Raw genomic sequence first — 115,343 nt, forward strand, 5'->3', positions numbered from 1 at the left:
CTGGGTGTCCATATCGTCGATTGAAGCGCGACGCTGCGCCAGCAATTGGCTGAACGCCTCCAGCATCAGCGCATCCTTGCTTTCAAAGTGCGCGTAGAAACCACCAACGGTCAGCCCAGCCGCGCCCATGACTTCACCGACACTCGGCTCGGCCGGGCCGCGCTGGATCAACGCCGCGCTGGCGGCCTGCAGAATGCGTTCGCGGGTTTGCGCTTTTTTATCGTTCATCAAAGCCTCCGACTCTCATGGGTTGAATATTATTACCATAATAATATTTAGCAAGCGACAGTCACGACCACTGGTCAGAACAGGAAGAAAGGAAGTGAAGGGAGAATTGGCCAAACGCCAGACAAACAAAAGGGCCATTCAATAATTGAATGACCCTTAAAAATCCCGCAGAGCGGGTAATCGTGGCGTCCCCTAGGGGACTCGAACCCCTGTTACCGCCGTGAAAGGGCGGTGTCCTAGGCCACTAGACGAAGGGGACACAAACCTTCTGTACAACTGATCAGCGCTGAGAACTGATCGATTCAAGGACGGTGTGGCCAGACCTTGAACCTGTAAATTGGTGGAGCTAAACGGGATCGAACCGTTGACCTCTTGCATGCCATGCAAGCGCTCTCCCAGCTGAGCTATAGCCCCGGATTTTTCGCCTCGCGGCGCAGCAGACCTTTCGAGCTGCTTGTTGAAACTGGCGTCCCCTAGGGGACTCGAACCCCTGTTACCGCCGTGAAAGGGCGGTGTCCTAGGCCACTAGACGAAGGGGACAAAACCTTCTGTACAACTGATCAGAGCTGAGTTCTGATCGATTCAAGGACGGTGTGGCCAGACCTTGAACCTGTAAATTGGTGGAGCTAAACGGGATCGAACCGTTGACCTCTTGCATGCCATGCAAGCGCTCTCCCAGCTGAGCTATAGCCCCTCATCGGTGAGGACGGGGCGAATCTTAATGGCGGTTTGGAAGTGTGTCAAATTTATTTTCAACATTTTCCAAAGTTTTTTGCCGGGATAACAATCACTTACCGACGAAACCCCGGAAAACCGGGGTTTCGTCGCTGCAACGGCCTGCTTACGCGATAGCGCCCAGCAGCTTTTCCCACTCTTTGTTTTCTTTCTTCGACACACCACCAAGCAAATCAAGGGCTTGGCGCAGACGGAAACGAGTGAGGTCCGGACCGAGAATTTCCATCGCATCCAGCACCGACACCGAACTGGCCTGCCCGGTAATCGCAGCAAACATCAGCGGCATGGCGTCACGCAACTTCAACTCCAGGGATTCCACCACCGCCTGGATCGTCGCGGTGATCGCGTCCTTCTCCCACTGGCGCAGGCTTTCGAGTTTCCATAGGATCAACTGCATCAACTGGCGAACCTGGTCGCCCGAGAGCTTTTTGGACTCGAACAGCTTGGCATCCGGGTTCACGCCTCCGGCAAAGAAGAAGCTGGCCAACGGGGCGACCTGGCTGAACGTCTCCACCCTGCCCTGCACCAGTGGCGCGATCTTCATCATGTACTCAGGGTTCAACGCCCACTGCTGCAGACGGCTGGCGAACTCTTCCACCGGCAGATCGCGCAACCACTGGCCGTTGAGCCACGACAACTTCTCGACATCGAAAATCGGACCGCCCAGAGAAACGCGCGACAGGTCGAAGTTGTCGACCATTTCCTGCAACGAGAATTTCTCGCGCTCGTCCGGCATCGACCAGCCCATGCGGCCCAGGTAGTTGAGCATCGCTTCGGGCATGAAGCCCATGCGCTCGTAGAAGGTCACCGAAGTCGGGTTCTTGCGCTTGGACAGCTTGCTCTTGTCCGGGTTACGCAGCAGCGGCATGTAGCACAACTGCGGCTGTTCCCAACCGAAGTATTCGTAGAGCAGGATCAGTTTCGGCGCCGACGGCAGCCACTCTTCGCCACGCAGTACGTGGGTGATGCCCATCAGGTGGTCGTCGACCACGTTGGCCAGGAAGTACGTCGGCAAGCCGTCGGTCTTCATCAGCACCTGCATGTCCATGCGGTCCCACGGGATCTCGACGTCACCGCGCAGCATGTCCGGCACCACGCACACGCCTTCGCTCGGCACTTTCATGCGGATAACGTGCGGCTCGCCGGCAGCCAGGCGCTGGGCCACTTCCTCCTTGGACAGCAGCAGCGCGCGGCCGTCGTAGCGCGGGGTTTCGCCACGGGCCTGTTGTTCGGCGCGCATCTGGTCCAGTTCTTCGGCGGTGCAGAAGCACGGGAACGCATGGCCCATATCGACCAGTTGCTGGGTGTACTGCTTGTAGATGTCGCTGCGCTCGCTCTGGCGATACGGGCCGTGCGGGCCGCCAACGTCCGGGCCTTCTGCCCAGGTGATGCCCAGCCAGCGCAAGGCATCGAAAATCTGCTGTTCCGACTCGCGGGTGGAGCGCAGTTGGTCGGTGTCCTCGATCCGCAGGATGAATTCACCACCGTGCTGCTTGGCAAAGCAGTAGTTGAACAAGGCGATGTAGGCAGTGCCGACGTGGGGATCCCCAGTAGGCGATGGCGCGATGCGCGTGCGGACGGTGGTCATGGCAGGTCTCGAATGGGCGATAAAACTAAAAATTGAAACAAGAGGCGAATGGTAACAGCCTGGGTGATTTCTGGAAAACCAAGGCGCGGCCATCGGGGGCAAGCCCCCTCCCACACTTTGACTTGTGGACACCGTCAAATGTGGGAGGGGGCTTGCCCCCGAAGAGGCCAGTCCAGCCACCGCAGATCACACAGCCAGCAACCGCTCACGCAACTTGCCAATCTCATCCCGAGTCTGCGCCGCAGCCTCAAACTCCAGGTCCCGCGCCAACTGGTACATCTTCTCTTCCAACTGGCGGATCCGCTTGGTGATCTCACTCGGCGAGCGCAGTTCGTTCTCGTACTTGGCGCTTTCCTCGGCGGCCTTGGCCATGCCCTTGCGCTTCTTGCTGCGCGAGCCGGGCACCACGGCGCCTTCCATGATGTCGGCGACATCCTTGAACACACCTTTAGGCGTAATACCGTGCTCCAGGTTGAACGCGATCTGCTTGTCGCGACGACGCTGGGTCTCGCCAATCGCACGCTCCATGGAGCCGGTGATGCGGTCCGCGTAGAGAATCGCCCGACCATTGAGGTTACGCGCCGCCCGGCCGATGGTCTGGATCAGCGAGCGCTCGGAACGTAGAAAGCCTTCCTTGTCGGCATCGAGGATCGCCACCAGCGACACTTCCGGCATGTCCAACCCTTCGCGCAGCAGGTTGATCCCCACCAACACATCAAACACACCCAGGCGCAGGTCGCGGATGATCTCCACGCGCTCCACGGTGTCGATGTCCGAGTGCAAGTAGCGCACGCGCACGCCGTGGTCGGCCAGGTAGTCGGTCAAGTCTTCGGACATGCGCTTGGTCAGCGTGGTGACCAGCACCCGCTCTTCCAGCGCGACGCGCTTAGTGATCTCGGACAGCAGGTCATCCACCTGGGTCAGCGCCGGGCGGATTTCGATTTCCGGGTCCACCAGCCCCGTCGGGCGCACCAACTGCTCGATCACGCGGCCGGCATGCTCGGCCTCGTAGTTGCCCGGCGTGGCCGAGACAAAGATGGTCTGCGGGCTGATCGCCTCCCATTCATCGAAACGCATCGGCCGGTTATCCAGCGCCGACGGCAGGCGAAAGCCGTACTCCACCAAGGTTTCTTTACGCGAGCGGTCGCCCTTATACATCGCGCCCACTTGCGGCACGCTGACGTGGGATTCGTCGATCACCAGCAGCGCGTCATCAGGCAGGTAGTCGTAGAGCGTCGGCGGCGGCGCGCCGGAATCACGGCCCGAAAGGTAGCGCGAGTAGTTTTCGATGCCGTTGCAGTAGCCCAGCTCCAGGATCATCTCCAGGTCAAAGCGCGTGCGCTGCTCCAGACGCTGGGCCTCCACCAGCTTGTTGTTGGCGCGCAGGTACTCCAGACGCTCGGCCAACTCCACCTTGATGCCCTCGATGGCGCCCATCAGGGTTTCACGCGGGGTCACGTAGTGGCTTTTCGGATAGAAGGTGAAGCGCGGCAGCTTGCGGATTACCTCGCCGGTCAACGGATCGAAAGCCGACAGGCTCTCGACTTCATCGTCGAACAACTCGATGCGGATCGCTTCCAGGTCGGACTCAGCCGGGTAGATGTCGATCACATCGCCGCGCACCCGGAAAGTGGCGCGGGCAAAATCCATGTCGTTGCGGGTGTACTGAAGGCTCGTCAGGCGGCGCAGCAACTCGCGCTGGTCGAGTTTGTCGCCACGGTCCACGTGCAGCACCATCTTCAAATAGGCTTCGGGGCTGCCCAGGCCATAGATGCACGACACGGTGGTGACGATGATCGCGTCCTTGCGCTCCAACAGCGCCTTGGTCGCCGACAGCCGCATTTGCTCGATGTGGTCGTTGATCAACGCATCCTTCTCGATAAAGGTATCGGAGGACGGCACATAGGCTTCGGGCTGGTAGTAGTCGTAGTAGGAAACGAAGTATTCGACTGCGTTATTCGGGAAGAACGCCTTGAATTCGCCGTAAAGCTGCGCAGCCAGGGTCTTGTTGGGCGCCAGCACCAGCGTTGGGCGGTTGATCTGCGCGATCACGTTGGCGATGCTGAACGTCTTGCCTGAACCGGTCACCCCGAGCAACGTCTGGTGCGCCAGGCCGGCCTCAATGCCTTCGACCATCTGGCGAATGGCTTCCGGCTGATCGCCGGCGGGTTCAAAGCGGGTGACTAGTTGGAAATCCGACATAACGTACCTCTTGAAGTCACCCCGGACTGTAAACCGGCCGAGGACGAAATAGACCACCCCTCGCGAATATTCAGAGCGAGCGGTAGGAAAAAACCATGATAGCCATACAAGTGGTGGCGAATGTGACGGGTTTCAAGGCAATCGTCCTATCTGCCGTCCAGGATCAATGTTGCAATAAGACTAACGGTCAGCAAATAAACCGAAAAACTTGGCCGAAAAGCCGTTTCGGTTGTCGCCCTCAGCCGTGATGGCCTCTATACTAGCTCCCCGTTTGTGCACCGCTCTAGTGCATTCGGCTGGAGCGCGACACGTCCCTCCTTTCCCCCATAGAGCTGCCGCAAAATGAGCCTGTTCTCCGCTGTCGAAATGGCACCACGCGATCCTATCCTGGGCCTCAACGAAGCATTCAACGCCGACACACGAACCACCAAGGTCAACCTTGGCGTAGGCGTTTACTGCAACGAGGAGGGGAAGATTCCACTCTTGCGTGCCGTTGCCGAAGCGGAAGCCATTCGCGTGACGCAACACGCCGCCCGTGGCTACTTGCCGATCGACGGCATTGCCGCCTACGACAAGGCCGTGCAAACCCTGCTGTTCGGTAACGATTCGCCACTGCTCGAAGCCGGTCGTGTCGTGACCGTCCAGGCCGTGGGTGGCACCGGCGCCCTGAAGATCGGCGCTGACTTCCTCAAGCAACTGCTGCCAGACGCCGTCGTCGCCATCAGCGACCCGAGCTGGGAAAACCACCGCGCCCTGTTCGAAACCGCCGGTTTCCCGGTGCAGAACTACCGTTACTACGACGCCGCCACCCACGACGTAAACCGCGCCGGCCTGCTCGAAGACCTCAACGCCCTGCCGCCGCAGTCCATCGTGGTGCTGCACGCCTGCTGCCACAACCCGACCGGCGTCGACCTGAGCCCGGCCGACTGGCAAAACGTGCTGGACGTGGTCAAGGCCAAGAACCTGGTGCCGTTCCTCGACATGGCCTACCAGGGCTTCGGCGACGGCATCCACGAAGACGCCGCTGCGGTGCGCCTGTTCGCGGAATCGGGCCTGACCTTCTTTGTCTCCAGCTCGTTCTCCAAGTCGTTCTCGCTGTACGGCGAACGTGTGGGCGCGCTGTCCATCGTTGGCGATTCCAAAGAAGAAAGCGCGCGCATCCTGTCCCAGGTCAAGCGCGTGATCCGCACCAACTACTCCAACCCGCCGACCCACGGCGCCGCGATTGTGGCCGCTGTGCTGAACAGCCCTGAGCTGCGCGCCCAGTGGGAAGCCGAACTGGCCGAAATGCGCCTGCGCATCCGCGGCATGCGCGAGCAGATGGTCGCCGAACTGGCCAAGGCTGCACCGGGCCACGACTTCAGCTTCGTCGGCCGCCAGAGTGGGATGTTCTCCTACTCCGGCCTGACCGTTGAGCAAGTCACCCGTCTGCGCAGCGAGTTTGGCATCTACGCGCTGGATACCGGGCGTATCTGTGTGGCGGCGCTGAACCAGTCGAACATTGGTGCGGTAACAAAAGCGATTGTTCAGGTTCTATAACCCGGCCAGCGCCATACAAAGGGGGAAGCCAATGGCTTCCCCCTTTTTGTTGGCCAAGCCACTAGACTGAACCCCGACCGCCCCTTTGCTGTGAGAGCCCTATGCGAAACGATGACCTGGACCTGCGCGCCGACCGCGACGAACTGCATGACTACGCACCCCGCGCCCAGCAACCCAAGCGCCAGAGAAGCCTGGTGCTGCAAGTGGCACTGGGGGTGTTCCTGGGTGGATTGGCGTTGTGGCTGGTGCAGTTGGGCGCGACAGCAATAATGGCCAAACTGGCCATGGGCACCTTCCAGTTCGGCGGCTGAAACCGGGTCAATGTGGGAGGGGGCAAGCCCCCTCCCACATTAAGACACCGACGCTTCCAGATTGCGTTCCTCCAACAACTTCACAAAGCTGCTCAAACTCTGTGACACCGTCCCCCGCCGCCAGATCAACCACGTATTCAGCAAGCGAAAACTGTCCATCAACGGCCACACACTCACCGCCGCAAACCCCGGCATGCTTTCCAGCATGCTGCGCGGCATCAGCGCCAGCCCGGCCCCGGCGCTGACGCAGGCGAGCATGCCGTGGTAGGACTCGATCTCGAAGATCTTGCCTGGCACCGCGCCATCCTGTGAAAACCAGCGTTCGAAGTGATGGCGATACGAGCAGTTCGAGCGAAACGTATAGATGTTCTCGCCATTCACGTCCTGCCCTCGGGTGATCGGTGCGTGGTGCAGGGGCGCGATCACTACCATCTCCTCTTCAAACACCGCCACGCCTTCCAGGGTCGAATGCAGCACCGGCCCGTCGACAAAGGCGGCGGCCAGGCGCCCCGACAGCACGCCTTCGATCATGGTGCCCGACGGGCCGGTGCTCAGGTCCAGCTCGACCTTGGTGTGTTTCTGGTTGTACGCCGCGAGCAACGCCGGGATACGTACCGCCGCCGTGCTCTCCAGCGCGCCAAGGGCAAACGCGCCCTGGGGCTCTTCCCCCGCCACGGTCGCACGGGCCTCTTGCACCAGGTCGAGGATACGCCGGGCATAACCGAGGAAGTTCCAACCGGCCGGTGACAGCCGCAGGCGGCTCTTCTCGCGGATAAACAGCTCCACGCCAAGATCCTGCTCCAGCTGCTTGATCCGCGTGGTCAGGTTCGACGGCACGCGATGAATCAACTGCGCGGCGGCGCTGATGCTGCCTTGCTCGGCAACGGCCTTGAAGATTTCCAGCTGCACCAGGTCCAAGCCATTCTCCATTCGTGAATGTATTGCTTAATATTATTCAGTTTCCAGAAAAGAGCCAGCCCCGTACGCTGACCTCCATTCCAACGTACACGCAGGACGGTGCCATGAACGCGACTACCCACGCTTTATCGATCAACCCCGCCAACGGCGAAACCGTCGGCAGCTACCCGTACGAAACCACAGCGCAACTGGACGCCGCCCTCGACCGCGCCACCAGCGCCTTCCGCACCTGGCGCCGCCAGCCGGTCAGCCAGCGCGCCGAGTTGCTGCTGGCCCTGGCCGATGCCCTGCGCGAGCAAGCCGAAGCCATGGCGCAGATGATCACCCTGGAAATGGGCAAACCCATCGCCCAGGCCCGTGCCGAAGTGGAAAAATGCGCGCAACTGAGCGAATGGTACGCGGCCCAAGGCCCGGCCATGCTCGCCCCGGAGCCGACCCTCGTCGACAACGGCACCGCCCACATCGAATACCGCCCGCTGGGCCCGATCCTCGCGGTGATGCCGTGGAACTTCCCAGTGTGGCAAGTGCTGCGCGGCGCCGTGCCGACCATGCTGGCCGGCAACACCTACGTGCTCAAACACGCGCCAAACGTGATGGGCAGCGCCTACCTGATCCAGCAAGCCTTTCAGAAAGCCGGCTTCGCTGAAGGCCTGTTCGAAGTGATCAACGTCACCACCGAAGGCGTGTCCAAGGCCATCGCCGACCCACGCATCGCCGCCGTGACGCTCACCGGCAGCGTGCGCGCCGGTATCGCCATCGGCTCCCAGGCCGGTGCCGCGCTGAAAAAATGCGTGCTGGAACTGGGTGGCTCCGACCCGTTCATCGTGCTCAATGACGCCGACCTCGATGCCGCCGTACAGGCCGCGCTGATCGGCCGCTTCCAGAACAGCGGCCAGGTCTGCGCCGCCGCCAAGCGCCTGATCATCGAAGAAGGCGTGGTTGAAGCCTTCACCACCAAGTTCGTCGAAGCCAGCCGCGCCTTGGTGATGGGCGATCCCACCTCAGCCACCACCTACATCGGCCCAATGGCCCGTTTCGACCTGCGCGACGAGCTGCACGGCCAGGTCCAGGCCACCCTGGAAGAAGGCGCGACCCTGCTGCTGGGCGGCGATAAAGTCGCAGGCAACGGCAACTACTACGCGCCGACCGTTTTGGCCAACGTCACCGACCAGATGACCTCGTTCAAACAGGAGCTGTTCGGCCCGGTAGCCTCGATCATCACCGCCCGCGACGCCGACCACGCCGTGGCCCTGGCCAACGACAGCGAGTTCGGCCTTACCGCGAGCATCTTCACCACTGACGCGGCGAAGGCGCGGGACATCGCCAATCAACTGGAAACCGGCGGGATCTTTGTCAACGCCTTCAGCGTCTCCGACCCACGGGTGGCGTTTGGTGGCGTGAAGAAAAGTGGATTCGGCCGCGAGCTGTCGCACTTTGGTGTGCGCGAGTTCTGCAACGCGCAGACGGTATGGCTGGACCGCAAGTAACCCCTTGGGGTTCAACAGCGAACATGCCGCCGCACGCACTGCACCAACCCATCCAGGGCCGGGGACTTCACCGGCGCGAGCACACACACTGTGTGCTCGCGCTCACCCTCGCTGACCGTCAGGGTGTAATGCACCTGGCCCGGTTTGCCAGGCTCAGGCGCCGTGCTTTGCGGTAACTTAAAGAAGTCTGAAGCTTCGATCAATTGCCGCAACTCCTGCTGTTGCGGCTCGGGCAGCTTCTCCAGCTCCACACTGTTCGGTCTCGCCAGGCCCGGAAAAAATGCCGAGCCGCCGTTTTCCTTGATCGAAATTCGCATGGCTGTTCCTCACCGCCTTGGCGGCTTGTCAGACGTTGATGCCCACGGCTTTCCAGCCTGCCTTGACGGCCTTCTGCTCATCCTTGTTCGCCCCGTACAAACGACCGGCGACGTCGTAGGTGATGCGCGCAAAACGCAGGAACCCGGAGTTCGGCCGCAACCGTGCATCGCGCAGGGCGTCATACCAGATGCGCCCTGCCCGCTCCCAGGCAAACCCGCCGATCTTCGTTGCCACCTGATAGAACGCATGGTTGGGAATCCCGGAATTGATATGTACGCCGCCATTGTCGTCATAGGTTTGCACAAAATCATCCATATGCCCCGGCTGCGGGTCCTTGCCCAGCAGCTTGTCATCAAACGCGGTGCCCGGTGCCTTCATCGAGCGCAAGGCAGTGCCTTTGATTTTCTTGGTGAACAACCCTTTGCCGATCAGCCAGTCGGCGTCCTCGGCCTTTTGCTGCAACGCGTACTGCTTGATGAGTGAGCCGAACACATCCGACAGCGACTCGTTCAACGCACCGGATTGATTGAAGTACATCAACTTGGCCTCATCCTCAGTCACGCCGTGGGCCAGTTCATGGCCGATCACGTCCAGAGCCACGGTGAAGCGGTTGAACAACTGCGCATCACCGTCCCCGAACACCATCTGCGTCGAATTCCAGAACGCATTGTTGTAGTCCTGGCCAAAATGAACGGTGGCGTCCAGCGCCATCCCGGCATCGTCGATGGAGTTGCGGTCGAACACCTGGTCAAAAAAGTCGAAGGTGGCGCCCAACCCATCATAGGCTTCGTCCACTGCGGCATCACCACTGGCAGGCTGGCCTTCAGCGCGGATCAGCTTGCCAGGCAGGCTGTCGGAGCCTTCGGCACTGTAGATAGAGCGGCGTTTTTCGGCGCCGATGGCCAGGGCCATATGCGCGGGGCCCTTGGCGGGCACCGCGACCATGCGCAGCGAACGGAACGTGCTGTCCTTGGCCCGCGTACGCAACGCGACGTCGCGCTGGGCTTTATCACCGTGGCGCGCGATCTGGTCGAGCATGTACGGCGGGATCAGGCAAAAAATCGGATTGCGATGAGGCTGGCGAACACACATTGGCTGGCTCCTTTTGCGAGGGGTGAGCGTCTGGACGACCGTTTTCAGGATAGCCGCCATGGCTTGACTCGACATTAATTGTCATCAACCTATGTTGCAGTCATGTTGATCCAACACCCGTGAGGACCGCCCGATGCCAGCACGTAAAGCCAACGCCGACCTGACCTATCGCCCCCGGCTCGCCGACCTGCGGCCGCTGCTCGCGGCCAGCCCAACCCTGTTGGAAGCCCGGGCCGCGACGCCGCGTGTTACCCCGGCCAAAGACCTGAAAAACCGCCAGGGGTACGCCGACGATTTCCTCGGTAGCTTCGAGGTGCCCTGGCCCACCGTGGCGCAGGCACTGGCGCCTGACGCGCAGCCAAAGCGCCTGGACTACACGCATTTCTCCATCACGATGTCACGCGCCCGACGACTGGCACTCTACGTGGGCGTCAATATCGACGGCGGGAAACACGTGGATATTGTGCGCAGCAACGACACCTGGGCCTACGACGGCCGCCTGCCCACCGACGCCCAGATAGGCGAAGACCTCTACGCCGGCAATGGCCTGGATCGCGGCCACTTGGTGCGGCGCCAGGATCCCAATTGGGGCGACGAGGCAAAAACCGCCAACCTCGATACGTTCCATTTCACCAACTGCTCACCGCAGATGAGCGGCTTTAACCAGAAAACCTGGCTGGAGCTGGAAGACTACATCCTCGACAACACGCAACGCTGGAAAGCGCGGGCCACGGTGTTTACCGGGCCGGTGTTCGGCGACGATGACCGCGTGTACCGGGGCGTCAAAATCCCCAAGGCGTTCTGGAAAGTGGTCGCCTACCTCAGCGACGACGGCAAGCCGTCGGCCAGTGCCTACATGATCGACCAAAGCCGCGAATTGGGTCAGCTTGAGCTGGTATTTGGCCAACTGCGGACCTACCAGCGCAGCGTGATCCAGATCGAGCAATTGACCGGCATCCGTTTCGGCAACCTGGCCGACTACGACGGGTTCAGCAACGAAGAGCGCGCCACCGGCACGCGAATTGAAGCGCTGATCCAGGGCCCCCAAGACATTCGTCTGTGAGCCACTGAACTTCAGCCTCCCTCTGCGAGGCTGAATCAACTACCATACCGCCGCCGGTTCCCCCATGGGACTAATAGGGAATTCGAAACGCCGCCCGCGGCGCCAATCGAAACTGCCCCCGCAACTGTAGGTGCCGAGCCTGCTCCTTAACGCCACTGGACCTCGTCCGGGAAGGTCGGAGCGTGGCGACGACGCATCAGTCAGGAGACCTGCCGGCCCAGCACAATCACTAACCGGCGGGGTGTCCGGGAAGGACATCCTTGCCTGCCCGACCGGCAGCGTTCGAGGGCGTATTTCCGAGCCGTACTGCCCCTGTTTCAACTACGGTTCACACGGAGATCGCCCGATGCTGCCACGCGTTATTGCCCTGATCACCGGCCTGGGTTTCTGTGCCCTGGCCCAAGCGGCGCCCACTCACTACCCGCTGACGGTCGAAAACTGCGGCAATGCCGTGACCTTCCCGCAAGCTCCTGCGCGCAGCGTGACCATCGGCCAGGCCGCCACCGAAATGCTGTATGCCTTGGGCGTCGGCGATAAAGTGGTCGGCACCTCGCTGTGGTTCAACCGTGTGCTGCCCCAGTACCAGGCGCAGAACGACAAGATCGAACGCCTGGCCAACAACGAGCCGAGCTTCGAAGCCGTGATCGCCAAGCGCCCGCAACTGGTGGCTGCCGAGCTGGAATGGGTGGTCGGCCCGCAAGGTGTGGTGGGCACCCGCGAGCAATTCCATGAACTGAAGATCCCGACCTACCTGCTGCCCTCCGACTGCGAAGGCAAGGACAACCTGGTGGGCGCCGACGGCACGCGGCTGGAGCCGTTCCGCATCGAAACCATCTACAAAAGCATCAGCCAGCTGGCCGAGATTTTCGACGTACAGGCGCGCGGCCAACAGCTCAACGATGACCTCAAGGCGCGCCTGGCCAAGTCCGTCGCCACCGTGCAGAGCAAGGGCCTCAAGCACGCCAGCGCGCTGGTGTGGTTCTCCAGCTCCGAGATGGCCAGCGACCCGTATGTGGCCGGCCACAAGGGCGTCCCCGAATTCATGCTCGAAACCCTCGGCCTGCACAACGTGGTGCAGTCCGATGAAGAGTGGCCCGCCGTCGGCTGGGAAACCATCGCCAAGGCCAACCCGACCTTCCTGGTGATCGCCCGCATGGACCGCCGCCGCTACCCCGCCGACGACCATGAAAAGAAACTCGCCTTCCTGCGCAGCGACCCGGTCACGCGCAACATGGACGCGGTGAAAAACAACCGCATCATCATCCTCGACGCCCTGGCGCTGCAGGCCAGCATCCGCACGTTCGATGGCCTTGAACAACTGGCTGGCGCCATCGACGGCTACGACCTGCACAAATGAATAAAAGCGTGATCCGCACCCTGCTCGCCCTGACGCTGCTATTGATCGCCGTACTCGCCGGCGTGGCCATCGGCGAAACCGCCATCGAGCCGCAAGTGGTGCTGCAAGTGCTCGCCAACAAACTGTGGAACGCCGGCTACCTGCTCGACCCCATCGACGAAGGCGTGGTGTGGAACTACCGCCTGACCCGCGCCCTGGTCGCCGCCGCATGCGGTGCGGGGCTGGCCACCTGCGGGGTGATCTTGCAGTCGTTGCTGCGCAACCCGCTGGCTGACCCTTACTTGCTGGGCATCAGCGCCGGCGCATCGACCGGCGCGGTATTGGTCGCGCTGATGGGCGTGGGCGGCGGGTTGATTTCGCTGTCGGCCGGCGCGTTTGTCGGCGCCATGGCGGCGTTTGCCCTGGTGATCCTGCTGGCGCGGGCCAGCAGCTCCATGAGCGGCACCGGCCAGATCATCCTTGCAGGCATCGCCGGTTCGCAGCTGTTCAATGCGCTCACCGCATTCCTGATCACCAAGTCGGCCAGTTCCGAGCAGGCCCGCGGCATCATGTTCTGGCTGCTGGGCAACCTCAGCGGCGTGCGCTGGCCGTCGGTGTGGCTGGCGGTGCCGGTGGCAGTGGCCGGCTTGGCGGTGTGCCTGTGGCATCGGCGTGCGCTGGATGCGTTCACCTTTGGCAGCGACTCGGCGGCGTCCCTCGGCATTCCGGTACGCCGCGTGCAATTTGTGCTGGTGGGCTGCGCGGCACTGGTGACGGCGGTGATGGTGTCGATTGTCGGCTCCATCGGTTTTGTCGGCCTGGTGATCCCCCACGCGGTACGCCTGCTGCTCGGCACTGGGCACTCGCGTTTGCTGCCGGCCAGCGCCTTGGGCGGCGCACTGTTTTTGATCGCGGCGGATGTGCTGTCGCGCACCTTGATCAAAGGCCAGGTGATTCCGGTGGGCGTGGTCACGGCCTTGGTCGGCGCGCCGGTGTTTGCGTTGATCCTGATCGGCCGGAGGAATGCACGATGAGCGTACTCAGTTGCACCGGCCTAGGCTTCAAGGTGCGCGACGCCGAGTTGCTGCGTGACATTCATCTGGAGGTGCAGTTGGGCGAAACGTTGGGGATTGTCGGCCCGAACGGCTCTGGTAAATCCACCTTACTCAAACTGCTGGCGGGCTTGTGCACACCGGCGTCAGGGGAGGTGCGGCTGGGCGGCGAGCGGCTGGGCGACCTTTCGCGCCGCGCCATTGCGCAGCAGTTGGCCGTGGTGGAGCAACAAGCCGACACCGACGATGCCATCCGCGTGTTCGACGCCGTGGCGCTGGGCCGCACGCCGTGGCTGTCGGCGCTGAGCCCGTGGTCCAGCGACGACAACGCCATCGTCGTCCAGGCCCTGCACGACGTGGACGCCACCCACCTGAGCCAACGCGCCTGGCGCAGCCTCTCCGGCGGCGAACGCCAGCGCGTGCACATCGCCCGCGCCCTGGCGCAACGGCCGCAGATCCTGTTGCTGGATGAGCCGACCAATCACTTGGATATCCAGCATCAACTGGCGATCCTGAAGGGCGTGCAGGGGTTGCCAGTGACGACATTGATTGCGCTGCATGATCTTAACCAGGCGCTGACCTGTGATCGCTTGGCCGTGCTGGATCGCGGGTGTTTGGTGGCGTTGGGCACACCGCTGCAGGTGCTGACGCCGCAACGCTTGCAGGACACGTTTGGGGTGCAGGGGCACTACCTGACCGACCCGTTTGATGGGGCGCAGATCTTGCGGTTGCGCTCCAACTGAGTCACCAGGGTTGTTGTGGCTGATGAGTCCTTTGTGACACCTTGGCCTGCTGTGGCACATGAGTTCTTTGTGACATGTGAGTGCTTTGGGGCAGGTGAGTTCTTAGTGGTATGTGAGCTCTCTGTGGTGAGCGGGCTTGCCCCGCGCTGGGCTGCGAAGCAGCCCCAATAAGACCGCCACGATTCTTCAGCAAAACCTCAGCGTTTGGTTGGGGGCTGCTTCGCAGCCCAGCGCGGGGCAAGCCCGCTCACCACAAAAAGCCCGCTCACCACAACAGGCCCGGTGACCACAACAATCCCTGTGACCACAGCAGGCCCGCTCACCACAGCCCTATAAATACCGCTGCATAGGCGTCGTGCACCACACCGGATCGTCCTCGACATCCACAATCTCAAACCCCTGGCGGAATCTCGGCAACGGTGACCGTCTGAATATTCATCATTCACCCATTCGTTGGTAGTGCAGAAAGTTACCGGGCCTGTCACGCATCCTCCAGCCTGTCGCGCAAAAACTCGATAAACCGTTGAGTCTTCGCCGGCAGCAGGCGGGTTTCGGTGAGCGCATAGACAGGCACCGATGTGCCATGCCAATCGGGCAACACTCTACGCAGTATGCCGCTGGCCACATCCTGTTCGGCAATGCCCTCAGGCAGCAGCGCAATGCCCAGGTCCAACGCGGCCAGCCGCCGGAGCATGCCTACGCTGTTGAGTTCAAACCGCCCGCTCACGTCGACTTCCACCTTATCCACACCCGACACCAAGCCCCATTGATGCGCCCTTGAACCGCGCATGCGCAAACATTCGTGATGCGCCAGGTCTGCGGGCTGCGCAGGCAGGCCAGCGCGTTCTAGGTACTGGGGCGAGGCGTACAGCGCTCGGCGCATGTTCGCGAGTTTGCGTGCGATCAGATTGGAATTGGCGGGCTCGCCCATGCGAATGACCACGTCCACCGGATCACTGATCAGGTCGGCCTGGCGCGGCGTTAAATCGAGTTCGAAGGTGATACCCGGATACAGCCGGGAAAATTCGGCAATCAACGGCGCCAGGTAGACCATCGCGAAATCCACCGGCAACGAGGCGCGCAGCACGCCGTTGGGCTGGGCGAGCATTTCGCCGAGTTGCTCATGGGCCAGGCGTGCCTCATCGACAATGCGCTTGCAGCGCTCAAAGTACAGTTGGCCAGCCTCGGTGGGCTCGATCTTGCGCGTGGTGCGGTGCAACAGCCGCAGGCCGATGCCTTTTTCCAGCTCGCTGATGCGCCGGGACAGCGTCGAGTTCGGCATGCCCAGGGTCTCGGCCGCACGGCTGAAACTGCGAGCCTTCACCACCTCGACAAACAGCGCCATATCGTTGAGAAATTCCACAACATTATCCCATCAGTGGATTAGTCATTTCGCGTTTGAGCCATTTATCCCGAAATCGGATTGATCAATCATAACCCCATCACTGATGAGGAACACCGCCATGAATGCTCTTTTTTCTCCCCTTGCCCTCGGTCGCTACACCCTCGCCAATCGCCTGGTCATGGCGCCAATGACCCGCTCGCGCGCCGACGACGCCGGTGTGCCTTCCGACCTGGTGACTACCTATTATGCGCAGCGCGCCACAGCCGGTTTGATCATCTCCGAGGGTGTGTTCCCCGACGCATCGGGCAAAGGGTATGCGCGCACCCCAGGCATCGAAACCGCCGCACAGGTGGCCGCCTGGAAATCCGTCACCGACGCCGTACATGCCCAAGGTGGCCACATTTTCATGCAACTGATGCATTGCGGACGGGTGTCTCACCCCTCGTTGTTGGCTGACGGTGGGCTGCCGCTGGCCCCCTCGGCGATCAAACCGGCGGGCCAGACCTGGACCGCGACCGGCCTGCAGGATTTCGTCACGCCCCAAGCAATGAGCGTGGCGCAGATCGGTGGCGTGGTCGACAGCTACCGCCAGGCCGCACGCCGGGCAATCGAGGCTGGCTTTGACGGTGTGGAGTTGCACGCCGCCTCCGGTTACCTGCCCGAGCAATTCCTCTCCAGCGGCAGCAACCAACGCGACGATCAGTACGGCGGTTCGGTGGAAAACCGTAGCCGCTTCGTGCTGGAAGTCCTCAAGGCGATGGCCGATGAAGTGGGCGCTGATCGCGTGGGCATCAAGATTTCCCCCGAGATGAACTTCAACGACATCAGCGATGCCAACCCGCAGGAAACCTACACCTACCTGGTCACGCAACTGCGCGGGCTGAAGTTGGCCTACCTGCATGTGGCGCTATTCGGGGCGAGCTTTGACTACCACGCCGCGCTGCGCCCGTTGTTCGATGGCCGCTATTTGGTGGGCAGCGGGCTGACTCGGGACAGCGCCGACAGCTTGATCGCCGAAGGCAATGCCGATGCGGCGGTTTTTGGTAACGCGTTCCTGGCCAACCCGGACCTGCCAGCGCGTTTTCGCAGCGGTGCCGACTTGAATGTGCCCGACAAAGACACCTTCTACGCGCCAGGTGCCGAGGGTTACATCGACTACCCTGCGCTCTGAGGTGCACCACTCGGCTACTGAGCCTGGGTGATACTTGTGGTGAGCGGGCTTGCCCCGCGCTGGGCTGCGAAGCAGACCCATCAGAACCACCCCCGCTTTTCCAGACAAACCGAGTTGCCTGGTTTTAGGGCTGCTTCGCAGCCCAGCGCGGGCAAGCCCGCTCACCACAACAAGCCCGCTCACCACACAAAAACCGGCTCACCCCAAATAAGCCCGCTCACCACAACAGGCTTGCTCACCCCAACAGGCCGGTCCGACGCAGAGGTTGAGGGCAATCGTTAAAGCGGCATAAACAAGGTTGTCCGCTTGCCATCGATGCGCTCAGTCATCCACTTGCGGCTGTACGCCAACACCGCCTCCCCCATCGCCACCGGAAAATGGATAAACCCATGGGCCGATTCCGGCAGCAGATGGGCCTCGGCCTGGGGCCAGCGCTGCGCAATCAATAGCGTGTCGTCCTTGAGCGGGTCCAGCTCCCCCACAAACATCAATGCCGGAGGCAGGTCGTCGAAGTCGCCATACAGAGGTGACAACGGCGGTTGCCTGCGCTCGTCATCGCTGATCCCCGGCGTCAGCATGCGCAGGGCCTCAACCATGCCCGGCCCATCCAGCAACAAGGTCTCCGGCCCGGCGCTGCGTACACTCGGCGTACCGGTCAAATCGTAGACCCCGTAATACAGCACCGCGCCGCTCACCCGCTGGAGCAGCGCTGGCCATTGCTTGAGCGCCAGCAACGTGGCTGCCGCCAAATGCCCGCCGGCCGACTCGCCCACGACGATCACGGGTAGGTTCTTGAATTCATCGTCGCAGAGCAACCAGCGCGCCGCCGTCAGGCAATCCTCCATCAACCCCTCAACCGGTGTGTCCACCGCCAGCCGATAATCCACCGACACCACCGCCACGTCGCAGGCGTTGACCATGCCGAGGTTGAGGTCGTCATCCATCTGCGCATTGCCGATCACCCAGCCGCCGCCGTGGATATCCAACACCACGCCCTTGGGCTTGCCGACCGGCCGCAGGATACGCACGGGCACGCCGTCCACGGTCCGGCTTTCAGCGGGCGTTGCGCGCCTGACCTTCTGGCTCACGCGCAACAGCGCCTGGATCAAGCGCGGTGTCACCCGGTTGCGGATCTTAAAGCGCGGCATCCAGGCAAGCTTTTGATTGAAGCGGCGCATCTGGGCCAGTTCCGGCTCGCTGGCCGGCCAAGGTTGATAAGCCATCAGCGGTTATTGCGCAGAATCGAGAAATTCAACGCCGCCGCGACACACAGCCACGCCAGGTACGGGAACAGGATCAAGCCGGTGATCAAATCCAGGCGCACCGCCAGCACCACCATGGCCGCCACGGTGACCCACAGCAACACGATGATCACCATCCCGGCAAGCAGGCGATGGGCGCCGAAAAACACCGGCGTCCACAACGTATTCAACGCGATCTGCGCGGCCCACAGCGCCAGCACCATTTGGCTGCCGGGGATCAGGCTCAGGCGGTAACCGGCCCAGGCCAGCAGCAGGTAGATGATCGTCCACGCGACCGGGAACAGCCAATTGGGCGGGGTGAAGCTGGGTTTTACGAGGGATTCATACCAGGCACCGGGCTTGAAGATCACGCCGGTGCTGGCGGCGGCGGCGCAGGCGAGCAGGAAGATGAAGAAGGTCATGGTCGGTCCTTGAGGTCGGAGGGAAGAAAGCAACGCTATGCTTGAGTGACTCAAACTGCTGCGCATAAATTCAATGAATACCCCAAAAATGGCGCTGCGCGTCATGAAAACTGGGTATGGTCTGCGCCTACCAGATGATCAAATGTGGAATCTCGACCGTGGCCATCCCCCCAGCCCATCACCCAGACAGCCCCTGGTCGGTGTTCCTTGTCTTCCTGCGCCTGGGCCTCACCTCCTTCGGCGGCCCCATCGCGCACCTGGGCTATTTTCGTGACGAGTTCGTCACCCGGCGCCGCTGGTTGAGCGAACGCAGCTACGCAGACCTGGTCGCACTCTGCCAATTTCTACCCGGCCCGGCCAGCAGCCAGGTCGGCATCGCGCTGGGCCTGCAACGGGCAGGTTACGGCGGAGCACTGGCGGCGTGGGCCGGGTTCACGCTGCCGTCTGCCTTGCTGCTGATCGTATTTGCCTTGGGCATTGCCCAGCACAGCGAAGCCCTGCCAACCGGCGTGCTGCACGGCCTTAAAGTCGTCGCCGTGGCCGTGGTCGCCCAAGCCGTGTGGGGCATGGCGCGCAACCTGTGCCGGGGCGTGGCGCGCGTAAGCCTGATGCTGATAGCTGCGTGCGTGGCGCTGTTGACGACGTCCGCGTGGGGCCAGGTCGGCGCGATTGCCGTCGCTGGCCTTGCCGGCCTGCTGTTCTTGACGCCCACGCCGAACACCGAGCACGAAGCGCTGCCCATGCCGATCCGCCGGCGCACCGGCGCCCTGTGGTTACTGCTGTTTGTGTTGTTGCTGGTGGGGTTGCCGCTGCTGGCCGAAGCGCTGCCCAACCAGGGCCTGGCGCTGGTGGACGCCTTTTACCGCAGCGGCGCATTGGTGTTCGGTGGCGGCCACGTGGTACTGCCGTTGTTGCAAGCAGAAGTGGTGGCGCCGCACTGGATCGGCACAGACCTGTTCCTCGCCGGCTACGGCGCCGCTCAAGCCGTGCCCGGCCCCTTGTTCACCTTCGCCGCGTTCCTCGGCGCCGCGATGTACTCGCCCCCCAACGGCTGGCTGGGCGGCCTGATCTGCCTGCTGGCGATCTTCGCCCCTGCGTTTTTACTGGTGTTCGGCGCCTTGCCGTTCTGGGAAACCCTGCGCCGTAGCCCGCGCACCCAAGCCGCGTTGGCGGGCGTGAATACAGGCGTGGTGGGTTTGTTACTGGCCGCGCTGTACCACCCGGTGTTGACCAGCGCGATCTACACCACCTATGACATCGGCCTAGCGGTGCTTGCACTGGTCGCGCTGATGGTTTGGAGGCTTCCGCCGTGGTTGGTGGTGATCGCCAGCGGTGGACTGGGATGGTTACTAAGCGTGGGCGTCGGCTGAGCCAGGCTCAACAATCCTTAGCCACGGCCACCGCGCCTGATAACTCCTGGCCTTCTGCGCAAACAACGCCGGCTCCGAATGCAGTGGATTGATCCGCAACAGTCCCTGTTCTACATCCGCCAATCCATAGGGCGCATACACCTCGCCGGTGGCGATCTCCAACCCGATGCACGTGCCAGCCACCAGATAACGATCAACCCCCTGTTTAGCCGAGTGCAGCTGCGGGTAAGGTCGGCCAAACCGCTGCCCATACCAGAGGTGAACCCGCGCCTGGTTCCTGACCTCCACATTCACGCCCAAGTCCTGGAACAACCGCTCGGCCCTACGAATCACCGCGTCCTCGGCCTCGTAGGACAAGTCGGTGTCGAAGTAGAAAACGTCGTAGTCCTTTACGCCCTGCGCGGCAGGAAGATTGCACTGGTGATTCCACACCGCCTGGAACAGACACCCCGCCGTGAGCATGCACTGCTCCACACCGAGGTCGGGCAGGCGCTTGGTCATTTCAGCATTGATGGGGTTGGCCATGGCCAGGTGGAGCAAGGTGTCGACGGTCAAGGTCATGGGGATCCCTGATTTAATCAGCCCTTCAACTCACTGGCGCGATGACTCGCGGCATCGTCATAAGCCACATACAGCGACTCAGCGATTTGGCTCTTGATCGCCTTGGACGCTTCCAGCCCCAACACAAAGCCTTCTGCCTTGCCGCCTGCGCGGTTGAGTTCTTCATGGGTTGCGGCACCGGTGATGGCGTCGAGCAGCTTGGTGGCGTGCGGGCCGACGCCCTTGGGCAGGCTGATTTGGTCGATGGACATGGGCGATACCTTGCAAGAGAGAGATCGGTAGCGCGTGGAACCACTGCCGGGGGTGGCATGGTAGACCGATATGCCCTGCAACGGGGCGTTTGCGAGTGAACCGGTTTGAAACTCTAGATGCGCCAGTAATGGCATTTCACTATCATGCAGCGCCCGGCACCGCTTCACCGCGCATGCCCGCACACCTCATTCAATCAAGACCAGGGACAGGCAATGCCGCCACTCAAAACACTGCTCGCCGCCAGCCTGCTGCTGATCTCGCTCCTGCCGAGCGCTGCCAGTGCTGGCCTGTACAGTTCGGACAACAACAACTTTGGCATCCTGAAAACCAACCTCACCGACGCCAGCAAGTACCGCTACGCCGCGCTGGTGTCGACCAGCAGCGAAGGCGACAACTTTGAAACCCTGCACCAGCTCTCACGCGTCTACGCCGAGATCCTGGAAAAAGACATGGGCGTGCCCGTCGCCCTGTACAACGCCGACACCCTGCACCTGAAAAACATCGACACCTACCGCGCCGCGGCCATCGAGCAGATCCAGCGCAAAAACTTCAGCGCCACGGCCGACACCTGCGCAGTGGCCAGCACCTTTCTGTACCCGTCCACCGTCGCCAACCTATTGCGCATCATGGCCCCCGACATCGTCATCCCCCGCAACGACCCCGCGCTCCACGCCCAACTGGTCGATGTGTCCAAGCACTTCCTGGCGCAAGACCTGGGCGTGCTGATGAAAATGTGCGACGCCTCGCCGTCACGCAAACAAACCGCCGCCTTCAAAGAATTCCTGGAAGCCCTGCAAAAAGCGCAGCCCTACATCGCCAGCACCGCACGCCTGAGCCAGCACCGCATACAGGCCAACGCCGAACAAAACGCCGAAGACGCCCGCCGCGCAGACATCGACCGCAAGGCCCTTGCCCGCAAAGCCGAGCAGGACAAAGCCTACCAAGCCGCCGAAGACGCCCGCGACGCAAAAATCCTCGCCGACCAAGCCGCCGTACGCGAAGAACAACGCCTCAAGGCCCAACGCGCCGAACAAACCCGCCAACAAGCCCTGGCCGCCCGCACCCCCGAACAAGTGAACAGGGACAACCAACAAAACGAAGACGTGCACTTCTGCTACAAATACGCCGCCATGAACAAAGTGGCCACCGACGCCAACAACCAAGGGATGTCCATCGAACGCGCCGAGCAGGTCCTGGTGGATATGAGAGGCCTCAAAGGCCAGGATGCCGAAGACATGCGCAGCACCATCCGCGTCGTGCGCCTGACCCACGCCAACGACACCCCCAACCAAGCCTTCACCCTCGAATACGACCGCTGCCTGGCACTGCGTGCCAAGAAACGCGCAGAGGGCTCACTAAACTGATCCCTCTGTGGCGAGGAAGCTTGCTCTTGCTGGGCTGCGCAGCAGCCCCAATACCATCAGCCACACAGACGAATAACCAGGCGACATCGCCTTGCTCCATTGCCTACGCTTGCGTCAGAATCCGCCGGCTTGTGCGCTGGGGTGGCCGCCTTTAAGGTTGCCCGGTCGCCGACATCTCGGTGATCGGGTTTAGTAGCCTGAGTTTGGTATCTATAAGTGCATGAGCGTCATCAATCAGACATCGCGTCTGTACTTGATGGTGGCTGTACGCAGGGCGCCTTCGGGCGCGCCGGCTTTAGATATCCACCGGTCTACTAACCTGCGTACAGCTGCCACCCACCGTTTAGTAGCGGGAAGTGGCGGCCCAATTCAGGATATCTTTATGCTCAACGTCACACCGGATTCACCCCCCCTCTTCACCGTCACCCCCGACGCCAGCAACGAAACCCTCCTCACCAACAGCTACGAGACCTTCACCTCCGTCAGCACCTTGCTGCTCGACCTGTCCGAAGACCTCAACGGCAAACACCGCGACATTGCGCTGGCGATTCACCAACTGAGTGAATTGGGCGTGCTGCTGACCGCCAAACTGCTCGACCGCGAAGTGGCTTGCGCCGGCTGATACCGGGCCCTTCATTCGATAGCGTGACCACTCGCCGTGTCGTTGTAAGGCATATACAACGATTCGGCGATTCAGGTATTGATGTATTGGGTAAATGATCATGCCCGCGACCTAGACGGCGAGGCGGTAAGGAGTTAAATCACTACCGAGCCTACATGGTGAAACTTTTAGCCGCTAAGGGTCTGCTTTCGGTCAGGAACGGTCAATCCAATCGTTGAAATCTCGCAGATTATCAACGTACTCCATTGCTGAGCTATCACGTCGGTACGGCGTACTTGTTTGAACGTCGCTCGCAACTTTTCGTATAACGCCTAGGACGATGGGGACCAATTTAGTAGGGAGGGCGGAGCGACGTTCTGCGACTAATGGCAGCAGGGTTGCGCTACTGCCGTATGTCGCGGATTTTGGGTCAGCCGACTGGAGTGATGTCTTTTTCTTTTCGCCAGTCCACGGTGTAAAGAAGCTTCTCAGCGTTCAGATACAGTACCGCGCATGATTCGACAAGTGTCTTGGCCGAGGTTGTTTCTACGATTTCTCCGTCGAGCGAAATGAAGCTTTGCTGGTTCAGAGACTGGTACACACGAAGTATGTTTTCAATCGCTTTATTTTCGACGTTTTTAAACAAAATTGAATCGTGAACCAAGAATGGAATAGTCGTATGCCTTAGCAAGGAGGTGTCTAGAAGGATTAGGTTCGAGTAAGCCTTGCCTGTGCCGGTATCCTTGGGTATTTCATAGCTATATTTTTCTGGCATAAGTTCAAGTTTTGGTGAGGATCGGACCTCTCCATAGATGAAATTCACCAACCCCTCAATGTCGTTGTTCAGCCTGCTTTCAACATCTGACAATATAACTATTTTTTGCCCTTTAAGCTTGTCTTTAAGATCTTTGATTGCTTTTTTGATGTCGATAAACTTTTCATACAACTCGTTTTCTTTGGTGAGACTGGAAAGCTCCAGAGAAATGTCAATTACTGAGTCGACGATAAATGCAGGGTTGCCCGAGTTTTTCAACGCCTTGGCGATGGCTGCGGTGCATATAGAAATCTGGGCATCAACAATTCCTAACTGTTCGGACAGTTCTTGCGCTTTTGCTTTAATTTCTTTGCGAAGTATACGAGTCAAGCCATTATGAAAAGACTCAATATTGTCTAGCTTTTCTAGATTGAGCGATGGAATGATTTCAAGCAGCGGATGAAAACTTCGCTTGGAAACATTTTTATTGTCCTCAAGATTGGCTCTGACTCGCTCAAGCTCGCTTGAAATAGACATCCTTATTTCGAGTAATTGATTTTTTTGAGCTTTTTGCTCTAGAACGACTTCGTCAATCAACTCATTGATGGACATCGCCAAGCTGGAGATCTCAGTCCTGATTTTGTCCAAGCGGACTTTCTGCAGCGCAATATCCTCAGTATTTTTATTGTATTTTGTCTTGGTGATTTTGGGAATGATGCTTTGTTTTGCTGCAGCATTTAGGGACTTTTGCTCAGCTAGCAAATCGGCCTGCCGTATCGACATGTCTGCCAGTGGACTGAACCGTTTGAAAACTTTAATCAGCCAATCGATGCACTGGGATCCGCTTTCCTGATTGAAATTATGGAGAGGCCTCCTTACATCTAGGTTGTCACGCCCCCAAACTCGTGTCACCAAAGACACTACGGATCGGAAACTCAGATCTTCAATGCTGTTGGTGTAGTGAAGACGCAAGAAGTCTAGATACGCTGAGGCGCTGAGTTCGAGTTTGGTGCCATCGGATTCATGAAGATGCAGAAGCGTAGGGGTGCCGGTGTTTCTTTCAAAAATATAGCCTTTATCTAACTGAAGTTTAAAAATGTAGCTGTGATGCCCCAGTGTTTCGTGAACATCTTTGCTATGAGTTATCAGCGTGTCACCACCATAAACGAAATCAATAATCTTCAGAAGTGTCGACTTACCAATCGAGTTGGAGTTGGCCCGATCTCCCACGATAATATTTAATTTCCCCTTGAAGACGACGCGCTTTTCAGTGAACCACTCGCACTCGATATAGATCAGCATCTTGAGACAATCCCTGTCGTAAGGTTTACCTGGAGAACATTGCTAAGATGCAGGATTTCTATGGCGTAGAGAAATCGCTCGATGGAACCTATACTTGAAGACGTTTTTTTGTATAGTTCCACAAGCGATATAGGTTGCTCGACGGAGGCGTGCACCTTTTCTGCATGGCCCAGAGATGATTCTGCGAACGGTATAAATTTATTTGGCGTAATCATTCAAAAATCTCGCAGTTTTGAATAAAAAATGATGCGATGATTTCCGAAGCCTCATTGGAGTCAGAGCCAGAACGATGACAAATCCAGTCTACTATATTCTTGAATATTACCTGTTGGTTCTGTGTTTGCTTCTTTTGCAGCAGATAGTAAGTTTTTACTTGGAGAGAAATCATAGTCGATGAATCCGGGGATTCTGCTTCCACAAGCTGTAACTTCTTACGCACGAAAGAAAAATAATTGCTGACATTTTCCTTGATGCGGTTCTTTGTTAGACGCGTCATGGTGTCATTGATCTTCGAGCTGAGTTCTTTTGGTTCAAGACTCAGTTCAATATCCTCATCAGATACGCCTTCAAGCGCATCAATAATTTTCGCAATCTCGTTTTCAATGGCGTATTCATCCATGAGTTTGGACTGACGGCTACGCTCGATGATTGACTGCTTTAACGCGACCATTTCCCTATAGCCATCAACTGTCCGTGGATTGTCGAATTCAGTATGACAAAGAATGCAAAGAGCGATGAGGTTGTCCGGGTGATCCACGTTTTCGTGGAGCCTGAACTCATCTTTGAGAAGCCCTAATTCTTTAGGTTTTGGATTTAGTGGATAGATATGTGCAAGTTCATATTTTTTATTGGATGTCTTGGCCTTCTCGTACATTAAAGGCTTTCGACATTTAGGACATTTGGCCGAAACCTCGCCCACTAACATGATATTGATGTTTTCGGAGAAACTCTTGCGTTTGTTCGTGGGCATGCTCTGATCCTTGAGAACGAAGCGAGCAAAATAAGCTGGGGCGGATGATAGCGGAATGAGATCGCTGGACATAGCCTCTCATTCGGGTAACGGCCTCTAAGTGCTGCCCCCTATGCTTCAGGATTAGCACGGGCTTGCTCCTAACGGCCTGGCGCCCGCGTCGAGAGTAGGCAAAGCTGGGTGGTTCAGGATGGCCCCTGACCACTTTTTCGATACTTGTGGCGGACACCGAAGCGTTACGAAAACTATCTCGCGAATGTCTGGTATTGGCTGATATCTGCGAGTCACCAAAGCTTAAGATAGGGCCAAAACTCATACCTACCGCCTGCCAACCTCACAGCCACAACTCACAGCGCCAAATAACCACATAAACTCACCCATAACCAGCCAACCACGGCTCCTGCTCAATAGTCGCAACATCCCCCTCCGCCAATAACCCCCACAATTCCAGAATCTTGCCTCCCGGTACTTGCCTCATGTGGCGAGGATCACCGGTCTCCAGATTTTCAAAAATGACGGTGCCCGACAGGTTTACAGCGATGCACCACTCTGCATCGTTGGTCACCGACACCTGCCCATGCTCATCATCTTGCCCGCGCGTTTGCAGTTCGGCGAGAAGCTCAGGGAATGTGTGTATGCCAGGATCAGCGTTCATGGCACCGTATCTGTGACTGACGTGATAACCCATATTGATCTCGTGGTTAGCCTATTTATAAAACGTCAACGCCGGGATAGAGGTCCGCAGGCGGATGGTAATCGGGATCCTCGAAGCGGCTATTGTTGTAATGGGTTTTGGCTGTCGGCCCTTCGCCCTTGTACGTCACCTGCGAGTTTGGCGTGAGATGCCACCCCTCTCCGTCTTTGTCGCGCTCGATCAGCGACGGGTACAACGTGCAAGTGCCTGATGAACCTGATGTCAGCCTGAACTGGTAAAAGCGCCCAGCCTGGGGCGTGAACTTCGCCGTGACGAAGCAGGATCGCGTACGTGCGCCCTCCCAAGACATGCCCACGTGCGTTTCGATGCCGGGCCGGATTTGCGTCTCGTAATAGTCCGACGTGAGGTTTTGCCCCGCTTTCGGCATCCCCTGATCCTGGGTATGGATGAACGGAAGCAGCCCGCTGCGAATCACGCCACCCGAACGTTTACCGTTTTCGTATTGGTACAGATCGGCATGCTGCGTGAAGTTGACGATGCGTATCCAGGCGGGGTTGGGCTCGTTTACAGGGGCCGCGAAGTAATCGGTGTGGGGGAAATACTGGCAGCCTGCGAACAACGGCAGGGCCAGCAGGCAGAGCGCAGTGCGTATCGACATGAAGCCTGTCCTTTTGCGGAGTCAGGGTAGAGACCACGAGAAAGGAGGCGCATTGCATAACAGGTGATAAATTCGTGGGAGCCGATAGCGACGGGACTGTCATAAATTTTGTGTTCGGGCATAACATGTTGATAGAGGTGCATGTATGCCGACCAAAAAGAAACCGGCCCGTGAGGCCCCGCGAGACCTTCCATCCATTCCCCAAGAGCTGATCGACCAGTTCGTCAGCGGCCCGATGAGTGCCGAAGCCATTCAGGATGCCTCGATGGCGTTCAAAAAGGCGCTGATCGAGCGAGCTCTTGGTGCCGAGTTGGGCCACCACCTTGGCTATCCTCAGGGCGCGGAGCGCCCTGAGGAGTCGAGTAACCAGCGCAACGGCAAGAGCGGAAAAACGGTGCTAACCGATGACGGTCCGCTGCGTTTGGACATTCCCAGAGACCGTGATGGAAGCTTTGCTCCGATTCTGATCCCCAAACACGAACGGCGTTTTACCGGCTTCGATGACAAGATTATCGCGATGTATGCCCGAGGCATGACGGTTCGCGAAATCCGGGCGTTTCTCTCTGAACAGTACGGAACAGACGTCTCTCACGATTTCATCAGCTCCGTCACTGACGCAGTGTTGGAGGAGGTTACCGCCTGGCAACAGCGACCGCTTGAACCGATGTACCCGGTAATTTTCTTCGATGCATTGCGAGTCAAAATTCGCGACGAAGGCTTGGTTCGCAACAAAGCGATCTACTTGGCACTGGGAGTATTGCCGGACGGAACGCGAGATATTCTGGGCATTTGGATTGAAACAACCGAAGGCGCCAAATTTTGGATGAAGGTCTTTAACGACCTGAAAACCCGAGGCGTCGAAGACGTCTTGATCGCCGTAACTGACGGTCTCAAAGGCATGCCCGAAGCGCTGAGTGCTGTGTTTCCTGAGACGACGTTGCAGACCTGCATCGTCCACCTGATCCGTAACAGCCTCGATTACGCCCCGTGGGATAAGCGCCGTGAGCTGGCCAAGGCACTGAAACCGATCTATCAAGCACTCAATGCTGACGCCGCAGAACAAGCGCTACTGGCTTTCGAAGCCGGGCCTTGGGGTAAGCAATATCCGACAGTCGTATCAGCTTGGAAACGTGCTTGGGATCGAGTTATCCCGTTCTTCGTGTTTCCCCCGGCGATACGCAAAGTGATCTACACAACCAATGCCATCGAGAGTATCAATGCCCAGTTGCGCAAGGTCATCAAGACGCGAGGCCACTTCCCAACGGATGAGGCCGCGACAAAACTAATCTGGCTGGCATTACGAAATATCACCGCGAACTGGGGCAGTGCAGCTCATGATTGGAAGAACGCAATGAATCAATTTGCGATTCTGTACGGAGATCGATTTATCAGGCCGACCTGGTAAAGATGGCCTGCCTGACGGCAGGCCGTAACCGGCCCGAACACAAAAAATCTGACACTCTCATAGCGACGCGCTTGATCATTGCGGCACGCAGGCAGCCGCCGAACACTCTGCCGTCGTGAAAGGCGGTGTTCGGCCAAGACTCATGTGCCACAACCCGAAGTTGACGATCGTCTTGGCTCAGATTCAGATTGAGCGGGCCGGTCGCTCGCCCAGCCGCTCTGCCAACCTTACGAGATAACCGTCGGTATCCTGGACGATAAATTCTCGCTGACCGACTTCTACGTTTTCAGCCCGATACCAGGTGTCTTTGCATTCTCGGTAGAGCGTAAATCCAGCCTGCTCAAGTCTTTGGATGACGGGGGCGACAGCCTCAACATCAATCTGTAGGTTCATGCCTCTTCCAAACGGCCTGGTCAACGGCGCCGTCAGCCATTGACCCGCGTCCGAATCAATTTGCTCAAGCATTACTTGCGCTCCGTTCAAATCAAGGTAGGCAAATCCATCTTCCGGGCGTTGATACGCTACGTTGAACCCCAGGCAAGAAACCCAAAAAGCCAAGCTGCTTTCCAGGTTGGTGACCATTAACTCCGGAACCAGTTTATTACGCTCGAACATGAGATGACTTCCATTTCAAAACGCGAATGTGTGCAGGCGGGCAGTTTCTGACAGCTACAGAAACTCGGCCAGCTTTAATTTATTTTCATAGAAACCACATCACCTACAAAACATAACGCCCCACCGACAACAAAACTATCTGCACAATCAAGTAGTCCGGCCACAGCGCCCAACGCTTGAGGGAAATCGGAACGGAAACAAGCTCTTCTTCACTCACATCACCCAGCCGGGTGTAACTCTTGGGGAACATAAAAAACAAACCGATCTGCCCCATGCGCATGGCTTTATCCCTCGGTCGATTACCGGGCCAAAGCCGCTTATTGTGTTGAACAATCTTATTGCCCGCAAAATACTGCTCCAGCTTTTCAAGCTTGAAGTAGTACGAATACAGCAGTAACGCGACGGCAATAACGACCTCCACACCCACCAGAAATGTGATGACCTTGTAGCCAGCTATATCCATAGGTCATCGGCCATATAAAGTTCTTCGCCAAGCTGTGCGCCATGACCACCGAAATAGCTTCCGCCCATATACCCACCCGTAGCCCCACCGATAACGCCGCATGAAACACGGCCTACACCTTTGGTAGCAATGCCCAAAAACAACCTACATAAAGCGAGTCCAACTTTACCGCCCGCCTCACCCCCCATAATGGATCCACCAACACTCCCCGCCAACCTGCCCCCTTCCACAAACTGCGCTTTACGACACTCCTCCTCCCGCCCCTCCGTACACGCCGCGCTCACCTTCAAGCCTGCCCCTCCCACGTCCAGCGCCAGACCGATGTAAGTTCCCTTGCGCAACTGCCGAGCTATCGAAGCAATGCGTTGGATGCGCTCTGCATAGCCTTTGATATCGCCTTTGTGCAGGACGCTTTTGGTCGATATCTGCAGAATCCACTTCAACGAACTATTACTGCGCAACCCTGTGCCAAACCGCGCGGCGCCTTGTAATTGGTCATTCAGTTGTTTAAGCAGCGCTCGGCGTTGTTCAAAGAACGTATCCCGGTCCACGGTGCCATTCTTGAGCCGAGCATAAGCCTGTTCGATGTCTTCCAGAGTGTGGCGGACATCATTGAGGTGGGTACTCCAGGCAGATGTGGCGCTACCGACACCCAAGGAGGTGTAACCCGCCAAGCTCTGCAGCAAATCGTAGTGACTGATCACAAAGCCACCGACCTCTGCATCGCGGTCCAGCACCTGGCTGATTTCAGCGGCCCGTGTCATTAACCAGGCTTCGTCAGCGGTACTTTCTTTGGTGGTATGACTTGGCACAATAACTAGATACCCCGCTCTTATAAAAGGACGGGGTAGATGCGCGTTCAGTGCATCGAATTTCTGCGCGGCCAGGGGCGATGCGCCACTGAGTTCCATACGCCTCAGACTCGCGTAATCAATGAATTTTTGATTGATATAAGCCGTTGCCATGTCCGATTTCCGACCTCGATAAAAGAAGAGTTCGAAATATAAAATCGGATTTTTCTACGTGGGCAGAAATCAATGGGGCAAAAACTCACTTTCAGAAAGAAGCTACAAGCCAGCAGATCAAAACCTACAGGCATCAGGTATTCTGCCCAGCGTCAACCCCCCCCCGGCCTGCTTTAAACGCGCATCAGGAGAGTTGCATGTTGATTGGCCATCGCTTCGAGCGCACCGCCCAGGATGACTTGCACGTCCACTCGCGCAACGGCGTGCAAAGCGTGTTTGTGCTGCTGACTGGCGCAATGGCGTTCATCCTGCCTTTGGCCTTCGTGCTGTTCTGGTTCACCGACGGCGGCTCGCAGTTGGCAGAGGTGGATCCGCTGAGTTCGCTGCTGATCGTACTCCTGCTGCTGCTTATTCCCGCCCTTGGCCTGCTGCTGATGGTGTACACCGGCACCCGCGAGACGTTGCTGTTGTCGCGAGTGAACGGTGAGGGCAAGCGCCGCACCCGAAACTTTTTCGGTAGCCGCGAGCGTGTGCAGTCGGTCTTCAGCATCGATAAACCCCACCACCTCGAACTTCGCCGCCGCCCGCAGGCCGAGCCCGCCTACACCCAGCTGTGGCTGGTGATGCGCGACGGCACCGAGCAGCGGTTGACCACCGATAACGTGCCGGTGGTGCCGGGGAGCAAACGCACCGATGTGTGGCTGCGTGAGTTGGCCGATTACCTGGGCGTGGCGGTGCCCACTGAGGTGGTCGTGGGGTCGGCAACGCCGGCGCCCTATAGACCTGCGCCAGCACCGGCGAAGGTCGCCAGGCGGCGCAAACTCGGGGGGCCCACGCCTGCGGCTGAGTCCACCGATAAGCTCGGCATTGCGGCACGTGCCCTGCTTTCACTGCTGGGTGCATTCTTCGCGGTGCTGGAGCTGACGCATGTCGTCGGCTTGGTGCGCGCGCTGTTCACTGGGCGGCTGCGGGTCAGCGGTGTTCGCTCAGGCTCGGCGAGCTTTTACTGGGCCGAGCAGCCGTGGGTGTTTTCATTCAATGTACTGGTGGGTGTGGTCGAGGTGCTGATTATCGGCGTGATCGCCTGGGGGTGTGTGCGTACGGCGATTCTGGGGCGGATGAAGGCCAATCATTAAGAGCCGCTGACACGCACATAGTAGTTATCGAACTCACCGCTCTCCACGAACACGAAACCATGACGTGTATAAAAGCGATTGGCAGCGCTTTCCTTGAGAGCGCCCACGTTGAGGGAGCGACGTAGCTGATCAGCTTCTCTAAAAATCTGATTCAGCACGTAAGCGCCAATTCCGGCCCGCTGAGCGTTTGGTATGACGTAAAGGTGCTCAAGCAAAAGCTCGCGCTGATGGTCTTTGACCACCACAAAACCGACCAACTCGCCCGCTACTTCTATGCGGCGCGTGCTCTGGACGTCGAACCCCGCGACAAATCGCTCGCGCGCGCGTCGGGGGTCGAAGCGCCCAACGCGTTCGAGACTCTCGCGCATGGCTTCAATTCTGATGGCGACCAGATCTTCCAGGTCGTCATGGGAAGCTGCGGCCAAGACGACAACAGCGTGTTGATCAGCACAGCGGGGCATTGCACACATCCTATAAGTGGTGACGCAGCGCGGGGCAAGCCCGTTCACTACAAAAAGCCTGCATGCGTGGGTCACGCCTGGGTACTGAACCGCTGTGCTGCCCGCCGCGCCAACATCGCCGCTTCCGTCGCCTCAGTCGCCCGTTCGCCTTTGTAGGCCAGTTGGGTCACAAACTCTGCGTCCCTGAACTCGGCCGGTACCAGGCTGTGCTTGTCTTTGAACAGCGGCGCCAGGTCGATGGTGTTGGCGAAGTTTTCCTGGGTCAGGCTGTAGTAGCCCATGGCACTGCCGGACCAGGGCGAGCTGGCGTCTGTCATGTCGATGGCGGCATCACGGTACGTGACGGCGGCGGTCTTGAGGCCCAGGGATTTGTTGAGCAGATCCGTGAGCCGCTGGGTGTCGGAGCTGTTGAGCTGGCCGGCGGTATTAAGCACTTTCAGACTGCCGTCAGCGTCTACTGTGAAGCCATATTTCTTGCTGGCAAGGTCGGGGGCGGTGGTAGAAAGCGTTGCCTGGAACGCCTGGAACGAGGCTTTAAGCGTGCTGTGCGCAGACCTGAAGAGCTCGGCGTATCGAGGGTACTCGGGCGATTCGGAGCGACCGACCCAGGTGTCGACGACCTCCAACGGTTTTGCCGTGGTGCTGGTGTCTTCACTGGGGTGGTAGATGGCGGCTGGCGCCGCGTTTGCCAGGGCGACCTTGGCAACATCCGTCAGCGGTTGAGGCACCAGCTTTTGGTCGGACGGTGCGAGGCTGGTGCTGGCTGGGGGGAGATAGGCGGAGCTGACGGAGAGTGCCATTTAATCGGTCCATGATTAGCGGGTTCCTGAAGGTTATCGACGGGAACCGGGCAAGCTTGAATCAAGACGCCTCTGCTTGCAGGATCGTACAAGCCTGCCAACTCGCTACTTGGGTAGCCTTGGGCTTCTCACCCATCCAAGGATCCACCATGGCTCAGCATCCGGTAAATCTCACCCACAAAGCCTCGCTCATCGATCAGCAGTGGAGCCCTAGGTTGGTCGCGCAAATGAACGACTACCAGTTCAAGGTGGTGCGTATCGAGGGTGAATTCATCTGGCACACGCACCCGGAAACCGATGAGGCCTTTCTGGTGCTGGAAGGCACGCTGCGTATCGACCTGCAGGACGGCCCGGTATACGTGGCGGCGGGCGAACTGTATGTGGTGCCGCGTGGCGTCGAACACCGCACCGCCGCAGAAGGCGAAGCCAAGCTGATGATGATCGAACCACGCGGCATCTTGAATACCGGTCACGAAGGCGGTGAACGCACAGCTGAAAATGATCAGTGGATCTGATCAGCAGCGCCCCCCACCAGCGCCAGTAATTCATTCACCAACTCAGCCGCCTCTTGCTGATAGCCCTCCCGCCAGCGCGCCGACCAATCCTGCGGCCGACCGTCCTCTTCCCAAGCCGATAACGCCAAGCCGTTGACGATTTCCAGCTCAAACCACTGGCGCTGCCACCCGGCAGCGTCCGTTACCAGAGTGGTGTCGTGCCACAGGAACTCGGTGTGGGCGACAAAACGGCTCCAGCAGAACAGATCGTCTGAGGCCTGTTCCGCAAGTCTGATCAGTTGTGCTTTGTTATCCATGACTGGCTATTTGCCCTTGATTTCTTCCAACCGCGTGACAGCGCCTCGCACCGCAGCAATTGGCGTGTACGCCTGCAACGCTAGTGGCCACCCTGCAATCTCTGGATAATACCCTCCTCCCGCCCCGATACGGATATCCCGTTTTATGAAGTCGCCCGCGTCCGCCCTGCTCCTCGCGTCTGCCCTGTTGCTGCCAGCCATCGCCCACGCCGACGACGCCGCGCTCGCCGACACACTCAAGGCCTTCACCCGCTGCGACGCAACGTTCTTCAGCCGCCTGAACACCCACCACGCCGCATGGCAGGCCTATGCGCCGCTCAAGCAGGACAAGGATTTCACCTGGATCGCCGTTAGAAACCGTGCCGACCGCAACGCCAACCAAGTGCCCGTCAGCGCGCCGCCCATTGCGGGCCTGAAGCTGTTGTCGTATGCCGATGAGGCCACCGACCTCGATCAGTTGGGGCGCTACTATTACTGGGGTTTTGTTGTGCAAGGCGGCGTCGAAGAAGTTGCCCAACGCCTGGCCCCGCTGCTGGAACAACCTGCACGGCTGCAAAAAATCGACGGGGCCTATATTCGCAGCGAACTCAAGGTCGACGACCACTGGCAGGCGATCAAGCCGCAACCCGGCAAGGCACCGGGCACGCGCCACGTTGAGCGGGTGCTGATCGTCGAGCCGGATGGCGAGCACACACGCGTCAGTTGCTCGGTACAGGGCGGCGTCGATGCGGCGCTGCTGGCGTGGCTGCGGCCGGACATCGCGCCGGTCGACTACCCGCGCACCGTGGTCGAAACCAGCATCAACGATGTCGAGGTACCCGCCAGTGTGCTCCAAGGCCTTGCCGCGCCACTGTTGCAACCGAAGTTCAAGAGGTTGAGCTACACCTACCTGTCCAAGAAAGGCGACGGCAGCCAGGACAGCCCGACCTCGGTCACCTTCACCGCCGACGGCGGCCTGCTGAAGAAGAACGAGGTCTACGGCGACACCTTCAACGTCGATCGCCTGATGCTGGCCGACCTGATCCAGCTGAAGTCAAAAATGAACGGCGTCGGCGATGGGCGCGTGCTGCAAACCCTCGCCGTCGAATTGAACGCGCCGAGCAGTTGGGCCCCTGGCCAAACCTTGCGCGCAGACATGCAGATGCTGAACGTGCCCGCCAAGCCCACCGACACACCTACCGCCACCTCATTGGTGTGCAAGGTGGGTGAACGCTTCCCGGCGCGCCAGGTGTTTGCTTCGCTGACCGGAGACGCCATCAAGCTTGAGTGCGACCAGGGCGACTACAAGACCTCGCGAGCGTTTATCGAGGATTTGGGGGTGGCGCTGACGCTGGAGTCGACGTCGAGCCAGTTCCACTACGTGAATCAATACACTGCGCTGGAAGTCGTGCGCTGATCGAGCTATTGGGAGGCAGGCCATGGAACTGAAATTCAGTCACGTCGATGTGCTGGTCAACGACCTTGAAGAGGCCTGCGCCTACTACGCACAGATCCTCAAGGCGCGTATCTCCAAGACCTTCGTCTGGGACCGCGGCGGCCTGCATGTGCGCTACGCCGTGGCGCTGATGGGCCAGGAGCGGTTCATGCTGGTACAGCCGATTGCCGGCAATTTGCGGGCGCTGTTGGACGCCCACGGCGAGGGCATGATTTACCGCCACTGCTACTCGACGCCCGACATTGAGCTGGCCTACGACGAACTGATCGCGTCGGGCGTACAACCCGAAGATGAAAACGGCCAGCCGTTGGCGCGGGAGAACCTGCAAAGCCCGTCCGGCGGGCGCATTATCTGGCTGCCCAAGCGCTTTGGGCATTTCTCTATGGAGATTCTGGAAGAGAAAGGCTTGGAGGCCTTCATCGAAGAGGCGTTTAGCGCCGATTAAGGGCACTCTACGGCGGCACAGCAGTCTGCTCCTAACACACCCCTTGCCCAGCGGAGTTCCCATGATCATTGTTCACCACCTCAACAACTCACGCTCGCAGCGCATCCTGTGGCTGCTGGAAGAACTTGGCCTGCCTTACGAGATCAAGCGCTACCAGCGCGACCCGAAGACCAACCTCGCGCCCCCTGAACTCAAGGCGATCAACGCCCTGGGCAAGTCGCCGGTGATTGAAGACGGCGCCAACGTGGTGATCGAGTCCGGCGCCATCGTCGACTACCTGATCCGCCGCCACGGCGACGGGCGCCTGCAACCCGAGCCTGCCAGCGCCGACTACGACCAGTACGTGCAATGGCTGCACTTCGCCGAAGGTTCGGCCATGTTGCCGCTGATGCTCAATCTGTATGTGGGTCGCCTGGGTGAGGCCGGGGCACCGTTGCATCCGCGTATCGAATCCGAAGTGGCCAATTACCTGGGTTATCTGAACGATGCGCTGGGACACACGCCGTACCTGCTGGGTGATGAGCTGAGCGGTGCGGATATCCAGATGAGCTTTATCGGTGAAATCGCCAAGGCCCAGGGCAAGTTGCAGGCCTACCCGCACCTGGCGGCTTGGGTGCAGCGTTTCCAGGCGCGGCCGGCGTATCGCCAGGCGCTGGAACAGGGTGGCGAGTATGCATTTGCCAAATAAGTGAACGCGGGCACGGTGGGTGTGCGACTACCCCACCATCTGCCATAACGACGCCCCGACGCCGGTGATGCTCTCTCCGGCGATCAACCCCGCTGCGGCGGTAATCGCGAAGCGCTCGGTGAGACTCGGCCAACGGCAGCTCACCAGCCAGGTCAGCACCGCGCCCAGCGCCATCATCAACGACACCGAGGCCGGCAGGACAAAGGCCAGCCCCAACGCGGCGGCACTCGGCAAGTAACGGGAGCGATGGGCCGGCAACAGGCTGTCGAGCACGCCCAGCAACACACCTACCCCGCCGCCGATGGCAATCGCCCAGCGGATGCTCGTCGACAAGGACTCCAGCCCATGGGTCAGGGTTTGCGCCACGGCTTTCCACGTTGCCACTGCGGGCGCCGGCCATTCTTCGGTGAGCAGCATGGACTGCGGATCCGGAATCAGCGCCAGGTACGCCAACACGCCCACGATACTGCCAATGAAAATCCCCAGGATCTGCGCGATCACTTGTTTATGCGGCGTCGCGCCAATGGCTTTGCCCACCTTGAAGTCGTTCATCAAGTCCGTGCATTGCCCGGCCGAGCCGCCAGCGGTGTTGGCGCTCATCAGGTTGATCGGCACCTGGCCGGGGGCGACGATACCGAAGCTCAGCTGGGACAATTGCCCGATGGCGCCAATCGGCGGAATGCCAGTGGCGCCCACCACACGGGCGGCGACGGCTGCCAGGCAGATCGCCAAGGGAATGGTCAGCAGTGCCATCCACAGGTTGATGCCGAACAACAGCGCTTGCAGGCTGACGACCAAGCCTATCGACAGGATAAAACCCGCAGCCGGACCGGGCTTGGGCACGTTCCAGATCTTGCCGCCTTCGGCCTTGGTGGAGGTGCGTAATGCCCACAAGCGAATCGCCAAAGAGGCCAAGGTGGAACACACCATCAGGCTCACCCCCGGCCACAGCAACCACTCCACCAACGCGGCAAATTGCGGGCCGCTGCTGTCGGCCGGCAACGTCTCCAGGTTCTGCGCCAACAGCCACGGGCCCAGGCCACCCCACGCGAGCAAGGCGCCGAGCAGCAAGGTCAGGCCAACGCGAATACCGATGATGCCGCCAAACCCCAGCAGCAACAGCGAAGGGTCGGCGGTAAAGGTCAGGCGCTCCAACTGGGCCGTCGGCGACCAGCGCGGGAAGGCCCACATGAAGGTGTCCACCCACTTCACCACCCCGGACAGCAACGCCGCGCTGAGCAACACCTTCAGACGCGTCGCGGCTTCGCGGCCATGGTTGTAGATGTGCAGCAGGGTTTCCAGGGTGGCCATGCCTTCGGGGAACTTCAGCGCCTTGTCATTGAGCAATGACGGCCGCAGGTACCAGGCAATCCAGATGCCCAGGAAGCTCACCGAGAACACCCAGGCGATCATCGGCAGCGCATCCAGTTGGTTGCCGGTCAGCAGTGTGTAGGCCGGGATCGGCGCCACCAGACCGCCAGAGATAATCGAGGCGGCGGCCGAGGCGACGGTCTGGTTGATATTGCTTTCATGCAGGGTCCAGGGCAGCTGATCGGTGGAACGTTTGGCCAGGCCTTGCCAGATCGCATATCCCACCAGCAGCGCGATGATCGACATATTGAACGACCAGCCGATCTTCAGGCCGGCGTACACATTGGAAGGGGTCAGCAAGATGCCAAGCACCGTACCGGTAATGACGGCACGCAGGCTGAGTTCGCGTTCGACGGGGGCGTACTGGGGAATGGCGGACGGGGCTGAAAGCATGCGGATTCCTTTCGGCGATGAAACAGGGCGACCTAACAAGTGAGCCCTCTGGGCCCTGAAGGTTCCTGAATCGGCAAAACAGAAGAGCCGCGTAAAGCCCGTCCGCTTTTTGAAGAGAAGGCTCTGTGTGGTGAGCGTTTTTTGTGGTGAACCGGTTTTTTTGTGATGACCCGGTTCTTTCTGGTGAACCGGTTCTTTGTGATGACCCGATTCTTTCTGGTGAACCGGTTCTTTCTGGTGAACAGATTCTTTCTGGTGAGCAGTTTTTTTGTGGTGAGCGGGCTTGCCGGGACTGTCATAAATTTTGTGTTCGGGCATAACATGTTGATAGAGGTGCATGTATGCCGACCAAAAAGAAACCGGCCCGTGAGGCCCCGCGAGACCTTCCATCCATTCCCCAAGAGCTGATCGACCAGTTCGTCAGCGGCCCGATGAGTGCCGAAGCCATTCAGGATGCCTCGATGGCGTTCAAAAAGGCGCTGATCGAGCGAGCTCTTGGTGCCGAGTTGGGCCACCACCTTGGCTATCCTCAGGGCGCGGAGCGCCCTGAGGAGTCGAGTAACCAGCGCAACGGCAAGAGCGGAAAAACGGTGCTAACCGATGACGGTCCGCTGCGTTTGGACATTCCCAGAGACCGTGATGGAAGCTTTGCTCCGATTCTGATCCCCAAACACGAACGGCGTTTTACCGGCTTCGATGACAAGATTATCGCGATGTATGCCCGAGGCATGACGGTTCGCGAAATCCGGGCGTTTCTCTCTGAACAGTACGGAACAGACGTCTCTCACGATTTCATCAGCTCCGTCACTGACGCAGTGTTGGAGGAGGTTACCGCCTGGCAACAGCGACCGCTTGAACCGATGTACCCGGTAATTTTCTTCGATGCATTGCGAGTCAAAATTCGCGACGAAGGCTTGGTTCGCAACAAAGCGATCTACTTGGCACTGGGAGTATTGCCGGACGGAACGCGAGATATTCTGGGCATTTGGATTGAAACAACCGAAGGCGCCAAATTTTGGATGAAGGTCTTTAACGACCTGAAAACCCGAGGCGTCGAAGACGTCTTGATCGCCGTAACTGACGGTCTCAAAGGCATGCCCGAAGCGCTGAGTGCTGTGTTTCCTGAGACGACGTTGCAGACCTGCATCGTCCACCTGATCCGTAACAGCCTCGATTACGCCCCGTGGGATAAGCGCCGTGAGCTGGCCAAGGCACTGAAACCGATCTATCAAGCACTCAATGCTGACGCCGCAGAACAAGCGCTACTGGCTTTCGAAGCCGGGCCTTGGGGTAAGCAATATCCGACAGTCGTATCAGCTTGGAAACGTGCTTGGGATCGAGTTATCCCGTTCTTCGTGTTTCCCCCGGCGATACGCAAAGTGATCTACACAACCAATGCCATCGAGAGTATCAATGCCCAGTTGCGCAAGGTCATCAAGACGCGAGGCCACTTCCCAACGGATGAGGCCGCGACAAAACTAATCTGGCTGGCATTACGAAATATCACCGCGAACTGGGGCAGTGCAGCTCATGATTGGAAGAACGCAATGAATCAATTTGCGATTCTGTACGGAGATCGATTTATCAGGCCGACCTGGTAAAGATGGCCTGCCTGACGGCAGGCCGTAACCGGCCCGAACACAAAAAATCTGACACTCTCGGCTTGCCCCGCGCTGGGCAGCGAAGCGGCCCCCATAAGGCCGCCGCGATTTTTCAGGAAAACCGCAGCGCCTGGTTTTTGGGGCTGCTTCGCAGCCCAGCGCGGGGCAAGCCCGCTCACCACAGAAGCCCGCTCACCACAGAAGCCCGCTCACCACAAGGTTACATTCAGCCAACAAGTGATACTTGTTCATCCCCTACTGCGCGCTAGCGTTAAGGCTCTTCAGGAATTCCACCAAGAGCACCGGAATGCGCCCCACACCTCAATCCCATCGTCTGCGTCACGGTCGTTATTCAGAACAGGGTCGTAGCTACCTCATCACCGTCGTCGTTCATCAGCGTCAGCGCTTGTTCACTGACCTTTACCTGAGCCGTCTGCTGGTTGCCGAACTCCGGCAGGTTCATGAGCTGGGGCTGGTTGAGTCTCTGGCCTGGGTCATCATGCCTGACCACATTCACTGGTTGTTTGAGTTGAAACAACAGGATTTGGCAGGCGTGGTGCGACGTATTAAGTCGCGCAGCACGCTGGTCATCAACCGGCGGCGTCAAAGCAAAGAGCGCGTTTGGCAACCCGGTTATCACGATAGAGCGGTGCGTGCGGAAGATGATCTTCGCAAGATGGCGCGGTACATCATTGCCGACCCTTTACGAGCCGGTTTGGTGGATCGGGTGGGCGATTACTCGTTGTGGGATGCGGCGTGGATTTGAGGAGGCGAGTGGGCTTTCTCTAGCAGTTGTTGCACCCACGGCGCATCTTGCTGATTGACCACGCCATATCGGTCCGGCGGGAAAAACCGCCAGTGATGCGCAACCTCAACCAGGCGTGTGAGTTCTTCGGCCGACAGCCAATACTCCGTGTGGGTCAAGGCTATCGGTGCACCGTCAAACCGTCGCCCAAGCAGTACGTTCGTGCAGGGAGCGAACGCCAAGGCCAGGTCACGGCAGGGGTGCATGCGTTTTTGCGCAGCGGGCATGCGCCCCACCCGGTCGTAGGTGAAAGGGCCGGGGTATTCGTCCTTGATCACCAGCCAGCGACCCGTCGTGGTCATGGCCACGACCCATTGCGCCACTCCGCTGCTCTGGGCCTGTTCAAGCCGGCCGTTTTTCCATTGCATGAGGGCGTTGCAGTCCGGGTCGAAGTCCGAAGACCACAGGCTGGTGCCAGACACCAGCGTGTGACGCTCCAACTCGACCACGCCTTGGCCCGGCAGCGTCTGCCAGTAACGCTTGATCGGGTCGCGGGTGTCGCGCAGGTAGTTACGCAATGCCCACGCCGCCATGAACACCAGCGTCGCCAGGGCCTGCCATGCCCATGAATGGCCGAGGATGTCGTCAACATCCAACCCCGGTGAGAAGACGGCGCGATACAGCAGCAGGCTGAGCAAAAAAACCAGACTGGGCAGGAACACGCCGAAACACAGCGGTGGCAGTAACACTGCAATCCAGCTGAAGCGATGCCCGCTTGCGTGTTCATGCGCCCAGGCCAGTTCCTCGGCGCGCATCGGCCTGCGTTCACGCGGGCCAATGCCGGGATCAGGGGTGTGGAAGCGCCAGTACCGTGCGTTGGGGTCGAGATTCATGCTGCGCATCATGCCCGTGACGCGCCGCAAGATACACCGTCTATTGCCCAGATCGAAATACAGTCATACGATGACTGACCACAACCATAACAATAAAGGCTCACTCGTGAATAAACCCCTCATCATGGCCGCCGCTATTGCCTGCGGTCTCAGTGCACACACCAACGCCGCGACCTTCGCGTACATTTCCAGCCCCGGCGATGGCTTGATTTCCCAGTACCGCCTGGACGAGAGCAACGGCGCGTTGAGCCTGGTGAACCAGGTGACAGCCGGTGACCAGGTCAACCCCATGGCGCTTAGCCCCGACGGTAAAACCTTGTATGCCGCGTTGCGGGTCAAGCCGTTTCAAGTGCAGGGCTTCAGCATTGACCCGGCCAGCGGGCGTTTGACGCCGCAATCCAAAGCGCCCTTGGCCGAAAGCATGGCCTACCTCGCCACCGATCGCGCCGGACGTTTCCTGCTCGCGGCCTCTTACGGTGCCGACACCCTCAGCGTGCAGCCCATCGACAAGCCGGAACCGATCCTCACCTACAAAACCGGGCTCCACGCGCATTCCCTGCGCACCGACCCAAGCAATCGCTTTGCCTACGCCGGCAACCTGGGCAACGACCACGTGCTGCAATACCGCTTCGATGCCAACACCGGCGCACTCACGCCAATCGGCACCGGCTACGTGAGCGTGCCAAGCAACACCGGGCCCCGGCACCTGGCGTTTTCGGCCAACGGTAAATACCTGTATGTGGTCGGCGAAATGAGCGGCACGGTCACTGCGTTTGCCATCGACGACAGCACCGGTGCGCTGACGCAGATCGGTGTCGCCAATGGCATTCCCGCTCGCTTGAAGCTGGCCCACGGCGAAGTGCGCGATGCACGCAACAATGACTTGAAGGACGACCCAACACCGCGAATCTGGGCCGCCGACCTGCGCCTGTCCCCGGATGGCACGCTGCTGCTGATGAGCGAGCGCACCAGCAGTTCGGTGTCGGCGTTTGCGGTGGACGCGGCGACGGGCGCGTTGAAGTTCCTCGACAACTACCCAGTCGAAGAGCAGCAGCCGCGCAATATCGCGTTTTCGCCCAATGGCCGGTGGTTGCTGGTTACCGGCGAGAAAAGCGACAAGGTCGGTACCTACGCGGTCGGCAACACTGGCGCCTTGAAGCGCGTGGGTGAGGCGGCTTCAGGCAAAGGTGCGCTGTGGATTGAAGTCCTGCAGACCGCGGCCCAATAGCACTCAGCTCAAACGGAACCGCGCGGTGTTGTCACTCAACGCCTGACTGCCCTTGCTCAAGGTGTCCGCCGCTCGGTTGACCGCCCGTGCGCCATCCAGCAAACGCCCTGCCGCCTGGTCGACTTGCTGGATGTTGCCACTCACTTCATCCGCCGTCGCCGCTTGCTCTTCCACCGCTGTGGCGATTTGCGCCAGGGTGTCGGTGACGTTCTGCACCGCGCCGGCAATCTCGCCCAAGCGCGTGCCCAGGCCGGTGACGGACTCGGCGTCGGTCAACGCTTGCTCGCACGCGGCGCCCATCAGCGTCACCGCCTGGCTCACGGTCGCGCGCAGGCTGTCGACGGTGCCGGCGATCTGCGCCGTGGACGCCTGGGTGCGCTGGGACAGGCTGCGCACTTCATCGGCCACCACCGCAAAGCCCCGCCCCTGCTCACCGGCGCGCGCCGCTTCAATGGCCGCGTTGAGCGCCAGCAGGTTGGTTTGCTCGGCAATGCCGCGAATGGTGTCGACCACCGACTGAATCTGCTGCCCCTGCTGGCTGACTTGCTGCAAAGCGTCGGCGGTGTCGGTGAGGCGTTGGTTGAGCTGCTGGATGCTGGCCGTGGTGCGCTGGCTGTCGCGGCTGCTGTCTTCGGCAATGCGTCGGGTTTGCTGGGCGCTGCCCGACGCTTGTTCACAGCTTCTGGCGACGCCCATGGAGGTCGCGGCCAACTGGGTAGCAGCGGCGGCGATCTGGCTGATTTGATGCTGCTGGTCTTCGACTTCGCTGAGGGTGCTGCCCGATTGGGAATTGAGGGTGAGCACCGCCGAGCCGAGCTGCTGGGTTTCGTGATTGACCCCCAACAGGCTGGTGCGCAATTGCAACACTGCGACGTTCAGCGCGGTGCTGATCAGCGCCAGTTCGTCACGCCCTTGCACCGCCACTTCGACGCACAGGTTACCGTCGCGCAGGGATTCGGCCAGGGTGGTGATGCCGCTGGCACTACGGCGGATGGAGGCCTGCAGGCACATGAACAAGTACAGCGCGGCCAGGGCCAGTACGCCGAAGACCATTGCAAGAGGAATGAAGCGTTTGTTCGCGTCGCGGTGGTAGTAGCTCAAGCGCTCGTCCAGGGAGGTCAGCGACTGCACGCGCAGTGCGCTGAGCGAACCGAGCATGGCGTCGACACTGCGTTCGAAACCGGCGGTATCGAGCTTGATGGTGCCACCGAACACGCCGTCATCCAGCACTTTAAGCTCGTTATCCAACAGTTGCAGGCTGTTGTCGTACTGTGCAGTCCAAGGCTCCATGCCCTCGAATTGCTTGGCCTTGAGCGAAGCCGCCGCCTTGACCAACTGGTCGCGCGCGTCGCCAATGCGGCTGCGCAGGTCGCGCATTTGCAAACGACTTTGCAGGGTGAACTGCCCCGACGCGATGGACGACTGCCCGACGCCCGCCATGCGACCGATACGCTCGATCAGGTCAGGCGTCTGCTGTGTGCCCATCTGCATCAGCATGTAGGTTTCCAGCCAGGGATCGAGGATCAGGCCGGCGTCCAGAGTGATCTGTTCGCGCAGGGTTTGCATCGCGCTCAGCGCCGAGGTGAAACGGTCGTAGCCATCCGGCCACCAGCCCACCGTGCGCAGGGAAGCGGAGTCCATGCCTTTGACGGTGGCCTGCAACGCCTCGTAGCGCGCGAGGATGTCGGCGCTGGCGTTCTGGGCGTTGAGCGCATCGCCCAAGGCTTGCAGGCTTTGCTGGATCAGCGGGAAATTCGTATCGACCTTGTCCATCGCCGCCTTCGCCGCCGGCGTAGGCGCGTGCAGGATGTCTGCCGCTTTCCAACGCGCAGCCAGGTTGCGCTGGGCCGTCAATTGGCCGTCCAGTGCATCCAGGGCCAACAGTTGGCGCACGCCGGACTGCTCGGTGGAAATCACGCCTAATTTATCGCGATAGTCCTGGCCGATCATCCAGAGGCTCCCGGCCAGGGGCAGCATGAACAGGAAAAACAACAATTGGAATTTGCGTGCAAACCCCATACGTCCGAGCAGGCGGATACCGGGTGATAACAAGCTGTGCATGTCCGACTACTCCCTCAAACAACCCACGTGGTGCACGGTGGGCGAAGCCTTGAAATGACTAACGGCAAAGTGCCATGTCATTGATTGGCTTGGCTCTAGCAAGATACGGGCCGTTGGCGCGCAGCCCTTAAACAGGGCGTGCTGTGCGTTAATGGCGCCCGCAGCGTGCTCGAAAATGGGGCAAAAGCACTCACGGTCAAGGACACACCTGTAACCGATGGCGCAGGCGCCCCATGGACATGATCAAAACACCCGTGCCGCCGGCCTACCTGGCCTGCATGTACTGGTCAAAATTTTTGATGTGATCATCCAGATTATCCTCAAGCATCATCCGGTACTGGTCACAGCAATACTTGAGCATCGCCTCACGCTCCTCGGCCATGTGCGCACCGGACTTGAAGTTGCGCGCGAGGGCCCAGGCATTGAAGCGGGTAGTGCCGAACATCATCGAGGCGCTGACCTGGCCGAGGTTTTCGAAGGTTTTGAGCTGTTCGTTCGACAGTTCGATATGCGCGTCGGCGCGCTCATAGAAGGCTTGGTCGATAGCGTCTGCCATTGCGGGGTTCCTGGGTAATCACGATTGAATGAAGGGTTATCAAGCCAGCAGTGTGGTGATCCATCTGATCTGCCGGCTGATTTCTTGCAGCTTCGCCTCGGGCACCGCTTGCGACGCCTGCTCAAAGCCCGCCAGGGTCTGGTGTTTCAGGCGCAACGCGCGCTGCCACTTGGCCAAAAATACCGGGCTGCGGGCCTGCAGTTGCAGCGGGCCGAAGTACAGCTCCTCGGCGGTATAGCTCACCGGTCCAGCACGCTCGGCCACGATGATTTCATAATAAAAGCGGTTTTCGTGCAGCAGCTCTTCACTGACGATGCGATAGCCGTTGTTCATCAACCACAGGCGCAGCGGTTGCTCACCGCCGTTGGGTTGCAGGACCAGGCGCTCAAGGCCGTTCAGGTGGGCTTTGCCAGCTTCAAGGATGTCGCGAATCGTCTCGCCGCCCATGCCACAGAGGCTGATGGCCGTGATGCCGTCACTCGCCTGGACGGCCGCCAGACCATCGGCCAGCCGCACGGTGATCTGCCGCTCCAGGCCGTTTTCACGTACGGTCCGTTCGGCCGCCTGGAACGGCGTAGCCGCCACCTCCCCCGCCACCGCCGCCTCGATCACGCCACGGCGCAGCAACGCCACTGGCAGGTAGGCATGGTCAGAGCCGATATCGGCCAGCCGCGCGCCGTGCGGCACCTGCGCGGCCACGCGCTCCAGGCGCATGGACAAGGTGTGTTCGTTCAACCTGTGTTCCTTATCATTCCCCGGAAAATCGATCCCGGCTGTTAGTCAGATGCAACACCATGGCGGCGCGTGCGGCGTCCGGGTCCTGGCGTTTGATTGCATTGAAAATCGCCTCATGCTCCCGGTTCGCCAGTTGCCCGAGCTTGGCAAAATCCGCGCCGCCACGCTCGTCACTCTTCACCTGGGTGCGCGGAATCATCGCATTGCCCAGGTGCTGCATGATTTCGGTGAAGAAGGTATTGCCGGTGGCTTCGGCGATCAACTGGTGGAAGCGTTTGTCTTCTTCCACGCAACTGTCGTTGTTGGCCAGGGAGGCCTGGTAATCGTCCAGCGCTTCGCGCATGTGGGCCAGTTGCGCGTCGCTCCTGCGCAGCGCCGCCAGCGCCACCGCTTGCACTTCCAGGCCCAGGCGTAGCTCCAGCATGTTGCGCACGCTGGCGACCGTATCCACGTGCAGGCGCAAGCCTTGCTGGGCGCTCTGCTCCAGCACAAAGGTGCCGATGCCGTGACGGGTCTCCACCAGCCCGGCCGCCTGCAACTTCGACAGCGCCTCACGCACCACCGTCCGGCTGACGCCGTGCTCCAGCACGATGGTGGATTCCGACGGCAGCTTCTCCCCCGGCTTCAACTGACCGAGCAGGATGCGCTGGGTCAGGGCATCGACCACGCCCTGGGCCAGGTTGGTGGAACGTTTACGCACGGGGATCGGGGCTTCACTGGGCATTGCTGCAGGTCCACAGGGTTGGGCTGGGGGGAGCTTAACACCCAGACCCGGCACGTCGCCGAGGTTGATTGAATAACCACCCAGCTTGTATGACAACTAATCTGGCAGATAGGTATCTCGACAGCTCCCAGCACCGTCAACGCTGGGTTCTTTCATTGCCTGAAAACCCACAAAAGACCCAATAAACACTGACAAATAACCAAAACACTTACTCAACGAAAGACCTTATAAGCACAAAAACATCGAGCGCCGGATTGCGGACTACAGAAACGCACTTGTATGATGTCTATCAACAAGACACGCAAACCCACATAAAAATAACCAGGGGGAGTTTTGAATTGTGAACAATTCAAGCCATGCATCTGCCGCTCCACACAGTGATCCGGTCCTCGCGCGCGCCGTGCGCAAAGTGAAGAGCCATGTGCTCCCACTGTTCGTGATCATGTTCATCCTCAATTACATCGACCGGGTCAATATCGGCTTTGTGCGCACACACATGGAGCATGACCTGGGCATCGGCGCAGCGGCCTACGGGTTCGGTGCCGGGTTGTTCTTCATCGGTTATGCCCTCTTCGAAGTGCCCTCCAACATGCTGCTGCAAAAGGTCGGCGCGCGTATCTGGCTGACCCGCATCATGTTCACCTGGGGCATCGTCGCGACGATGATGGCGTTCATCCAGAACGAAACCCACTTCTACATCCTGCGCTTTCTGCTGGGCGTGGCCGAAGCTGGCTTCTTCCCTGGCGTGATCTACTACTTCACGCGCTGGTTGCCGGGTGTGGAACGCGGTAAGGCGATTGCGATTTTCCTCAGCGGCTCGGCGGTGGCCTCGTTGATCTCGGGCCCGCTGTCGGGCGTGTTATTGCAGATCGAAGGCTTTGGCTTCCACGGCTGGCAATGGATGTTCGCCATCGAAGGCCTGGCCTCGGTGGTGATCGGTTTCTTTGTGTGGTTCTGGCTGGACTCCAAGCCCCACGACGCCAAATGGATGACCCGCGAAGAACAGGACGCGCTGGTCGGCGCCATCGACGAGGAACAACGCCAGCGTGAGGCGCTGACCAGCGTCAAGCCCACCATCGGCAAGCTGCTCAAAGACCGCCAGATCCTGCTGTTCTGCGCGCTGTACTTCTGCATCCAGCTGACCATTTACGCGGCGACGTTCTGGCTGCCGAGCATCATCAAGAAGATGGGTGAGTTGAGTGATGTGCAAGTCGGCTTCTTCAACTCGATCCCGTGGCTGATCTCGATCATCGCCATGTACGCCTTCGCGTCGCTGTCGGGCAAGTTCAAGTTCCAGCAAGCGTGGGTCGCGGCGGCGCTGTTGATTGCGGCGGCGGGGATGTTCATGTCCACCACCGGCGGGCCGGTGTTTGCCTTTGTGGCGATCTGTTTTGCGGCCATCGGATTCAAGTCGGCTTCTTCGCTGTTCTGGCCGATCCCACAGGGCTATCTGGATGTGCGCATCGCGGCGGCGGTGATCGCGCTGATCAACTCCATCGGCAACTTGGGCGGCTTCGTCGCGCCGACCACGTTTGGCTTTCTGGAGCAGACCACCGGTTCGATCCAGGGCGGCCTCTACGGCCTGGCCGGCACCTCGGTGCTCGCGGCGATCCTGGTGTTTTTCGCCAAGACCGCGCCCTCTGCCCCATTGACCTCGCCCAGCGTGACGCCAACCGGCGCCGCCCTCAGCAAACCTCTTTGAGCCTCTTTAGGAACTTGCCATGACTACTCCCGTCGTTACTCACTTGCAGGTCATCCCCGTGGCCGGCCACGACAGCATGCTGCTCAACCTCAGCGGCGCCCACGGCCCGTATTTCACGCGCAACATCGTGATTCTCAAGGACAGCTCCGGCAACACCGGCGTCGGTGAAGTGCCGGGCGGCGAACGCATCCGCGAAACCCTGGAAGATGCGCGCAGCCTGGTGATCGGCCAACCCATCGGCCAGTACCAGCGCATCCTCAACCAGATGCGCAGCACCTTTGCCTCGCGGGACTCGGCCGGCCGCGGCCTGCAAACCTTTGACCTGCGCATCACCATCCACGCCGTCACCGCCATGGAAGCGGCCTTGCTCGACCTGCTGGGGCAGTTCCTTGAAGTGCCGGTGGCCGGTTTGCTCGGCGAAGGCCAGCAGCGCGACGCGGTGAAGATGCTTGGCTATCTGTTTTATGTGGGCGACCGCAATGCCACCGACCTGGCCTACCGCAACGAAGCGGACGCCGACGACGAGTGGTTCCGCCTGCGCTATGAAACAGCCCTGACAGCCGAAGCCGTGGTGCGCCTGGCCGAGGCTGCCAAGGCCAAATACGGCTTCAATGACTTCAAGCTCAAGGGCGGCGTTTTAAGCGGCGACGAAGAGATCGAAGCCGTCACCGCCCTGGCCGAACGCTTCCCCGATGCACGCATCACCCTCGACCCGAACGGCGCCTGGTCGCTCAAGGAAGCCATCCGCCTGTGCCGCGACCAACACCACGTGCTCGCCTACGCCGAAGACCCGTGCGGGGCCGAAAATGGTTACTCGGGACGTGAAGTCATGGCCGAGTTCCGTCGCGCCACGGGCCTCAAGACCGCCACCAACATGATCGCCACCGACTGGCGCGAAATGGGCCACGCGATCCAGCTGCAATCGGTGGACATTCCCCTGGCCGACCCGCACTTCTGGACGATGCAAGGCTCGGTGCGCGTGGCGCAGATGTGCAACGACTGGGGCCTGACCTGGGGTTCGCACTCCAACAACCACTTTGATATTTCCCTGGCGATGTTCACCCAAGTGGCCGCTGCGGCACCGGGCGAGATCACCGCCATCGACACCCACTGGATCTGGCAGGACGGCCAACGCTTGACCAAGGAACCGCTGAAGATCGAAGGCGGTTATGTGAAGGTCCCGGCCAAACCGGGCCTGGGCGTGGACATCGACATGGACGCTGTGGCCAAGGCTCACGAGCTTTATAAAGGCATGGGGCTTGGGGCGCGGGATGACAGCGTGGCGATGCAGTTCTTGATTCCGGGGTGGCGCTATAACAACAAGCAGCCATGCCTGGTGCGCTGAGCGCTCAAGACAAAGTCGGTTAAATGTGGGAGGGGGCTTGCCCCCGATAGCGGTGTATCAGCCAGACATGTATCGACTGACACTCAGCCATCGGGGGCAAGCCCCCTCCCACATTGGTCCCCGGTGTATTTCAAGGGTTGTGGTCGCCCGCCACCGCCGCAATCGGCCTGCGGGTCTTGAGACTTCATGCTTTGTGCAAGGTATGCACTGATGATCTCCGGGCTGTCGAGAAAGCGCGACGCTTCAAAAAATTCTGTAGCCCGGCCCGACAAACACACGCATTTCACTCACCCCATCGCCTACGGGTGCACAATCGCCGAAATTGTTTTCCTCGGCTCGGTCCAGCCGCGTCAGGACCGCTTGGGCAACTTCCAGTTCGGCCGTATGAAGTGGCAGGTATACCCGTTCGGTATCCGCTCCAGATAATCCTGATGCTCCGGCTCTGCCCGCCAAAACTCGCTGGCGGGCTCTATTTGCGTGACCACGCGCCCCGGCCACAGGTTGGAGGCATCCACGTCAGCCGCGGTATCTTCGGCAATCTCCCGTTGCTGTTCGCTCAGGTAGTAAATCGCCGAACGATAGCTTGGCCCCAGATCATTGCCCTGCCGATTCGGCGTGCTGGGGTCATGGATCTGGAAAAAGAACTCAAGGATCTGCCGGTAGGAAATCACCGCCGGGTCAAACACGATCTCAATCGCTTCAGCATGGTTGCCATGGTTGCGGTAGGTGGCATTCGGCACATCGCCACCGGTGTAGCCGACTCGCGTGCGCAGCACGCCGGGGTAGCGTCGCAACAGGTCTTGCATGCCCCAGAAGCAGCCGCCGGCGAGGATGGCGGTTTCGGTTGGGTTGGTCATGGTTTGTCCTTGCGGTTAATGGAGACAGGGTAGTTATGGGGTGATGTTGGGCATTACCAAGGTGAATCAAGGAAAAACAGGGCAGCCGCCGGGTATCAGTCAGTCAAGGACGAACACCTGCACTTCCGTTCCTCGAAGACACCGCCTGCCATCGCAGCGGGCGAATGAGATTGCCGATTTGCTACCCCATAACTGGGTGGCTATCTGACCGCACATATTTCAATGCGGAAATTTGCGGCGTAACTCCAAGTGGATTAATCCTATGCAATTTTGATTACCACCTTACCAAAGGCGCCTCTGGCCAAATGTTCGTACGCTTCGCGTGCTTGATCGAATGGATACACGTGGTCGATTACCGGGCGAATCTTGTGCTCATTCAAGAACTCGTTCATTCGGTCAAATGACGAGCGTGGAGCAACGGCTATGCCGCGAATCGTTGTTTGTCGAAAAATCATAGGCATCAGGTTCAGGGCAGAGGTTTGGCCTGTCAGAAAGCCGATCTGTGCGATACGTCCACCTACCTTTGTTGCAGCAATCGATTGATTGATGCCGTCACCGCCTGCCACATCCAGCAGAAGATCCACTCCCTTGTCGTCAGTGAGCTTCAGAACTTCCTCTGCCCACTCAGGGGTAGTGCGATAATTCACACCAGCCACAGCGCCGAGCTTTTTTACAGCTTCCAGATTGTCATCACGGCTGGAGGTGACGATAACCTTGGCCCCCAGAGCTGTGGCAATTTGTGCTGCAAAAACAGAAACACCTCCAGATCCCTGAACCAAAACGGTTTGGCCGGCCTCGATCCGGCCATAATCGACGAGCGCATACCATGCGGTCAGCGCGGCAATTGGAAGGGTCGCGGCTTCCTCATCTGACATGTTGTCGGGGGCACGTACCGCGCTGTCTTCATGGATGATCATGTATTCCGCCAGTCCACCAGGCAATGGCGAGCCGAAGCAGTAGTTGGGCTCATCTGGCCCGGGCATACCGTCCAGGCCGGACGCCCGCACGTCACGCGCACCATTCAGGATCTGGAAGCCTCGCTGGGTGTCCGTCTGTTCCAGCGCACTACGCGTAAAGTAAAACTGACGGCTGAGGGCGAGCGGTTTTACGAACGCGTCAAAGAGATTTTGGCAACCATTGCAGAAACCACTTCCATGTTCGACCGTAGTGGGCCGACCTTGCGCGGACGACTTCGAATTGACATTCCCACTGCATTTTCCCAGCGCAGCTTCATGGAAAGCCTTAGGAAATTTAAAGCGGCATTTCCCGAAATCGAGCTTGCGCTAGGCGTGACCGACCGTACGGTAGATCTCGTCGCCGAGGGCATCGACTGTGTATTGCGAATTGGTGACCTCCCGGATTCAAGCATGGTGGCCAGAGAAATTGGCGCCGCCACCATGGTGACTTGTGCGTCTCCAGGTTATCTCCAAGCCTGCGGGGCACCCATAACCCTGCAAGATCTGGCAGACCACCAATGTGTCAGCTTCCTTTCCGGTCAAAATAACAGACCACTGCCTTGGCACTTCTCGGTAGACGGCGAAGATCGGCCACACACGCCTCATGGTGGAATCACGGTGAATGAGTCGAATGCCTACGTTCAATGCGGTGTTGCAGGCTTCGGCATTGTTCAAGCTCCTGGAATAGCCGTTGAGACATTCCTCGCAAGCGGAGAACTGGTTGAAGTGCTCAGGGCATTTCGTCCAAAGCCTCGCCTGGTATCCGTGCTTTATCCAAGCAGAACGCATCTTGCGCCTCAGGTCGACGCATTCGTGGATTGGCTGAAGGAACATTTTCCTGTGCTACACCCCAGCTGGTTCACAGCGCATTAACCTGTAAACCATGTCCCCGGTTAGATATGTAAACGATGTCCCCGGTTTGTACCGGGGCAAGCCCGCTCACCACAACAAGCCACGGCGCCCCGTGCCCCAAAAGACGATACGATCGCGCTCGCCCGTGAGGTTTACGCAATACCGTAAACCCACGAAGCTTCGACCCTATCAAGGAAGATAAAAACAATGAGAACGGCTTTCTGCGCCCTGTTCCTGCTGTGCCTGACCGCTCCTGCCTTCGCTGACGAAAGCCCCATCGGCTTCAAAACCAGCGTGCTTCCCGACCCCCACAACCAACGTCCACTTGAGTTGGCCGTCTGGTACCCCGCCACTACCACCGCTCAACCGCAGCTGATTGCCGACAATGCGGTCTTCATCGGCGCCCTCGCCGTGCCCGATGCGCCGCCCGCCAGCAGTGAACATCCCCTGGTCGTGCTCTCCCACGGCTACGGCGGCAACTGGGGTAAACAGGTGTGGCTGGCCAGTGCGTTGGCCCATCAGGGTTATATCGTCGCGGCGGTCAATCACCCCGGCACCACCACCAAGGATCGCAGCCCGCAAGCCGCCGCGCAGTTATGGCAACGCCCGGCGGACCTGAGCCGGGCTATCGATGCGGTGCTGGATCAGCCAACCCGATTTGGCGCGGTAGCGAGCAAACAGATCGCCGCCGTGGGCCACTCCCTCGGCGGCTGGACCGTGCTGGCAATCGCCGGGGCGCGCTTCGATCCTGATCTCTTCGCGAGGGAGTGCAGCACCTACCCCAAGCTGGGCGGTTGCATCGGTTACCACGAGATGAACCCCGCCGCCACGCCAGCGGGCAAGGCCAGGCTGGCGGCTGATTTGAGGGACAAACGTGTCACCGCCATTGTGTCGCTGGACCTGGGCCTGTCGCGCGGCTTCACCGACGCCAGCCTCGCCGCCTTGCCAGTGCCGGCGCTGGTAATTGCGGGGGGTGTGCCAACGGAGGATATGGCGCCTGAATTGGAGTCCGCCGATATGGTCCGGCGCATGGCAAAAGCTTCGACGCAGTATGTGGAGATTGCCGACGCTACCCACTTCAGCTTTATGTCGATCTGCAAGCCGGGGGCGATTGCCTTGATTGAAGAGAGCTCGCCGGGGGATGGCATGATTTGCCGGGATGGCGAAGGGGCTCGGGCGCGAGGGGTGATTCAGCAGCAGGTTGTGGGGCTGATTACTGGATTTTTGGGGCGACCAGACAACAATTAAAAGGAAGTGCTACCCAAGCAAAAATGCATCGAATACGATGCATTTAATTAGTTAAATCAAAAATGCACCGTATAGGATGCAAAAAATGAATGACTTGGGGACCCTTATTAAAAATCTGCGCAAGGCAGCCGGTCTTTCACAAAGCCAACTCGCGCAACGGCACGGAATGAGCCGTGCAACTATTTCAGGCATCGAGAACAACACCATACCTGAAGTAGGGATTCGCAAAGTCGCAGCAATCCTTGAGGGTTTGGGGTATGAGTTGACCGCGACACCCAAGCGCCGACGTAAGACGCTCGATGAACTGAAATCAGGAAATATCCATGACTAGGCAAAATGACAGGCTGTATATCGGTGCTGGAGGAGTGGATGCGGGAACGCTGGGGATTGTCGGCCCACACCAGCTTGGTCGCATCAGCGTCTCCCACGACAGCGATGGCAAATAACTGCCTGAGATCAAACTCTCTGAGCTGTTGGTCTATGACGGGGCGAAAGATCTATTCGCCGATCTGATGAAAACTTATGCAGCCTACTCAGGTGTCTCTACCAGGAGCAGGACATCATGGGCCTCTTGCTTGGCGGTTCAAAGGCTTGGCCCAAACGTAAGATGCTGGTCAAGTTCGGTCGTAGCTCATGCAATTTGACGGAGTCTCGTTGCAACGAATTGCTTGCACGAGTGCACGGTGGAATGAGCCGCGCCATGGGGGAACTTTCTGATTATCGAATCGCCCATCACGAGTTTGACGCCGTGGGGGAAAAAATGATCTGCGCATGGGAGAAGGGGCTGGCGAGGAGTATTGAGCCGGAGTGATTGTGTTTGCTTGATAAAAGTTCCAGCGCAGTGCCGTCACATCGATAGCACTGATGATTACTATCGAACCACTCGCCTATAGGCTCACCAACCCCCGTTCCTATAATCGCCTCCCACGTCTTCCTGCGCCTGTCTTAAGGCCACATCCCCTCTTGGAACTCCTCACATGCCAAGCGCGAGCCAGGCCCCTAGCGGCCTTCCCGAACATAATCAACAAAGCGTCAAACAGCAGTGGCTGGCGATTCTTTCGGTTGCCGTGGGTGCCTTTGCCCTGGTGACCAGTGAATTCCTGCCGGTGGGCGTGCTCAACGACGTCGCCGCCGACCTCGGTATCAGCGCCGGCCACGCCGGTTTGATGGTGACGCTGCCCGGCATCATGGCGGCCCTCGCGGCGCCGTTTCTGTCAGTGAGCATTGGCACCATGGATCGGCGGTATCTGCTGATCGGCCTGACGTTGATCATGATCATCGCCAACACGGTCGTGGCCTTCGCCAGCGACTTCAACCTGCTGCTGTTCGGCCGTGTGCTGCTGGGTATCAGCATCGGCGGTTTCTGGGCGACGGCGATTGCCCTCAGTGGCCGCCTGGCGCCCAAGGGTGTGGGCGTGGCGAAGGCCACTTCGATCATCATGATGGGTGTGACCCTGGCCACGGTACTTGGCGTGCCCGTCGGCACCTGGCTCAGTGGCTTGATGGGCTGGCGCATGACGTTCCTGGTGACGGCGCTGGTGGGCATTCCGGTGCTGTTGGCGCAGATGTTCCTGTTGCCGAAGCTCACGCCGGAGAAGGCCATTCGCGTCAGTGATCTGCCTGCGTTGTTTATCAACCCACAAGCGCGGGTCGGGTTGATCGCGGTGTTGCTGATCGGCTTGGCGCACTTTGCGGCCTACACCTATGTCGCACCGTTCTTCAAGCACAGCTCCGGTTTTGATGGGCCGACCATTGGTTCGCTGTTGCTGTTGTATGGCGTCGCAGGGGTGATGGGCAATATTTTCGCCGGGTTCGCCGCTAACCGCAGCGTGCGTAACACCTTGCTGCTGGTGGCGCTGATGATCGGTACCAGCACCGCGCTGTTCCCGTACTTCGCCACTGGCATGACCGGCGCCGCGATGCTGATCGCGCTGTGGGGCTTTGCCTTTGGCGCGTTCCCGGCCTGCGCGAGTATCTGGATGTTCGTGGTGGCGCCCAAGGATGTCGAGCGCGGCATGCCACTGTTCGTGGCGTTGTTCCAGGTGATTATTGCCCTGGGCTCGTTCTTTGGCGGGCAGATCGTCGACCAGATGGGCAGCGCGGTGCTGCTGAGCCTGGCCACGGCGCTGGTGGCTTGCGGGTTTGTGACGGTGCTGGTGTTGGGTCGCAGCGTCAGCAACAGCTTGGCGGCGCAGCCTTGCTAGCCATTGGCTGCGGTTTTTAAGCTGGTATCATCCGGGCACGTTTAACCCAGGTAGACACCCATGAATCGCCAGAAAAAACTGCAGCAGTTGTTCAAGGCCAAGGCCAAAAAGGCCAGCGCCAAATTGGCGCCCAAATCCAAGGACAAATACATCAGCAAGGCGGAGCGGGAAAAGCTGGCGGCTGAAGCCGATCAGGCGCCAGGCGTTTCCCCGCAGGACTGACTCAGCAGCCGCTCAGCGCCACCGGCCGGCGCTCGCCCGCAAAGAAAAACGGCCGCAGGCGCACGCCCACGCTGTTGCCGATAAACGCCGCCACCAACCACACCCAGCCATGCAGGCTGCCCGAGGCGATGCCGCTGAAGTACGCGCCGATGTTGCAGCCGTACGCCAGTCGCGAGCCATAACCGAGCAGCAGGCCGCCGATCACCGCAGCGATCAGCGAGCGGGCCGGGATCTTCAGGCTGGGGGCGAAACGCCCGGCCAAGCCGGCGGCCAATAGCGCGCCGAGGACGATGCCGATGTCCATGACGCTGGTGATGTCTTGCCACACCGGCGCCGCCAGGGCCTTGGCATTGCCCGGCATCTGCCAGAACGCCCAGGCGCTTACGTCCACACCCAGACCACTCGCCACCTTGGCGCCCCACAGGGCGAAGGCCGAGGTGATGCCCCACGGCCGACCGGCCAGTGCCAGGGTGGCGTAGTTGAGCAGCGCCAGACCAATCGCGCCCCACACCAAGGGCCACGGGCCGCGCAGGAAACGGCGCAGGCCTTGGTGTTCACTCTTCACGCCTTCTTCAAGCTGGCCATGACGGCGCTTTTCCAGGCGTACGGTGACGGTCGCGATGAGGGCGAACATCGCCAGGCTGGCGAGCAAGGCCGGCACTACGCCAAAGCTCTTGACGATGGACACCGCCGGGAACGCCGGCAGGGCGAACCACCAATCCACATGGTGCGTGGCGATCAACGAGCCGCAGATAAAGAACAACAGCGTCACCAGCATGCGCGCATTGCCGCCGCCCACGGTGAACAGCGTGCCCGAAGCACAGCCACCGCCCAACTGCATGCCGATGCCGAAAATAAACGCACCGAACACCACCGACACCCCGGCCGGCGCCACCAGCCCAACCACCGGTTGCCCAAACAAAGTGCCCGCTCCCAATGCCGGGAAGAACAGCAGCACCGCCAGCGCGAGCATCACCATCTGCGCGCGCAAGCCGGCGCCACGGCGTTCGTTGATGAACACGCGCCAGGCGGAAGTGAACCCGAAGGCCGCGTGATAAAGCGTCAGGCCCAATGCGGCGCCAACCACCAGCAACAATACCTGGCGCGAGCCGACGCTGTTTTGCAGGAACAAGGCGCCGAGCACCAGGATGATAAAGGCCACCAGCGGCGCGACGGGTTTGCGCGTGGGGGTTATGGAAAGAGAGGTGCTCATCGGGATCTCAGTTCATTTGAAGAGGATGGAATACGAGGCCGCAGAGTATAGACCCAGAACCCAGTGGTGAGCGGGCTGGCCCGTTCACTACAAATCAGCCGCGCCCCACCGACCCCGACACCGGAAGATTGCCCAGCAATTTAAGCCCGGTCGCCTTCACAAAGGTGTCGTAATCCATCGGCCGCTGAATCCGCGTTTCAGCATTGGGCAACACATACGCCCAGGCCCGCTGGGACGAGGCGTCGTACACCAACTTGAACAGACGCGTCGGCACCCACACCTGGTTGTCGCCCATGGTGCTGTAGCCCGAATCAAACAACGGCCCGGTAAACACAAACACATCGCCACCGGCGCGCACGGCGAATTTGCGCACGTCGGCCTCGACCTTGCTCCAGATCTTGCGGTTGTTGGTGGGGTCCTGGGGCACCATGTTCGACAGCGCGAACGACTGGGCCATGGCCTTGGCGTCCGGTGCATCGGCGGCCGGAGATTGGTGGCCACGGTCCATGGCCGGTTGCTGGCCACGGTAGTCACTCAACTCGGCGCGCGCGCCCTTGGGGATGCGCGGGTCGGCGTAGAAGTGGTTGGTGCGCTCTTCGCCTTTGGCGTCCTTGAGCTGGCGGGCGTTGAGGCGTTCGACCACCACCAGCGGCGTCTTGCTGGTTTGCGAATAGAGCACCGCGAAATGGTCGGAGCACAGCGCCAGGGGTTTCATGCTGGCGGGAATGGTGGCGGTTTTGATTGGTGTCGCGGCGGGGAAAATATCGGCGCAGCTGTCGAACGAAAGGCGCTGTTCCTGGCTGGAATAGAGGTCCATCGCACCACGGGCCTGCGCCCCGGTGGACAGCAGCAAAAGGGTCGAGAGCGCGGCTGCAATATTGCGTAAGTGCATGTTTTTAAATCTTTTCGTGAGGATCAAGCGGGACCTATGGACCCTCACATTGCACTTTAGTGCCGACCCTGAAGAATCGAATTCCACGCGGCTTCGGCCAGCGGCTCTCGATACGCCTGAGGGCTCTTTTTAACCTTGCCCGAAAGCCAGGCCCGCGAGTAGTTTTCTGCCGCGCCGATGATCAACGAGGGGATCAATTCGGCAGGCAAGTGGCCGAAATACTCCTGGCGTCCCTCGACGCTCATCCAGTCCTTCATTTGCTTGTTTCGCTGCTTGTTGCGCGACACCAGTTCGTCCTTGAACGGGCCGTTGGACACCGCAAAGCGGCTCTGAAAGACAAAGCGCGCCCAGTCCGGCTGTGCGTCTACCCACTCCACGTAGCTGTACACCAACGCCACGATGCCCTCGCGTGCGGTGTTCGCCTCTTGCAGGTAGCGATCACGCAGGGCGGCCTGGTCTTCAAGCGCGGCAAAAAACAGAGCGGCCACCAGCCCTTCCTTATTGTGCCGGTGGACATCTGCGATGAAGGCGACGTCAACGTGTTTACCGCGCGTATCACCATGAACGTGAAGCTGGCTTAGGCCCGGCTCAATGTCCCACTGCTGCGGGCCCATCGGCAGACCGCTTACCCGGTTTGAACCCATGGACCCGCGCCGTCCACGCAATGCACAGCGCCACGGCCACCAACCCCAGCATCGCCCACGGAAACGACCCCACTCCCCACGTGTCCAGCAGCACCCCGCCCACTACGCCGCTGCCGGCAATCGCGCTGTTCCACGCCACCACATTCAACGACAACGCCACATCCGCGCCCTCGCCCGCCGCATCCGCCAGGGCGGTTTGCAGCAAGGTCGCGGCGCCGCCGAAGCTCAGGCCCCACACCGCCACGCCGCAGTAGATCACCTCAGCCATTGAGCTCAGGCAGCCAAACACCACACAGACCAGCGCAAAGGCCGCCAGGCTCACCAGCACGGTCTTGCGCAACAACGGCTCGACCAGCCTGGCCGTGATCCAGATCCCCGCCAACGCGGCACTACCGAACACCAGCAGGACCAGGTCGACGCGCTCCGCCAACCCCGCCGACGCCACGAAGGGGGCGATGTAGGTGTACAGAATGTTGTGCGCCAGCATCCAACTGATCACCACCGCCAGCACCGGGCGCACGCCTGGCGTGGTCAGCACTTGGCCCAGCGACAGTCGCTGGTGTGCGGGTTGCGGCGCATAGTCCGGCACTTTCACCAACACCCAGACGATCAACACTACGGTGAGCCCAGACATCAGGCCGAAGGCGGTACGCCATCCCACCAGCCCGCCAAGCCAGGTACCCAGCGGTACACCCAGCGACAGCGCAATCGGCGTGCCGACCATGGCCAGTGCCAGCGCCCTGCCCTGTTGATGAGGCGCGACCATGCGCCGGGCGTAACCGGCGAGCAGGCTCCAGGCCAACCCCGCCGCGACTCCGGCGAAGAAACGCGCCACCAGTGTCACGCCGTAGTGAGATGACAACGCGGTGATCGAGTTGAACAGCAGGAAACCGACGATGGTCAGCAGCAACACATTGCGCCGCCGCCAGCCACGGGTAGCGATGGTCATGGGAATCACCGCCAGCACCGAACCCAATGCATAGGCCGTGACCATCTGCCCGGCCATGGACGGCGAAATCGCCAGCCCTTCGCTGATCAACGGCAACAGGCCGGCGGGCAGGGTTTCGGTAACGATGCAGATGAAGCCGGTCATGGCCAGGGCGAGCAAGGCGCCAATGGGCAGGCGTTCGGACGAGGCCGGTAGAGTGAGTGAAGGCGTCACGGGAAGCTCCTTGGAAACAGACTTAAATACTGATCGATACAAATGTTGCAGGTGACCGGCGCACATTGTCAACGACTTATGTATCGACTAGTATTTATCTCGCTTTCCACCGGAGTCTTCATATGGCACAAATGGGCCGCCCGCGTAATTTCGACCGTGCACAGGCTGTGGAACAGGCATTGCACCTGTTCTGGCAGCACGGCTACGACGCCACCTCTCTCGCTCAGCTCAAGGCGGGCCTGGGCGGCGGCATCTCCGCGCCGAGCTTTTACGCCGCGTTCGGCTCCAAGGAAGCCTTGTTCGACGAATGCGTGCAGCGCTACCTGACAACCTACGCCCAAGTCACCGAATGCTTGTGGGATGAAACCCTGCAACCGCGTCGGGCGATCGAGACCGCGTTGCGCCAGTCGGCGCGCATGCAATGTGAAGACGGTCATCCCAAAGGCTGCATGGTGGCGCTGGGCGTGATGAGCGCGCCAAGCCCGGAGAACGCACGGGTGGCAGATGGCTTGACCCAATCGCGGTTGCGCACACGGGCCGGGATCGTGGCGTGTGTAGAGCGGGCGGTGCGCCTGGGGCAATTGCCGGCGCATACCCAACCGGTGGTGATGGCGACGGTGTTTGACAGTTTCCTGCAGGGGGTGTCGATCCTGGCACGCGATGGGATGGCGCATTCAGCCATCGATGCAGCGATCAGCCAGATCATGCTGACATGGGATGTCGCCGCGTCTGTCACGCCCCCGTTATCCAAACCGAAGGCTTAAATACACAATCACCGCTGGCCACGCTTGCTTTCGCTGATGGCACACCGCTAATCTTGCGAATAATTCTTATCCGCAGACGTAGCCTCCCATGTCGGCCAGCGACCTTCCCTTGAATCAGGCTGTCCATGTGCTCTACACCGAGCACCATGGCTGGTTGTTCGGCTGGCTGCGAAAAAAACTCGGTTGCCCACAGAACGCTGCGGACCTTTCCCACGACACCTTCGTACGCATCCTTACGTCCCGGGACGCCCTCGGCGCCCTGCGTGAACCGCGGGCGTTCCTCACGACCACCGCGCGCCACCTGATCATCGACCGGGCGCGCCGCCGTCAGCTGGAAGACGCCTACCTGCGCGAACTGGCGCTGACCATCGACATGATGGAGCACTGCCAGCAGTCGCCGGAGCAGATCCTGGTCACCCTCGAAGCGCTGGAGCAGATCGCCTTTGTGCTCGACGGCCTGGCCCTGAATGCGCGACAGGCGTTCCTGCTGTACTTCCTCGAAGGCCTGCGCCAGAGCGACATCGCCAGCCGCTTGGGGATTTCCGAGCGCATGGTGCGCAAGCACCTGATGAATGCCCTGCTGCACTGCAACCACGTGCTGGACATATGAGCGCCGACCTCGACCAACAGGCCGCCAACTGGGTGATTCGCCTGAATGAAGGCAACCTCAGCGAGCGCGAGCAGCAGCAATTCGAACGCTGGAAGATCGCCGACCCACAGCACGCGGCGGCCTTTGAGCGCTTGCAGGGGTTTGTCGGGCGCTTGCAAGCCTTGCGCCCGCAACAGGCACCGGTGCAAGCCGCACTGGAAGCGGCCCGGGTACGCCGGCGCAACCCGGCCGGCCGCGTCCTGCTGGGCTTGCTGATGGCGTTGCCGGTGGCCCTGGCATTGCAGGCGTATCCGCCCAGTTACCTGCTGGCCGACCAACGCACCGCCCCGGCGCACTGGCAGCGAATCAATCTGGAGGACGGTTCGCAACTGACCCTCAGCGGCAACAGCGCCGTGGACCTGACTTTCAACGGCCAGCAACGCCAAGTGCGTTTGCTGCGCGGTGAAATACTGGTGCAGGTGGCCCACGATGCCACGCGGCCATTCACCGTGGTGACTGACGAGGGCCAGATGCGCGCCCTCGGCACGCGTTTCACGGTCAGGCGCGAAACGCCGGGCACGCTGCTGACCATGCTCGAATCGACCGTCGCCGCCACCGATGCCGGTCAACACACGGCTGTGAACGTCAGTGCCGGCGAACAGGCGCGCATTACGCCGGACGCGGTGACGCTGCTGGGCAAGGTCGATCCCCGCGCCACGAACGACGCCTGGCAACACCACCAGTTGGTGGTACAGGACCGGCCGTTGCCGGAAGTACTGGATGAGTTGGCACGCCAGTACGGCGGCCATGTGCAGTTCAATCGCGAGCAATTGGCCGACCTGCGTGTGTCTGCCGTGTTGCCGCTGGATAACCCGCGTCGCGCCCTGCAATTGATTGCCGATGGTCTGCCGGTGCGCCTGCGCTCGTTCAGTCCGCTGTGGTTGCAGATCGAGCGTCACGAAAAATAGTTTCGCGTGCCGGGTTCCGCTTTTCAGCACTGCCCCGTCAAGGAAGAAAGCACCTCAATAACAGGAATTCTTCCATGCCGCGCCACCTCAAGCGTTCTCCCTTGCCTCTCGCCCTGGCGATCAACCTGGCCAGCCTTAGCGCACTGAGCCTGGGCCTGTGCCGCCCGGTGGCCGCACAAGAGGCGGCGCGGTATGCCATCGCCGCTGGCCCGCTGGGCCCGGCACTGAACCTGTTCGCCCAGCAGGCGCATGTGGCGTTGCTGTTCGACAGCACGACCGTCGCCGGTTTGAGCACCGCGGGTTTGCAAGGCGATTTCCCGATCACCCAGGGCTTTGCCCAGTTGCTGCGTGGCAGTGGCTTGCAAGCGGTGCAAGGCGCCAACGGGTATGTGTTGGTGCCGGTCAACACCGGCGGCGCCCTGGAATTGGGGCCGACCTCGATCACCGGTTTGAGCGAAGAAAGCAGCACCGAGCACGTCAAGGGCTACGTGGCCACGCGCAACCTCAGCGCGACCAAGACCGACACACCGATTATCGAAACCCCGCAATCGTTGTCGGTGGTCACCAGCGACGAGATCCGCGACCGGCAATCGGAAACCCTGTCGCAAACCCTCGACCTGACGCCGGGTTTCACCAGCCAACCCACCAGTTTCAACCGCACCTCGGACCGCTTTCGCATTCGCGGTTTCGATGTGGAATCCGCCACCGGTGGTTCCCTGCGCGATGGCCTGCGCCTGCAAAACAACTCCTACGATGGCGTGCAGGAACCCTATGGCCTGGAACGCGCCGAAGTGATTCGCGGCGCGGCGTCGGTGCTGTACGGGCAACTGTCGCCGGGCGGCCTGATCAATACCGTGAGCAAACGCCCGAGCCAGACGCCTTACCATGAGGTCAACCTGCAAGCCGGGCAGAACAACCGCAAGCAACTGTCCGCCGACTTCACCGGCCCCCTGGGCGACAGCGACACCTTGAGCTACCGCCTGACCCTGCTCGACCGCAAGAGCGACACCGCCGCCGACCATATCCAGAACGATAAGGTCTATGTCGCCCCGGCCCTGACCTGGCGACCGAATGACGACACCTCGCTGACCTTGCTGTCGTTCTACCAGAAGACCGAAACCGGCTTCTCCGCGCCCCTGCCCTATCAATTGACCAAAGGTGTGGGCAGCGGCAATTTCCAGATCGGCCGCCACGACTTTATCGGCGAACCGGACTACGACGAGATGAACGGCGAGATGTCGGCGTTGGGCTACGAGTTCGAGCATCGCTTCGATGAACACACGCGCATCAGCCATAAGTTGCGGTACTACCAATCGGATGTGACCTGGCGCTACCTGCAGGTCAACACCTCCGGCACCAACATCGCCACTGCTCAGACCTCCGGCCTGCTGCGTCGCCAGTACAGCGACCGCGAAGAACGCTCACGGGGCCTGGCCAGCGACACCCACATCGAAAGCAAATGGCAGTTCGGCGACTGGCAGCACACCTTCCTGCTGGGCTTTGATGGGTATGACACCAGCTACGACTCCCATAACTTCCGGGGCACTGCGCAGCCGCTGAACCTGGCGACCTACCAGTACGGCCAGCCGGTGGTGGTGAATAAAAACCCTGCGACCGACCGTGGCTCGCAAATCGACACGCTGCAAAAAGGCATCTACTTCCAGGACCAGATCAAGTTCGACGAGCGTTGGATCCTGCTGCTCGGTGGCCGTCATGACTGGGCGGACCAGCACACCGAACTGTTCCGCAATGGCGACGACAGTGGCAAAAGCAATGAAGCCACCACCTGGCGCGCGGGCCTGGTGTACAAGGCCGACAATGGCCTGGCGCCCTACATCAGCTACAGCGAATCGTTCTTCCCGGTAGCCGGCACCAACAAGGCGGGTGAAAGCTTTGTGCCCACCCAGGGCAAGCAGTATGAAATCGGTATCCGCTATCAGCCCGAGGGCAGCGCCACGCTGCTGAGTGCGGCGGTGTACCAGTTGGAACAGCGCAACGTGTTGAGCCAGGACCGCACCGATATCAATTTCTCGGTGCAGGTCGGCGAGGTGCGCTCCCGAGGCTTCGAATTGGAAGCCAAGAGCGAAGTCACCCCCAACCTCAGTCTGATCGCGTCCTACGCCTACATCGACGCACGCATCACCAAAAGCGATATCGCCAGCGAAGTCGGCCAACGCAGCGAAGACACGCCCTATCACCAGGCCGCCCTCTGGGCCGATTACCGCCTGGCCGCGCTGGGCGTGCCGCAACTGCGCATCGGCGGCGGCGCGCGTTACAAGGGCACCACGCAGGCATCCGGCGTGCCGTCTTCGATGCCGGCTTACACGCTGTACGACGCCCGCGCCAGTTACGAGATCGACCCCAATTGGGAGGTCGCGCTTAACGCCAATAACGTCACCAATAAGCGCTACACCTACTGCGAGTTTGCGATTTGCCGCTATGGCGATGAGCGGCAGCTGGTCAGTTCGGTGACCTACCGCTGGTAACCGGGCGGGAACAAACACCGTTAATCATCAGTGGCACAAATAATAAAGGCGCTCCGAAGAGCGCCTTTATTCATTCCAGCCTTACTGCTCGCTGATGGATTTCACCTCAGCCTTGGCCACACCGCCAATCGCAATGCGCTTGGGTTTCGCTTCCTCCGGGACCACCCGCAGCAGGTCGATGCTCAGCAACCCGTTGGCGAGCTGCGCGCCCTGCACTTCAATGTGGTCGACCAGGCGGAACGACAACCGGAACGCACGCTGGGCGATGCCCTGGTGCAGGTAAGTAATGCCCTCATCGTGTTCACGCTTGCCACCGGCGACGGTCAACACGCCTTTTTCCACCTGGATCTCCAGGTCATCCTCAACCAGCCCTGCAGCTGCAATGACGATCCGGTAATGATCATCGCCGTGCTTTTCGACGTTGTGAGGTGGATAGGTGGTACCGGCCTCGCTGCGAAGCGCCGATTCAAAAAGGTCGTTGAACCGGTCAAAACCAACGGAATGACGGAACAGTGGGGCCAACGAGAGAGTAGTAGCCATTGCGAAATCTCCTGAGTTTTCTCCAAGTGATTTGATCCGCGACCCGCATTCGGCATCGCGTAAACCCTAAGTAGGATCAGGGGGAAAAATTTCAAGCGGCATTCACAAAAAATTTTTTCGCGACGAAGGGAGGGGTCGATACCCCGAGCTGGAACAATTCATGAAAGGCACATAACGAAACAGCAATTGCGGACTAGACAGATGAGCGCACGGGGCCTTACCAAATCTCCGAATCGTAGGATTAGAGCCGCATTCATACAGGTCACGCTGTGCGCTTTGATCACCCCGGAGAAATCCGAGGCAAAAAAAAGCCTGCATCGCTGCAGGCTTTTCATATCTGGCTCCACGACCTGGACTCGAACCAGGGACCCAATGATTAACAGTCATTTGCTCTACCAACTGAGCTATCGCGGAATGCGCCGTATGTTACTGATTGAAAAGGAGAAGTCAAGCTTTCCCTGACAATCCTGGCGATTAATCCGGATGGCCGGTTGAACGCTGCGACTCCTTGGCCAACTCCAACCAGGCCCGGGCAGCGGGTGGGAGGTGGGCGCTGGCACGCCAGGCCAGGGCGATGTGCCAGTCGGTATGGGGTTCGTCCAGGGGGATCAGGGCGATGCCGGGGTGTTGGTGCTTGTGCGCCAGCATGCGCGGCAGGAAGGCCGCGCCGAGGCCGGCGGATACCAGGTCGACAATGAAGTCGATCTGGCCGCTGCGCGCCGCCACGCGAGGTTGCACGCCTTTACGCTCACAAGCGGCAAGGATCTTGGCGTTAAGGGCGAAGCCGGCTTCGAACAGGATAAATGGCGAATCTGCCAGGTCGCTGAAATCGATCCGTTTGCGCTGGGCCAACGGGTGGCTGATCGGCAGGACAGCCATCAGCGGTTCGTTACGTACGGGTTGGTAGTCGAACCCTTCGTCTATGGGCAACAGGAGGGCCGCCAGGTCGACCTCGCCTGCCTCCAGGCACTCGCGCAGCCGTTTGCTGCCGTATTCGGTGAGTTCGATGTCGATGTCCGGGTAACGGCGGCGATAGGTGGCGAACATTGTCGCAAACAGCACGCCGCAACCCACCGGCGGCAGGCCGATGCGCAATACGCCGCGCTTGAGGCCACGCAGGTCGTTGATCTCGGCCACCAGGTCGCTGTGTTCGGCGAGCAGGATCAGGGCGCGGCTGTAGGCGATTTCGCCAGCGGCGGTGAGTTCATTGCGGTGACCGAGGCGGTTGAGCAGTGGCATGCCCAATTCATCTTCCAGGGTTTTGATCGCCTTGCTCACGCTCGACTGGGTCAACGCCACCACATCGGCGGCTTGGGAGAAACCGCCTTGGCGCACCACTTCGACAAAGGCACGCAGTGTTCTCAGGTTCATCAGTATTCCTTTCTCGACTGACCACTAGCGATAAAAGTTGCTTTTATCATGACAGAAGTTTGCCTATCTTGGAGGCACCTTGCCTTGCCGAGATTACGTGCATGATCATTTCGTCCGCCTCTGACTACCGCGCAGCCGCCAAACGCAAGCTGCCGCGCTTCCTGTTCGACTACATCGACGGCGGCGCCTACGCCGAGCACACGATGCGGGCGAACAGTTCGGACCTGGCCGAGATCAGCCTGCGCCAGCGCATCCTGCGCAATGTCGACAACTTGAGCCTCAAGACCACGCTGTTCGGCCAGACGCTGGACCTGCCGGTGATCCTCAGCCCCGTAGGCCTGACCGGCATGTATGCGCGGCGCGGCGAAGTGCAGGCGGCGAAGGCGGCGGCCAACAAGGGCATCCCGTTCTGCCTGTCGACGGTGTCGGTGTGCCCGATCGAAGAGGTGGCCTCCCAGAGCCCGCAGTCGATCTGGTTCCAGCTGTATGTGCTCAAGGACCGCGGCTTTATGCGCAATGCGCTGGAGCGCGCCCAGGCGGCCGGGGTGACCACGTTGGTATTCACAGTGGACATGCCGACGCCGGGCGCACGTTACCGCGACGCCCACTCGGGCATGTCCGGGCCGTTCGCGGCGCAGCGGCGCATGCTGCAGGCGGTCACCAAGCCGCAATGGGCCTTCGATGTGGGCTTGATGGGCCGGCCCCACGACCTGGGCAATATCTCCAAGTACCTCGGCAAACCCACTCACCTGGAAGACTACATTGGCTGGCTGGCCAACAATTTCGACCCCTCCATCAGTTGGAAAGATCTGGAGTGGATCCGCGAGTTCTGGAAGGGCCCGATGATTATCAAAGGCATTCTCGACCCCCAGGACGCCAGGGACGCCGTGAGTTTCGGCGCCGATGCCATCGTGGTCTCCAACCATGGTGGCCGCCAGCTGGACGGCGTGCTGTCCACTGCCAAAGCGTTGCCACCGATTGCCGAAGCCGTGGGCGATGACTTGACGGTGCTCGTGGACTCCGGCATCCGCTCCGGGCTCGACGTGGTGCGCATGTTGGCCCTGGGCGCCAAGGCCTGCCTGCTGGGCCGCGCCACCGCTTACGCATTGGCCGCCGACGGCCAGCAGGGGGTGGAGAACCTGCTGGACATCTTTGCCAAGGAAATGCGCGTGGCGATGACGCTGACCGGCGTCACGTCGATTGACCAGATTGACCACTCCACGTTGGTCCAATCAGCCAAATAACTGACGTCATGCGCCAACAGCCGTTTTCTGCTTAGAAAACGGCCTTTGATTTATAAGGTTTTTTATTAAAGTAAACGAAGTGGCATGAATCTAGCTCTAACCACCTTCAAGCAGGTCAAGCGATGACAAGACGTGCGGCGGTACCCAGGGGTTATAACCCTCTGTAAAGCGGTCTAGACTGTTACTCATGTTTTACGGAACTGAAGGAACAGTTAGACGCTTGGCACTCGCCACTCTCATCGAGCCTGTAAGACAGCTAAGTGCTTAGAGGCCGATCGCTTATGAAAACACCTACCCAGACCAACGCAATTGACTTTGACAGCGCTAAATTGCAACGCCTGGGCTTTGGTCAGCCATCGATCCTGCCCCACCGCCCGACGACCGTCGCGCAACTTCGGCAGCAACTGGGCATGCAGTTGCAGACCAGCCTGGAGCCGGAGCGCATCCTGGCGGTGTTCTTCCGTGAGATCCAGCGCCTGGTGCCCCTCGACGCCCTGCACTACCGGCACCAAGCCAGTGACCTGCGCCTGGAATTCGGTCAGCGCGGCCACCACTCGGTGAGCTACAGCCTCAGCCATGAAGGCGAGCACTTGGGTGAGCTGATTTTCCGTCGCAACCAGCGCCTGGCCGAAGACGAACTCGGCCAACTCGAATCCCTGCTGGCCACCCTGCTCTATCCGATGCGCAACGCCCTGCTCTACCGCGCCGCGACCCGCAGCGCCCTGCGTGACCCATTGACCGATACGGGCAACCGTATTGCCATGGACCAGACTCTGCAGCGGGAAATCGACATGGCGCGCCGGCACCTGAACCCATTGTCCTTGCTGATGCTCGACATCGACCACTTCAAGGTAATCAACGACACCCACGGCCACGCCGCCGGCGATAGCGTCCTGCGCAGTGTCGCGTCGGCCATCAAGGGCCAGTTGCGGAACGTGGACATGGTGTTTCGGTTTGGCGGGGAAGAGTTTCTGATCCTGCTGTCCAACACGGGCCGGGACGCGTCAGCGATGGTCGGCGAACGGCTGCGCCAGGCGGCACAGGCCCAGGATTACTGGGTCGATGGCACACGGATTGAGTTGACGGTGAGCCTCGGCTGTTCGACTTTGCTGGCCGCCGAGTCGGCCGATAGCCTGTTGCGCCGGGCGGACAACGCCTTGTACGTAGCCAAGCGCGAAGGCCGTAATCGCCTGGCAATGGCGGGGTAAAAACCCCCGCCATCGCCGTTACCTCATGCCTCGCTGGCGACGCGCAGCGGGCGTTCACGCACGACGCTGGCCGGCTTGTCCATTTCCAGGCGCATGCAGCTTTCCAGGAATAGGTACATATAGTCGTAGCTCTTGCACACGGCCTGGCGAAGCTCTGTCTGCAGAGCCTTGGTCGGGTTCATCCCGGCCAGGGTGCAGATGATTTCCAGGGCTTCCCAAGGATGGGCATCGTCGTACTGGGCGTGCATCTTCAGCCATTTCATCGCACGCTTGCGGTCTTCCTCGGGGAAAGCCGCCGCATACACACCCGTGGAACACACCACGGCCGACCATTCCCCTGTCGCACCCTCGATGGCGTAGTTGGTCGCGGCTACGGCTACGATCAACGCATCGGAGGAGCTGGTGTGCCAGCACCAGTGACTCAGGGCATGCAGCTCCGGCGGCACGTTCTGGGCCTGCAACTCCTCAAGGCTGACGCCATGGGCGCGGGCCCAGTGCACCCAATAGTCGGCGTGGTTCAGCTCCACACGGATATTGCGCATCAGCCAGCGTCGCGCCATGTCCTCACCGGGATGGCGGGCAAATTTGGTCTTGGTGAGGTTCTGTGCCATGTACAAGGCAAACTGTTCCACCACGGGCCAGCCACCGATCAGGTAGTGACGCATGGTCTTGGCGCTGAGCGTGTTGTCACGCATGCGTTGGTACAGTTCGTGCTCGACAACTCGGCGCTTGCTCTCGCTACAGTCCTGGATCAATTGCTGAGCCCAGACGGGGTAGCTTGAGGCTTCCATAAGCGGGCCGGTTCTGTTGAAGGTGTCGATCACTGTTAAGGCTCCTTTTTAAGTGTGATTTACAGACCAGCAAATGTTTCAGCGGAATGTGCCGGGCGCCCTGAACAACAGAGGCTGAGGCCGCACAGGTCGACACTGCAAGCTATCAAAGGTAAACAATTGCGGTCGTTCAATCAGGTAGCCCTGAGCGTAATCCACACCAATATCGAGCAATGCCTGTTCGATTTGCGGTGTTTCAACAAATTCGGCAATTGTGCGCTTACCCATGACGTGGCCGATGTGATTGATCACTTCGACCATTGCGCGGTTAATCGGGTCGTCCAGCATATCCTTTACGAAACTTCCATCGATCTTCAGGAAGTCTACAGGTAAATGTTTCAGATACGCGAACGAGGACATTCCGGCGCAAAAGTCGTCCAGGGAAAAGTGGCAACCTAAGGCTTTGAGTTCATTAATAAAGCGAATAGCACTGCCTAAATTGGCGATAGCACTGGTTTCAGTTATTTCAAAACAAATCATTTCTGGCGGAATGCTGTAAGTGTCGAATTTCTCATGCAAAAACCCGAGAAAGTCATCATCGCCAATGGTTATTCCTGACAGATTGATCGCACACATGGCCATAGGTCGGCCCGGACGCTCGTGCATGCAACGGGCGATGATCCTGAACACGTTCTCCACCACCCAACGATCCAGCGACGTCATCAACCCGTAACGCTCGGCGGCCGGGATAAAGCTGTCGGGCAGGATGATCCGACCCGCCTCGTCATGCAGGCGCAGCAGGACTTCAATATGCCCGTTGCCCGCGTCGGTATTTCCCAGAGGCGAGATCTCCTGGGCGTACAGGCAGAACCGGTTCTCTTCCAGCGCCATGTGCAATCGTTGCACCCAGGCCATTTCGCCAAAACGCAGGGACAACTCCGAATCATCGGCGTGGTACACCTGCACCCGGTTGCGGCCTTTTTCCTTGGCCATGTAGCAGGCCATGTCGGCGGCGCGCAGCGAGGTCTCCAGGGTGGTCGGGGTCTGGGAGATATGCACCAGCCCGATGCTCACGGTGGTCATGAACGGCCGGCCCTTCCAAACAAAATGCAGGCTCTGCACCGTATGTCGCAGGCTCTCGGCGATTTTTTCCGCCGCCGCCGCCGGGCAGTGTTCCAACAGGATGCCGAATTCGTCGCCGCCCAGGCGCGCCAAGGTGTCGCCTTCGCGCAAGGCAGATTGCAGCAGCGCGCAGATATGGCGCAGCAACTCATCACCTGCCGCATGGCCGCAGGTGTCGTTGACCAGTTTGAACTGGTCGAGGTCGAGGAACATCAATGCATGCCGACCGCCTTCAGGCTGCCCGGCCATGTGCAGGACCTGTTCCAGGCGATATTCGAATTCGCGGCGGTTGGCCAGGCCGGTCAAGGCGTCATGCGTGGCTTGCCACGACAGGTTGGCAATATATTGGCGCTCCTGGGTCATGTCATGCAGCACCAGCACTGCGCCGCTGATCTTGCCGGCGCTGCGAATCGGCGCCCCCACCAAGGTGACCGAAACCGTGCTGCCGTCCAGGCGCTGGATGGTTTTTGAATGCTCGCTGCCGCCCCGGAAGTGGCCGTTGACGATGTGTTCGATCAGGGTAAAGCCGTCGGGTTGGGCGTTGTCATCCAGCAGGTTGAACAGTGCTGCCAAGGGCAGGCCCTGGGCCTGGGTTGAATTCCAGTGGGTCATGGCCTCGGCTGCCGGGTTCATATAGGTAATGGCACCGTCGACATCGGTGGTGATCACCCCGTCACCAATCGACTCCAGGGTGATTTGCGCGCGCTCCTTCTCGGCCTGCAGGGCATCGGCGAAGGCATGGCGCTGGGTCAGCAGCTTATGGGTACGTAACAGCGCCAGGACGATCAGGCCCAGCGCCGTCGCCAGGTTGGTGATCAGCAGCAACCGCAGGATCATCCGCGAGCCTTCGCCCAGGGCATCGCTGAAGGCTTTGGCGGCCGGCGTCACGCCTTCGTTGATGGCGGTGATATGGGCCTTCCACTGCCGCACATCGTTAGGGTTGACCTGGTCGACGCTGATCGCGCTGTGCATTTCACGGGCCAGTTCGTCCAGCTGAACCAGATAGCGATCACCCACCGTCCACAGTTCGATGGCTTTTTCCAGGTAGCTGAAATGACGAAAGTTGAGGTACAGCCAGATCAGGCTGGTGGCATCATCCGGGTGGTTGCCGCCCTTGAGGATGCCCAGACGCGCGGCATCCAGGTCGGGAGTGGGACGGTCCAGGGCGATACGCAACTCATGGCCGCCCTGGGGCACGGCGATGGCTTGCTGGTATTTGAGATAGGTGGCCTGGTTGCGGTCATCGGCGTACAGCGTCAGGTAATAGATAGCGTCCTTCTGGCCCTTGGACCATAAGCTCTCGCCGCCCACATAGCCTCGTACCGCTGAAAGCATGTAGAGACTTCCGCAGCCCAACAATGCCTGGAACAGCACCACGGCGATAAAGGGCCAGACAATGCCCAACAGCCGAGGCGTTCCGAGAGTCCGCTTTTGCTTCATGAAGTCCCTTGCATATGCACTGCTGGATACGCACGCAAACACCCACTTCCGATAGCACAGCCTAGGCTAAATCAACGTACTTGTTGCAAATGCCCATAGAGTTTCGCGTACAAACCGCCATCGGCAATCAATTGCTGATGGTCGCCATCCTCAGCGATATGACCACCGTCAAACACTAAGACCCGATCGGCTTGTTTTACCGCCGACAGACGGTGCGCAATGATCAGTGTAGTACGCCCGCTGAGGAACCGCGCCAATGCCTGGTGCAGGTTGTACTCGGTGGCGGCGTCCAGGGCGGAGGTCGCTTCGTCGAGTATGACCACCTTGGGTTCGGCCAACACCATCCGCGCGATCGCCAGGCGCTGACGCTGACCACCGGAAAAACGCACGCCGGAGCGCCCCACCACACTGTCCAGGCCGTGGGGCAGCGCTTTAACCGTAGCTTCCAACTGGGCAATTTCAAGGGCCTGCCAGCAAGCCTGGTCACTGCGCTCGCGGCCCATGGTCAGGTTGGCGCGCACGGTATCGTTGAACAGCGCCGGGTGTTGCAGCACCACCGCGACGTGCTCGCGGATCGTCTCCAGACCGATCTCCTGCTGGGTTGCACCGCCAAATCGGATGCTGCCCGCCTGCGGCGTGTACAGCCCGAGCAGCAGTTGCACCAGGGTGCTTTTACCGCCGCCGCTGGCGCCGACAATCGCGACTTTCTCGCCAGGCGCAATCTGCAGGTTCAGTTGATTGAGCACCAGGTCGTCGCCATAACCGAAGTCCAGGCCGCGCACTTCGATACCGACGGTTTCACGCCCGCTGAACGGGTCTTCGCCGCCCGCGTATTGCGGCTCATCGGCACGTGCCAGCAACTCATTGATACGGGTCAGTGCGCCGCCCGCCGCGTAGTAGGCGTATTGCAGGTTCAGCAACTGCTCCACCGGGCCGATCATGAACCACAAGTAGCTGAACACCGCGAGCATCTGGCCGATGGACAGGTCGGAAAACAGTACGGTGAGCATCGCCGCCGCGCGGAAGATGTCGATGCCGAACTGGAACAGCAACCCGCTGGCGCGGCTCGACGCGTCGGTTTTCCATTGGGAATGGATCGCGTAGTCACGCACTTCCTGGGCGCGCTGGCCCAGGCGCCCAAGGAAAAAGCCCTGGCGGTTGCCGGCGCGGACTTCCTGGATGGCATCCAGGGTTTCGGTCAGGGCCTGGGTGAAACGCGAGGTGCTGTCGTTTTCCAGCTTCTTGAGGTGTTTGACGCGCTTGCCCAACTGCACGGTGGCGTAGATCACCAGCGGGTTGAACAGCAATATCAGCAACGCCAGTTGCCAATGCATCCACACCAGGATCGCCGAGGTGCCGACCAGCGTCAGCATCGCCACCAGAAAGCGGCTGAGGGTTTCGCCGACGAATTTATCCAGGGTATCCAGGTCGGTGACCAGATGAGTCGTGACCGTGCCGCTGCCCAGGCTTTCGTATTCGCCCAGGGAGATGCGCTTGAGCCGCTCGATCAGGCGCACGCGGATGCGGTACACGATGTCCTTGGCCAACCGCGCAAACAGCCGCGCCTGCACCACGTTGAACACCAGTGCACCACAACGCAGGGCCAGGGTGACCAGCAGCATCAGGCCGATATAACCGGCAGCTTTCTGCCAACCCAGTGGCAGCGCGTGATTCATCACCTTGAGCGCGGCATCGCCGTGGCCCAGCAGCACTTCGTCCACCAACAATGGCAACAGCAAGGGGATGGGCACACTGCACAGGGTCGCCAGCACGGCGACGCCATTGGCGATCCACAGGGATTTCTTGTGACGCAGGGCCAGGCGGCGAATTTCCGCCCAGGTCAGGCGGTCGGTGCGTGGGGCTTGCTCATGCACAGGTTGCTCGCTCCAGCCATCGGGCGAGCAACGGCGACAGCTCGGACAGCGGCTGGTAGCCGTTGGTCAGCAGCGCCAGTTGACCATTGCGCTCGGCCAACAGCGTCGGGAAACCGGCGATCCCCAGGTCCTGCACCCAGGTGAAATCAGCGGCCGTGGCGGCGTGCTGCTCGGCGCGGTCAAACTCGCCGGCAAACTCGATACGCGGGATGCCCGCCTGCTCGGCCAGTTCCACCAGCACACTGGCGAGGGTCACGTCGCGGCCCTCGACATAAAACGCACGCTGGATCAGGCCCAACAGTGTCCACGCACAATCCGGCGCCAGGCTGCGGGCAGTGACGATGGCGCGGCAGGCAGGTTCGGTGTCATACACAAAACCGTCGGGCAGTGCGCCTTCGCGCTTGAACGGCTGGCCGGTGGCGTCGGTGACGGCCTGCCAGTGTTCGAGGATGTAGCGCCGCGTGGTCGGCTCCAGCGCCGCGCCGCTGCCGGTGCGCAGGCCGCCCACCACCAGGTGCACGTCCACACCGGCCGCGTGGGCCTGCTCAACCAGCGCCTGCGCCACCGGGGCAAAGCCCCAGCACCAGGAGCACATCGGGTCCATTACATAGAGCAGGCGCGCGGACATGGGTCAGGCCTCGGATGGAGTTTGCTTGTAGTTGAAGCCAATCGGGTGCGGCATATTGCGGGCCTTGGCCAGTTCAATCTGCTTTTGCCGGTCGATTGCGCTGCGACGGGTTTTCTCCGGCAGTTTATCCCAGCAATGCGGGCAACTGATGCCAGCCACGTAGTGCTCGCTGGCGCGGTCTTCAACACTTACCGGTGTACGGCAGGCATGACACTGATCGTAGTCGCCTTCGCTCAAGTCGTGGCGTACGGTCACGCGATTATCGAAAACAAAGCAGTCGCCCTGCCATTTGGTTTCTTCCTGGGGCACCTCTTCAAGGTACTTCAGGATGCCGCCCTTGAGGTGATACACCTCACCGTAGCCTTCGCTGAGCATGTAGCTCGACGCCTTCTCGCAACGAATACCGCCGGTGCAGAACATGGCGACCTTCTTGTGCCTGGCCGGGTCGAAGTTGGCTTTGATGTAGTCGGGAAATTCGCGAAAACTGGTGGTTTTCGGGTCGATTGCGCCTTCAAAGGTGCCGATGGACACTTCGTAGTCATTACGGGTGTCGATCAACAGCACTTCGGGATCGCTGATCAGGGCGTTCCAATCCTTCGGGTCGACGTAGGTGCCGACCTTTTTGTTCGGGTCGACGCCTTCGACGCCCAGGGTCACGATCTCTTTCTTGAGTTTGACCTTGGTGCGGTAGAACGGCTGGTCGTCGCAGTACGACTCTTTGTGGTCGATGTCGATCATGCGCGGGTCGTTCTTGAGCCAGGCCATCAGGCCATCAATGCCTTCGCGGCTACCGGAAACGGTGCCGTTGATGCCTTCTTCGGCGATCAGCAAGGTGCCTTTGATGCCGTTGTCGACCATCGCCTGCAACAAGGGCTCGCGCAGGGCGACGTAATCTTCGAGGGTGACGAACTTATACAGTGCCGCCACGACAATCGGTTGAGTCATGGGTGTTCTCTCCAGGTGGCTACCCTCGCAAAGGGTGAACCGGATGCAAAAAAAATGCGCCGACTGGCGGCGCGTAACGCATTCTAACAAATCCCTGGTCACGATGGCATCGGCACGCTTGTTGATATTTCCTCACTGTCGTCGCGGCGTCGGCTGACCCCGGCCCTCGCAACCTGCGTGATAGCGTCCCTCGTCACTCACCGGACCCGCCGGTGGGACCGATGGAGACGCATGTACATGGAAGATGAACGCAGCCCGCTGCTCGCCCGGCTGATCGATGAATCGCTGCCGCCGGCGCCGGCGCCCGGCCGCCGCGACATGAAAGACACCTTGCAACTGCTGAGCATCAATTCGGTATTCGACATCGTCCGACTGCCCGAAACCGAGTTTTCCAGACAAGTGGCCCAGCACACCGATGACGATGCCACAAGCCTGCACCTCAAGGCCCGCAGCGCTGCCGCGCAACTGGAAACGCTGTTTCGCGAGCAACAGGTATCGCCACCCTCCCCCGCAAAGGCCACCAGCGGCGTGACCTACAACGCCCTGTTCAAGGAGGACTGGCAACACTTTTGCGCCAGCACCTCCATTGCCGCGATGGACTCACCCGTGGCGTATCTGCGGGCGCTGTATCTGTTCGCCCTGCAACTGGAAAAAAACGCCCACGGCACGGCAGTGACCACACTGGAGCAACGTCGACCCGACCTCAAGGACCTGCAGATCAACCCCCACAGCGTGTCCGGCCAACGCCCCATGCTGTCGATCATCAACCAGACGCTGCTCGACAATCTCACCGGGGGCGATCAGAAAAAAGCCTGCCAGCTCTTGAGCACCACGTGGTATCCGTTTTCCTTGCCCTATCACGCCCATCACCATCAGTGCGTGCTGGGGCTGTCTGAAAGCGGGCTGTCGCTGGGTGAACTGAACTACCGAATCAGCCGCAAGCTGCCCATCACCACCCGCGCCGTGCACGCCTACGGGCACGTCATCGCCGACCATGATGACGCCCTGCCTCTATTATCCGGGCTAAGCCCACAGCAACAGGCCCTGCTCAAGCAGCCGCTGGCAAGTACGTCCGGGGCCCTCGGTTTTTATCACGACTACTACAACTGGGAGCCAGACGCAGACCTCAAGGGCCCGGAGCAGGTCGCTGACTTCCTGCGCCTCACCGGCCTCAATGCCGAAACGCTTCAGGTATTGCTCGCGCAGACCACCCACAAGCCGCGTCGCTCTCCTAACTGCTTACTGGTCGCCGATATGGCGTATGGGGCCTGTTACATCAATGGTCCGACCGGCCCAGGGATCAACCAGGTCAGCAGCCGTCCGGCCCGGCTTGTGAATGTCACGGTCGAAGGCTTCGATCGCCTGCAACGCATGATTCGCCTACAGCGCTGGCTGGATATTCCGTTCGCCCAACTCGACACGCTACTGGTCAGCGCCATGCGCTGCGAAGGTGACGCCAACCCCTCGCTGTTGATCACCCACAACACCCTGCGGGCGCTGGGGGTTTATCGTTATTTGCACACGAACTACGGGCTGCAAGCCGAAGAATTCGCCGCGATACTGCACCAATTGCCGGTCGACGCCTCGGGCGAGCGCCTGTCGTTGTTCGATCAGGTATTCAACCCGGCCGACTCGGCGCTGCCGCCTCTACAACTGGATTCACAGCCCTTCGACGCCACGACCCGGCAACAGCTATGCGCCGGCCTGGGCCTGCAGGACTCGCCGAACTCGCTGCAACTGGTGCTCAGCGCCGACCGGCACCCCAGGCGCACCGTTGTCACGGTCAGCATCCTCTATCGGCATGCGCGCATCGCAAGGTTGTTCGGTTTGTCGCTCATGGACTGCAAACACCTGCTGCACCTGCTCAAACCGGGAGGCTACCAGCAGCAACTGTCCAAACCGACACTGCGCACAACCTTGAAAGGGTCGCCGGACGTACTCGATGTACTGATGCATCTGGACTGGGTCAGTCGCTGGATCAAAAACAACGGCGGCACCCTCGCACGGGTGCGTCACCAACTACTGCTGGAACCGGTGAGCCTGGACCCGGGCGTCGGCATGCTGCTCAACGTGTTCAACAGCCATCCACAACCATCGCTCTCAACGAAGCTCAAAGAGCACACCTTCGTAGCGCAACCTGCGCAAGAACAACCGCGCTTGCCGGCGGTTGATTGGGAAGCCACCGCCCATCGCGCCTTGAAGCTGATGCGCCAGGGCAAATCCCAGAGCGCCGCACTCGATGACGCCCTGGCCACGCTCAAACTGAGCAATAACAGCAGCCACGCGTCCATGCTGATCAGGCAGGCCAAGGACACACTGCTGTCGACCCTGGACTCACTCAAGCACGACTTACGGCCTTTGTACGCTCACCTCAAACAAACCCTGCAGAGCCTGCCCCACGCGCAGGGCAATCAAATCCGCTATTTGAAATACGACGAAGACGATCATTTACTGCGCCTGCTCGCCCCCGCCGGAGCCGCCGGTTCGCCGCTGCGAACCCTCGGCCACTTGGTGTTGCTGCTGCCTCACGCCGTGGATCTACTGCAATTGCCCGTCAGCCGGCAGGCGCTGGACCACTTGCTGGCCAATCCCCATTGGCTCAATGACATCTATCAACGCCCTTCACTGCTCGAACTGACCCTGCACAACCTGTTTTTGATGGAACAGTTCAAACACTGCATCGACCACTACGGCGTGTCGGAAGAACAACTGCTGGACTACTTCAAACAGGCCAACGCCGTTTCCGACGCACCGGAGTCAAGCAGCGCCGAAGCCAACAGCCAACTCGCCCGGTTGCTGGGCTGGAGCGCCAGTGAAATCGAGGTCTTGAGCCGCGCCTTGCAGCCCCCCCATGTCACCTCCGTCGAACGTCTGGAATGGATCCTGCGTTGTCGCCAGGCCAGCGCCGACACCGGCCTGCCCGTTGAACAGCTGCTGGAGGTCTGCGGCCTGCACGGCGGCTCGACGTTCGATGAATGGCAGGCCGTGGGCGAAGCGCTTACCAGTACCCATCAATAACGCTGCCTGGCAGCCCTCTTACACGACCTGTTCAAGGACTGATCATGTCTCACGTGCTCAATCAACGCCTCAATGAAAGCCTGCGCGACGCCATGCTGGCGTACTACCTGGCGCACACAATACCTGCCGCCCAAAAGGGCAAGATCAATAACCCGGACGACCTCTACGAGTACTGGCTGCTCGACGTGCAAGTCAGCCAGGCTGTGCCCACCAGCCCGGTGGCCTGCGCGATTGCCAGCCTTCAGCAATACATCACCCGCATCCAGCTGGGCCTGGAGCCGGGTTACGAAAAACAAGGCATGACCGCGCAGCAGGACCAGGTGTGGCGTGAACAACTGCACGCCTACCCTCTCTGGAGCGCCAGCCAGCAATTGCGCTACCACCCGGCCAATTATCTGGACCCCACGCTGCGCCGTAACAAGACCGACAGTTTCCAGCAACTGGAAAACGACCTGAGCCAATACCGGCTGCAACCAGACACGGTGCTCACCGCCGTGCAGAGCTACCTGGGCCGGTTCGAGGAAATGGCTAACATCCGCACCCTGAATGGGTACATCGATGGCAATGCCTCTGAGCTGCACACCAGCCGCTATTACTTTGTCGGTAAGTCCACCTCCGAAAAAGCCTATTACTGGCGCTCGCTCGACCTGTCCAAACGCTCGCCCAGCAATCCCCTCAAGCCCTCGATACAGGCCTGGTCGGACTGGAAGAAAATCAACCTGACGCTCTCTGATGACACGGTCGAGCAGAGCATCCGCCCGGTCTTCCTCAATAACCGTCTGTATTTAATCTGGGCCGAATGCGTCAAGCCCGAGCCAACCCGCAACTTCAAGACGCCTGGCAGCAAGGACGACGACGACAATCACCTGGACGAATGGCTCAACAGCCACTACGTCAGGTTTCGTCTTAATTACTCCTACAAAAAATACGATGACCGTTGGAGCGTGCCCCTGGCATGCATCAATCAGCACTGCGCAACCGAGGAGGTCAATGCCTGCACGGCCGCGTTTCTGAAAGCCGTCACCCAAACCGTCGCCATTGTCGATGCCGACTCACCGGCCACTTTGTTCCTGGGCCTGCATGTGCCGATGCGCAAGGATCCAAAACAGCAGGACTCGTTCACCGGCAAATTTTTCCAGGCGGTCCACCTCGATCCGCATTTCAACATTACTAAAGTCGCCGACGGCGGCAGTCCCGAGCGCTACAAAGTACTGCCGGGGTCAGAACTGTCCGAAGAGATCAGTCGCCTGCTGGAAGCCTTCGATTTTAACCAGCGCGAAACAGTACAGAACGTGCTCCGCGGGGAAGCGAGCGACCACAACGGGTATTACAGCGAACTGCTGCCTGATACGGCGCGGCAGTACTTCACGTACTTTGGCTATATCAACAGAGGTAACTTGCAGTTCAAGATTGCGCCTTACACCCAACGGCATGTCACGATCAAACACCAGCACGCGCCTTTTTCAGAGAAAGACAACTGGAACTTTGAAAACAAGCAACCCCATATTGATGAGGTAGTTGCCGGCTCGCCAACGTTCGACTCAAACACCAACAAACTGATTATTACCTCAACGCTCAAGGACAACTTTCGCCAAAACTACAGCGTCACGCTAACAAAAGAAGGTATCACCCTCACCTTGATGACCCAATCTTCGCTTGACGACCCGAAAGCCATGCAGCTCGAACTGGGCGAAGGCTCGGCCATTACGGGCCCCGCAGAAACACTTAAAACTGATTTTTATGCGCTGTACTTCAGAAACTCGCTCACCCATGAAGAGTTCCCCAACTTTGTGCACGACAAAGACAAACTCTTGATCACCGCCGATACAACACCCGCGCCGAATGAATCGATTTCGTTGGCGGGCAAGTTCATTGACAAATCGGCCTTTGTGCACCTCTTTACCCACGCGCATACCCCTATGCATGTGTCCCTCAATCGCTACGGCATTTATGCGGAACCACAGACAGGCTTGCATCTGCAAAACGCGCTGAAGCTAACAAATGTAGACGTGACCACCTCCCCGCTGCGGGCCTACAAACACATCATCATGAGCGCCAACTTTGATGACTACCCACTCACCGACACCATTGATGCCAACTCGAACCGCATCCTCAATTTCCAGGACACGGCCCACGACAGCCTGGCTGGATCGAGCCCGGAGTTGCCGGCAGGGCATCGGGTCACCGCACACATTCCAGTGCCAGATTCCACTGAATCGCTGATCACGCTGATCCACGGCGTATTGACCCTCAGGCCCAGCGAAGACGGGCCGCAGATCCTGGGCTATGCACTCAAGGCCGTCACAATCAACGTCGCGGCCGCCATTCCCGGCGCCGCACCGGTGCGGCAACGCGCACCCACCATCACCCGGCTGTCTTCAGACGCGCTGGGCACTGCCGAATTCATTGACTTCTCCGCCAGCACGCTGATCAAGGACCCGCTGGCCGCCATCCGCTTGAATACCTGCTTTGCCGGCAAACTGGCAGAAGCCGCCAACATCAGCCTGGAACGTCTGTTCTCGTTGACGCCAAAGCAGTGGCAAGAACCGCCGCTGACAGCCAATGGCCCGCCCCAGGACGTTGACTTCCAGGGCGCCAACGGCAAGTACTTCTGGGAATTGTTCCTTTACCTGCCCTGGCTGGTGGCCCACCGACTGAATCATGAACAGCAATACGTCGAGGCCCTGGCGTGGCTCAACTACATTTTCGACCCGGGACGAAGCGCCGACGCCGCCAGTGATCGCCCGGCGTACTGGGGCTTTCGCGAACTGACGCGCCACGATCAGGCTACGGGTGAAGCGAGCGCTGATCCCCATCAATTGGCGCTGGCAGCGCCGGTGCATTTGCGTAAAGCGGTCTACCAGTTTTACCTCGATATCCTGCTCAATCGCGGCGATGCGGCATACCGGCAACTGACCGCTGACAGCCTGACGCAGGCCAAGCTCTGGTACACCCGCGTCAATCAGTTGCTGGAGGCTCGGCCGCGGATTACACAGGTCGAGCCCTGGGCCAGCATCACCCTGGATGCATTGGCAAAGAGCCAATCCACCGCGTTGAGACGCCTTGAGTGGCAAAGCCCGCACATCGACGAAAACCTCGCCGTTGACGGGTGTTCGTTGCCATTACTGACCGACACCGACAACCTGTGCCTGCCCTTCAACCCTGAGCTGGTTGCGCGGTGGGACAAGCTGGAAAGCCGCCTGCACAACCTGCGGCACAATCTGGACATCAGTGGCAAGCCGCTGCGCCTGGCGCTGTATGCCACCCCACTGTCACCCCAGCGGCTGTTGGTCAGCCAGGCCAAAGGCGCGCCGGACCAGGACAGCCTCGCGTCATTGACGCCTGCGCCGTCCACTCACTATCGCTTCCAGGTGATGCTGAGCCACGCCAGAGAAGCCACCGAGACGCTTATCCAGTTCGGCAACACGATGCTCAGCCTCAACGAACGCAAGGAGCAGGCTGAATTGCTTGAGCTGCAACAACAGCAGGCCTGGGACTTGGCCAATATCATCGTGAGCCAACAGCAGCAGGCCATATTGCTGGACGAAAAGAACCGCCAGGCGCTCGCTGCCGGCCGGCGGGTCATTGAGCAAAGGGCGCATTACTACGAGCGCCAACTCGCCGACGGGGTCAGCGGCGCGGAGGCTCAGGCCGGCCTGCTGCACCTGCGCAGCGCCGGCTTCGAGGCCGCCGCCGCAATCGCCGGCGCAGCCGCGGGCGTCGCGATGCTGGCGCCGAATATCGTCGGCACGTCGGTGGGTGGTTCGCGCTGGGAAGGCCCCTTCCATGCGGCGCAAGCCGTGGCCCAAGGCGCCGCCGGCGCCATGCGCAGCAGCGCCGCCGACCTCGACCGTACCGAGCAGTTCAACCGGCGTGCGCAGGAGTGGACCCTCGCGCGGGATCAAGCGCACCTCGAACTTGCCCAGATCGACGTGCAGCAACAAGCCTATGCCGAACAGGAAAAAGCCACGCGCCTGCAATTGCGCCTGGCCGAGACTTCGCTGGCGCAAGCGTGGTCCAGCTATCAATTGCTGACCAAGCGTTTTGCCAAGGCGCGACTCTACGATTGGCTCAATGTCCAACTCGGCCAGTTTTTCTACCAGGCCTATGACCTGTGCCTGTCCCTGTGCCAGGCGGCCGAAGCCTGTTGGCAATATGAAATGGCGGACTTCGAGCGCACGTTCATCAGGCCCGGCGCCTGGACTAACAGTTATCGCGGGTATCTGGCAGGCGAGGCGCTGAAGTTGTCCCTGCTCAACATGAACCGGGACTACCTGAGCCATCACGTTCGCGACCTGGAGATCGTCAAAACCCTGTCCCTGCGCGACCGCTTGAGCGAATGCGAAGTCAACAGTTTTGGTGCCACCCAGCCATTGGACACACGGGACCCGTGGAGCCTGCATAAAGGCAACTTGGTTGAAAAAGGCACCCTTGGCTTCAAGCTGACCAAGGCGCTGTTTGACCAGGACTACCCCGGCCACGTGCTGCGGCGAATCAAGAGCATCAGCGTGTCATTGCCGGCGATACTCGGCCCCTATCAGGACATCAGGGCCCTCCTGACCCAGACCGGTAACGAAATCGAACTGCCCAAGGGGGTCTCGCGCAAGGATGTCCGCGCGCACCAGCAAATCGCCCTGTCTACCGGACTGGATGACAACGGCCTGTTCACGCTGATGTTCGAAGGCAATGATCGTTACCTGCCGTTCGAATACACCGGCGCCATTTCAAATTGGACCCTGATGTTTCCCGAACCGGCCCGGCAGAAAGCCATGCTGGAGTCGATCAACGACATCGTGATTCACGTGCGCTACACCGCCAGGGCAACAGGCAAGGGTGAGCGCTTATGAACAGCACGCCCATCAACGCCCCGGCGCTGCCCAAGGACGGCGCCTCGATTCAGGCCACGAGCAAGGGCTGGGGCGATATCGGCTTGAGCGGTGGCGCAACGCTTGAAATCCCCCTGCCCGTTTCTGCGGCGCGCGGCTTCGCTCCCGCCATGACCTTGGCGTACCACAGCGCAGCGGGTAACAGCCCATTCGGAATGGGCTGGACGGTCCCCGTGAACACGGTGAGCCGGCAAACCTCCCTGGGCGTGCCGGCCTACACCGACCACGACCGGTTTATAGGCCCCAATGGCCAGCCCCTGCTGCCCGAACAGGACGCCAAGGGCAACCCGATCAGCCGCCACGAGACTGGGCAAGCCGCTACCCGTTACGCCGTGACCCGCTATTGGCCCAGGGCCGAGCGTGAGTTTGATCGCATTGAGCGCTGGCAATCGGCGGGCGACCCGACGGGGTTCTGGTTGATTCACAGTGCCGACGGCAGCCAGCACCTCTATGGCAAAACCGCCGCCGCGCGGATTGCCGACCCGGACCAGCCTGAACACGTCGCACAGTGGCTCTTGCAGGAAAGCCTGAGTGCCCACGGTGAGCACATTTACTACCACTACATACAAGAAACCGAGACGTCGCGCGCGCCACGCGACTGCCGCGCCCAGCGCTACCTGGACAAGGTCTGCTACGGGAATTTCACCGCTCGGGACAAGGAGCGTCTGTACCTGCTTGAAACCGACGAGGCTGCATCCAGGGGCTGGCACTTCCAGTTGCTGTTCGACTACGGGCAACGCACCGCCGAACTGGACAAGGTGCCGTCCTACGCACCGGACACGCCCTGGACGCTGCGCAAAGACCCCTTCTCCAGCTTCGCCGACGGTTTTGAATGCCGAACCTTGCGCCTGTGCCGGCAGGTGCTGCTGTTTCATCATTTTCCCGACGAAGCGCAACTGGGCGGCTCACCGGTGCTGGTCAAGCGCGTGGTGCTTGAATACCAGACGCTGCGCAATGGTGTGAACCTCCTGCTCGCCACCCACGAACATGCCATCGACCGGCACGGCAGGATCAGCAGCCTGCCCCCCTTCGAATGCCTGTACCAGAAAGTCGACCTCAAGCTTGATACCGCGCGTTTCCAACGCCTTGACGACTTCCCCGGACTGAACGACGGCCAGCGCTATCACCTGGTCGATCTGTACGGTGAAGGGTTGCCGGGCATCCTGTACCGCTCCGACAAGGCCTGGTACTACCGCGAACCGCAACGGGCCGAATCCGCCGCGGCGGATGAGGTGAGCTACGGCACCGCCCGGAAAATCCCCGCAATCCCGACGGCGGACAGCACCTATCCCATGCGCCAGCAACTGACCGATGTCACAGGTGACGGGCGCCTCGACTGGGTGAGCGGCCGCCCCGGCCTCAGAGGTTTTTTCAGCCTGAGCGCCCAGCTCAATTGGTCAGGGTTCATCGGCTTCGACGCACTCCCCCAGGAGTATTTTCACCCCGACGCGGTCTTTGGCGACCTGATGGGCCGCGGCAATAACGACTTGGCCCTGGTCGGTCCGCGCAGCGTGCGCCTGTATGCCAACCGCCAACACGCCGGGTTCGCCCCGGGTGTCGACGTGCCCCACGCGCCAGCCGATGACGCGCTGCCCACCGTCTCCCGCTCAAACCGGGAATGGGTCGGTTTCAGCGATGTTCTCGGCAGTGGTCAGCAGCATCTGGTGCGCATCCGCCACGACCGGATCGAATGCTGGCCCAACCTGGGGCGTGGTCGATTCGGCAAGGGTTTTGTGCTGGCAGACCTGCCCTTCGACCACGAGACGTTCGACGCCGCCCACGTAGTGCTGGCGGACCTGGATGGCTATGGCGGCGCCGACCTGCTGTACCTGACGCCCGATGAGCTGCGCATTTTCAGCAACCAGGGCGGCAACCGCTTCGACATCACGCCCCGCGTGTTGTCATGGCCCGAAGGCGTGCGGTATGACGCACTCAGCCAGGTCAGCCTGGCCGACTTGAACGGCCTGGGCTGCCCCAGCCTGATCATCAGCGTCATGCACCCACAGCCTCGCCATTGGCGCTATGACTTCTACATCGACCGGCCCTACCTGCTCGCGTACACCACCCACCACCTCGGCAACCGGTCAAGGGTGTTCTACCGCAGCAGCGCCCAGGAATGGCTGGACGAAAAAAAACAGTGCAGAGACCAGGGCAACCCGGCCATCAGCCAATCGCCGGTGGCCATGCCTGTGGTCAGCCGTCAAACCCAGCACGACGAAATCAACGACAGCACCCTGAAGCGGCGTTTCAGTTACCGACAGGCGTATTACAACTCCGTTGAGCGGGCCTTCCAGGGCTTCGGCCTGATCCTCCAGACCGACACCGAGACCGCCGCTGACGGCGCGACGCAAACGCGACGTCTGACCAAGCGCTGGTTCCATACCGGCCAAGCGCTGGATATGCCGGTTGCGGGCTACAGCCAGCATGATTTACAAGCGATCAGCCTGGGTAAAACCCTGTTGTGCAGTTATCAGGCGCCGGGGCAAGCGCACCCCACCGACCACAACGACGTGCAATTGCCCGCCCCCACGCCAGAGACCTTGGACGACGCGGCCTACGCGCTCAAAGGCGTGCTGCTGCGCGAGGAAATTTTCGCCGATGACGCCGCGCAGAATGTGCCCTGCTCGGTGCAACAGCATCGCTATCTGGTACGCCAGCTTGCCAACACACAACCGTGGGCGCGCATGCTGGTATTGCCCGTGGAATCCATCGACTGCCAATACGACCAAGTGCCCGATGACCCCGTGTGCAAACAGCAGATCAACCTGCGCTGGGATGCGTTTGGCAGCCTGGTCCACAGCGTCACCGTGCACCTGGCACGCAACAAGACCGCCGACGACGCTCCGCCCGCCACCCTGGATGACGGCCATCGGCAACAGTGGTGGCGCGACAGCCATGACCCGGCGCAACAAGCCTATTACCTGAACGAAACCCTGGCGCAGTGGATTCATCTGACACAAGACTCACAATGGCGCCTGGGCCTGCCCTATCGCCAGCGTGACAACGCCTGGGTGTTGCCCAAAGGCCAGCCAGGTGGGCTGAGCGGTTCGGCCCTGTCCTATGAACACTTTATCGACCGGCGCTCCGGGCCGTTAGGGCCGCAGGCGCCACGGGTGCTGAGCGGGCTGTCGGTCCAGTATTACCGCGAAGCCGGGCCCGGCGGTCATGCGCTGGAGGCCGGCACTGCCACGCTGCAGGCCCTGAGCGACGGCCTGGAAACCGCTGAACTGGGACCCGAGGCGCTGCAGGCTTACCAGGCGATACCGCAAATGCCCGGCCAGGCCCCCTGGAAACTCACGGCCCAGTTGCAACAGATCGGCTATCGCCCCATGAGCGTATTTTTCTCTATCGGCGACGCCGAACAAAAAGCGCCACCGCAGCTCTGGTCGATGTGCCAACACAGGTCTCGGTATCTGGACGCAACGGGGTTTTACCAGTTGCACAGCTGGCGCCTGACGCAAGCCCTGGGTGAAACCACGCTGACCTACGACCCATACGGGTGCCAGGTCACCCAGGTACAGCAGGCCGACGGTTGCGTCAGCCGAGCCGAGCATGATTACCGGCTGCTGCTGCCGGTCAGCCTCACCGACGCCAATGGCACCGTGCAGCAGGCGCTGTATGACGGCTTCGGCCGACTGATCGCTACACGCTATGAGGGACGCGAATCAGGCAAGACCCAAGGCTTCGGCCCCTTGCCGCAGAGCACCCAGTTGCTGGACACCACTGTCGAACAGGCCATTGAGCCCCCTCAAAGCTGCCTGGGGCAGGCGGCCAGTGCGCATTTTTACGCGGCACTCAGTTGGATGGGCACGATCGCCGAGGCCGATAGGCGAGACGAATGGGTGACTAAGGGTTATCTACTGCCCGGTGGACAGATCCGCGCCAAAGCCAGATTGCGCGCAAGCAACCCGGCGCAAATAACCCATGCCGACATGCAACGGCTCGCCACCTTGATTGCCCAGGCACGCCGAGAGCCGGCCCATCGCCTGACGCTTTTGGCCGATCGCTATCCCGACGACCCCGAACGCACTGTGCGCCTCAGCCTCACCTATTGGGATGGCAGGGGTCGCCCCTTGCAGCGCGTGCACCAAACCGAGCCGGGCGACGCTTGCCTGATCCTGCCCACCGGAGAGGTGAGCGCTGAACACGGGGTCATCAACCAGGTGCACGCCAACCCACGCTGGTGCGTCGACGAACGCGTCGAATACAACCACCAGGACGCGATGACGCGCATCTACCGCCCTTACTTCGCCAGCCGGCCCTCTTACAGCCACGGTCGCGCCTTACGTGACATCGCCCACAGCGACCGGCAATTCCATGATGCCCTGGGGCGTGCCATACGCACCGAGACCGCCAACGGCGCGATAAAGCGCATGCGCCATTGCGGATGGTATGTGGTCAGCGAGGATGAAAACGACACCTGGGAGGAAACGGCCGGCGGCACTTGACCCGAATGGCACAGGTATCCGCACTTCTTCATACAAGCAGCTATCGAGCGCAAGCGAGGCTGCGTTGGCGCCCCGCAGATCGCGGGGTGTCAATACGTACGCCACGCAGCCGCGCCAAGGCTCGGCAGCTGCTACATAAGGGGTTCACTCGAAATGTGTAGTCAGCGCCGGGAGGCCGTTCGCACAGCGGCGCTGCGTGGACGGTAGGCTTTCCAGGCTGACGCACGTGTGTCCCAGGGCGCATCGACACGCTGCTGGCCTCGATAGAAAATCACCCTGCCTGCCAGTTGCTGGCGATGCCGGTAGAGCCAGCGCAGTTCGGAACCGGTCACCGAGCGCCGGGTCTTGCGAATCACTGCCTCCATATCCACTCCCTCCAGCGCAAAATGCACCACCGCCCTGCTCTGCGAGCTCGTCAGGGTTGCCAGTGCCGACTTGCTGCTGCGGCTGATCACCTTTTCTTGAATCGCCCTCAGCCCATGGCCCATGTGCTGACGTACAGTCTTGGTAAACGAATAATCGCTTTCAGCCAGTTCTTCGACAAAACGCCTGACGAACTGCCGATTGGCGGTGGTTGACGAACAACCTGAATAACGCGCCAGAATATTTTGATAGAACTGTCGCGCAACCGCTGGAACTTGAATGGCAAGAGTGCGCTCACGTCCGGTGTCACGCTCTTGGGGTTCGGGTGTGCCCATTTCTCGAAAACGCCCGAACTCACTCAACGCGCTCGCTAATCCACCTGTCCACCGCTCCACATCGGGGCCGGAAAAATACGCCGCCAGAATATCCCCTCGCGCAGTCAGCTTCGACCAGAAGCTCCTGTAGTGGGTCACCGCAGCACTGAGTCCAAAAATCATGTCGCCACGGCTGGGCTGGAACTGCTCACCAAAGGTCGCCTGCCCACCCCATGCATCGGTGAAACGCAAGGGGTTGCCCCTCACCATGGCGTACAGATTCAAGCCATCCCCTTCCCCCGCCGGGTCCGGGCTGATCCAGCGCTGCAGCCAGGGCGCGTAATACCGCGCGCCGTAGTAATACAGCCCGGTGGCGTCGCGCTCCTTGCCCGCATACCGGTAAAGCCTGTCGTCGCCCTGGATCGCCGTCCTGCTGGCGCTCCACGCCGTCGCGCCATAAGGGTAGTAGCCTTCCTGGCTCAGCAACCGCCCCTGCTCGTCAACCACCAACAGGCTGCTGTTGAGATGGTCGAGCACGTGAAACTGAACCTGCTCGGCGTCCAGGCCATCGGGGCGGCCATGCTCCCATTGCAGCACCGTCACTCGACTGCCCTCCACGTCGAGGTCCAGCAGGTTGAGACGCTGGCCCCTGCGCCAGTGCATCTGCAGGCCCGGCAAATAATAGGTGCGTTGGGTATGCGAGGTGTCGCCGACCTGATTGCGCCTGACCTTGAGTACACGCTGGCCCTGGGCATCGTAGAGGTAGGCCTCGACGTCCGGCTCGCCCTCCGCGCGCACGACCTGGGTCACGTAGGCCAACTGGTTGCGCACATTCCAGACCATCTGCTGGCCGCTGCCCAGTATGCGCTGGTTGCCATTGCCATCAAACGCCGCAGCGGTAGGCGGCGAGTCGCCGGGCACGGCGCGATTGCTGTCGGGAGCGAGGGTCATGCGTCGGGTATAACCGGACCCAGTGCCCGAGGCATGGCGCACCAGCGTCAGGTTGCCACCTTCATCGTAGGTGTAACGCTGGGTGTAAGGGCGCCACAACCCATCATCCGTCGCCCCGAACAACACCTGCGGCGGCGGCGCCTGACCCGCCGTGCTGCGGGCGTTTTCCCACCCCGTGGCGAGGGTGAGTTGGTACAGCGTGTCGTATTCGTAACGGCTGAGCGCCTCGATGCGCGTGTTGCTGTGCCATTGCGTGGGCTGTGCCCGGTCGCTGAGGCTGAGGATATTGCCCACCGGGTCGTAGGTGTACGCCAGGTCCTGCAAGGGCTTGTCGGCTTCGCCCTGACGATAGGTCTTCATCTGCAAGAGCCGCGCACTTTGCGGGGCATAACGCAGGGTCTTGATCAGCGTGGTGCCGGCCCGTTCGAAGGTCAGCTGCCCGTTGGCGTTGTACGCGCGCTCGTGCAGCAGCAGGTTGCGCACGCCACCCTCAGGGGTGATGGCGAGAGCCTTGAGACGCCCATGCAGCCCATAGGTCCGATGCTGGCGATTGCCCTTTGCATCGATCTGCTCCAGCAATCCACCCACAGCGTCATAACGACGAGTGGTGGTGTATGCCGCCCTTTCCAACAGCAGATCCTGCGCCTCGACCGTCGCAGGCCAGTCGACCGGTGCGGCATCAAGCCGAAAGCGCCGGGTTTGCTGCAGCTCGCTCTGGTCAATCGCATAGGCATTGATCAGCAGGGTACCGGCAGGGTCGGCATGCCGGACCAGGCGACCGCAGCTGTTCAGCGCTGCGGCTTCGGGGGTGGCCCCCGCGTATGTGAGGCGCTCGACACACCGCTCGCGAGGCTCGTCGGCTGCCTGTTCGAATACGGCGACCGGGCGTTGCAACGTGTCGTAGGCGTAGCGTTGACAGGCGCCCCTGTTGTCCCAGGTACGCAGCAATTGCCCCGCCTCGCTCAGCAGCATCAGGCGGCGGCCGGCGTCCGCACTGTCGCGCAAAAGCGTCGTCCCGGAGAGGCTGTGGACCAGGGTTTCGCAAGCCCGTGCCCGGGGCGCCTGGGCACTCGCGGCATACTGACGCGGATCCCACTGTTGCTGCACAAAACCGCTGGCGCCATACACCTGGCGACTGATACGCGGCTGCGGTTCAGTCTGGGCGTTGACGCGATGATAGGCCAGGGTGCGGACCGTTAACCCGCGGGGGTCGAACGCCACAATCGTGGGGGTGTTTCGATGGAGTGAAGCAGACATGATCACATGACCCAAGTTGCACTATGGTCAGCAGAGCCTAGGGATCAAGGAAAGGAAAAAGAGGTAGCGGGTTATGGCAGCCCGCTTCAACCGGCGGCTGCCGGTTGAAGCCAGGGCGGGGGTTTAATGCCCGCCAGCACAGGTCGGCGAAGCAGGCGCCGCGCCGATTTGCACCCACTCTTCAGGGGTGTAGGTATGCAGCGCCAGCGCATGAAATTCGCTCATCAGGTCACCCAGGGTGGCGTAGACCTTCTGGTGGCGCTTGACGCGGTTGAGCCCCTCGAACTGCTGGCTGACCAGCACGGCCTTGAAGTGGGTCTGCAACCCACGGCTGTGCATGTGGCTTTCATCCAGCACGCTCAAGTGTTGCGGGTCCAGGGCGGCGAGCGCCGTTTCGATACGCTGTTGCATCGTCATTCCTGCTTACTTCTTCTTGGCCGGGGCAGCTTTGGGCGACAGCTCGTTGGTCATGTCTTCCAACAGCTTGTTGACCACCGGTACGGCGCTTTCCAGTTTGGTCTGGGTCATCTGGGCCGATTGCTGGGTCAGTTGCGGCATTTTTTCCAGGACTTTCTTGCCCAGTGGCGACTGGTAGAACGCAACCAGGTCCTTGAGCTCGGATTCGCTGAAGTTGGTGGTGTAGAGCTTGACCATGTCCGGCTTGAGCTTCGGCCAGCCGATGGCTTGGTCCAGGGCGGCGTTGGCCTTGGCCTGGTAGCTGTCCAGAACGGACTGCTTGGCGGCTGGCGCCTTGGTCTGTTCGAAACGCTGGGCGAACATCTGCTGCACTTGCATGTACACCGGGGTACCCAGCTTGTCGGCATGGGCCAGGGTCAGGAAGGCTTCGGCACTGGCGTTGTGGCTGGCGGTATCGGCAAAAACCTGGCCGCTGGCGCAAACCAGAGCAACCGCGGTACAGATGGCACGAAGACGAGTCATCGAGTTTCCTTTCTAGCTGGCGAGGTAAGACCCCAAGGGCGCCCATTCTGCGCCTAAAAAACCTCGCGGCTCAACCCCGAGCCTTGTCGGGCGCGGATTGCCCGATGAAAAGTCTTTTAGGGAACCCACCTGGCCGATCACGGCCTAAACTGCGCTAACTGACTTCAAGGAGAGTGCCCGATGAGCCGTATCGAAACCGACAGCCTGGGAGACGTGAGCGTCCCGGATGATGCTTACTGGGGCGCCCAGACCCAACGCTCGCTGGTGAACTTTGCCATCGGCGAGCAGCGCATGCCCTTGGCGGTATTGCACGCCCTGGCCCTGATCAAGAAGGCCGCCGCACGGGTCAACGACCGCAATGGCGACCTGCCCGCCGACATCGCCCGCCTGATCGAACAGGCCGCCGACGAAGTGCTCGCCGGCACCCATGACGACCAGTTCCCGCTGGTGGTGTGGCAGACCGGCAGCGGCACTCAAAGCAACATGAACGCCAATGAAGTGATCGCCGGTCGTGCCAACGAACTGGCAGGCAACCAACGCGGCGGCAAGAGCCCGGTCCACCCGAACGATCATGTGAACCGCTCCCAGAGTTCCAACGATTGCTTCCCGACGGCCATGAGCATTGCGGCGGTTCAGGCTGTCCACCAACGCTTGTTACCGGCGATCGCCACGCTTTCCGGCGGTCTGGCCGAGCAGGCCGCACGGCATATGAAGCTGGTGAAGACCGGCCGCACCCATATGATGGACGCCACGCCGATCACGTTCGGCCAGGAACTCTCGGCGTTTATCGCCCAGCTCGACTACGCCGAACGCGCCATCCGCAGTGCCTTGCCCCAGGTGTGTGAGCTGGCCCAGGGCGGCACGGCCGTCGGCACCGGGCTCAATTCGCCCCATGGTTTCGGCGAGGCGATTGCCGCCGAGTTGGCGGCACTGTCCGGGCTGCCGTTCGTCACCGCGCCGAACAAATTCGCCGCGCTCTCCGGCCATGAGCCGCTGGTAACCCTTCACGGCGCGCTGAAAACCCTGGCGGTGGCGCTGATGAAAATCGCCAACGACCTGCGCCTGCTGGGTTCCGGACCGCGCGCCGGGCTGGCGGAAGTGAAGCTGCCGGCCAATGAGCCGGGCAGTTCGATCATGCCCGGCAAGGTCAACCCGACCCAGTGCGAAGCGCTGTCGATGCTGGCCTGCCAGGTGCTGGGCAACGACGTGACCATCGGCATCGCCGCGAGCCAGGGGCATTTGCAGTTGAACGTGTACAAGCCGGTGATCATTCACAACCTGCTGGAGTCGATCCGCCTGCTGGCCGATGGCTGCAACAACTTCCATGAACACTGCATCGCGGGCCTTGAGCCCGATGCCGCGCAAATGGCCGAACACCTGGAGCGTGGGCTGATGCTGGTGACCGCGCTCAACCCGCATATTGGCTACGACAAATCGGCAGAGATCGCCAAGAAAGCCTACGCCGAAGGGCTGACGCTACGGGAAGCGGCGCTGGAACTGTGCTACCTCACTGACGCAGAGTTCGACCAGTGGGTACGCCCGGAAAACATGCTGGAAGCCGGGCATTAAGACGCCAAACGCAGCCGCCGGGCCTTGAGCCCGGCGAGCAGCGACGGCGCCAGCGCAACAGCCGCCGAACCCAGCACCACCACCAGCGCCCCGACATAGCCCAGGGCGTTGATCTCTTCGGCCTGCACGTAATCCGGCCACAGCCAGGCCGCCAGGGCCACCGCCACAAAGGTCACCAGCGGCGTGAGCGCCAAGGTCGCACTGACCCGCGAGGCCTCCCAGTGGGCCAGGGCTTCGGCGAACGCGCCGTAGGCCACCAGCGTATTCATGCAGCACGCCAGCAGCAGCCAGCCTTGCAGAGGACTCAGTTGCAGCGCCTCCAGCGGATGGGCCCAAGGCGTGAGCAACAAGGCGCAGGTGAGGTAGATCACCATCATCACTTGCAGCGAATTCCACACCGTCAACAATTGCTTCTGGCCCAGGGCATAGAACACCCAGACCGAGGTGGCGAGCAGGACCGTCAGCACGCCGGCGGTGTAGGCGCCGAGGGACGTCAGCAATTCTTCCAGGCGCTGGTTGAAGAACAAGCCGAAACCCGCGATCAAGACGAACAACCCCAGCACTTGCCCGCGGCTGAAACGCTCCTTGAACACAAACACGCTGGCGATCATCAAGAAGATCGGGCCCATCTGCACCACCAACTGGGCGGTGCCGGGGCTGAGCAGCTTCAGGCCCACCAGATACAACACGTAGTTGCCCACCAGCCCGCACACGGCCATCGCTACCAGCCAGCCGCCCTTGGGGTCGAGCACCTTGCGGCTGGGTAAACGCTTGGTCGCGGCGAGGTAAACGAACAGGCAAGCTCCGGCCACGGTGAGGCGAAACCAGGTGACGGTGACCGGGTCCATCACTTGCAGCACTTGCTTGAGTTTGATCGGCAGAATGCCCCAGAGGAATGCGGTCAGCAGGGTCAGGAGAAAACCGTAGACCCAGCGGCCGGAGGAGATGTGCATGAGTGCCCCAAAAGCCAGAGGTGTAGGAGCACGCATTCTAGGGGTATGCAGTGCCCTTTGGGTACTGCCGCAAAACCTGCCCTCGCGCAGGCGTCATGGCACCCCCATCACCAGCACACCGCTGCCGCTGATCGCCCCTGGGGTCGGCAGGGAGCCGTTTCGCCGGACCAGGGAAAACGTGACGTCGTCGCCACCCACGCTGTTGGTGATGCGGGTCAGGAACGAACCGTTCACTTGAACCGCAGAACCCGCACGGACAAGGGCAGTGCCCACGTCGGGGTTGGTCATCCTCAGCAGGCGCGAGTCAAACCCCGTTGAAATGCCTTTGTAGGTAATGGTGATCGGTGTGTTAATCCCACCGTCCGGGCATGAGTAGGTGAGTCTGCGGTTGCTGACAATGGTCGATGTCAACGGGTCGGTGCCGATTGCTCGCTGGTGTACGTTGCCGAAGTTGATTTCGATAGGGTTGTTATTATTGATCGTGCAGGTTGACGGAGAAATACTGAAGTTGTTGGCAGCGGTGTACGTGAGTACAAGCACCGTACTCGTGGAGGCGTAATTATTAGTCTGGCGCAGTCGTAACACACCAAGAACGTCCCCTATGCGCACATCAATCGGGTTAGTCGGGTTGTTGCGTATCAAAATATAAGGTGTTGCATTGATCGGGACGCCCACCCCGTTGTTGGGCATGGAGGCCAGGTGTATTTCATACGGGACAGGGGTGTTCAAGTACGCTCCGTTTATTCGTAAGCCAGTGCCTTGGCTAGCGAATTTTGGGCCGGGCGTCCAAGGAGCACCGGCTAGCGCTGAGGTTCTCCAGAAATCCACAAACGAAGGGAACGGTTGACCGGGAGTGAATCGGCATTCCAACCTGGCTCCTTCCAGCACGACACGGCTACTATCCGAGTCCAATCGGACAGTTACAGGGACCTGCAGGTTCAGAGTACCACCAGCCCCTACGTGTACCCACTGTCCACCATTTACCCGGCAATCGGCTGCTCTCACGGTCGTAGTAACACCAATCAAGACGAGAAGCACAACGGCTCCATATAGTCGTTTCATTTTGATCTCTCGTTGCCCCTCCCCCCAGGCACAGCCCAACGCAAACTTACGTCCGGGTTTTAAGCCGCCTGGCAGAGAGTTGAGGTTTATCTGAGGCTGTTTTCAACCTATAAATGGCGGTTCGCAGCTACGGGTAATCCAACGTAAACGTGGAGGTCACCGTGTACGCGCCATGCCCTATGGTTTGGTCGCGGATGGCGTCCGGCTCCCCCTGCACATAGGCTTTGAGCTCGATCACGTTATTGCCATTGCTCAGCACCTGTTTGTCGCTGACGGCATTCAAGGGCAACGGCTTGTCGCTCAGCGTCTCGATACCCACCCCGATACCCGAGGCACCACTGCCACCGTCCAGCGCGAGCAAGCCGGGAAGCGCCGTGTTTTCCCTGCCGCCGAACATGATGGTGACCGTGTTGCCGACCGTGGTATTGCAGTCGTCCAGGTGCAGCCTGAACCCCTTTCCCCGTGAACGGGTGTTGAGGTACAGATGCTTGCTGGTCAAATTCCAGAGCTCCAGCGTAATGGCCTCGTCGCCGGGCCGAATGGTGCAGGCCTGCTCAACCAGGTTGCCCTTGAAACTCAGGTTGTCCGCCGCCCGCCCCTGAGGCATCAGCCCGAAGGTGAGCAGAAATATCAGCCCGACACAGGACCAGCACTTCAGCGTCATTTCATGTCCCATGGACTCAACTCCTACTGGTATTCGGCCAACAACGTGGCCACCGCCGAAAACCTGGCGGGCGTCAAAATGGCACCTGGCCGTTGCACCGGGACCACATCCAATGTCGGCGGTGATGACAGGGTGATGTTCAGCGGCTTATTGAGCGCAAACGGCAGGTTGTTCTGGAAAATCCGAATGCCCAACTCAGGCACGCTGGTTTGCACTGCGGCGCCATCAAACGTCGTTGAGGTGCCGTTGACGCTCAATTTCAAGACCCACGGCAGTGTGTCGGTACCACAACTGATGGTGTAACCAACGCCCTTACGGTATTTCTCGCCGTCGACGCGCTGCACCCCGACATCCCCAAAATCGACTTCAATCGTGTTCCCCGCATCAATCGTGCAGGGAGGAGGCTCGTTGAGCGTTCCACTGAACGTCAAATTGGCTGACGCACCACCGCAAAGGCCAAGGGAACACAAGGCGAGCAACGCTCGCCGCTGCCAATCGCTCATTGATCGTTCCTCTTCATTGGTATTCGACCACAAGGGTGGCGGCGGCATCGAACGCCCCGCCCGTCAGTGTGCTGCCCGCGCGTTTGACAGGCACCGCCTGCACCACCGGAAAGTTGGGGTGCGTAAAATTCACCGCGGTGTTGAGCGGCCAGTCGGCGCCATTCACAAACAGCTTTACCCCCAGGTCCGGCTTGCGGGTCAGGAGCACACGGCTGTCGAACGCAGCTCCCGCCCCCTTGAGTTCCAGCGTCATCGCGTTGCTGAACGGTGCGCCGCAGGTAACGGTGTAAGGCACGTCCCGCCGATAGTTGACCCCGTCAACCCGTGACGTCAGCAGGTCATTGCCAAATGGCACATCCAACGTACTGCCACCGTTGATGACACACGGCGGTGGCGCAACGATGACCGCACGGACGGTCAGGCTGGTCTCGGCCCGCACACCCTGGCTGACAGCCCACAGCATGCTGCTGCCGACAAAAATGGCCAGCGGGCCAATTGATTTCGCCATTGCTCTGCCCTTACTCATAATTGAGCCTGAATTCCACCACGGCCCGAAATATCCCACTGGTCAATGGCGCAGCGGTGCGCGTGGGCCGAACATTCCAGGTCTGGGTGTTTCGGCCAACGGGCAAGAACAGCGGCTCGCCCCTTGAACCCAACTGCACATCACGGCCCAGGGCATCGGTCAAAAGCAGGCCCATCCCGGTGACGCCCTGGACTTTGACCAGCCGTGAATCCTGCGCATCGGCAGGCGCGCTGAACGCCACCGACAGCACGGGTTGGTAGGCACTCCATGTCAGGTTCCCCGTACGTTCGCTGCGCACCCGGCCTGCGGTGCGCTGGCAATCGGTAAAACGCAGCTGGAATGCCTTGGCCGGCGCCTGGTCACCCGGCCGCTGCAACTGGCTGGTCGACACAGCGTCCAGGTCAACCGTCTGATGCAGTGATGCCATCTCCACACTGCACGGCGATTCATGCATGGAGCCGAGTACATTGAGCAGCCCACTCAAGCCTTCGATATCCTCTCCATCCTCGGCATGCGCCCCCACCGCCAGGACCCACAGCAGGCCGCCCAGGACTTTCACACGTTGCGAGGTCATAACGTTCTCCAGCAGCAGGCAAGACTTATTCAGGCGATACAGCCTGCACGTTCACGTTGCAGGTGCCGCCACTGCAGGTGAAGACCAGCAGGGGACGACCGCCGTAATCATTCACGTAGGTCAGGTGAGGCGTGGCGCCCAATGCAGTGGCCGTCGGCCCCAGCGTCATCGCCCCTTTGGGCGGGACCATAAGGGGCGCGAAGCCCGGCACGGTCTTGCCATCCTTGCTGCTGCGCGCATCCACCAGGGTCACGTAGTAAGGCGTAGGGTTATTGACCCGGTATTGATCGCCCTCTCGGGTGAGGGTCAATCGTTGCTGCCAAGGGTTGGAAAAGTCCTGCTGGCTTGGCGTGATCGCTTGCGGTCGGTAGAACAGCTTGACGCGGGTCTGCAACGCGATCTGCAGCGTGTTGGACTTATCGCTGCGTGGCGGGATTTCCCTCAAGTTGAAGTAATAGACCGTCTCTCGATCCTGCGGTAACGACTTGGCCGCCGGCAACGCCTGGACTTTCACCTGGCTTTGTTTGCCGGGCTCCAATCGTTGAACCGGTGGGAGCACGATCAAGGGCGAGGTGATTTTGTTACCCGACTCGTCCTCGATCCAGCCCTGGGCCAAATACGGCAACTGCTTATTGTTGTTGGTGATGTTCACACTGGTAGCGTCTTTGCCACCATCGAAAATCACTCGGGTACGATCCAGGCCGATTGCGGCGCTGGCGCTTTGGCTCAAGCCCAGTGCCAGCAGCACCAGGGCGCTGGAGGTAAAGCGTGTGTCAAGCATCATGAGGCTGTGTTCTCCGTATCGTTGGGCTGGCCGGTCATCGCAGCCGGCTCGGGCGAGGATGGGGCAGCGGCTACGCGCTGGCAGTGCAGTTGCAGGGCATCGGTCAAGCCATCAGCGGGCAAAATGACCGGGAGCGTGAGGACGCATCGCTCATCACCGCCCCAACTGACGACCATTTGCTCGCCGGCCCGAATACCGCTCAGGTAGACATGGCCGCCGTCATTCACAATCCCGGTGTCCTGTTGTTTCAGGTTCTTCACTGTCGCGCCGAAGGGCGGTGAGCTGCCATTTGGAAGACGCAGAACGGCCATGGCCTTTTCCCCGGCAATCACATCCAGCGTGCGATAACCAATCGCCCCCTCTGTGAGCGTGAGTTGCGTGACGGATTGAGTCGCTTCGACATTGCTCGGCAAGCGCTCCAGATCAACACTGGCCGCCGTACGCTGATAGCTGCTGATATCGGCGATGACCGCTTTGCCGAACGCGTTACTGCGCGTCGGTGAGCCGTAACCGCGCACTGGAACATCGGGCACACCGCCGGTATCGATCATCAGGCGAGTGCCGCCCGTACTCGTGGTCCGGTGCAACGCAGCGCCGTAGGCCGTGAGCGTGCCGCCACCTCGCGCAGACACACCGAGGGTTCTGGAGTCGCCCTCTTGGGTACTGGCGCTTAGATCGATGTCGGCCCGGTCGCCCATGTGGTTCAGGTAACCACTGACGGACGTGTCGCTGGCACTGAGCTGATAACTGTTGCGCTCATCGAGGCGATCGCTGTAGCGCGCTGCACCGCCGTTTTTGCCGGCGGTCCTGTTGGCATCCAGCGACAATGTGCCGGAACGCCCCAATGGCAGGCTGACCGTGATTGCCATCCCGTTGTCGCGGTAGTTGTATTCCTGGGTGCGAAACATATTCATGGACAGGCTCATGTTTTTAACCGAGCCCACGTTGAAGTACCGTGACAGCGAGAGGTTCCAACGCTGAGTGTCCGGCCGGTCCCAGTAGGTTTGTTTGTGGTAGCTGGCGTAGACCGTCGCACTCAGCTCACGCAGCTGCTTGTTGACCGTCACCGTATACAGCGCCTTGCTGCCGCCAATAGGCCTCCACCCCTCATCGGGATCCCGGTAATCCCCGCGCCCGCCAAGTTCGCCGTTCAATCCGTAATACCGGGCATCCAGGTATTCACTCATGGTCAAGAAATTCTTCTCGGAAAACCGGTAACCGGCGAAGGTCACCTGGCTGTCGTACTCTTCAAAGTTCTTGGAATATTGAAGGCGATACGATTTGCCCGAGAGCGTCTCGCCCCACACGCTCGCATGGGACTGCGTCACGTCCAGCGAGACGGCCCCGAACGCCAGCAAGTCGCGCCCCGCCCCAACGGATAACGCCCGATAGTTGTTATCGCTCACTGCGCCGCCAAACAACGACCAGCCGTTGCTGATCCCCCAGGAAAACTCTCCGGTACCGAAAAAGTCCCCATCAGAGCCGTTCTGAAGATTGGACGGTCGCCCGGCCGCCAATTTGTAGCGAACTTGCCCGGGCCGCGTCAGGTAGGGGACACCTGCCGTATCGATCTGGAAGCTGTGTACCGTGCCGTCCTGTTCCTCCACACGCACGTCCAGCTTACCCGTTACCGCGTCCTGCAAGTCTTGAATGCGAAACGGACCTGCCGCGACCAGGGTTTCGTAAAGCACACGCCCCTGCTGGCTGATGATGACTTTCGCATTGGTTTTGGCTACCCCAACCACTTCCGGCGCGTAACCACGCAGGTTGGGCGGCAACTGGCTCTCATCCGAGTTGAGCGCGGCACCGGTAAAACGAAAGCTGTCAAACAGATCCGAATACAGGTAGTTCTCGCCCACCAGCAGACGCGCCTTCAGCGAAGGAATTGCGCGATACGCGTAGTAGCGGCTCCACTCCAGCTTTTGAGGCCCTGCCGCCTCTTGCCGACCACTTTCGACACGCCCCTGCCAATCCGCCCTCAAGCGCCAGGCGCCAGCATTGGCCCCGACGGTGCCGTTGCCACTGACGTTCCTGCGACTGCCATCGCCCCTCTGGTAGTTGGACTGCGCCGTCAGGCTGTAGTCAATCAACACCCCCGCGACCCCCTCATCCCAACGGGAGGGTGGATCCCAATTAGTGGCGTTGTACTCAAGATACGCCTGTGGCAGGTTGATGCTCAGCGTGGAACTGGCCAGATCACCAGTGACCTCCATGCCAGGCATACTTTGAATTTCCAGGCACTCCCCGTCCTTCCACCATATAAGTTTGCTGGCATCGGAAACTTTCAAGCCCAACTGTTCCACAAGTGTGCGGGATAAACAGGCCTGACTGCCCTTGGGATCTTCATCGGGGGGATAGAACGCCACCGGTTGTTCCGCAATAGGCTGGCCGTTGATGTGCACTACCATCGAATACGTGCCGGGCAAAATAAACCCGCTGCGCGCAAATTGAGACAAGTCAATATTGGTGCGATCAATCAGGTCGAGAACGTCGGTATTGAACTCGATATCCGCGCCACCCAATGCAGTTCCCGCCAGTGACATGAGCCCGCCAAACAGACCAGGGCGCAGCGTATTTTTAATCTTCGCTGTATTCAACATGAAAGCCTGCCCGTCAATATTCAAAAATATTCCAACTTGAACCGCACTGCGGCACTGTGGGCCCCCACCACCAGCGGCAATCCATTACCGACCAGGAAGAATCTGTAGTTGAGTGTCATATCGCCCGTTCTCAACGGAGTCGGCGTCATGCGCTGCCCGGGAATACTTTCTTCGCCAGCAGCGTCCACAATGTGCAAGGCAACGCCCTGCGAGGCGCCAAAGACAGCAAAGGAGAGCCCGGACCTGTCAGTAGGGCCGTCAAATGTCACTCGCATATGTTCCCAATCCGGCAGGGTTTGCCCTGGGCGCAACGGGTCCGGACGAGTCAATGAGCAATTGACCAGACGCAACTGGAAGGGATGGTCTTCCCCACGCGCGTTGCGTAACAGCCGGCCAACCGGCTCCGGCGGCATCTCGATGGTTTGATCGGCATTGCCCAGTTCCAGCCCGCAGGCTGAGTCAACAACCTCTCCCCCTAACAGCACGACCCCTTCGCCCTGCGAAGACACCTGGGCGAAAACGCAGGGGTTGATAAGGGTCGTCAAGGAAGAAGCGAGAGCGAAACGTATGAATGTTTTCACCTGGAACTCCCGTCAGCGTCCCCCGCCACACTGGGTGACGGGGGGGAACTTACTGATAAGCCAAGGTGAAATTGGTGATGGCGCTGAAATCGCCAGGAATGATGGGGGCCGTCGCGGCGCCTTGCACGTAGGCACCGAACTCCAGCGTGTTGTCGCCAGTGGAAATGATCTGCGGGGCGGTAGGAACGCCCAACTGAACCAGGTCGCCGCCGTGGGTCATCATGATGCCCACGCCGCCTGCGCCACCGACCGTACCGATCGCGCCAGGCACAACGCTGGAGGGTGCACCGGTGAATGTGGTGGTCACGGTGTTATCGGTGAGGTCGGATAGATCGCAGCCTTCAAGCTCGATCAATACACGCCGGGCCTCAGACTTGCCACCCGCTTGCAACTGATGCTTTGCAATCGCACCCAGGCGCACGGTCTGGTCGACAGAGTCCGGCTTGATGGAACAAGCGCCCGAGTGGACTGACCCCAAAAACGTGACCGTACCATCTGCCGCCTGAGCAACGGACACCGAGCCCGCCAACAGACCGCCAGCCAACAGCGCAACTTTCATTTTGGTTTTCATTCACAGATTCCCACTTAACAAATGTCATTAAAGGCGCCCGGCAGCCGATAAGTGCAGGGCTGATTTAAACGAGCGGTGTCGCCCGCGCCATTAAGTCGGTTGATCCTGAAGTACTTTTACAACTTTTTGTATTGCTATTCAGGCTCCGCTCAACGCCAGGAAAGTCTCCGCCCTGCACTTTAAAAATGTAAGTCGTATACGTCCTATAACTTAGTAGTCGCAAGGCACTAGGACGCGCAGGAAAACATGGCTGTTTTCCAACAAAAATTAAAATGGCTGAAGGAAATGAACTACACGCCGACCCATATCAAAGCCTCAGCGTGCGAGATATCTTTAAGAAATAGACTACATACACTAAAAATAACCGCAGAGACGGGCCAACACTAACTACCGAGTTAAAAAAGTGGTGCCTTGTTATTACTGAACAGTAGATGCGCAGAGAGGGAGCACGCTCCCCCTCTGTATCGATGCGCCAGGAACCCTCGACGACTAGCGAACGGCTTCGAACAAACCCGTCGCCCCCATGCCGCCGCCCACGCACATGGTGACGATGCCGTAACGCAGGTTGCGTCGCTGCAGCTCACGCACCAGATGCCCGACTTGCCGCGAGCCGGTCATGCCGAAAGGGTGGCCGATGGAGATTGAGCCCCCGTTGACGTTGTACTTGGCATTGTCGATTTCCAGGCGATTGCGCGCATACAGGCACTGGGAAGCGAACGCTTCGTTGAGTTCCCACAGATCAATATCCGCCACTTGCAAGCCACGCGCCTTGAGCAGCTTGGGCACCGAGAACACCGGGCCGATACCCATCTCGTCCGGCTCACAGCCGGCCACGGTAAAACCTCTGAAAAACGCCTTGGGCTTGAGCCCCAGTTCCAGGGCTTTTTCCAGGCTCATCACCAGGGTCATCGACGCGCCGTCGGACAGTTGCGACGAGTTGCCTGCGGTCACCGAACCGCCCTCGGCAAACACTGGCTTGAGACCCTGCAGGCTGGCCAGGGTGGTGTCGGGGCGGTTGCAGTCGTCGCGCTCAACCACGCCGTCGAGAATCTGCACCGCGCCGGTGTTCTTGTCCTCGACTTTGTATTTGACCGCCATAGGCACGATTTCATCGTCAAATAGGCCATCAGCCTGGGCTTGGGCCGTGCGTTGCTGGCTTTGCAGGGCGTATTGATCCTGCTCTTCACGGCTGACGTTGTAGCGACGCGCGACGATTTCGGCGGTCTGGCCCATGGGGAAGTAAATGCCCGGCACCTGCTCTTTCAGCAGCGGGTTGATCAGGTTGTCGGTGTTGACGCTTTTCATGGTCAGGCTGATGGACTCCACGCCACCGGCGACAATGATGTCGCTGCACCCCGAGGCAATCTGGTTGGCCGCGATGGCAATCGCCTGCAAGCCCGACGAGCAGAATCGGTTGAGGGTCATGCCCGCCGTACCAGTACCCAACTGCGACAGCACCGCCACGTTGCGCCCGATGTTGTAGCCCTGTGCGCCCTCGTTGGAGCCGGCACCGACGATGCAATCCTCCACCGTGGCCGGGTCGATGCCGTTGCGGGTCAGCAGCGCATTGACGCAATGGGCCGCCATGTCATCCGGGCGGGTCTGGTTGAACTTGCCGCGAAAGGACTTGGCCAGGCCGGTTCGTACGCTGTCGACGATGACTACTTCACGCATGGGCTACCTCGATCTTGTGGTTATGGGGTATGGATCGAGAATAGATGCAGGCCCCCACAGCCGCGATGATCATTCATCCGGCATATACAAAACCATGGCCGGGCGAGGCGATGGGGCTATTGGGGGAACCGGCTCGTTGTGGTGAACCTGATATCTCTGGTGAACCTGGTCCCTCTGATGAACCTGATCCCTCTGATGAACCAGGTCCCTCTGATGAACCTGATCCCTCTGATGAACCTGATCCCTGTGGTGAACCTGCTCCCTGTGGTGAACCTGCTCCCTGTGGTGAACCTGCTCCCTGTGGTGAACCTGCTCCCTGTGGTGAGCAGGCTTGCCCTGCGCTGGGGCGCGAAGCGGCCCCAATCCAGTCGACGCGTTTTTTCAGACAAAACTGATCGGCAGTGTTGGGGCTGCTTCGCAACCCGGCGCAGGGCAAGCCTGCTCACTACAAAAACGTTATTTCTTTTTCTTCTTATCGTGCTTGTCGGTTTTGTCGAACGCCTCCTCCAACGCCCGGTTGATCGTGCGCAGCACCTTGACCCGCGCCCAGCGCTTGTCATTGGCCTCCACCAGGGTCCAGGCCGAGATTTCGGTGCTGGTACGGTCCACCATATCGCCCACCGCAGCACGGTAGTCGTCCCATTTGTCGCGGTTGCGCCAGTCGTCTTCGGTGATTTTGAAGCGTTTGAACGGGATTTCCTCGCGGGCCTGGAAACGCTCCAGCTGGGTGTCCTTATCAATGGCGAGCCAGAACTTGACCACGATCACCCCCGCATCGCGCAGTTGCTCTTCGAAGTCATTGATCTCGCCATAGGCCCGCATCCAGTCTGCCGTGCTGCAAAAGCCTTCGACGCGTTCCACCAGCACGCGGCCGTACCAGGAGCGGTCGAACACGGTGAACATGCCGCGCGCCGGGATCTTCTGCCAGAACCGCCACAGGTAAGGCTGGGCGCGTTCGTCTTCAGTGGGCGCAGCTATCGGCACGATGTGGTACTGGCGCGGGTCCAGCGCCGCGGCCACCCGACGGATCGCACCGCCCTTGCCCGCTGCATCATTGCCTTCGAAGACGCTGATCAACGCGTGCTTGCGCATGCGTTTGTCGCGCATCAGGCCAGAGAACCGTGCCTGCTCGGTGATCAGCTGTTCTTCGTAGTCGTCCTTGTCCAGGCGCAGGGACAGGTCGAGGCTGTCCAGCAGGTTTTTCTGGTCAACCGAAGGGATCAGGGGTGCGGGGTTCATCCCGCTGGCCTTGCCTTTGGCCTGCTTGAGCGCATTTTGCAGGCCATCCAGAAGGATCTTGCCCACGGTCAGGCTGCGGTAATGCGCGTCCACACCTTCGATCACATGCCAAGGCGCATAGTCGCGGCTGGTACGGCGCAGAATGCGTTCGCCGAAGTGCACGAACTTGTCGTAGGTCTCGGACTGCTGCCAGTCCAGCGGGCTGATGCGCCAGCTGTGCAGCGGGTCGTCGGCCAGGGCCTTGAGCCGCGCTTTCATCTGTTTCTTGGACAGGTGGAACCAGAACTTGAAGATCAGCGCACCTTCGTCGCAGAGCATTTTCTCCAGGCGCTCGGCGCCGGCGATGGCCTGGTCGAGCCGTGCGTCCTTGATCTGCCCGTGCACGCGGCCTTGCAGCATCTGGCTGTACCAGTTGCCGAAGAAGATGCCCATGCGCCCCTTGGCCGGCAGCTGGCGCCAGTAGCGCCAGGCCGGTGGTCGGGCCAGTTCTTCGTCGGTCTGCTGGTCGAAGGTGCGCACTTCGATCAGGCGCGGGTCCATCCATTCATTGAGCAACTTGACGGTCTCGCCCTTGCCCGCGCCTTCCACGCCGTTGATCAGGATGATCACCGGGAAGCGTTTCTGCTGTTGCAGCTCGTACTGCACTTCCAGCAAGGCCTCGCGCAGGGCCGGCACTTCGGCCTCAAAGGTGTCTTTGTCGATGGCGTGACCGATTTCGGCGGATTCGAACATGGGCAGCTCCGTTTCAAGATGGCTCAAGACTAGCGGATTGGGCCGCAACACGCGGGAGGAAATTGCACACGCGCTTGCCATGGGTCAATTCAATGGCGGTTGATCAGCTAGAATGGCCGCCTTGTCTTCTTCGAGCCGCCCATGAACCCCGTATCCCACGCCCAGCTCGACTGGGATGACCAAGGCCGCCCGCACTCGCGGGTCTTCGACGATGTGTACTTCTCCGACAAGTCGGGCCTGGAAGAAACCCGCTACGTGTTTCTCGAACAGAACCGTCTGCAGGCGCGTTTTGCCGACCTGCCCGAGGGCGCGTGCTTTGTGATCGGCGAGACCGGCTTCGGCACCGGGTTGAATTTCCTCTGCGCGTGGCAGTTGTTCAATGAGCACGCACCGGCCAGCGCCCGGCTGCATTTTGTCAGCGTTGAAAAATACCCGCTCAGCCCCGCCGACCTGACCCGCGCCTTGTCCCTGTGGCCGCAGCTCAAGGCCCTGGCCGAGCCACTGCTGGCGCAGTACATCGCGATTCATCAAGGTTTCCAGCGCCTGGTGCTGGACAGCGGGCGCGTCACCCTGACCCTGTTGATCGGCGACGCCCTGGAGCAATTGCCGCAGCTGGATGCCCAGGTCGACGCGTGGTTTCTCGACGGTTTCGCCCCGGCGAAAAACCCCGACATGTGGACCGCCGAGCTGTTCGCTGAGCTTGCCCGGCTGGCGGCACCCGGTTCAACCATCAGCACGTTCACCAGCACCGGCTGGGTCAGGCGTCTGATCAATGCCGCCGGCTTCAAGATGAAACGCACCCCCGGCATCGGCCACAAATGGGAAGTGCTGCGCGGCGAGTTCCTCGGCTGGCCGGACGACGTGCCACCTCCCGCCGCCATCAAGCCCTGGTTTGCCCGCCCGCCCGTGCACACGGGCGAGCGCCGCGCCATGGTCATCGGCGGCGGGCTGGCCGGTTGCGCCAGTGCCGCCAGCCTCGCGGCGCGGGGTTGGCAGGTCAGCCTGCTGGAACGTCACGCAGGGCTCGCTCAGGAGGCTTCCGGCAATCCGCAGGGCGTGCTCTATCTCAAGCTGTCGGCCCATGGCACGGCCTTGTCGCAGATGATTGTCAGCGGATTCGGCCACACCCGGCGCCTGCTGCAACACTTGCAACGCGGTGTGGAGTGGGACGGCTGCGGCGTGCTGCAACTGGCCTTCAATGCCAAGGAGGCCGAGCGCCAGGCGCAGCTGGCCCAGGCGTTCGCGCCGGAACTGTTGCATCTGCTGGATAAAGACCAGGCCCAGATTCAGGCCGGCGTTACCTTGGCCACGGGCGGGATGTTTTTCCCCGAGGGTGGCTGGGTTCATCCGCCGGCACTCTGCCAGTGGCAGGCGCAGCAACCTGGGGTTCAGGTGCTGGCCCACCATGAGGTGCTTGAACTGCGCAAAGTCGATGGCCACTGGCAGGCCTGGGAAGGCCAGACGCTGCTGGCCAGCGCGCCGGTGGTGGTGCTCGCCGGCGCTACGGAGGTCAAGCGCTTTGCCGCCTGCGCCGAGCTGCCGCTCAAGCGCATCCGTGGGCAGATCACCCGCTTGCCGCAAACCGCCGCCAGCGCCGCGCTGGCCACGGTGGTGTGTGCCGAAGGCTATGTGGCGCCCGCACGCCTGGGGGAACATACCCTCGGAGCCAGTTTCGACTTCAAGAGCGATGACCTGGCCCCAACGCCCGCCGAACACGCCAGCAACCTGGCCTTGCTGCAGGAGATCTCCACCGACCTGACGCAACGCCTGCACGCTGACACGCTCGTCCCGGAGACGCTGGACGGTCGCGCCGCATTCCGCTGCACCAGCCCCGACTACCTGCCGATTGTCGGCCCGTTGGCGGATCACCCAGCCTTTGCTCACACCTTTGACGCGCTGCGCAAAGACGCGCGCCATGTGCCGCAGACGCCTTGCCCGTGGCTGCAAGGCCTTTACGTCAACAGCGGCCACGGCTCCCGTGGGTTGATCACCGCGCCGCTGTCCGGCGAACTCTTGGCGGCCTGGCTGGATAACGAGCCCCTGCCCCTGCCGCGAAGCGTGGCCGAGGCCTGTCACCCCAATCGATTCGCCGTTCGGTCGTTGATTCGAAGCAACGCGGCCAAACCCGAGCAAGGTTGATCAGGCATCCTTAACCAATGGGGAGCGCACACACCTGGGGCGTTTCATCGAGTTTCAGCGCTTCGAGGGTCAAGCGCTCAATTTCGGCTTTTTCCGCCAGCCCTTGTTCGCGCAGTATTTCGTTCATCTGATCACGGTAATCAACGTCGTCAAGGGTCAGGCTCTGGTCGAAGACCGTTTGCATGCGCTGGTCAAACGGCTCATTCAAGGCGTCGAAGGAAGCGCTGGAGGTGCGTTTCAAATAACGCGTCCAAAACGGTAATTCCATCAAAAACTTTATAAGCCTGGGAGACAATTCATCCGCTTTGACTTTAAGTTCGGCGGTGTTCAGCGCCGCTTGCGAAACCCCGGCCAAACGGGAAAAGCGCATGTGCCGGGGTTGCCCCGGCAAATAGAATTTGTCGACCAGCCCCGTTCGGTACGCCAGGCTGACTTCCAACGGATCGGCAGTGGGATGCTCCGTACTGTGGGTTTGCGCCATGCGCTCCAACCGGTCCAGACGGAACAGACCTCGACCCAGCCTCAACAGTGACTGGGCCGTCACGTGGCCGCCTTCGACCTGTTGCGCCGCCTCGTGAATTTCGACCAATACCTCCAGGTTACTGAAGCTCGTGGCGGCAGCATCGTCGCAATTCAAAGGTGTCGCTGCGCGCTCAAACACCTCCTCACGCAACTCCGCATGGGCACTCGCAGCCTCCAGCACCCGCCAGACCCGGTGTTCAAGGTCCTCACGCACATGGGTGGAGTCCGCCGTCCCCCCCAACTCCGCCAGCAGCTTGAACAAACCATCAGATCCCGGTTCATCCCGCAGCCCTGACCACGTCGTGCTCCGTTGGGAGTAGTGGGCAAGCCACTCATCCGCCAGCCACAACTCCCGGGCTTTCTGCTCATTCAGACGGGCAATGTCGTCCTCCAGGAACCCCATGCCCACGCCTACGTTGTTGCGATAGTCGCGCAACAATTGACGACTGCGCAGGCCCAGCGGGTTATGGCGCAGATTAATCACCTCGGCGCGCGTGCGTGGCGCGCTGAACAGCCAATCCGGCAGCTCAAGCAGATCATTTTCACGAAGATCGACATGCTCCAGATAGGGCAGGCGCAACAAGCCGACGGGCACGTTTCTCAACCGGCAATTTCGCAACGCCAGGGTGCGCAGATCAAACATTTTGCTGATCGCAGGCGGATCTATCAGAGGGTTGTTGTTCAGATTGAGCAATGTAAGGCCAGTCAGGCCGGCCAGTTTTACACGGGTGTGCTCCGTCAGTTGCAAGCGATTGCTGTCCAGGTACACACGCTTGAGTTCCGGCATCCGCGACAGCACCTCAGGCAGCCGCGTGAGCTGATTGTCGGAGAGTTCCAGCGTGCGCAATTGCTTGAAGTGCTTGAGGAAGTACGCCACATCATCATCAAGCCCCATATGATTCAACGACAAGCGCTGGACATGATCAAAGTTGACCCCTGGCGGCAAGGTCGGCAGTGAGCCCAAGGCCATGCCATCAAGCATCAGGCCGGGCACCTTTTCCCCCAACTCATCGGGCAGCAACGAGGCGTGCTGCCAACTGCTCTCGATTGCCTGCACCGCTTGCAGGCGACTGAGTCGATAGTCCGCCGACGTATAACCCGCCGGCGTCGACGCAACCCTTTCCCTGGCCCACCGGCCCAATGCTCGACGCAATTGCTCAAACTGTTCTTTAAGCGCCTTGACCGCTCTGGCGCGAGACAAGTGATCGGTTCCCAGCGCTTGGAGGAATGTCGCGATGCGCTGATCGTTGAACGACGGGTAGAGTTTGCGCACCTTGCGCACCAGGCCCCTGGGAAACCGGGCCGGTTCCCCAGGCCAGGACTGAATACAGGATGCTGGCATTTCCTTGGGCTCGGCACGTTCGGGCCAGACGAAACGCGAGAGTTGCCTTCGCTGCTTCTGCGCCTGCTCGGTAAGCCGATAACGCAACTGACTCGCGCTTTGCACGTCCATACCGGCCAAATCAACAGGGAGCAACGCATCGACGAGGGCCTGATACAGCCCCTCACGCCCATTGCTACGTATCCCCAGCGGCGCCCCCGTCTCATCGAACGCCTGGAAGTCTGCGCCCACTTTGACCAGGGTACGCGATGCCGTGGCCGTATCGCTGCCGACCTGGCCCAGCAGCCGTCCTGTGGGCGACCCGTCGCGCAATTGCAGCCTCAGGTCAGCCGGCCACCCCTCAAGGCCAGGGGCCAAGCCGAGCACCATGCGGCGTGTCGCATCGTTAGCCAACTCCGGCAGGTACAAGCCGATCAACGCTTGGTCCTCGACCAATGTATCCAGGGCCTCGCGCGCCTGCTGAGCCAGCCGCAGAGGCACCCGCCCGGTCTGGCGCAACCGCCAGCGATTGGCGGCCGATGCCTGACCTACAACCTCCCTTGACACGCCCAGAGGCAACTGCGGGGAATGGCCCTTGAGCAACCCATGATCGGTCTGATCGATAACATCGCCGTTTTGGTAAAGCGCCTCATAGACCTGTCGATGGCGTTGCTGCAGCGATGCCATCAATCGTTGCTTGAGCACGCCGTGCTCCGCGCCGGACTCAACAGCTCCCCCCAGCAACATCGCCTTCTCCTCGTGATCAAGCGCGGCCAGCGTGGTTGACATCACCTCGCCGTCCTTCAGTTGTTGCTCGGTGAGGTGGATGCTCAAGTCTTCATAGTCAAACGGCGCCGTATCGGGGTGACGCTCAAGCACATACCCTTCAGGGTCCAGCACCTCGAAAAAGCGCCCTTTGGGCCATCCCTCCATAAAGGGCAAGGCCATCATCTGGACCTTTGCGGTAGTGGGATCAAGCGGCGCATCGTGTTCCATTTGCCAGCGCAGATCACGCACCTCCTGGTTGTATTCAAAGCGCAACGCGCATTCATGAAATCGCTCGGACAGCGGGCGGTTCTGCCTCGCCAGTTGTTGCAAGCGCGCCAGGGTCATGTCGGTGATGGCGGCAATATCCTGCAGGTGCCCCTCTGGCAACGAGGCCAGGCTGGGGTCCAATCGCTGCAAGATATAGTTGGGGTTATCCCATTCTTCAGGGCGTTCGAACGCAAACTGCCACCCGCCCTGGCCGTTGTGCTGCAACGAGGGTCGGTAGGCAGTGTCGCGTTTCGGGTGACGGGCTCGCCAACGACCGATCCGCTCATCGTAGGCAATCGAGTAAACGCCGCCATCGATCTTGACGTATGACTGGCCATTGGCCTGATACACCCCTTTTGGGCTGGCAACCTTGCCTTCCAGCGTCAACGGCTGTCGATACGGTGTACTGCTTCTACGCCACAAGCGCACCGCGTCATCCGACGGACTGACAGCCTCCACGCCTTCAAAAAAATCGGGAGCCCTGCTGAGTACCCGCCTGGCCACCCCGCCTACCACTTTGACCCCAGTGGCGAACAGCGCCATGGACGCGATGCTTTGCGCCACGTTAATCAGGTGTTCAAGGGCGTGGGCGTTGTCGCGATGTTTCCAGTCTTCCACGCCCTCAAACACCTCACCCAACAACTCGCCAACGGCCACGCCCATCATCAACTGCCCCAACGCCGGCACCACCAGCCCGGCGACATTCAACAGCGTCAAACCGATATTCAGGTAGCGCTGCAGACGCTGCTTACGCGCGTCTTCGTCGACGTCCGCAACCGGTACTGCCAGCTCCCTGGCATCCAACTGCAGTTTTCCGACACAACTGTTGAAAAAGAATGTGGTCAGGCTGGTGAGCACCGGCAAGGGATCCATTTGATCCAGGTTTTTGTCTTTATCGAACTGCTCAAAAAAACTAAACCGTTCGGACTCATCCAAATAAGCGGCGAATGCGCTGCGATAGCTGGCGACTTCGAGTCTGGAGGTCAAGTAGGTGCTGAAATCGTGCAGCGTCGAGTACTCGAAGAGCGGACGCAGCGGATCTTTGGGCATGTACACCACCAACGGACCTTGGACAAAGTCGGTCTGTGAGTTACCGCAAAACACCAACACACTCCATACACACGCGCCACGAATTTTCAGGCCATGCCATACCAGCGGCCGCCCATTGAACAACAGTTCGTTGAGTTGACTGGCTGCCAGGCCGGTGTTGATGGCCTTGAGTAACAGACCGTACGTCGATTCCGCGATGTCGCCCTTGGCGCAGGCGATGTGCAAATCAACTTTCATATCACTGCAGCGCGATTGGCCAATATCGGAGACTGCCGGGTTGTAACCTCGCAAAGCCTCCATGGGCGCTTCATCGGGGCCCGGCAGGTTGAAGTGCTCACGCAAATGCGCCTGGTAGGCTTCGCCCACATCCAGCTCCCGGCAATAACCAATGAACTCATGGGCCTTGGGACTTGCCAGCACCTCCCCTTTGGCACCCTGGCGGATCACGGCTCCTTGCGGCAGACCATCAGGTTCGGCGCGGGATGCGGGAAAGTTCTGCATGGCCGCCTGCAGCAAGCTGTGGTGCTCCACGGTCTGCGTTTCGATAATCCTGCCGCCCAAGAAAGGACTTATGCCGCTGATGGTGCGCCAGGGAATTTCCAGCAGGTCATGGTCGAGGTCCAAAGAGCCAAGGCCCTTGGCCGCTAAATACGCCTTGAGCTTTTCGCGGCAAAATTCGTCGAGCGGTTTGATCTGCTTCAGCAGCCGCAAAGCACGCTCGCGTGGGAACTGACTATCGCGATAATCGTCTTCCAGGGCTTTCAAAACCTCAGGTTTGGCTTTGATCAGCCAAGGCGGCAGCGTTGCCTGGAGCACCATGGCTTTATCCAGGTCGCCGGTTATCTCCAACAGCGCGCCGAGCAGTTGGTCCTGCGTCAACGGGTGGGTGACTTGCGCCAGTGAGTGTTGCTGTGTCATCAGCAGGGGTCCTTATTGAGTCGAATGGGCTCGAACAATAGGTCCGGTATCACGGCCAAAGGCGGTATAAAAAGCCGCTGGTTGTACGCTTGCTCCAAGGCCTTTCAAGGGCTGCGGCCATCTGCCTTATAACAGATTGATCTAAAACTCCGCGCATCCACCCCGGTCAGTTTCTGGGTACCCGCCGTTTTGGCGCTTGGTACTTCTTCCCTCCCCAACGGAAAAACCGGTAAGGACTTTATGTGCGGATTAGCTGGAGAACTGCGTTTCGATCACCAACCTGCCGACCTGGCAGCCGTGGAGCGAATCACCCATCACCTGGCGCCACGCGGACCTGACGCGTGGGGTTTCCAGGCTCAAGGGCCGATTGCCCTGGGCCATCGACGCCTGAAAATCATGGACCTGTCGGACGGCTCCGCCCAACCGATGGTCGACGCCCAATTGGGCCTGTCCCTGGCCTTCAACGGTGCGATCTACAACTTCCCGGAACTGCGTGAAGAGCTTGAAGCCCTGGGCTACGCCTTCTATTCCGGCGGCGACACCGAAGTGCTGCTCAAGGGCTACCACGCCTGGGGCGAAGCGCTGCTGCCCAAGCTCAATGGCATGTTTGCCTTCGCCATCTGGGAACGCGACGCCAAGCGCCTGTTCATCGCCCGTGACCGCCTGGGCGTGAAGCCTCTGTATCTGTCGCGCACCGGCCAGCGCCTGCGCTTTGCCTCAAGCTTGCCGGCGCTGCTCAAGGGCGGCGATATCAACCCGATCCTCGATCCGGTGGCGCTCAATCACTACCTGAACTTCCATGCTGTGGTGCCTGCGCCGCGCACCCTGCTGGCGGGGATCGAAAAACTGCCGCCAGCGACCTGGATGCGCATCGACGCCGACGGCAAGACTGAACAGAAAACCTGGTGGACCCTGCCCTACGGCCCGCGTGAGGACGAAAAAAACCTCACCCTGCAAGACTGGACCGACCGCGTGCTCGACAGTACCCGCGACGCCGTGGCGATCCGCCAACGGGCGGCGGTGGATGTGGGCGTGCTGCTTTCCGGCGGCGTTGATTCGAGCATGCTCGTCGGCCTGCTGCGGGAAGTCGGCGTACAGGATCTATCGACCTTTTCCATCGGTTTTGAAGACGCCGGCGGCGAAGCGGGCAATGAGTTCCAGTACTCGGACCTGATCGCCAGGCATTACGGCACCCGTCACCACCAACTGCGCATCGCCGAAAGCGAGATCATCGAACAACTCCCCGCCGCGTTCCGCGCCATGAGCGAACCGATGGTCAGCCACGACTGCATCGCCTTCTACCTGCTGTCGCGGGAAGTCGCCAAGCATTGCAAAGTGGTGCAAAGCGGCCAGGGCGCCGATGAGCTGTTCGCCGGTTACCACTGGTACCCGCACGTCGATGGCGCCAGCGATCCGTATGCGGCGTACCGCGAGGCGTTTTTCGACCGCAGCTACGACGACTACGCCGCCACCGTCGCGCCCAAGTGGCTGACCGCCAATGACGCCGCTGGCGACTTCGTGCGCGAGCATTTTGCGATGCCCGGCGCCGATGCAGCGGTGGACAAGGCCTTGCGCCTGGACAGCACCGTGATGCTGGTGGACGACCCGGTCAAGCGCGTCGACAACATGACCATGGCCTGGGGCCTGGAAGCGCGCACGCCGTTCCTCGACTACCGCCTGGTGGAACTCTCGGCCCGCGTGCCAGGCCAGTTCAAGTTGCCCGACGGCGGCAAGCAGGTACTCAAGGAAGCGGCGCGCCGCGTGATCCCGAGCGAAGTCATCGACCGCAAGAAAGGCTACTTCCCGGTGCCCGGCCTCAAGCATTTGCAAGGCGACACCTTGAACTGGGTGCGTGAACTGTTGCTGGACCCGAGCCAGGATCGTGGCCTGTTCAACCCGGCCATGCTTGATCGCCTGCTGACCGACCCGCAAGGCCAATTGACCCCGTTGCGCGGCTCCAAGCTGTGGCAATTGGCGGCGCTGAACCTGTGGCTCAGCGAACAAGGAATCTGATTGATGAAACCCCACGCAGCGGCTTATAGCCAACGCTTGCTCAAGGGCCAGGCGCCGACCTACGAGCGCCTGCAAGCCCGAC

At 60.3% G+C, this 115,343-nt stretch carries 97 protein-coding genes, 5 tRNA genes, 4 pseudogenes and 1 riboswitch (2 of these 107 only partly in view); of the genes and pseudogenes, 42 read left to right on the plus strand and 64 right to left on the minus strand.

What is annotated here, in order from left to right:
• The 7 genes from AB3G88_RS18490 to uvrB all read right to left on the minus strand — a co-directional run.
• Positions 1–228 carry the beginning of a TetR/AcrR family transcriptional regulator gene (locus tag AB3G88_RS18490; RefSeq protein ID WP_099584017.1) on the minus strand. It extends 312 nt beyond the left edge of the window, so only the first 228 of its 540 coding nucleotides appear in the window; its start codon is at positions 226–228; its stop codon lies off the left edge, out of view.
• A gap of 183 nt (positions 229–411) precedes the next feature.
• Positions 412–487 (minus strand) — tRNA-Glu (locus AB3G88_RS18495).
• A gap of 79 nt (positions 488–566) precedes the next feature.
• Positions 567–642 (minus strand) — tRNA-Ala (locus AB3G88_RS18500).
• 50 nt (positions 643–692) lie between these two features.
• Positions 693–768: transfer RNA gene (locus AB3G88_RS18505), tRNA-Glu, on the minus strand.
• 78 nt (positions 769–846) lie between these two features.
• A tRNA-Ala gene (locus AB3G88_RS18510) sits at positions 847–922 on the minus strand.
• A gap of 147 nt (positions 923–1,069) precedes the next feature.
• On the minus strand, positions 1,070–2,551 hold the full coding sequence (gltX, locus tag AB3G88_RS18515) for a glutamate--tRNA ligase (RefSeq protein ID WP_099586258.1): 1,482 nt from the start codon (positions 2,549–2,551) through the stop codon (positions 1,070–1,072).
• A gap of 186 nt (positions 2,552–2,737) precedes the next feature.
• Positions 2,738–4,753 (minus strand): excinuclease ABC subunit UvrB, encoded by a 2,016-nt coding sequence (gene uvrB / locus AB3G88_RS18520; RefSeq protein WP_480451083.1) that lies wholly within the window; start codon positions 4,751–4,753, stop codon positions 2,738–2,740.
• 342 nt (positions 4,754–5,095) lie between these two features.
• Between uvrB and AB3G88_RS18525 the strand changes: the two genes are divergently transcribed.
• A complete protein-coding gene (locus AB3G88_RS18525) occupies positions 5,096–6,292 on the plus strand; it encodes an amino acid aminotransferase (protein WP_480451085.1) in 1,197 nt (398 codons plus the stop codon).
• A 101-nt stretch (positions 6,293–6,393) separates the two neighbouring features.
• A complete protein-coding gene (locus tag AB3G88_RS18530; RefSeq protein ID WP_480451087.1) occupies positions 6,394–6,603 on the plus strand; it encodes a hypothetical protein in 210 nt (69 codons plus the stop codon).
• 39 nt (positions 6,604–6,642) lie between these two features.
• On the opposite strand, the gene ptrR is transcribed toward AB3G88_RS18530, so the two are convergent.
• Positions 6,643–7,521, minus strand: a complete 879-nt coding sequence (ptrR, locus tag AB3G88_RS18535) for a putrescine utilization regulator PtrR (protein ID WP_480451089.1) — start codon at positions 7,519–7,521, stop codon at positions 6,643–6,645.
• A gap of 104 nt (positions 7,522–7,625) precedes the next feature.
• Between ptrR and AB3G88_RS18540 the strand changes: the two genes are divergently transcribed.
• Positions 7,626–9,008 (plus strand): aldehyde dehydrogenase family protein, encoded by a 1,383-nt coding sequence (locus AB3G88_RS18540; RefSeq protein WP_480451092.1) that lies wholly within the window; start codon positions 7,626–7,628, stop codon positions 9,006–9,008.
• Between the two features lie 11 nt (positions 9,009–9,019).
• Here AB3G88_RS18540 and AB3G88_RS18545 read toward each other — a convergent pair whose 3' ends face one another.
• Positions 9,020–9,325, minus strand: coding sequence for a protealysin inhibitor emfourin (locus AB3G88_RS18545; RefSeq protein WP_480451094.1), 306 nt, complete (start codon positions 9,323–9,325; stop codon positions 9,020–9,022).
• Positions 9,326–9,353: 28 nt separating this feature from the next.
• On the minus strand, positions 9,354–10,418 hold the full coding sequence (locus tag AB3G88_RS18550) for a M4 family metallopeptidase (RefSeq protein WP_158878603.1): 1,065 nt from the start codon (positions 10,416–10,418) through the stop codon (positions 9,354–9,356).
• A 133-nt stretch (positions 10,419–10,551) separates the two neighbouring features.
• On the opposite strand from AB3G88_RS18550, the gene AB3G88_RS18555 reads away from it, so the two are divergent.
• From AB3G88_RS18555 to AB3G88_RS18570, 4 genes are all read left to right on the plus strand, one after another.
• The gene (locus AB3G88_RS18555; RefSeq protein ID WP_112196262.1) at positions 10,552–11,481 is read left to right on the plus strand and encodes a DNA/RNA non-specific endonuclease; all 930 of its coding nucleotides are present in this window, start codon (positions 10,552–10,554) and stop codon (positions 11,479–11,481) included.
• 37 nt (positions 11,482–11,518) lie between these two features.
• Positions 11,519–11,712, plus strand: a riboswitch (cobalamin riboswitch).
• Between the two features lie 115 nt (positions 11,713–11,827).
• Positions 11,828–12,838: an ABC transporter substrate-binding protein gene (locus tag AB3G88_RS18560; RefSeq protein WP_099586266.1), complete on the plus strand. Its 1,011-nt coding sequence runs from the start codon at positions 11,828–11,830 to the stop codon at positions 12,836–12,838.
• Positions 12,835–13,851, plus strand: coding sequence for a FecCD family ABC transporter permease (locus tag AB3G88_RS18565; protein ID WP_099586267.1), 1,017 nt, complete (start codon positions 12,835–12,837; stop codon positions 13,849–13,851). The genes AB3G88_RS18560 and AB3G88_RS18565 overlap by 4 nt, the downstream gene beginning before the upstream one ends.
• Positions 13,848–14,612 (plus strand): ABC transporter ATP-binding protein, encoded by a 765-nt coding sequence (locus tag AB3G88_RS18570; RefSeq protein ID WP_099586268.1) that lies wholly within the window; start codon positions 13,848–13,850, stop codon positions 14,610–14,612. Before AB3G88_RS18565 ends, AB3G88_RS18570 begins: the two co-directional genes overlap by 4 nt.
• Before the next feature lie 481 nt (positions 14,613–15,093).
• On the opposite strand, the gene AB3G88_RS18575 is transcribed toward AB3G88_RS18570, so the two are convergent.
• The gene (locus AB3G88_RS18575; RefSeq protein WP_480451097.1) at positions 15,094–15,975 is read right to left on the minus strand and encodes a LysR family transcriptional regulator; all 882 of its coding nucleotides are present in this window, start codon (positions 15,973–15,975) and stop codon (positions 15,094–15,096) included.
• 100 nt (positions 15,976–16,075) lie between these two features.
• On the opposite strand from AB3G88_RS18575, the gene AB3G88_RS18580 reads away from it, so the two are divergent.
• Complete coding sequence (locus tag AB3G88_RS18580) at positions 16,076–17,128, plus strand: alkene reductase (RefSeq protein ID WP_480451099.1); 1,053 nt, start codon at positions 16,076–16,078, stop codon at positions 17,126–17,128.
• Positions 17,129–17,406: 278 nt separating this feature from the next.
• Here the strand turns inward: AB3G88_RS18580 and AB3G88_RS18585 are convergent, their stop codons facing one another.
• Positions 17,407–18,351 carry an alpha/beta hydrolase fold domain-containing protein gene (locus AB3G88_RS18585; protein ID WP_191959840.1) on the minus strand — a complete coding sequence of 315 codons (945 nt, stop codon included), beginning with the start codon at positions 18,349–18,351 and terminating at the stop codon, positions 17,407–17,409.
• The gene (gene tspO / locus AB3G88_RS18590) at positions 18,351–18,791 is read right to left on the minus strand and encodes a tryptophan-rich sensory protein TspO (RefSeq protein ID WP_099586272.1); all 441 of its coding nucleotides are present in this window, start codon (positions 18,789–18,791) and stop codon (positions 18,351–18,353) included. The genes AB3G88_RS18585 and tspO overlap by 1 nt, the downstream gene beginning before the upstream one ends.
• A gap of 158 nt (positions 18,792–18,949) precedes the next feature.
• Here tspO and chrA point away from each other — a divergent pair, with 158 nt between their 5' ends.
• Positions 18,950–20,161: a chromate efflux transporter gene (gene chrA, locus AB3G88_RS18595; protein ID WP_480451102.1), complete on the plus strand. Its 1,212-nt coding sequence runs from the start codon at positions 18,950–18,952 to the stop codon at positions 20,159–20,161.
• On the opposite strand, the gene AB3G88_RS18600 is transcribed toward chrA, so the two are convergent.
• A complete protein-coding gene (locus AB3G88_RS18600; RefSeq protein ID WP_099586274.1) occupies positions 20,141–20,722 on the minus strand; it encodes a nucleotidyltransferase family protein in 582 nt (193 codons plus the stop codon). The genes chrA and AB3G88_RS18600 overlap by 21 nt on opposite strands.
• Before the next feature lie 17 nt (positions 20,723–20,739).
• Positions 20,740–20,973 (minus strand): hypothetical protein, encoded by a 234-nt coding sequence (locus AB3G88_RS18605; protein ID WP_099586275.1) that lies wholly within the window; start codon positions 20,971–20,973, stop codon positions 20,740–20,742.
• Positions 20,974–21,186: 213 nt separating this feature from the next.
• On the opposite strand from AB3G88_RS18605, the gene AB3G88_RS18610 reads away from it, so the two are divergent.
• Positions 21,187–22,338 carry a hypothetical protein gene (locus AB3G88_RS18610; RefSeq protein ID WP_158878598.1) on the plus strand — a complete coding sequence of 384 codons (1,152 nt, stop codon included), beginning with the start codon at positions 21,187–21,189 and terminating at the stop codon, positions 22,336–22,338.
• A 382-nt stretch (positions 22,339–22,720) separates the two neighbouring features.
• Complete coding sequence (locus AB3G88_RS18615; protein ID WP_480451105.1) at positions 22,721–22,960, plus strand: DUF6124 family protein; 240 nt, start codon at positions 22,721–22,723, stop codon at positions 22,958–22,960.
• Between the two features lie 409 nt (positions 22,961–23,369).
• Here the strand turns inward: AB3G88_RS18615 and AB3G88_RS18620 are convergent, their stop codons facing one another.
• From AB3G88_RS18620 to AB3G88_RS18640, 5 genes are all read right to left on the minus strand, one after another.
• The gene (locus AB3G88_RS18620; protein WP_480451107.1) at positions 23,370–24,995 is read right to left on the minus strand and encodes a DUF2326 domain-containing protein; all 1,626 of its coding nucleotides are present in this window, start codon (positions 24,993–24,995) and stop codon (positions 23,370–23,372) included.
• Positions 24,989–25,210 (minus strand): ABC-three component system middle component 7, encoded by a 222-nt coding sequence (locus AB3G88_RS18625; RefSeq protein ID WP_480451109.1) that lies wholly within the window; start codon positions 25,208–25,210, stop codon positions 24,989–24,991. Before AB3G88_RS18625 ends, AB3G88_RS18620 begins: the two co-directional genes overlap by 7 nt.
• Complete coding sequence (locus AB3G88_RS18630) at positions 25,207–26,037, minus strand: ABC-three component system protein (RefSeq protein ID WP_480451112.1); 831 nt, start codon at positions 26,035–26,037, stop codon at positions 25,207–25,209. Before AB3G88_RS18630 ends, AB3G88_RS18625 begins: the two co-directional genes overlap by 4 nt.
• A gap of 301 nt (positions 26,038–26,338) precedes the next feature.
• Positions 26,339–26,620, minus strand: coding sequence for a hypothetical protein (locus AB3G88_RS18635; protein WP_480451114.1), 282 nt, complete (start codon positions 26,618–26,620; stop codon positions 26,339–26,341).
• 55 nt (positions 26,621–26,675) lie between these two features.
• On the minus strand, positions 26,676–27,278 hold the full coding sequence (locus tag AB3G88_RS18640) for a hypothetical protein (protein WP_480451116.1): 603 nt from the start codon (positions 27,276–27,278) through the stop codon (positions 26,676–26,678).
• Between the two features lie 145 nt (positions 27,279–27,423).
• On the opposite strand from AB3G88_RS18640, the gene AB3G88_RS18645 reads away from it, so the two are divergent.
• The gene (locus tag AB3G88_RS18645; protein ID WP_015372597.1) at positions 27,424–28,683 is read left to right on the plus strand and encodes an IS256 family transposase; all 1,260 of its coding nucleotides are present in this window, start codon (positions 27,424–27,426) and stop codon (positions 28,681–28,683) included.
• A 183-nt stretch (positions 28,684–28,866) separates the two neighbouring features.
• On the opposite strand, the gene AB3G88_RS18650 is transcribed toward AB3G88_RS18645, so the two are convergent.
• From AB3G88_RS18650 to AB3G88_RS18660, 3 genes are all read right to left on the minus strand, one after another.
• The gene (locus tag AB3G88_RS18650) at positions 28,867–29,298 is read right to left on the minus strand and encodes a bleomycin resistance protein (protein WP_480451118.1); all 432 of its coding nucleotides are present in this window, start codon (positions 29,296–29,298) and stop codon (positions 28,867–28,869) included.
• A 103-nt stretch (positions 29,299–29,401) separates the two neighbouring features.
• Positions 29,402–29,761 carry a hypothetical protein gene (locus tag AB3G88_RS18655; RefSeq protein WP_480451119.1) on the minus strand — a complete coding sequence of 120 codons (360 nt, stop codon included), beginning with the start codon at positions 29,759–29,761 and terminating at the stop codon, positions 29,402–29,404.
• Positions 29,752–30,726 (minus strand): hypothetical protein, encoded by a 975-nt coding sequence (locus AB3G88_RS18660; protein ID WP_480451121.1) that lies wholly within the window; start codon positions 30,724–30,726, stop codon positions 29,752–29,754. Before AB3G88_RS18660 ends, AB3G88_RS18655 begins: the two co-directional genes overlap by 10 nt.
• 197 nt (positions 30,727–30,923) lie before the next feature.
• Here AB3G88_RS18660 and AB3G88_RS18665 point away from each other — a divergent pair, with 197 nt between their 5' ends.
• The gene (locus AB3G88_RS18665) at positions 30,924–31,862 is read left to right on the plus strand and encodes a hypothetical protein (RefSeq protein WP_480451123.1); all 939 of its coding nucleotides are present in this window, start codon (positions 30,924–30,926) and stop codon (positions 31,860–31,862) included.
• On the opposite strand, the gene AB3G88_RS18670 is transcribed toward AB3G88_RS18665, so the two are convergent.
• Both AB3G88_RS18670 and AB3G88_RS18675 read right to left on the minus strand, forming a co-directional pair.
• Entirely contained in the window at positions 31,859–32,323 is a 465-nt protein-coding gene (locus tag AB3G88_RS18670; RefSeq protein ID WP_480451124.1) for a GNAT family N-acetyltransferase, read from the minus strand. The genes AB3G88_RS18665 and AB3G88_RS18670 overlap by 4 nt on opposite strands.
• A gap of 71 nt (positions 32,324–32,394) precedes the next feature.
• Positions 32,395–33,123, minus strand: a complete 729-nt coding sequence (locus AB3G88_RS18675) for a hypothetical protein (RefSeq protein WP_480451127.1) — start codon at positions 33,121–33,123, stop codon at positions 32,395–32,397.
• Between the two features lie 149 nt (positions 33,124–33,272).
• Here AB3G88_RS18675 and AB3G88_RS18680 point away from each other — a divergent pair, with 149 nt between their 5' ends.
• A complete protein-coding gene (locus AB3G88_RS18680) occupies positions 33,273–33,638 on the plus strand; it encodes a cupin domain-containing protein (protein WP_480451129.1) in 366 nt (121 codons plus the stop codon).
• Here AB3G88_RS18680 and AB3G88_RS18685 read toward each other — a convergent pair.
• Entirely contained in the window at positions 33,626–33,934 is a 309-nt protein-coding gene (locus AB3G88_RS18685) for a hypothetical protein (RefSeq protein WP_400528119.1), read from the minus strand. The two genes, AB3G88_RS18680 and AB3G88_RS18685, sit on opposite strands and share 13 nt — an antisense overlap.
• A gap of 145 nt (positions 33,935–34,079) precedes the next feature.
• Between AB3G88_RS18685 and AB3G88_RS18690 the strand changes: the two genes are divergently transcribed.
• From AB3G88_RS18690 to AB3G88_RS18700, 3 genes are all read left to right on the plus strand, one after another.
• Positions 34,080–35,330: a hypothetical protein gene (locus AB3G88_RS18690; RefSeq protein ID WP_480451132.1), complete on the plus strand. Its 1,251-nt coding sequence runs from the start codon at positions 34,080–34,082 to the stop codon at positions 35,328–35,330.
• A gap of 22 nt (positions 35,331–35,352) precedes the next feature.
• Positions 35,353–35,814, plus strand: coding sequence for a VOC family protein (locus AB3G88_RS18695; protein ID WP_112196285.1), 462 nt, complete (start codon positions 35,353–35,355; stop codon positions 35,812–35,814).
• Positions 35,815–35,875: 61 nt separating this feature from the next.
• Positions 35,876–36,502: a glutathione S-transferase family protein gene (locus tag AB3G88_RS18700; protein ID WP_099586290.1), complete on the plus strand. Its 627-nt coding sequence runs from the start codon at positions 35,876–35,878 to the stop codon at positions 36,500–36,502.
• 27 nt (positions 36,503–36,529) lie between these two features.
• Here AB3G88_RS18700 and AB3G88_RS18705 read toward each other — a convergent pair whose 3' ends face one another.
• Positions 36,530–38,266, minus strand: coding sequence for an OPT family oligopeptide transporter (locus tag AB3G88_RS18705; RefSeq protein ID WP_480451135.1), 1,737 nt, complete (start codon positions 38,264–38,266; stop codon positions 36,530–36,532).
• Between the two features lie 341 nt (positions 38,267–38,607).
• Here AB3G88_RS18705 and AB3G88_RS18710 point away from each other — a divergent pair, with 341 nt between their 5' ends.
• Both AB3G88_RS18710 and AB3G88_RS18715 read left to right on the plus strand, forming a co-directional pair.
• Positions 38,608–39,867 (plus strand): IS256 family transposase, encoded by a 1,260-nt coding sequence (locus tag AB3G88_RS18710; protein WP_015372597.1) that lies wholly within the window; start codon positions 38,608–38,610, stop codon positions 39,865–39,867.
• A 307-nt stretch (positions 39,868–40,174) separates the two neighbouring features.
• Complete coding sequence (locus AB3G88_RS18715; RefSeq protein WP_480451137.1) at positions 40,175–40,633, plus strand: REP-associated tyrosine transposase; 459 nt, start codon at positions 40,175–40,177, stop codon at positions 40,631–40,633.
• Here AB3G88_RS18715 and AB3G88_RS18720 read toward each other — a convergent pair.
• The gene (locus tag AB3G88_RS18720) at positions 40,603–41,505 is read right to left on the minus strand and encodes a hypothetical protein (protein ID WP_480451139.1); all 903 of its coding nucleotides are present in this window, start codon (positions 41,503–41,505) and stop codon (positions 40,603–40,605) included. The genes AB3G88_RS18715 and AB3G88_RS18720 overlap by 31 nt on opposite strands.
• A 70-nt stretch (positions 41,506–41,575) precedes the next feature.
• Here AB3G88_RS18720 and AB3G88_RS18725 point away from each other — a divergent pair, with 70 nt between their 5' ends.
• Positions 41,576–42,733, plus strand: coding sequence for a lactonase family protein (locus AB3G88_RS18725; RefSeq protein WP_480451141.1), 1,158 nt, complete (start codon positions 41,576–41,578; stop codon positions 42,731–42,733).
• A gap of 3 nt (positions 42,734–42,736) precedes the next feature.
• Here AB3G88_RS18725 and AB3G88_RS18730 read toward each other — a convergent pair whose 3' ends face one another.
• From AB3G88_RS18730 to AB3G88_RS18745, 4 genes are all read right to left on the minus strand, one after another.
• Entirely contained in the window at positions 42,737–44,794 is a 2,058-nt protein-coding gene (locus AB3G88_RS18730; protein ID WP_480451143.1) for a methyl-accepting chemotaxis protein, read from the minus strand.
• Between the two features lie 265 nt (positions 44,795–45,059).
• On the minus strand, positions 45,060–45,350 hold the full coding sequence (locus tag AB3G88_RS18735) for a DUF3144 domain-containing protein (protein ID WP_112196290.1): 291 nt from the start codon (positions 45,348–45,350) through the stop codon (positions 45,060–45,062).
• Positions 45,351–45,389: 39 nt separating this feature from the next.
• Entirely contained in the window at positions 45,390–46,085 is a 696-nt protein-coding gene (locus AB3G88_RS18740; protein WP_480451145.1) for a tRNA (adenine(22)-N(1))-methyltransferase, read from the minus strand.
• A 13-nt stretch (positions 46,086–46,098) separates the two neighbouring features.
• Positions 46,099–46,809, minus strand: coding sequence for a FadR/GntR family transcriptional regulator (locus AB3G88_RS18745; protein ID WP_112196292.1), 711 nt, complete (start codon positions 46,807–46,809; stop codon positions 46,099–46,101).
• Positions 46,810–47,149: 340 nt separating this feature from the next.
• Here AB3G88_RS18745 and AB3G88_RS18750 point away from each other — a divergent pair, with 340 nt between their 5' ends.
• The gene (locus tag AB3G88_RS18750; RefSeq protein ID WP_480451147.1) at positions 47,150–48,511 is read left to right on the plus strand and encodes an MFS transporter; all 1,362 of its coding nucleotides are present in this window, start codon (positions 47,150–47,152) and stop codon (positions 48,509–48,511) included.
• A gap of 19 nt (positions 48,512–48,530) precedes the next feature.
• Entirely contained in the window at positions 48,531–49,856 is a 1,326-nt protein-coding gene (gene gudD / locus AB3G88_RS18755; protein WP_480451149.1) for a glucarate dehydratase, read from the plus strand.
• A gap of 167 nt (positions 49,857–50,023) precedes the next feature.
• Here the strand turns inward: gudD and AB3G88_RS18760 are convergent.
• From AB3G88_RS18760 to AB3G88_RS18775, 4 genes and pseudogenes are all read right to left on the minus strand, one after another.
• Positions 50,024–50,143, minus strand: a pseudogene (locus AB3G88_RS18760) (addiction module antidote protein); the annotation flags it as partial.
• A pseudogene (locus AB3G88_RS18765) lies at positions 50,103–50,216 on the minus strand (type II toxin-antitoxin system RelE/ParE family toxin); the annotation flags it as partial. The pseudogenes AB3G88_RS18765 and AB3G88_RS18760, both read right to left, overlap by 41 nt.
• Positions 50,207–50,713: a peptide-methionine (S)-S-oxide reductase MsrA gene (gene msrA, locus AB3G88_RS18770; protein WP_480451151.1), complete on the minus strand. Its 507-nt coding sequence runs from the start codon at positions 50,711–50,713 to the stop codon at positions 50,207–50,209. The gene msrA and the pseudogene AB3G88_RS18765, both read right to left, overlap by 10 nt.
• 260 nt (positions 50,714–50,973) lie before the next feature.
• Positions 50,974–51,705 (minus strand): annotated as a pseudogene (locus tag AB3G88_RS18775) (zinc-dependent alcohol dehydrogenase family protein); the annotation flags it as partial.
• Here AB3G88_RS18775 and AB3G88_RS18780 point away from each other — a divergent pair.
• The 7 genes from AB3G88_RS18780 (at position 51,619) to AB3G88_RS18810 (ending at position 56,195) form a co-directional block, all read left to right on the plus strand.
• Positions 51,619–52,542 (plus strand): LysR family transcriptional regulator, encoded by a 924-nt coding sequence (locus tag AB3G88_RS18780; RefSeq protein ID WP_244653872.1) that lies wholly within the window; start codon positions 51,619–51,621, stop codon positions 52,540–52,542. The pseudogene AB3G88_RS18775 and the gene AB3G88_RS18780 sit on opposite strands and share 87 nt — an antisense overlap.
• A gap of 186 nt (positions 52,543–52,728) precedes the next feature.
• Positions 52,729–53,769, plus strand: coding sequence for an alpha/beta hydrolase family protein (locus tag AB3G88_RS18785; protein WP_480451153.1), 1,041 nt, complete (start codon positions 52,729–52,731; stop codon positions 53,767–53,769).
• An 85-nt stretch (positions 53,770–53,854) separates the two neighbouring features.
• Positions 53,855–54,100 (plus strand): helix-turn-helix domain-containing protein, encoded by a 246-nt coding sequence (locus AB3G88_RS18790; RefSeq protein WP_099586302.1) that lies wholly within the window; start codon positions 53,855–53,857, stop codon positions 54,098–54,100.
• Positions 54,093–54,215: a hypothetical protein gene (locus AB3G88_RS18795; protein WP_480451156.1), complete on the plus strand. Its 123-nt coding sequence runs from the start codon at positions 54,093–54,095 to the stop codon at positions 54,213–54,215. Before AB3G88_RS18790 ends, AB3G88_RS18795 begins: the two co-directional genes overlap by 8 nt.
• Before the next feature lie 116 nt (positions 54,216–54,331).
• Positions 54,332–54,580: a hypothetical protein gene (locus AB3G88_RS18800; RefSeq protein WP_256592865.1), complete on the plus strand. Its 249-nt coding sequence runs from the start codon at positions 54,332–54,334 to the stop codon at positions 54,578–54,580.
• 166 nt (positions 54,581–54,746) lie between these two features.
• The gene (locus AB3G88_RS18805; protein ID WP_099586303.1) at positions 54,747–55,973 is read left to right on the plus strand and encodes an MFS transporter; all 1,227 of its coding nucleotides are present in this window, start codon (positions 54,747–54,749) and stop codon (positions 55,971–55,973) included.
• 60 nt (positions 55,974–56,033) lie between these two features.
• Complete coding sequence (locus tag AB3G88_RS18810; RefSeq protein WP_099586304.1) at positions 56,034–56,195, plus strand: DUF2986 domain-containing protein; 162 nt, start codon at positions 56,034–56,036, stop codon at positions 56,193–56,195.
• A 1-nt stretch (position 56,196) separates the two neighbouring features.
• Here AB3G88_RS18810 and AB3G88_RS18815 read toward each other — a convergent pair whose 3' ends face one another.
• From AB3G88_RS18815 to AB3G88_RS18830, 4 genes and pseudogenes are all read right to left on the minus strand, one after another.
• Positions 56,197–57,408: a YeeE/YedE family protein gene (locus tag AB3G88_RS18815; RefSeq protein ID WP_400528098.1), complete on the minus strand. Its 1,212-nt coding sequence runs from the start codon at positions 57,406–57,408 to the stop codon at positions 56,197–56,199.
• Positions 57,409–57,502: 94 nt separating this feature from the next.
• Complete coding sequence (locus AB3G88_RS18820; protein WP_099586306.1) at positions 57,503–58,300, minus strand: DNA/RNA non-specific endonuclease; 798 nt, start codon at positions 58,298–58,300, stop codon at positions 57,503–57,505.
• Positions 58,301–58,356: 56 nt separating this feature from the next.
• Positions 58,357–58,812 (minus strand): annotated as a pseudogene (locus tag AB3G88_RS18825) (TetR/AcrR family transcriptional regulator); the annotation flags it as partial.
• Positions 58,813–58,888: 76 nt separating this feature from the next.
• Positions 58,889–60,106 carry an MFS transporter gene (locus AB3G88_RS18830; protein WP_112196300.1) on the minus strand — a complete coding sequence of 406 codons (1,218 nt, stop codon included), beginning with the start codon at positions 60,104–60,106 and terminating at the stop codon, positions 58,889–58,891.
• 122 nt (positions 60,107–60,228) lie between these two features.
• On the opposite strand from AB3G88_RS18830, the gene AB3G88_RS18835 reads away from it, so the two are divergent.
• The 4 genes from AB3G88_RS18835 (at position 60,229) to AB3G88_RS18850 (ending at position 64,913) form a co-directional block, all read left to right on the plus strand.
• Entirely contained in the window at positions 60,229–60,870 is a 642-nt protein-coding gene (locus tag AB3G88_RS18835; protein ID WP_099586308.1) for a TetR/AcrR family transcriptional regulator, read from the plus strand.
• Positions 60,871–60,958: 88 nt separating this feature from the next.
• Positions 60,959–61,480, plus strand: a complete 522-nt coding sequence (locus AB3G88_RS18840; RefSeq protein ID WP_099586309.1) for a sigma-70 family RNA polymerase sigma factor — start codon at positions 60,959–60,961, stop codon at positions 61,478–61,480.
• Positions 61,477–62,427, plus strand: coding sequence for a FecR family protein (locus AB3G88_RS18845; RefSeq protein ID WP_480451161.1), 951 nt, complete (start codon positions 61,477–61,479; stop codon positions 62,425–62,427). Before AB3G88_RS18840 ends, AB3G88_RS18845 begins: the two co-directional genes overlap by 4 nt.
• 74 nt (positions 62,428–62,501) lie before the next feature.
• On the plus strand, positions 62,502–64,913 hold the full coding sequence (locus AB3G88_RS18850) for a TonB-dependent siderophore receptor (RefSeq protein WP_480451163.1): 2,412 nt from the start codon (positions 62,502–62,504) through the stop codon (positions 64,911–64,913).
• Between the two features lie 81 nt (positions 64,914–64,994).
• Here the strand turns inward: AB3G88_RS18850 and AB3G88_RS18855 are convergent, their stop codons facing one another.
• From AB3G88_RS18855 to AB3G88_RS18865, 3 genes are all read right to left on the minus strand, one after another.
• Positions 64,995–65,453 carry an Hsp20 family protein gene (locus AB3G88_RS18855; RefSeq protein WP_099586312.1) on the minus strand — a complete coding sequence of 153 codons (459 nt, stop codon included), beginning with the start codon at positions 65,451–65,453 and terminating at the stop codon, positions 64,995–64,997.
• 338 nt (positions 65,454–65,791) lie between these two features.
• Positions 65,792–65,867, minus strand: a tRNA-Asn gene (locus AB3G88_RS18860).
• A 60-nt stretch (positions 65,868–65,927) separates the two neighbouring features.
• Complete coding sequence (locus AB3G88_RS18865) at positions 65,928–66,824, minus strand: LysR family transcriptional regulator (protein ID WP_099586317.1); 897 nt, start codon at positions 66,822–66,824, stop codon at positions 65,928–65,930.
• A 101-nt stretch (positions 66,825–66,925) separates the two neighbouring features.
• Here AB3G88_RS18865 and lldD point away from each other — a divergent pair, with 101 nt between their 5' ends.
• Positions 66,926–68,068 carry an FMN-dependent L-lactate dehydrogenase LldD gene (gene lldD, locus AB3G88_RS18870; protein ID WP_112196313.1) on the plus strand — a complete coding sequence of 381 codons (1,143 nt, stop codon included), beginning with the start codon at positions 66,926–66,928 and terminating at the stop codon, positions 68,066–68,068.
• Positions 68,069–68,349: 281 nt separating this feature from the next.
• Positions 68,350–69,276, plus strand: a complete 927-nt coding sequence (locus AB3G88_RS18875) for a GGDEF domain-containing protein (RefSeq protein ID WP_480451166.1) — start codon at positions 68,350–68,352, stop codon at positions 69,274–69,276.
• Between the two features lie 23 nt (positions 69,277–69,299).
• On the opposite strand, the gene AB3G88_RS18880 is transcribed toward AB3G88_RS18875, so the two are convergent.
• The 5 genes from AB3G88_RS18880 to trhO all read right to left on the minus strand — a co-directional run bounded on the left by AB3G88_RS18880 (position 69,300) and on the right by trhO (position 76,055).
• Positions 69,300–70,067, minus strand: a complete 768-nt coding sequence (locus AB3G88_RS18880) for an iron-containing redox enzyme family protein (RefSeq protein WP_194733786.1) — start codon at positions 70,065–70,067, stop codon at positions 69,300–69,302.
• Positions 70,068–70,145: 78 nt separating this feature from the next.
• Positions 70,146–72,608, minus strand: a complete 2,463-nt coding sequence (locus AB3G88_RS18885) for an EAL domain-containing protein (protein WP_480451168.1) — start codon at positions 72,606–72,608, stop codon at positions 70,146–70,148.
• Between the two features lie 71 nt (positions 72,609–72,679).
• Complete coding sequence (locus tag AB3G88_RS18890; protein ID WP_158878653.1) at positions 72,680–74,482, minus strand: ABC transporter ATP-binding protein; 1,803 nt, start codon at positions 74,480–74,482, stop codon at positions 72,680–72,682.
• On the minus strand, positions 74,475–75,110 hold the full coding sequence (locus tag AB3G88_RS18895) for a DsbA family protein (protein ID WP_112196316.1): 636 nt from the start codon (positions 75,108–75,110) through the stop codon (positions 74,475–74,477). Before AB3G88_RS18895 ends, AB3G88_RS18890 begins: the two co-directional genes overlap by 8 nt.
• Positions 75,111–75,113: 3 nt before the next feature.
• Positions 75,114–76,055: an oxygen-dependent tRNA uridine(34) hydroxylase TrhO gene (gene trhO / locus AB3G88_RS18900; RefSeq protein WP_099586324.1), complete on the minus strand. Its 942-nt coding sequence runs from the start codon at positions 76,053–76,055 to the stop codon at positions 75,114–75,116.
• A gap of 237 nt (positions 76,056–76,292) precedes the next feature.
• On the opposite strand from trhO, the gene AB3G88_RS18905 reads away from it, so the two are divergent.
• The 3 genes from AB3G88_RS18905 to AB3G88_RS18915 are packed head-to-tail and all read left to right on the plus strand — an operon-like array spanning position 76,293 to position 88,407.
• A complete protein-coding gene (locus AB3G88_RS18905; RefSeq protein ID WP_480451171.1) occupies positions 76,293–79,073 on the plus strand; it encodes a Tc toxin subunit A in 2,781 nt (926 codons plus the stop codon).
• Positions 79,074–79,117: 44 nt separating this feature from the next.
• Positions 79,118–83,920 (plus strand): Tc toxin subunit A-related protein, encoded by a 4,803-nt coding sequence (locus tag AB3G88_RS18910; RefSeq protein WP_480451173.1) that lies wholly within the window; start codon positions 79,118–79,120, stop codon positions 83,918–83,920.
• Entirely contained in the window at positions 83,917–88,407 is a 4,491-nt protein-coding gene (locus tag AB3G88_RS18915) for a SpvB/TcaC N-terminal domain-containing protein (protein WP_480451175.1), read from the plus strand. Before AB3G88_RS18910 ends, AB3G88_RS18915 begins: the two co-directional genes overlap by 4 nt.
• 161 nt (positions 88,408–88,568) lie before the next feature.
• Here AB3G88_RS18915 and AB3G88_RS18920 read toward each other — a convergent pair whose 3' ends face one another.
• The 3 genes from AB3G88_RS18920 to AB3G88_RS18930 all read right to left on the minus strand — a co-directional run bounded on the left by AB3G88_RS18920 (position 88,569) and on the right by AB3G88_RS18930 (position 92,231).
• The gene (locus AB3G88_RS18920) at positions 88,569–91,292 is read right to left on the minus strand and encodes an RHS repeat-associated core domain-containing protein (RefSeq protein WP_480451177.1); all 2,724 of its coding nucleotides are present in this window, start codon (positions 91,290–91,292) and stop codon (positions 88,569–88,571) included.
• Positions 91,293–91,415: 123 nt separating this feature from the next.
• Complete coding sequence (locus tag AB3G88_RS18925; RefSeq protein WP_099586329.1) at positions 91,416–91,709, minus strand: BolA family protein; 294 nt, start codon at positions 91,707–91,709, stop codon at positions 91,416–91,418.
• Between the two features lie 6 nt (positions 91,710–91,715).
• A complete protein-coding gene (locus AB3G88_RS18930) occupies positions 91,716–92,231 on the minus strand; it encodes a DUF2059 domain-containing protein (protein ID WP_191959195.1) in 516 nt (171 codons plus the stop codon).
• A 180-nt stretch (positions 92,232–92,411) separates the two neighbouring features.
• Between AB3G88_RS18930 and AB3G88_RS18935 the strand changes: the two genes are divergently transcribed.
• Positions 92,412–93,800, plus strand: a complete 1,389-nt coding sequence (locus tag AB3G88_RS18935; protein ID WP_480451180.1) for a class II fumarate hydratase — start codon at positions 92,412–92,414, stop codon at positions 93,798–93,800.
• Here the strand turns inward: AB3G88_RS18935 and AB3G88_RS18940 are convergent.
• The 12 genes from AB3G88_RS18940 to pap all read right to left on the minus strand — a co-directional run bounded on the left by AB3G88_RS18940 (position 93,797) and on the right by pap (position 106,263).
• The gene (locus AB3G88_RS18940; protein ID WP_480451182.1) at positions 93,797–94,753 is read right to left on the minus strand and encodes a DMT family transporter; all 957 of its coding nucleotides are present in this window, start codon (positions 94,751–94,753) and stop codon (positions 93,797–93,799) included. The genes AB3G88_RS18935 and AB3G88_RS18940 overlap by 4 nt on opposite strands.
• 93 nt (positions 94,754–94,846) lie before the next feature.
• On the minus strand, positions 94,847–95,815 hold the full coding sequence (locus tag AB3G88_RS18945) for a fimbrial protein (RefSeq protein ID WP_112196323.1): 969 nt from the start codon (positions 95,813–95,815) through the stop codon (positions 94,847–94,849).
• 127 nt (positions 95,816–95,942) lie between these two features.
• On the minus strand, positions 95,943–96,491 hold the full coding sequence (locus tag AB3G88_RS18950; protein ID WP_480451184.1) for a fimbrial protein: 549 nt from the start codon (positions 96,489–96,491) through the stop codon (positions 95,943–95,945).
• A gap of 11 nt (positions 96,492–96,502) precedes the next feature.
• Positions 96,503–96,982 (minus strand): fimbrial protein, encoded by a 480-nt coding sequence (locus AB3G88_RS18955; protein WP_480451186.1) that lies wholly within the window; start codon positions 96,980–96,982, stop codon positions 96,503–96,505.
• 13 nt (positions 96,983–96,995) lie between these two features.
• Positions 96,996–97,490: a fimbrial protein gene (locus AB3G88_RS18960; RefSeq protein WP_480451188.1), complete on the minus strand. Its 495-nt coding sequence runs from the start codon at positions 97,488–97,490 to the stop codon at positions 96,996–96,998.
• A gap of 10 nt (positions 97,491–97,500) precedes the next feature.
• A complete protein-coding gene (locus tag AB3G88_RS18965; RefSeq protein WP_480451190.1) occupies positions 97,501–98,082 on the minus strand; it encodes a fimbrial protein in 582 nt (193 codons plus the stop codon).
• Positions 98,083–98,107: 25 nt separating this feature from the next.
• Complete coding sequence (locus tag AB3G88_RS18970) at positions 98,108–98,866, minus strand: fimbria/pilus periplasmic chaperone (protein ID WP_191946550.1); 759 nt, start codon at positions 98,864–98,866, stop codon at positions 98,108–98,110.
• The gene (locus AB3G88_RS18975) at positions 98,863–101,466 is read right to left on the minus strand and encodes an outer membrane usher protein (protein ID WP_480454455.1); all 2,604 of its coding nucleotides are present in this window, start codon (positions 101,464–101,466) and stop codon (positions 98,863–98,865) included. Before AB3G88_RS18975 ends, AB3G88_RS18970 begins: the two co-directional genes overlap by 4 nt.
• 20 nt (positions 101,467–101,486) lie before the next feature.
• Complete coding sequence (locus tag AB3G88_RS18980; RefSeq protein ID WP_480451193.1) at positions 101,487–102,047, minus strand: fimbrial protein; 561 nt, start codon at positions 102,045–102,047, stop codon at positions 101,487–101,489.
• A gap of 49 nt (positions 102,048–102,096) precedes the next feature.
• Positions 102,097–102,618 carry a fimbrial protein gene (locus tag AB3G88_RS18985; protein WP_099586340.1) on the minus strand — a complete coding sequence of 174 codons (522 nt, stop codon included), beginning with the start codon at positions 102,616–102,618 and terminating at the stop codon, positions 102,097–102,099.
• A gap of 489 nt (positions 102,619–103,107) precedes the next feature.
• Entirely contained in the window at positions 103,108–104,292 is a 1,185-nt protein-coding gene (locus tag AB3G88_RS18990; protein WP_480451195.1) for a thiolase family protein, read from the minus strand.
• Between the two features lie 456 nt (positions 104,293–104,748).
• A complete protein-coding gene (pap, locus tag AB3G88_RS18995) occupies positions 104,749–106,263 on the minus strand; it encodes a polyphosphate:AMP phosphotransferase (RefSeq protein WP_400528000.1) in 1,515 nt (504 codons plus the stop codon).
• 141 nt (positions 106,264–106,404) lie between these two features.
• Between pap and mnmC the strand changes: the two genes are divergently transcribed.
• Positions 106,405–108,402 carry a bifunctional tRNA (5-methylaminomethyl-2-thiouridine)(34)-methyltransferase MnmC2/FAD-dependent 5-carboxymethylaminomethyl-2-thiouridine(34) oxidoreductase MnmC1 gene (gene mnmC / locus AB3G88_RS19000; protein ID WP_480451197.1) on the plus strand — a complete coding sequence of 666 codons (1,998 nt, stop codon included), beginning with the start codon at positions 106,405–106,407 and terminating at the stop codon, positions 108,400–108,402.
• 10 nt (positions 108,403–108,412) lie between these two features.
• On the opposite strand, the gene AB3G88_RS19005 is transcribed toward mnmC, so the two are convergent.
• Positions 108,413–113,248: an NEL-type E3 ubiquitin ligase domain-containing protein gene (locus AB3G88_RS19005; protein WP_480451199.1), complete on the minus strand. Its 4,836-nt coding sequence runs from the start codon at positions 113,246–113,248 to the stop codon at positions 108,413–108,415.
• Between the two features lie 240 nt (positions 113,249–113,488).
• On the opposite strand from AB3G88_RS19005, the gene AB3G88_RS19010 reads away from it, so the two are divergent.
• Together AB3G88_RS19010 and ngg are read left to right on the plus strand one after the other, a co-directional pair.
• The gene (locus AB3G88_RS19010) at positions 113,489–115,261 is read left to right on the plus strand and encodes an N-acetylglutaminylglutamine amidotransferase (protein ID WP_099586345.1); all 1,773 of its coding nucleotides are present in this window, start codon (positions 113,489–113,491) and stop codon (positions 115,259–115,261) included.
• 3 nt (positions 115,262–115,264) lie between these two features.
• Positions 115,265–115,343 carry the start of an N-acetylglutaminylglutamine synthetase gene (ngg, locus tag AB3G88_RS19015; protein ID WP_480451202.1) on the plus strand. Its footprint extends 1,670 nt past the window's final position, so the window shows 79 of its 1,749 coding nt (coding positions 1–79); its start codon is at positions 115,265–115,267; its stop codon lies off the right edge, out of view.

It is taken from the genome of Pseudomonas arvensis (genome assembly GCF_056688935.1).

Excerpts from the sequence above, each read along its gene's own strand:
- gltX (WP_099586258.1), bottom strand. The coding sequence starts at position 2,551 with ATGACCACCGTCCGCACGCGCATCGCGCCATCGCCTACTGGGGATCCC.
- uvrB (WP_480451083.1), bottom strand. The coding sequence starts at position 4,753 with ATGTCGGATTTCCAACTAGTCACCCGCTTTGAACCCGCCGGCGATCAG.
- AB3G88_RS18525 (WP_480451085.1), top strand. The coding sequence starts at position 5,096 with ATGAGCCTGTTCTCCGCTGTCGAAATGGCACCACGCGATCCTATCCTG.
- AB3G88_RS18530 (WP_480451087.1), top strand. The coding sequence starts at position 6,394 with ATGCGAAACGATGACCTGGACCTGCGCGCCGACCGCGACGAACTGCAT.
- AB3G88_RS18540 (WP_480451092.1), top strand. The coding sequence starts at position 7,626 with ATGAACGCGACTACCCACGCTTTATCGATCAACCCCGCCAACGGCGAA.
- AB3G88_RS18545 (WP_480451094.1), bottom strand. The coding sequence starts at position 9,325 with ATGCGAATTTCGATCAAGGAAAACGGCGGCTCGGCATTTTTTCCGGGC.
- AB3G88_RS18550 (WP_158878603.1), bottom strand. The coding sequence starts at position 10,418 with ATGTGTGTTCGCCAGCCTCATCGCAATCCGATTTTTTGCCTGATCCCG.
- AB3G88_RS18555 (WP_112196262.1), top strand. The coding sequence starts at position 10,552 with ATGCCAGCACGTAAAGCCAACGCCGACCTGACCTATCGCCCCCGGCTC.
- AB3G88_RS18560 (WP_099586266.1), top strand. The coding sequence starts at position 11,828 with ATGCTGCCACGCGTTATTGCCCTGATCACCGGCCTGGGTTTCTGTGCC.
- AB3G88_RS18565 (WP_099586267.1), top strand. The coding sequence starts at position 12,835 with ATGAATAAAAGCGTGATCCGCACCCTGCTCGCCCTGACGCTGCTATTG.
- AB3G88_RS18570 (WP_099586268.1), top strand. The coding sequence starts at position 13,848 with ATGAGCGTACTCAGTTGCACCGGCCTAGGCTTCAAGGTGCGCGACGCC.
- AB3G88_RS18580 (WP_480451099.1), top strand. The coding sequence starts at position 16,076 with ATGAATGCTCTTTTTTCTCCCCTTGCCCTCGGTCGCTACACCCTCGCC.
- AB3G88_RS18585 (WP_191959840.1), bottom strand. The coding sequence starts at position 18,351 with ATGGCTTATCAACCTTGGCCGGCCAGCGAGCCGGAACTGGCCCAGATG.
- tspO (WP_099586272.1), bottom strand. The coding sequence starts at position 18,791 with ATGACCTTCTTCATCTTCCTGCTCGCCTGCGCCGCCGCCGCCAGCACC.
- AB3G88_RS18600 (WP_099586274.1), bottom strand. The coding sequence starts at position 20,722 with ATGACCTTGACCGTCGACACCTTGCTCCACCTGGCCATGGCCAACCCC.
- AB3G88_RS18605 (WP_099586275.1), bottom strand. The coding sequence starts at position 20,973 with ATGTCCATCGACCAAATCAGCCTGCCCAAGGGCGTCGGCCCGCACGCC.
- AB3G88_RS18610 (WP_158878598.1), top strand. The coding sequence starts at position 21,187 with ATGCCGCCACTCAAAACACTGCTCGCCGCCAGCCTGCTGCTGATCTCG.
- AB3G88_RS18615 (WP_480451105.1), top strand. The coding sequence starts at position 22,721 with ATGCTCAACGTCACACCGGATTCACCCCCCCTCTTCACCGTCACCCCC.
- AB3G88_RS18620 (WP_480451107.1), bottom strand. The coding sequence starts at position 24,995 with ATGCTGATCTATATCGAGTGCGAGTGGTTCACTGAAAAGCGCGTCGTC.
- AB3G88_RS18625 (WP_480451109.1), bottom strand. The coding sequence starts at position 25,210 with ATGATTACGCCAAATAAATTTATACCGTTCGCAGAATCATCTCTGGGC.
- AB3G88_RS18630 (WP_480451112.1), bottom strand. The coding sequence starts at position 26,037 with ATGTCCAGCGATCTCATTCCGCTATCATCCGCCCCAGCTTATTTTGCT.
- AB3G88_RS18635 (WP_480451114.1), bottom strand. The coding sequence starts at position 26,620 with ATGAACGCTGATCCTGGCATACACACATTCCCTGAGCTTCTCGCCGAA.
- AB3G88_RS18640 (WP_480451116.1), bottom strand. The coding sequence starts at position 27,278 with ATGTCGATACGCACTGCGCTCTGCCTGCTGGCCCTGCCGTTGTTCGCA.
- AB3G88_RS18645 (WP_015372597.1), top strand. The coding sequence starts at position 27,424 with ATGCCGACCAAAAAGAAACCGGCCCGTGAGGCCCCGCGAGACCTTCCA.
- AB3G88_RS18650 (WP_480451118.1), bottom strand. The coding sequence starts at position 29,298 with ATGTTCGAGCGTAATAAACTGGTTCCGGAGTTAATGGTCACCAACCTG.
- AB3G88_RS18655 (WP_480451119.1), bottom strand. The coding sequence starts at position 29,761 with ATGGATATAGCTGGCTACAAGGTCATCACATTTCTGGTGGGTGTGGAG.
- AB3G88_RS18660 (WP_480451121.1), bottom strand. The coding sequence starts at position 30,726 with ATGGCAACGGCTTATATCAATCAAAAATTCATTGATTACGCGAGTCTG.
- AB3G88_RS18665 (WP_480451123.1), top strand. The coding sequence starts at position 30,924 with ATGTTGATTGGCCATCGCTTCGAGCGCACCGCCCAGGATGACTTGCAC.
- AB3G88_RS18670 (WP_480451124.1), bottom strand. The coding sequence starts at position 32,323 with ATGCCCCGCTGTGCTGATCAACACGCTGTTGTCGTCTTGGCCGCAGCT.
- AB3G88_RS18675 (WP_480451127.1), bottom strand. The coding sequence starts at position 33,123 with ATGGCACTCTCCGTCAGCTCCGCCTATCTCCCCCCAGCCAGCACCAGC.
- AB3G88_RS18680 (WP_480451129.1), top strand. The coding sequence starts at position 33,273 with ATGGCTCAGCATCCGGTAAATCTCACCCACAAAGCCTCGCTCATCGAT.
- AB3G88_RS18685 (WP_400528119.1), bottom strand. The coding sequence starts at position 33,934 with ATGGATAACAAAGCACAACTGATCAGACTTGCGGAACAGGCCTCAGAC.
- AB3G88_RS18690 (WP_480451132.1), top strand. The coding sequence starts at position 34,080 with ATGAAGTCGCCCGCGTCCGCCCTGCTCCTCGCGTCTGCCCTGTTGCTG.
- AB3G88_RS18695 (WP_112196285.1), top strand. The coding sequence starts at position 35,353 with ATGGAACTGAAATTCAGTCACGTCGATGTGCTGGTCAACGACCTTGAA.
- AB3G88_RS18700 (WP_099586290.1), top strand. The coding sequence starts at position 35,876 with ATGATCATTGTTCACCACCTCAACAACTCACGCTCGCAGCGCATCCTG.
- AB3G88_RS18705 (WP_480451135.1), bottom strand. The coding sequence starts at position 38,266 with ATGCTTTCAGCCCCGTCCGCCATTCCCCAGTACGCCCCCGTCGAACGC.
- AB3G88_RS18710 (WP_015372597.1), top strand. The coding sequence starts at position 38,608 with ATGCCGACCAAAAAGAAACCGGCCCGTGAGGCCCCGCGAGACCTTCCA.
- AB3G88_RS18715 (WP_480451137.1), top strand. The coding sequence starts at position 40,175 with ATGCGCCCCACACCTCAATCCCATCGTCTGCGTCACGGTCGTTATTCA.
- AB3G88_RS18720 (WP_480451139.1), bottom strand. The coding sequence starts at position 41,505 with ATGAATCTCGACCCCAACGCACGGTACTGGCGCTTCCACACCCCTGAT.
- AB3G88_RS18725 (WP_480451141.1), top strand. The coding sequence starts at position 41,576 with ATGACTGACCACAACCATAACAATAAAGGCTCACTCGTGAATAAACCC.
- AB3G88_RS18730 (WP_480451143.1), bottom strand. The coding sequence starts at position 44,794 with ATGCACAGCTTGTTATCACCCGGTATCCGCCTGCTCGGACGTATGGGG.
- AB3G88_RS18735 (WP_112196290.1), bottom strand. The coding sequence starts at position 45,350 with ATGGCAGACGCTATCGACCAAGCCTTCTATGAGCGCGCCGACGCGCAT.
- AB3G88_RS18745 (WP_112196292.1), bottom strand. The coding sequence starts at position 46,809 with ATGCCCAGTGAAGCCCCGATCCCCGTGCGTAAACGTTCCACCAACCTG.
- gudD (WP_480451149.1), top strand. The coding sequence starts at position 48,531 with ATGACTACTCCCGTCGTTACTCACTTGCAGGTCATCCCCGTGGCCGGC.
- msrA (WP_480451151.1), bottom strand. The coding sequence starts at position 50,713 with ATGACCAACCCAACCGAAACCGCCATCCTCGCCGGCGGCTGCTTCTGG.
- AB3G88_RS18780 (WP_244653872.1), top strand. The coding sequence starts at position 51,619 with ATGGATGATCATGTATTCCGCCAGTCCACCAGGCAATGGCGAGCCGAA.
- AB3G88_RS18785 (WP_480451153.1), top strand. The coding sequence starts at position 52,729 with ATGAGAACGGCTTTCTGCGCCCTGTTCCTGCTGTGCCTGACCGCTCCT.
- AB3G88_RS18790 (WP_099586302.1), top strand. The coding sequence starts at position 53,855 with ATGAATGACTTGGGGACCCTTATTAAAAATCTGCGCAAGGCAGCCGGT.
- AB3G88_RS18795 (WP_480451156.1), top strand. The coding sequence starts at position 54,093 with ATGACTAGGCAAAATGACAGGCTGTATATCGGTGCTGGAGGAGTGGAT.
- AB3G88_RS18800 (WP_256592865.1), top strand. The coding sequence starts at position 54,332 with ATGGGCCTCTTGCTTGGCGGTTCAAAGGCTTGGCCCAAACGTAAGATG.
- AB3G88_RS18805 (WP_099586303.1), top strand. The coding sequence starts at position 54,747 with ATGCCAAGCGCGAGCCAGGCCCCTAGCGGCCTTCCCGAACATAATCAA.
- AB3G88_RS18810 (WP_099586304.1), top strand. The coding sequence starts at position 56,034 with ATGAATCGCCAGAAAAAACTGCAGCAGTTGTTCAAGGCCAAGGCCAAA.
- AB3G88_RS18815 (WP_400528098.1), bottom strand. The coding sequence starts at position 57,408 with ATGAGCACCTCTCTTTCCATAACCCCCACGCGCAAACCCGTCGCGCCG.
- AB3G88_RS18820 (WP_099586306.1), bottom strand. The coding sequence starts at position 58,300 with ATGCACTTACGCAATATTGCAGCCGCGCTCTCGACCCTTTTGCTGCTG.
- AB3G88_RS18835 (WP_099586308.1), top strand. The coding sequence starts at position 60,229 with ATGGCACAAATGGGCCGCCCGCGTAATTTCGACCGTGCACAGGCTGTG.
- AB3G88_RS18840 (WP_099586309.1), top strand. The coding sequence starts at position 60,959 with ATGTCGGCCAGCGACCTTCCCTTGAATCAGGCTGTCCATGTGCTCTAC.
- AB3G88_RS18845 (WP_480451161.1), top strand. The coding sequence starts at position 61,477 with ATGAGCGCCGACCTCGACCAACAGGCCGCCAACTGGGTGATTCGCCTG.
- AB3G88_RS18850 (WP_480451163.1), top strand. The coding sequence starts at position 62,502 with ATGCCGCGCCACCTCAAGCGTTCTCCCTTGCCTCTCGCCCTGGCGATC.
- AB3G88_RS18855 (WP_099586312.1), bottom strand. The coding sequence starts at position 65,453 with ATGGCTACTACTCTCTCGTTGGCCCCACTGTTCCGTCATTCCGTTGGT.
- AB3G88_RS18865 (WP_099586317.1), bottom strand. The coding sequence starts at position 66,824 with ATGAACCTGAGAACACTGCGTGCCTTTGTCGAAGTGGTGCGCCAAGGC.
- lldD (WP_112196313.1), top strand. The coding sequence starts at position 66,926 with ATGATCATTTCGTCCGCCTCTGACTACCGCGCAGCCGCCAAACGCAAG.
- AB3G88_RS18875 (WP_480451166.1), top strand. The coding sequence starts at position 68,350 with ATGAAAACACCTACCCAGACCAACGCAATTGACTTTGACAGCGCTAAA.
- AB3G88_RS18880 (WP_194733786.1), bottom strand. The coding sequence starts at position 70,067 with ATGGAAGCCTCAAGCTACCCCGTCTGGGCTCAGCAATTGATCCAGGAC.
- AB3G88_RS18885 (WP_480451168.1), bottom strand. The coding sequence starts at position 72,608 with ATGAAGCAAAAGCGGACTCTCGGAACGCCTCGGCTGTTGGGCATTGTC.
- AB3G88_RS18895 (WP_112196316.1), bottom strand. The coding sequence starts at position 75,110 with ATGTCCGCGCGCCTGCTCTATGTAATGGACCCGATGTGCTCCTGGTGC.
- trhO (WP_099586324.1), bottom strand. The coding sequence starts at position 76,055 with ATGACTCAACCGATTGTCGTGGCGGCACTGTATAAGTTCGTCACCCTC.
- AB3G88_RS18905 (WP_480451171.1), top strand. The coding sequence starts at position 76,293 with ATGGAAGATGAACGCAGCCCGCTGCTCGCCCGGCTGATCGATGAATCG.
- AB3G88_RS18910 (WP_480451173.1), top strand. The coding sequence starts at position 79,118 with ATGTCTCACGTGCTCAATCAACGCCTCAATGAAAGCCTGCGCGACGCC.
- AB3G88_RS18915 (WP_480451175.1), top strand. The coding sequence starts at position 83,917 with ATGAACAGCACGCCCATCAACGCCCCGGCGCTGCCCAAGGACGGCGCC.
- AB3G88_RS18920 (WP_480451177.1), bottom strand. The coding sequence starts at position 91,292 with ATGTCTGCTTCACTCCATCGAAACACCCCCACGATTGTGGCGTTCGAC.
- AB3G88_RS18925 (WP_099586329.1), bottom strand. The coding sequence starts at position 91,709 with ATGACGATGCAACAGCGTATCGAAACGGCGCTCGCCGCCCTGGACCCG.
- AB3G88_RS18930 (WP_191959195.1), bottom strand. The coding sequence starts at position 92,231 with ATGACTCGTCTTCGTGCCATCTGTACCGCGGTTGCTCTGGTTTGCGCC.
- AB3G88_RS18935 (WP_480451180.1), top strand. The coding sequence starts at position 92,412 with ATGAGCCGTATCGAAACCGACAGCCTGGGAGACGTGAGCGTCCCGGAT.
- AB3G88_RS18940 (WP_480451182.1), bottom strand. The coding sequence starts at position 94,753 with ATGCACATCTCCTCCGGCCGCTGGGTCTACGGTTTTCTCCTGACCCTG.
- AB3G88_RS18945 (WP_112196323.1), bottom strand. The coding sequence starts at position 95,815 with ATGAAACGACTATATGGAGCCGTTGTGCTTCTCGTCTTGATTGGTGTT.
- AB3G88_RS18950 (WP_480451184.1), bottom strand. The coding sequence starts at position 96,491 with ATGGGACATGAAATGACGCTGAAGTGCTGGTCCTGTGTCGGGCTGATA.
- AB3G88_RS18955 (WP_480451186.1), bottom strand. The coding sequence starts at position 96,982 with ATGAGCGATTGGCAGCGGCGAGCGTTGCTCGCCTTGTGTTCCCTTGGC.
- AB3G88_RS18960 (WP_480451188.1), bottom strand. The coding sequence starts at position 97,490 with ATGGCGAAATCAATTGGCCCGCTGGCCATTTTTGTCGGCAGCAGCATG.
- AB3G88_RS18965 (WP_480451190.1), bottom strand. The coding sequence starts at position 98,082 with ATGACCTCGCAACGTGTGAAAGTCCTGGGCGGCCTGCTGTGGGTCCTG.
- AB3G88_RS18970 (WP_191946550.1), bottom strand. The coding sequence starts at position 98,866 with ATGATGCTTGACACACGCTTTACCTCCAGCGCCCTGGTGCTGCTGGCA.
- AB3G88_RS18975 (WP_480454455.1), bottom strand. The coding sequence starts at position 101,466 with ATGTTGAATACAGCGAAGATTAAAAATACGCTGCGCCCTGGTCTGTTT.
- AB3G88_RS18985 (WP_099586340.1), bottom strand. The coding sequence starts at position 102,618 with ATGAAAACCAAAATGAAAGTTGCGCTGTTGGCTGGCGGTCTGTTGGCG.
- AB3G88_RS18990 (WP_480451195.1), bottom strand. The coding sequence starts at position 104,292 with ATGCGTGAAGTAGTCATCGTCGACAGCGTACGAACCGGCCTGGCCAAG.
- pap (WP_400528000.1), bottom strand. The coding sequence starts at position 106,263 with ATGTTCGAATCCGCCGAAATCGGTCACGCCATCGACAAAGACACCTTT.
- mnmC (WP_480451197.1), top strand. The coding sequence starts at position 106,405 with ATGAACCCCGTATCCCACGCCCAGCTCGACTGGGATGACCAAGGCCGC.
- AB3G88_RS19005 (WP_480451199.1), bottom strand. The coding sequence starts at position 113,248 with ATGACACAGCAACACTCACTGGCGCAAGTCACCCACCCGTTGACGCAG.
- AB3G88_RS19010 (WP_099586345.1), top strand. The coding sequence starts at position 113,489 with ATGTGCGGATTAGCTGGAGAACTGCGTTTCGATCACCAACCTGCCGAC.